The sequence below is a fragment of the Metabacillus mesotrionivorans genome, from assembly GCF_052171315.1.
In the GTDB taxonomy this organism is placed as follows: Bacteria; Bacillota; Bacilli; order Bacillales; family Bacillaceae; genus Bacillus_P.
In genome coordinates, this window is the sequence record NZ_JBQMFF010000007.1 from 57,672 (window position 1) to 165,156 (window position 107,485).

Annotated in this window: 99 protein-coding genes and 2 riboswitches (1 of these 101 running past the window's edge); of the genes, 23 read left to right on the plus strand and 76 right to left on the minus strand. The window is 43.7% G+C overall.

The features are described from left to right. Positions 1 to 287, plus strand: partial view of a class A beta-lactamase gene (gene bla, locus ACTSEZ_RS16855; RefSeq protein WP_369735451.1) — the 3' portion only. Its footprint begins 646 nt before the window's first position; 287 of the gene's 933 nt are visible here — the last part of the coding sequence; its start codon lies beyond the left edge, outside the window; its stop codon occupies positions 285 to 287. Between the two features lie 71 nt (positions 288 to 358). Here bla and ACTSEZ_RS16860 read toward each other — a convergent pair whose 3' ends face one another. The 8 genes from ACTSEZ_RS16860 to ACTSEZ_RS16895 form a co-directional block, all read right to left on the minus strand. Beyond that, positions 359 to 1,393: a PTS sugar transporter subunit IIC gene (locus ACTSEZ_RS16860; protein WP_369735452.1), complete on the minus strand. Its 1,035-nt coding sequence runs from the start codon at positions 1,391 to 1,393 to the stop codon at positions 359 to 361. Positions 1,394 to 1,582: 189 nt separating this feature from the next. Further along, a riboswitch (purine riboswitch) is annotated at positions 1,583 to 1,686 on the minus strand. Between the two features lie 61 nt (positions 1,687 to 1,747). Further along, entirely contained in the window at positions 1,748 to 2,605 is an 858-nt protein-coding gene (locus tag ACTSEZ_RS16865) for a LysR family transcriptional regulator (RefSeq protein ID WP_369735454.1), read from the minus strand. A 120-nt stretch (positions 2,606 to 2,725) separates the two neighbouring features. Beyond that, positions 2,726 to 3,013, minus strand: coding sequence for a putative quinol monooxygenase (locus tag ACTSEZ_RS16870; protein WP_369735456.1), 288 nt, complete (start codon positions 3,011 to 3,013; stop codon positions 2,726 to 2,728). Positions 3,014 to 3,034: 21 nt separating this feature from the next. After that, entirely contained in the window at positions 3,035 to 4,015 is a 981-nt protein-coding gene (locus ACTSEZ_RS16875) for a zinc-binding dehydrogenase (RefSeq protein ID WP_369735458.1), read from the minus strand. 140 nt (positions 4,016 to 4,155) lie between these two features. After that, positions 4,156 to 4,821 carry a type 1 glutamine amidotransferase domain-containing protein gene (locus ACTSEZ_RS16880; RefSeq protein WP_320156352.1) on the minus strand — a complete coding sequence of 222 codons (666 nt, stop codon included), beginning with the start codon at positions 4,819 to 4,821 and terminating at the stop codon, positions 4,156 to 4,158. Between the two features lie 294 nt (positions 4,822 to 5,115). Next, the gene (locus tag ACTSEZ_RS16885; RefSeq protein WP_369735460.1) at positions 5,116 to 7,641 is read right to left on the minus strand and encodes a cyanophycinase; all 2,526 of its coding nucleotides are present in this window, start codon (positions 7,639 to 7,641) and stop codon (positions 5,116 to 5,118) included. Positions 7,642 to 7,697: 56 nt separating this feature from the next. Next, positions 7,698 to 8,873, minus strand: a complete 1,176-nt coding sequence (gene iadA / locus ACTSEZ_RS16890) for a beta-aspartyl-peptidase (RefSeq protein ID WP_369735462.1) — start codon at positions 8,871 to 8,873, stop codon at positions 7,698 to 7,700. Positions 8,874 to 8,908: 35 nt separating this feature from the next. Then, on the minus strand, positions 8,909 to 10,342 hold the full coding sequence (locus ACTSEZ_RS16895) for a YfcC family protein (RefSeq protein WP_369735464.1): 1,434 nt from the start codon (positions 10,340 to 10,342) through the stop codon (positions 8,909 to 8,911). A gap of 271 nt (positions 10,343 to 10,613) precedes the next feature. On the opposite strand from ACTSEZ_RS16895, the gene ACTSEZ_RS16900 reads away from it, so the two are divergent. Further along, positions 10,614 to 12,614 (plus strand): sigma-54 interaction domain-containing protein, encoded by a 2,001-nt coding sequence (locus tag ACTSEZ_RS16900; RefSeq protein ID WP_369735466.1) that lies wholly within the window; start codon positions 10,614 to 10,616, stop codon positions 12,612 to 12,614. A gap of 53 nt (positions 12,615 to 12,667) precedes the next feature. On the opposite strand, the gene ACTSEZ_RS16905 is transcribed toward ACTSEZ_RS16900, so the two are convergent. After that, positions 12,668 to 13,348, minus strand: coding sequence for a zinc metallopeptidase (locus ACTSEZ_RS16905; RefSeq protein ID WP_369735468.1), 681 nt, complete (start codon positions 13,346 to 13,348; stop codon positions 12,668 to 12,670). Between the two features lie 132 nt (positions 13,349 to 13,480). On the opposite strand from ACTSEZ_RS16905, the gene ACTSEZ_RS16910 reads away from it, so the two are divergent. Continuing rightward, positions 13,481 to 13,888, plus strand: coding sequence for a YkvA family protein (locus tag ACTSEZ_RS16910; protein ID WP_369735469.1), 408 nt, complete (start codon positions 13,481 to 13,483; stop codon positions 13,886 to 13,888). A gap of 204 nt (positions 13,889 to 14,092) precedes the next feature. Here ACTSEZ_RS16910 and ACTSEZ_RS16915 read toward each other — a convergent pair whose 3' ends face one another. The 5 genes from ACTSEZ_RS16915 to ACTSEZ_RS16935 form a co-directional block, all read right to left on the minus strand. After that, entirely contained in the window at positions 14,093 to 14,416 is a 324-nt protein-coding gene (locus ACTSEZ_RS16915; RefSeq protein ID WP_369735470.1) for a YnfA family protein, read from the minus strand. 18 nt (positions 14,417 to 14,434) lie between these two features. Continuing rightward, positions 14,435 to 15,655, minus strand: a complete 1,221-nt coding sequence (locus ACTSEZ_RS16920) for a PucR family transcriptional regulator (RefSeq protein WP_369735472.1) — start codon at positions 15,653 to 15,655, stop codon at positions 14,435 to 14,437. A gap of 132 nt (positions 15,656 to 15,787) precedes the next feature. Then, positions 15,788 to 17,257 carry a sodium/proline symporter PutP gene (gene putP / locus ACTSEZ_RS16925; RefSeq protein ID WP_369735473.1) on the minus strand — a complete coding sequence of 490 codons (1,470 nt, stop codon included), beginning with the start codon at positions 17,255 to 17,257 and terminating at the stop codon, positions 15,788 to 15,790. Positions 17,258 to 17,425: 168 nt separating this feature from the next. Next, entirely contained in the window at positions 17,426 to 18,967 is a 1,542-nt protein-coding gene (pruA, locus tag ACTSEZ_RS16930; protein ID WP_369735475.1) for an L-glutamate gamma-semialdehyde dehydrogenase, read from the minus strand. Positions 18,968 to 18,995: 28 nt separating this feature from the next. Further along, complete coding sequence (locus tag ACTSEZ_RS16935; RefSeq protein WP_369735476.1) at positions 18,996 to 19,913, minus strand: proline dehydrogenase family protein; 918 nt, start codon at positions 19,911 to 19,913, stop codon at positions 18,996 to 18,998. A 276-nt stretch (positions 19,914 to 20,189) separates the two neighbouring features. On the opposite strand from ACTSEZ_RS16935, the gene ACTSEZ_RS16940 reads away from it, so the two are divergent. After that, on the plus strand, positions 20,190 to 21,479 hold the full coding sequence (locus ACTSEZ_RS16940) for an MFS transporter (protein WP_369735584.1): 1,290 nt from the start codon (positions 20,190 to 20,192) through the stop codon (positions 21,477 to 21,479). A gap of 21 nt (positions 21,480 to 21,500) precedes the next feature. On the opposite strand, the gene ACTSEZ_RS16945 is transcribed toward ACTSEZ_RS16940, so the two are convergent. The 5 genes from ACTSEZ_RS16945 to mgtE form a co-directional block, all read right to left on the minus strand. Next, positions 21,501 to 23,147 carry a ribonuclease J gene (locus ACTSEZ_RS16945; protein WP_369735477.1) on the minus strand — a complete coding sequence of 549 codons (1,647 nt, stop codon included), beginning with the start codon at positions 23,145 to 23,147 and terminating at the stop codon, positions 21,501 to 21,503. 315 nt (positions 23,148 to 23,462) lie between these two features. Then, entirely contained in the window at positions 23,463 to 23,618 is a 156-nt protein-coding gene (locus ACTSEZ_RS16950; RefSeq protein WP_139015520.1) for a lmo0937 family membrane protein, read from the minus strand. Between the two features lie 73 nt (positions 23,619 to 23,691). Continuing rightward, complete coding sequence (locus ACTSEZ_RS16955) at positions 23,692 to 25,089, minus strand: sensor histidine kinase (protein ID WP_369735478.1); 1,398 nt, start codon at positions 25,087 to 25,089, stop codon at positions 23,692 to 23,694. 3 nt (positions 25,090 to 25,092) lie between these two features. Next, a complete protein-coding gene (locus tag ACTSEZ_RS16960; RefSeq protein WP_369735479.1) occupies positions 25,093 to 25,767 on the minus strand; it encodes a response regulator transcription factor in 675 nt (224 codons plus the stop codon). 85 nt (positions 25,768 to 25,852) lie between these two features. Continuing rightward, positions 25,853 to 27,211, minus strand: a complete 1,359-nt coding sequence (gene mgtE / locus ACTSEZ_RS16965; RefSeq protein WP_369735480.1) for a magnesium transporter — start codon at positions 27,209 to 27,211, stop codon at positions 25,853 to 25,855. 101 nt (positions 27,212 to 27,312) lie between these two features. Continuing rightward, a riboswitch (M-box (ykoK) riboswitch) is annotated at positions 27,313 to 27,478 on the minus strand. A 196-nt stretch (positions 27,479 to 27,674) separates the two neighbouring features. Here mgtE and crcB (ACTSEZ_RS16970) point away from each other — a divergent pair. Genes crcB (ACTSEZ_RS16970) through ACTSEZ_RS16980 form a run of 3 tightly spaced genes read left to right on the plus strand, consistent with a single transcriptional unit; the run spans position 27,675 to position 29,544 of the window. Continuing rightward, entirely contained in the window at positions 27,675 to 28,070 is a 396-nt protein-coding gene (gene crcB, locus ACTSEZ_RS16970; RefSeq protein ID WP_369735481.1) for a fluoride efflux transporter CrcB, read from the plus strand. Beyond that, positions 28,067 to 28,420, plus strand: a complete 354-nt coding sequence (gene crcB / locus ACTSEZ_RS16975) for a fluoride efflux transporter CrcB (RefSeq protein WP_369735483.1) — start codon at positions 28,067 to 28,069, stop codon at positions 28,418 to 28,420. Before crcB (ACTSEZ_RS16970) ends, crcB (ACTSEZ_RS16975) begins: the two co-directional genes overlap by 4 nt. Positions 28,421 to 28,458: 38 nt before the next feature. Further along, on the plus strand, positions 28,459 to 29,544 hold the full coding sequence (locus ACTSEZ_RS16980; RefSeq protein WP_369735485.1) for a M42 family metallopeptidase: 1,086 nt from the start codon (positions 28,459 to 28,461) through the stop codon (positions 29,542 to 29,544). A 23-nt stretch (positions 29,545 to 29,567) separates the two neighbouring features. Here ACTSEZ_RS16980 and ACTSEZ_RS16985 read toward each other — a convergent pair whose 3' ends face one another. The 10 genes from ACTSEZ_RS16985 to hmpA all read right to left on the minus strand — a co-directional run bounded on the left by ACTSEZ_RS16985 (position 29,568) and on the right by hmpA (position 39,061). Next, the gene (locus ACTSEZ_RS16985; protein ID WP_369735487.1) at positions 29,568 to 30,053 is read right to left on the minus strand and encodes a GNAT family N-acetyltransferase; all 486 of its coding nucleotides are present in this window, start codon (positions 30,051 to 30,053) and stop codon (positions 29,568 to 29,570) included. A 53-nt stretch (positions 30,054 to 30,106) separates the two neighbouring features. Then, positions 30,107 to 30,535, minus strand: coding sequence for a protein-tyrosine phosphatase family protein (locus ACTSEZ_RS16990; RefSeq protein ID WP_369735488.1), 429 nt, complete (start codon positions 30,533 to 30,535; stop codon positions 30,107 to 30,109). Between the two features lie 20 nt (positions 30,536 to 30,555). After that, positions 30,556 to 30,975, minus strand: coding sequence for an arsenate reductase (thioredoxin) (arsC, locus tag ACTSEZ_RS16995; protein WP_369735490.1), 420 nt, complete (start codon positions 30,973 to 30,975; stop codon positions 30,556 to 30,558). Between the two features lie 36 nt (positions 30,976 to 31,011). Beyond that, positions 31,012 to 32,307: an arsenic transporter gene (locus ACTSEZ_RS17000; RefSeq protein WP_369735491.1), complete on the minus strand. Its 1,296-nt coding sequence runs from the start codon at positions 32,305 to 32,307 to the stop codon at positions 31,012 to 31,014. Positions 32,308 to 32,322: 15 nt separating this feature from the next. After that, entirely contained in the window at positions 32,323 to 32,670 is a 348-nt protein-coding gene (locus ACTSEZ_RS17005) for an ArsR/SmtB family transcription factor (RefSeq protein ID WP_369735492.1), read from the minus strand. Positions 32,671 to 32,828: 158 nt separating this feature from the next. After that, positions 32,829 to 34,172 (minus strand): FAD-dependent oxidoreductase, encoded by a 1,344-nt coding sequence (locus ACTSEZ_RS17010; protein WP_369735493.1) that lies wholly within the window; start codon positions 34,170 to 34,172, stop codon positions 32,829 to 32,831. 63 nt (positions 34,173 to 34,235) lie between these two features. Beyond that, a complete protein-coding gene (locus ACTSEZ_RS17015) occupies positions 34,236 to 34,685 on the minus strand; it encodes a MarR family winged helix-turn-helix transcriptional regulator (protein WP_369735494.1) in 450 nt (149 codons plus the stop codon). Positions 34,686 to 34,796: 111 nt separating this feature from the next. Next, complete coding sequence (locus tag ACTSEZ_RS17020; protein WP_369735495.1) at positions 34,797 to 36,206, minus strand: SpoVR family protein; 1,410 nt, start codon at positions 36,204 to 36,206, stop codon at positions 34,797 to 34,799. 228 nt (positions 36,207 to 36,434) lie between these two features. Further along, the gene (locus ACTSEZ_RS17025; RefSeq protein ID WP_369735497.1) at positions 36,435 to 37,637 is read right to left on the minus strand and encodes an MFS transporter; all 1,203 of its coding nucleotides are present in this window, start codon (positions 37,635 to 37,637) and stop codon (positions 36,435 to 36,437) included. A gap of 212 nt (positions 37,638 to 37,849) precedes the next feature. Continuing rightward, positions 37,850 to 39,061 carry an NO-inducible flavohemoprotein gene (gene hmpA, locus ACTSEZ_RS17030; RefSeq protein WP_369735498.1) on the minus strand — a complete coding sequence of 404 codons (1,212 nt, stop codon included), beginning with the start codon at positions 39,059 to 39,061 and terminating at the stop codon, positions 37,850 to 37,852. A gap of 185 nt (positions 39,062 to 39,246) precedes the next feature. Here hmpA and ACTSEZ_RS17035 point away from each other — a divergent pair, with 185 nt between their 5' ends. Continuing rightward, positions 39,247 to 39,681, plus strand: a complete 435-nt coding sequence (locus ACTSEZ_RS17035; RefSeq protein ID WP_369735499.1) for an Rrf2 family transcriptional regulator — start codon at positions 39,247 to 39,249, stop codon at positions 39,679 to 39,681. 115 nt (positions 39,682 to 39,796) lie between these two features. Then, on the plus strand, positions 39,797 to 41,680 hold the full coding sequence (locus tag ACTSEZ_RS17040) for an alpha/beta hydrolase (protein WP_369735500.1): 1,884 nt from the start codon (positions 39,797 to 39,799) through the stop codon (positions 41,678 to 41,680). A gap of 191 nt (positions 41,681 to 41,871) precedes the next feature. Here ACTSEZ_RS17040 and ACTSEZ_RS17045 read toward each other — a convergent pair whose 3' ends face one another. From ACTSEZ_RS17045 to ACTSEZ_RS17085, 9 genes are all read right to left on the minus strand, one after another. Further along, positions 41,872 to 42,330, minus strand: a complete 459-nt coding sequence (locus ACTSEZ_RS17045) for an arsenate reductase/protein-tyrosine-phosphatase family protein (RefSeq protein ID WP_369735501.1) — start codon at positions 42,328 to 42,330, stop codon at positions 41,872 to 41,874. Positions 42,331 to 42,449: 119 nt separating this feature from the next. Next, entirely contained in the window at positions 42,450 to 43,586 is a 1,137-nt protein-coding gene (locus tag ACTSEZ_RS17050; RefSeq protein ID WP_369735503.1) for an ADP-ribosylglycohydrolase family protein, read from the minus strand. Positions 43,587 to 43,600: 14 nt separating this feature from the next. Further along, entirely contained in the window at positions 43,601 to 45,706 is a 2,106-nt protein-coding gene (locus ACTSEZ_RS17055; protein WP_369735504.1) for an ADP-ribosylglycohydrolase family protein, read from the minus strand. A 386-nt stretch (positions 45,707 to 46,092) separates the two neighbouring features. Then, positions 46,093 to 47,550, minus strand: a complete 1,458-nt coding sequence (locus ACTSEZ_RS17060) for an extracellular solute-binding protein (RefSeq protein WP_369735505.1) — start codon at positions 47,548 to 47,550, stop codon at positions 46,093 to 46,095. A gap of 25 nt (positions 47,551 to 47,575) precedes the next feature. Beyond that, the gene (locus ACTSEZ_RS17065) at positions 47,576 to 48,454 is read right to left on the minus strand and encodes a carbohydrate ABC transporter permease (RefSeq protein ID WP_369735506.1); all 879 of its coding nucleotides are present in this window, start codon (positions 48,452 to 48,454) and stop codon (positions 47,576 to 47,578) included. A 2-nt stretch (positions 48,455 to 48,456) separates the two neighbouring features. Continuing rightward, on the minus strand, positions 48,457 to 49,356 hold the full coding sequence (locus tag ACTSEZ_RS17070; protein ID WP_369735508.1) for an ABC transporter permease: 900 nt from the start codon (positions 49,354 to 49,356) through the stop codon (positions 48,457 to 48,459). After that, positions 49,349 to 50,245 carry a ribokinase gene (rbsK, locus tag ACTSEZ_RS17075; protein ID WP_369735510.1) on the minus strand — a complete coding sequence of 299 codons (897 nt, stop codon included), beginning with the start codon at positions 50,243 to 50,245 and terminating at the stop codon, positions 49,349 to 49,351. Before rbsK ends, ACTSEZ_RS17070 begins: the two co-directional genes overlap by 8 nt. 11 nt (positions 50,246 to 50,256) lie before the next feature. Further along, the gene (locus ACTSEZ_RS17080) at positions 50,257 to 50,568 is read right to left on the minus strand and encodes a DUF4387 domain-containing protein (RefSeq protein ID WP_203289614.1); all 312 of its coding nucleotides are present in this window, start codon (positions 50,566 to 50,568) and stop codon (positions 50,257 to 50,259) included. Beyond that, entirely contained in the window at positions 50,565 to 51,917 is a 1,353-nt protein-coding gene (locus tag ACTSEZ_RS17085) for an acyclic terpene utilization AtuA family protein (RefSeq protein ID WP_369735512.1), read from the minus strand. The genes ACTSEZ_RS17080 and ACTSEZ_RS17085 overlap by 4 nt, the downstream gene beginning before the upstream one ends. A 204-nt stretch (positions 51,918 to 52,121) precedes the next feature. On the opposite strand from ACTSEZ_RS17085, the gene ACTSEZ_RS17090 reads away from it, so the two are divergent. Further along, positions 52,122 to 52,775 (plus strand): M23 family metallopeptidase, encoded by a 654-nt coding sequence (locus ACTSEZ_RS17090; protein WP_369735513.1) that lies wholly within the window; start codon positions 52,122 to 52,124, stop codon positions 52,773 to 52,775. 205 nt (positions 52,776 to 52,980) lie between these two features. Continuing rightward, positions 52,981 to 53,232 carry a YhdB family protein gene (locus tag ACTSEZ_RS17095; protein WP_029567235.1) on the plus strand — a complete coding sequence of 84 codons (252 nt, stop codon included), beginning with the start codon at positions 52,981 to 52,983 and terminating at the stop codon, positions 53,230 to 53,232. Positions 53,233 to 54,177: 945 nt separating this feature from the next. Here the strand turns inward: ACTSEZ_RS17095 and ACTSEZ_RS17100 are convergent. From ACTSEZ_RS17100 to ACTSEZ_RS17145, 10 genes are all read right to left on the minus strand, one after another. Next, complete coding sequence (locus ACTSEZ_RS17100) at positions 54,178 to 54,705, minus strand: NADPH-dependent FMN reductase (RefSeq protein WP_369735514.1); 528 nt, start codon at positions 54,703 to 54,705, stop codon at positions 54,178 to 54,180. Between the two features lie 14 nt (positions 54,706 to 54,719). Then, positions 54,720 to 55,361: a response regulator gene (locus ACTSEZ_RS17105; protein ID WP_369735515.1), complete on the minus strand. Its 642-nt coding sequence runs from the start codon at positions 55,359 to 55,361 to the stop codon at positions 54,720 to 54,722. 13 nt (positions 55,362 to 55,374) lie between these two features. Further along, positions 55,375 to 56,496, minus strand: coding sequence for a GAF domain-containing sensor histidine kinase (locus ACTSEZ_RS17110; RefSeq protein WP_369735517.1), 1,122 nt, complete (start codon positions 56,494 to 56,496; stop codon positions 55,375 to 55,377). Positions 56,497 to 56,673: 177 nt separating this feature from the next. Then, positions 56,674 to 58,404: a phospho-sugar mutase gene (locus ACTSEZ_RS17115; RefSeq protein ID WP_369735518.1), complete on the minus strand. Its 1,731-nt coding sequence runs from the start codon at positions 58,402 to 58,404 to the stop codon at positions 56,674 to 56,676. A gap of 230 nt (positions 58,405 to 58,634) precedes the next feature. Continuing rightward, complete coding sequence (locus ACTSEZ_RS17120) at positions 58,635 to 60,305, minus strand: glycerol-3-phosphate dehydrogenase/oxidase (RefSeq protein WP_369735520.1); 1,671 nt, start codon at positions 60,303 to 60,305, stop codon at positions 58,635 to 58,637. A gap of 147 nt (positions 60,306 to 60,452) precedes the next feature. Further along, positions 60,453 to 61,943: a glycerol kinase GlpK gene (gene glpK / locus ACTSEZ_RS17125; RefSeq protein ID WP_369735521.1), complete on the minus strand. Its 1,491-nt coding sequence runs from the start codon at positions 61,941 to 61,943 to the stop codon at positions 60,453 to 60,455. Between the two features lie 24 nt (positions 61,944 to 61,967). Then, positions 61,968 to 62,783, minus strand: a complete 816-nt coding sequence (locus ACTSEZ_RS17130) for an MIP/aquaporin family protein (RefSeq protein ID WP_369735522.1) — start codon at positions 62,781 to 62,783, stop codon at positions 61,968 to 61,970. 160 nt (positions 62,784 to 62,943) lie between these two features. Further along, positions 62,944 to 63,507, minus strand: a complete 564-nt coding sequence (locus ACTSEZ_RS17135) for a glycerol-3-phosphate responsive antiterminator (protein WP_369735523.1) — start codon at positions 63,505 to 63,507, stop codon at positions 62,944 to 62,946. A gap of 348 nt (positions 63,508 to 63,855) precedes the next feature. After that, on the minus strand, positions 63,856 to 65,361 hold the full coding sequence (locus ACTSEZ_RS17140; protein ID WP_369735585.1) for a GNAT family N-acetyltransferase: 1,506 nt from the start codon (positions 65,359 to 65,361) through the stop codon (positions 63,856 to 63,858). 101 nt (positions 65,362 to 65,462) lie between these two features. After that, positions 65,463 to 66,125 (minus strand): HAD family hydrolase, encoded by a 663-nt coding sequence (locus tag ACTSEZ_RS17145; protein WP_369735524.1) that lies wholly within the window; start codon positions 66,123 to 66,125, stop codon positions 65,463 to 65,465. A gap of 504 nt (positions 66,126 to 66,629) precedes the next feature. On the opposite strand from ACTSEZ_RS17145, the gene ACTSEZ_RS17150 reads away from it, so the two are divergent. Then, positions 66,630 to 67,067 (plus strand): disulfide oxidoreductase, encoded by a 438-nt coding sequence (locus ACTSEZ_RS17150; RefSeq protein WP_369735525.1) that lies wholly within the window; start codon positions 66,630 to 66,632, stop codon positions 67,065 to 67,067. 1 nt (position 67,068) lies between these two features. Further along, the gene (locus ACTSEZ_RS17155) at positions 67,069 to 67,533 is read left to right on the plus strand and encodes a thioredoxin family protein (protein WP_369735526.1); all 465 of its coding nucleotides are present in this window, start codon (positions 67,069 to 67,071) and stop codon (positions 67,531 to 67,533) included. A 47-nt stretch (positions 67,534 to 67,580) separates the two neighbouring features. On the opposite strand, the gene ACTSEZ_RS17160 is transcribed toward ACTSEZ_RS17155, so the two are convergent. Further along, complete coding sequence (locus tag ACTSEZ_RS17160) at positions 67,581 to 67,973, minus strand: DUF5365 family protein (protein ID WP_369735586.1); 393 nt, start codon at positions 67,971 to 67,973, stop codon at positions 67,581 to 67,583. A gap of 165 nt (positions 67,974 to 68,138) precedes the next feature. On the opposite strand from ACTSEZ_RS17160, the gene ACTSEZ_RS17165 reads away from it, so the two are divergent. After that, positions 68,139 to 69,050 (plus strand): RluA family pseudouridine synthase, encoded by a 912-nt coding sequence (locus tag ACTSEZ_RS17165; RefSeq protein ID WP_369735528.1) that lies wholly within the window; start codon positions 68,139 to 68,141, stop codon positions 69,048 to 69,050. A 42-nt stretch (positions 69,051 to 69,092) separates the two neighbouring features. On the opposite strand, the gene ACTSEZ_RS17170 is transcribed toward ACTSEZ_RS17165, so the two are convergent. From ACTSEZ_RS17170 to pgoN, 3 genes are all read right to left on the minus strand, one after another. Further along, entirely contained in the window at positions 69,093 to 69,515 is a 423-nt protein-coding gene (locus ACTSEZ_RS17170) for a GNAT family N-acetyltransferase (RefSeq protein ID WP_369735529.1), read from the minus strand. A 17-nt stretch (positions 69,516 to 69,532) separates the two neighbouring features. Further along, positions 69,533 to 70,120 (minus strand): class D sortase, LPxTATN-specific, encoded by a 588-nt coding sequence (gene srtD, locus ACTSEZ_RS17175; RefSeq protein WP_369735530.1) that lies wholly within the window; start codon positions 70,118 to 70,120, stop codon positions 69,533 to 69,535. Between the two features lie 261 nt (positions 70,121 to 70,381). Then, on the minus strand, positions 70,382 to 71,212 hold the full coding sequence (gene pgoN, locus ACTSEZ_RS17180; protein ID WP_369735532.1) for a glyoxal/methylglyoxal reductase: 831 nt from the start codon (positions 71,210 to 71,212) through the stop codon (positions 70,382 to 70,384). A gap of 143 nt (positions 71,213 to 71,355) precedes the next feature. Here pgoN and ACTSEZ_RS17185 point away from each other — a divergent pair, with 143 nt between their 5' ends. Beyond that, positions 71,356 to 72,195, plus strand: a complete 840-nt coding sequence (locus ACTSEZ_RS17185; protein ID WP_369735533.1) for an EcsC family protein — start codon at positions 71,356 to 71,358, stop codon at positions 72,193 to 72,195. Positions 72,196 to 72,215: 20 nt separating this feature from the next. On the opposite strand, the gene ACTSEZ_RS17190 is transcribed toward ACTSEZ_RS17185, so the two are convergent. After that, on the minus strand, positions 72,216 to 72,614 hold the full coding sequence (locus ACTSEZ_RS17190; RefSeq protein ID WP_369735534.1) for a DoxX family protein: 399 nt from the start codon (positions 72,612 to 72,614) through the stop codon (positions 72,216 to 72,218). Positions 72,615 to 73,088: 474 nt separating this feature from the next. On the opposite strand from ACTSEZ_RS17190, the gene ACTSEZ_RS17195 reads away from it, so the two are divergent. Continuing rightward, positions 73,089 to 75,623 (plus strand): glycoside hydrolase family 31 protein, encoded by a 2,535-nt coding sequence (locus ACTSEZ_RS17195; RefSeq protein ID WP_369735535.1) that lies wholly within the window; start codon positions 73,089 to 73,091, stop codon positions 75,621 to 75,623. A 60-nt stretch (positions 75,624 to 75,683) separates the two neighbouring features. Then, on the plus strand, positions 75,684 to 77,450 hold the full coding sequence (locus ACTSEZ_RS17200) for a glycoside hydrolase family 66 protein (RefSeq protein WP_369735537.1): 1,767 nt from the start codon (positions 75,684 to 75,686) through the stop codon (positions 77,448 to 77,450). A 584-nt stretch (positions 77,451 to 78,034) separates the two neighbouring features. Here ACTSEZ_RS17200 and ACTSEZ_RS17205 read toward each other — a convergent pair. The 3 genes from ACTSEZ_RS17205 to ACTSEZ_RS17215 form a co-directional block, all read right to left on the minus strand. Continuing rightward, positions 78,035 to 79,957, minus strand: a complete 1,923-nt coding sequence (locus tag ACTSEZ_RS17205) for a S8 family serine peptidase (RefSeq protein WP_369735538.1) — start codon at positions 79,955 to 79,957, stop codon at positions 78,035 to 78,037. Positions 79,958 to 80,309: 352 nt separating this feature from the next. Continuing rightward, positions 80,310 to 80,900 (minus strand): NAD(P)H-dependent oxidoreductase, encoded by a 591-nt coding sequence (locus tag ACTSEZ_RS17210; protein WP_369735539.1) that lies wholly within the window; start codon positions 80,898 to 80,900, stop codon positions 80,310 to 80,312. Positions 80,901 to 80,957: 57 nt separating this feature from the next. Further along, positions 80,958 to 82,466, minus strand: a complete 1,509-nt coding sequence (locus ACTSEZ_RS17215) for a methyl-accepting chemotaxis protein (protein WP_369735540.1) — start codon at positions 82,464 to 82,466, stop codon at positions 80,958 to 80,960. A gap of 122 nt (positions 82,467 to 82,588) precedes the next feature. Here ACTSEZ_RS17215 and ACTSEZ_RS17220 point away from each other — a divergent pair, with 122 nt between their 5' ends. Beyond that, positions 82,589 to 83,830: a M14 family metallopeptidase gene (locus ACTSEZ_RS17220; protein WP_369735542.1), complete on the plus strand. Its 1,242-nt coding sequence runs from the start codon at positions 82,589 to 82,591 to the stop codon at positions 83,828 to 83,830. Beyond that, a complete protein-coding gene (locus ACTSEZ_RS17225) occupies positions 83,827 to 84,594 on the plus strand; it encodes an alpha/beta hydrolase (protein ID WP_369735543.1) in 768 nt (255 codons plus the stop codon). The genes ACTSEZ_RS17220 and ACTSEZ_RS17225 overlap by 4 nt, the downstream gene beginning before the upstream one ends. Before the next feature lie 153 nt (positions 84,595 to 84,747). Here ACTSEZ_RS17225 and ACTSEZ_RS17230 read toward each other — a convergent pair whose 3' ends face one another. The 5 genes from ACTSEZ_RS17230 to ACTSEZ_RS17250 form a co-directional block, all read right to left on the minus strand. Then, the gene (locus tag ACTSEZ_RS17230) at positions 84,748 to 85,302 is read right to left on the minus strand and encodes a nitroreductase family protein (protein WP_369735545.1); all 555 of its coding nucleotides are present in this window, start codon (positions 85,300 to 85,302) and stop codon (positions 84,748 to 84,750) included. Between the two features lie 144 nt (positions 85,303 to 85,446). Further along, a complete protein-coding gene (locus ACTSEZ_RS17235) occupies positions 85,447 to 86,445 on the minus strand; it encodes an inorganic phosphate transporter (protein WP_282034972.1) in 999 nt (332 codons plus the stop codon). Positions 86,446 to 86,456: 11 nt separating this feature from the next. Continuing rightward, entirely contained in the window at positions 86,457 to 87,077 is a 621-nt protein-coding gene (locus ACTSEZ_RS17240; RefSeq protein ID WP_369735546.1) for a DUF47 domain-containing protein, read from the minus strand. A 200-nt stretch (positions 87,078 to 87,277) separates the two neighbouring features. Further along, positions 87,278 to 88,540, minus strand: a complete 1,263-nt coding sequence (locus ACTSEZ_RS17245; protein ID WP_369735548.1) for a dicarboxylate/amino acid:cation symporter — start codon at positions 88,538 to 88,540, stop codon at positions 87,278 to 87,280. A gap of 805 nt (positions 88,541 to 89,345) precedes the next feature. Next, the gene (locus ACTSEZ_RS17250; RefSeq protein WP_369735549.1) at positions 89,346 to 90,377 is read right to left on the minus strand and encodes a DctP family TRAP transporter solute-binding subunit; all 1,032 of its coding nucleotides are present in this window, start codon (positions 90,375 to 90,377) and stop codon (positions 89,346 to 89,348) included. A 103-nt stretch (positions 90,378 to 90,480) separates the two neighbouring features. Between ACTSEZ_RS17250 and ACTSEZ_RS17255 the strand changes: the two genes are divergently transcribed. Both ACTSEZ_RS17255 and ACTSEZ_RS17260 read left to right on the plus strand, forming a co-directional pair. Further along, positions 90,481 to 92,058, plus strand: a complete 1,578-nt coding sequence (locus ACTSEZ_RS17255) for an ATP-binding protein (protein ID WP_369735551.1) — start codon at positions 90,481 to 90,483, stop codon at positions 92,056 to 92,058. Then, positions 92,059 to 92,745: a response regulator gene (locus ACTSEZ_RS17260; protein WP_369735553.1), complete on the plus strand. Its 687-nt coding sequence runs from the start codon at positions 92,059 to 92,061 to the stop codon at positions 92,743 to 92,745. Positions 92,746 to 92,779: 34 nt separating this feature from the next. Here ACTSEZ_RS17260 and ACTSEZ_RS17265 read toward each other — a convergent pair whose 3' ends face one another. The 9 genes from ACTSEZ_RS17265 to ACTSEZ_RS17305 all read right to left on the minus strand — a co-directional run bounded on the left by ACTSEZ_RS17265 (position 92,780) and on the right by ACTSEZ_RS17305 (position 100,971). Further along, the gene (locus tag ACTSEZ_RS17265) at positions 92,780 to 93,001 is read right to left on the minus strand and encodes a hypothetical protein (RefSeq protein WP_369735554.1); all 222 of its coding nucleotides are present in this window, start codon (positions 92,999 to 93,001) and stop codon (positions 92,780 to 92,782) included. A gap of 475 nt (positions 93,002 to 93,476) precedes the next feature. Beyond that, complete coding sequence (locus ACTSEZ_RS17270; protein ID WP_369735556.1) at positions 93,477 to 94,055, minus strand: DUF4352 domain-containing protein; 579 nt, start codon at positions 94,053 to 94,055, stop codon at positions 93,477 to 93,479. 124 nt (positions 94,056 to 94,179) lie between these two features. Beyond that, positions 94,180 to 94,650 carry a hypothetical protein gene (locus tag ACTSEZ_RS17275; protein ID WP_369735558.1) on the minus strand — a complete coding sequence of 157 codons (471 nt, stop codon included), beginning with the start codon at positions 94,648 to 94,650 and terminating at the stop codon, positions 94,180 to 94,182. Between the two features lie 368 nt (positions 94,651 to 95,018). Beyond that, a complete protein-coding gene (locus ACTSEZ_RS17280; RefSeq protein ID WP_369735560.1) occupies positions 95,019 to 95,471 on the minus strand; it encodes an NUDIX hydrolase in 453 nt (150 codons plus the stop codon). A 616-nt stretch (positions 95,472 to 96,087) separates the two neighbouring features. Next, the gene (locus tag ACTSEZ_RS17285) at positions 96,088 to 96,363 is read right to left on the minus strand and encodes a hypothetical protein (protein ID WP_369735562.1); all 276 of its coding nucleotides are present in this window, start codon (positions 96,361 to 96,363) and stop codon (positions 96,088 to 96,090) included. 384 nt (positions 96,364 to 96,747) lie between these two features. Then, a complete protein-coding gene (locus ACTSEZ_RS17290; protein WP_369735564.1) occupies positions 96,748 to 98,025 on the minus strand; it encodes an IS110 family RNA-guided transposase in 1,278 nt (425 codons plus the stop codon). 764 nt (positions 98,026 to 98,789) lie between these two features. Further along, on the minus strand, positions 98,790 to 99,389 hold the full coding sequence (locus ACTSEZ_RS17295; RefSeq protein ID WP_369735565.1) for a hypothetical protein: 600 nt from the start codon (positions 99,387 to 99,389) through the stop codon (positions 98,790 to 98,792). Positions 99,390 to 99,714: 325 nt separating this feature from the next. Further along, complete coding sequence (locus tag ACTSEZ_RS17300) at positions 99,715 to 100,407, minus strand: VanZ family protein (protein ID WP_369735567.1); 693 nt, start codon at positions 100,405 to 100,407, stop codon at positions 99,715 to 99,717. Between the two features lie 135 nt (positions 100,408 to 100,542). Continuing rightward, the gene (locus ACTSEZ_RS17305; protein WP_369735569.1) at positions 100,543 to 100,971 is read right to left on the minus strand and encodes a hypothetical protein; all 429 of its coding nucleotides are present in this window, start codon (positions 100,969 to 100,971) and stop codon (positions 100,543 to 100,545) included. Positions 100,972 to 101,241: 270 nt separating this feature from the next. On the opposite strand from ACTSEZ_RS17305, the gene ACTSEZ_RS17310 reads away from it, so the two are divergent. Continuing rightward, positions 101,242 to 101,427, plus strand: coding sequence for a hypothetical protein (locus ACTSEZ_RS17310; RefSeq protein WP_369735570.1), 186 nt, complete (start codon positions 101,242 to 101,244; stop codon positions 101,425 to 101,427). 173 nt (positions 101,428 to 101,600) lie between these two features. On the opposite strand, the gene ACTSEZ_RS17315 is transcribed toward ACTSEZ_RS17310, so the two are convergent. The 5 genes from ACTSEZ_RS17315 to ACTSEZ_RS17335 form a co-directional block, all read right to left on the minus strand. Then, positions 101,601 to 101,894, minus strand: a complete 294-nt coding sequence (locus ACTSEZ_RS17315; RefSeq protein ID WP_369735588.1) for a hypothetical protein — start codon at positions 101,892 to 101,894, stop codon at positions 101,601 to 101,603. Positions 101,895 to 102,013: 119 nt separating this feature from the next. Then, positions 102,014 to 102,715, minus strand: a complete 702-nt coding sequence (locus ACTSEZ_RS17320; RefSeq protein WP_369735572.1) for a cytochrome c biogenesis CcdA family protein — start codon at positions 102,713 to 102,715, stop codon at positions 102,014 to 102,016. Between the two features lie 152 nt (positions 102,716 to 102,867). Then, positions 102,868 to 103,125, minus strand: coding sequence for a hypothetical protein (locus ACTSEZ_RS17325; RefSeq protein ID WP_369735574.1), 258 nt, complete (start codon positions 103,123 to 103,125; stop codon positions 102,868 to 102,870). Between the two features lie 286 nt (positions 103,126 to 103,411). Beyond that, entirely contained in the window at positions 103,412 to 103,942 is a 531-nt protein-coding gene (locus ACTSEZ_RS17330) for a DUF4367 domain-containing protein (RefSeq protein ID WP_369735575.1), read from the minus strand. A gap of 495 nt (positions 103,943 to 104,437) precedes the next feature. Further along, positions 104,438 to 104,794 (minus strand): hypothetical protein, encoded by a 357-nt coding sequence (locus ACTSEZ_RS17335; protein ID WP_369735577.1) that lies wholly within the window; start codon positions 104,792 to 104,794, stop codon positions 104,438 to 104,440. Between the two features lie 192 nt (positions 104,795 to 104,986). Between ACTSEZ_RS17335 and spoIIP the strand changes: the two genes are divergently transcribed. Further along, positions 104,987 to 106,147, plus strand: coding sequence for a stage II sporulation protein P (gene spoIIP / locus ACTSEZ_RS17340; RefSeq protein WP_369735579.1), 1,161 nt, complete (start codon positions 104,987 to 104,989; stop codon positions 106,145 to 106,147). Between the two features lie 718 nt (positions 106,148 to 106,865). Here spoIIP and ACTSEZ_RS17345 read toward each other — a convergent pair. Next, a complete protein-coding gene (locus ACTSEZ_RS17345) occupies positions 106,866 to 107,231 on the minus strand; it encodes a lipoprotein (protein ID WP_369735580.1) in 366 nt (121 codons plus the stop codon). Between the last annotated feature and the right edge of the window lie 254 nt (positions 107,232 to 107,485).

Genomic DNA, 107,485 nt, shown 5'->3' on the forward strand with positions numbered 1-107,485 from the left:
TTCCAACTGAGAAACGTGAACTTTTAATAGATTGGATGAAGAGAAACACTACTGGGGATGCGTTAATTCGTGCCGGAGTGCCGGAAGGATGGGCAGTGGCTGATAAAACTGGATCAGGATCATACGGAACGCGCAACGACATTGCGGTCATTTGGCCACCAAAAGGAGATCCTATTGTGCTTGCTGTCCTTTCAAGCCGTGATAAAAAAGATGCATACTATAACGACAAGCTTATTGCTGAGGCAACAGAAATAGTAATGAATGACCTTAAAGTCAAAAATAAATAGATAAAAAAGAGGAACTCCATTTACAGCTGGAGTTCCTCTTTTTATTGTACTGAGTGGAACATGTATTGTTCTTATGCAGCCTCTTTTATGCTGCTTTTTCTAATCTCTGAAACAGTTTTGATTTTGAAATTTTTAAACACGATAGAGCCGATGAGCCCTGTAATTCCGCCGGCTACGGCACATAGTGCAGCTGCGATTGTAACGGTCATAGGATCATTGAAGCCGTACATAACAGCAAGGCCTGCAATCGGTGTGGCTGTTCCAGTCGCATCATTGACAAGACCGAAAAGTGAAACAACAACCCCTGCAGCGGCCCCGCCGAAGAAATTAGTGACGTAAACAGGCACAGGATTCGCGGTAATAATGTCCGCCTGTGTAAGAGGCTCTATGGCAACGGCAATCGTTGTCCGTCTGTCGCCGAATTTCAGGCGGCTGAAAAGGACATAGTTCATAAAGGATGACCCGAAGACTGCAAGTGCACCGATTGCCATCGGCAGACCTGTTAATCCAAGCATGGCAGTAAGAGCCATTGAGCTTAGCGGCGCAGTAGCAACCACTGTAATGACTCCGCCAAGAATAATTCCCATCAGAACCGGATTGCTGTTGGCCGTTTCGGTAATAATGCCGCCAATGTTCAGAAGCGTCGCATCAACTACAGGGGTCAGACCGTTTCCGATGAAGCGGACAAGCGGCGCCGCCACAATGATCGTAACGAGCAAATCCAATCCTGCAGGCGTTTTTTTCTCAATCCATTTCACCAAAAACGCCACAACGTAGCCCGCAAAAAATCCCGGCAGCAAACCGAGTCCCGCACAGGATACACCAAGCATCAGGGCATAAACCGGCGATACCCCGAGCGCAAGTGCGACAAGAGCTGCAGCTGCAACTCCTCCCATACTGCCTGCGGCATCTCCCACTTCTCCGAGAAATTCAATTTTCAGGAGATCTCCCCCTACAAATCGCTGAAAGGCTTCAACCAAAAAGGCCGCCACAGCAGCGTTTGCCAGAGCCCCCATCGCTTTCATGCCCTTTGGAGCTTTATAGCTGAATAATGAAAATAAACCAAGTACGACTAATAAGAGCACTGTTCCTTTTACTAAATCCATCTGTCTCTCTCCCCCGGCTGAAAAAGAGCCCTGTTGCTCTTTCACGTAATCTGTATTCATTTCAATTAAAAAGCCCCTATTTTCCCACACCATCAGCCGCTAGACAGAAAGCATGGCAAAATAAGAGCATGGAAAGGACTCGGTCAATCTGAAAGACTTCAGACTGATGCATCCGTATGAACTCATTTTTTGCTGTACACACTTTCTTGTAGTCTGTCATTTTATCGGCTGCCAGGTAGAAACGTTCAGACCCTCTTACCTGAAATTATACAAGAATAAAAAATTTTGAATAATACGTAAAAGTATAACTCATAATGTCCCTTCTAACAACAGCCTGAAAAAGTTCAGAATTGTCTACTTTTTCAGCGCCTTCAGTACCTCACCGAGATATGGATTGTCTTTGTTTTCAACTTTATAAGCGGCAAAAATGGTATTCTCCACTTTGCGTTCGGGAAACAGGATCTTTATTTTTCCTGCATGGAGGGAGTCCTTTATCAAATAGTCCGGCAGAACACTGATCCCCATTCCCAGTTCAACTGCTTCAAGAATGGTTCGTAAATCAGGAAAAACGCAGTGAGGCTGAACTTCCGGCCGCTTTCCGAAGTGCACCCTGAAAAACCTCCTGATAATCGGGAGTTCAAGACCATAACTGAGCCATTTCTGGCGTTTCATCCAGTCTTCAGTTTCCTCCGCTTCAGGATAACCCGCAGGAGCAACAAGGACAAAATGCTCGTCCTCTATTTTTTCATAATCAATACCCGCTACCTGAACCTTCTGAGTCGTTAAAATGAGATCCGTTTCATCTTTTTGCAGAGCATCCAGAAGAGCCGGAGCCACATCAAAGTGAACCGACATCCGGATGTCCATCTCAGACAGCTTTGCTAAAGCTGCTTTTGTGAAATACTCTGTTGGCGATCCTATCCGAATCAGCGGCGCTGAAGATGCAGATGCTGAGGCATACCGGATCGACAGCGTCATTTTTTCAAGGTTCTCAATCAGCGGCACAAGCTTTGTGTAAAGTTCCTTCCCTTTCTCTGTCGGAATCATCTTCCGCGGAGCCCGCGTGAACAGCGGTTCGCCGACTTCGGCTTCAAGTGCTGCAAGGTGCTGGCTCATCGCAGGCTGAGTAAGAATGCGGGCTTTTGCAGCTCCGGAAACAGATCTGTGCTGGTAGATGCTGATAAAGCTCCGGTACCATTCAAAATCAATCATTTCAAGCTCTCTCCCTTTAGTTCTGTTATAAAAATTTTTATCGTTATCACTATGAAGTATTCTTTTATTATAAAAAAAGGACACCGACGGACTAAGCGGTCGGTGTCTGGCTGCCGTTTGTTACAGTTTTCTCAGTTTGAGCACTTGCCGGCTTTCCATTAAATCTGCCGTATTTTTTCTGTAGGCCTGATAATGTGCCGAATCAATGTGCTGCTTCAGGGCCTCCGCATCTTTCCACGTTTCGTAAAAGACAAATACACGTTCATCTTCAGCAGATTCGTGAAGCGTGTATTCCATGCATCCTTCTTCAGCACGCGACGGCGCCAGCACGTTTTGAAGCTCTGCTCTCAGTTCCGCTTCCCTGCCTTGTTTGGCTGTTAATATCGCTGTGATTGTAATCTGTTGCATAACTGGGTTTCCCCCTTTGCCTTATTTTATTTTTGCAACAATTTTTCCTTTTACATGACGGTTAGAAAGTTCTTCAAGGGTTTGCGGCACTTCTTCGAGTGAGATGACTCTCTCAAGCAATGGGGAAACTTTTTTCTCGTCGACCATTTTAAGCAGCTCATCACCCATTTTTGCAAGATCGCGCTCTGAAATGACATCATCGTGATGATGAATAGCATTTAAAGCAATTTCATGGAAGGAGATAACCTTTGTAAATGGTTTCACACGGGAGTAATCAGGTGCTCCTGCAATGTGGGCGATGTGCCCGTTATAGGCAATCAAATCAAGTGAAGCAGTAGCATTGTCTCTTCCGACTGTATCAAGAACAGCGTCCACTCCCCGGCCGTCTGTCAGCTCCATTACTTTTGCTTTTACATCTTCTTTTGTGTAATCAATGACATGATCTGCTCCGAGTGAAAGCACATAGTCATGATTGCGTTCGGATGCTGTTGTAATGACTGTTTTGCCCGCAGCTTTTGCAAGCTGAATGCCAAAGCCGCCGACTCCGCCTGCTCCGCCGTGGATCAAAATTGTCTCGATAGCATTCATCGGAAGCTTGCGGAACAGCGCCTGATACGCCGTGTATCCTGCTGTTGGAAGAGCTGCCGCTTCTTCAAACGTGATGCTGTCCGGTATGCGTGAAATCGTATGAGCCGTTGTCACACCATACTCCGCATAGGCCCCTCTTTTATTGAAATCTCCGTGATATACGACGCGGTCTCCCTTTTTCCATTCAGTGACGCCTTCTCCCACCTCGTGAATGGTACCAGCTGCATCAAGACCGAGGATATGCGGGAATGACCAGTTTGGGTTGCCGTTTGTTCCTGTTTTATAGTCAACAGGATTCAGCCCGGCTGCATGGATTTCGACTACAACCTCACCCTTCTGAGGTGCCGGTTTTTCCGTTTCTTCAATCTTCATGTTCTTCCATTCGTTTTTGCCGTTCAGCAGTAATGCTTTCATATTTTCTGACTCTCCTTATGTGTTAGTTCATCAATTAGTCTTTCCTGTGATTTAAAAAAGTCCTTCTCTTTTTGCGACAAAAGAACCTTACATAAACGAAGAAGACCTGTAAACCGCAGTTTACAGGCTTCCGCCGTGAATTAGCTCAATTGTTTAACGACTTCTTTAGCTACGCTGATTGTAGACTGCGGGTTTTGTCCCGTAATAAGACGGCCGTCAGCTTGAAGATGGTCTGTCCAGTTCTCAGCTGCCACAAATTTTGCTCCAAGCTCGCGCATGCGTGTTTCAAGAAGAAACGGCATGAAACGGTCAAGTGTTGTGGCTCTTTCTTCTTCATCTGTAAAAGCTGTAACAGCTTTTCCTGCAACAAGCGGCGTGCCGTCAGAAAGCTTGACTCCGACAAGACCGGCTGGACCGTGGCACACGGCAGCTACAATTTTGTCTGCTTCATACAGGTCACGGATCAATTCCTGAAGCTTCACGTTATCCGGAAGATCAAACATCGTTCCATGTCCGCCCGGAAGGAAAATGGCATCAAAAGCAGATGCATCTTTCACGTCTTCAAGTTTTACTGTATTTTCAAGGTATTGAGCTGTATCAAGAATTTCCTGCGGAGTTTCTCCGCCTTCTAGGCTGCGTGCATCAACCGGTGCTTTTCCGCCAAGGGGACTTGCGACTGTGATGTCAAAGCCTGCTTTTTTAAATTCAACGTAAGCTTCCCCGAATTCAGAGAGCCAAAGTCCTGTTGCGTGATCCTCGTTCATTTTGTCAGCCGTTGTAACGACCATTAATATATGTTTACTCATAATATGTTACCTCCTGAGTGTGTTGGTTTGTTTAACAATTCCTAGTTTAGCGCGATGTTATCTATAATACAAATTAGATAATTATTGTTTATGTATAAATATATTTATTCACAGGACCCGTCCCTTTCCGCTCTAGGGGAGCTTCCTGATATGAACCGCTGGCAGGACTTTTATGTTCATTGCAGATTTCAAATCGCACCCGTTCCCTTGCGCTCCAGTCCACTGGAGTTTTACTTATGTATGTTCGTTTTAAGCATCAAAAAAACCAAGCCAAAAGCGGCTTGGTCTGAAAGGTTATTTCACTTTTACAGAAACAGGCTGGATATCAAGGACGGCATTTACAAATGAGTAATCATCTTTGCCGCCGTCTTTATAGCCCCAGAATCCGTCGGTTTTTTCTGTTTTTCTGAATGTGAGCTCAACGCCTTTTCCCTGGTTGAAGGCATAGCTTTTCACTTCTTTTTCACCGAAGTTGTCAACAAGGTTGTAGGAAATGAATTTGCTTAGTGTGCCGTGCGGAGTCAGTACGCCTGAGTGCGGCACTGCCTGGTAATCTCCGTATTCGTATCCTGTTGTGCTGACTTTGTGTTCGCTGATGCTGAATTTCTTTGTTTTAAGGTCGAAAGCGTCACCTTCTGCGAGTGAGGACAACTGAATATTTTTATATTGGCTTTGAGCCGCAGGGTTCGTCTGAACTTCTGACAGATCGACAACTGTAACCCCTGCACGGCCGACTACTTCTATTTTCTTCTCGGCATTGCGGACAACCATGGCCGTATCTTCATCAATTCCGTAAGAGAGCTGATTGCGGTCACCTTTTTCGTATGCTGTTGCGATCAGTCTTCCAAGACGGGCTTTGTTGTCGAAATGCTGGTCAATGATGCCGTATTGGAAGAAGCCAAGTCCGCGCTCGAGATATCCCGGTCCGCCTTCCTGCTGCTGCATGCCGTCATAGGTGTCAGTGAACCCTTTTGCAAGAGTGTCAAGACTTCCTCCGCCTGCGAGCATAACATCACTCATGATGGCTGCCCCGGCACTTGTTCCTCCAAGGACGGCCCCTTCTTTATAGATGTCCCAGATGGCCGACAGCGCTTTTGATTCAGACTGATCAGTGTTGAAAAGAGCTTTCGTGATTTTCGTTTGATCTCCTCCGACGAACCAGATGGCGTCTAGTTCTTTTATTCTGGAGACTGCTTCATCTGAATTCTTCATCGCTTCCCATTCAGCTGCATCATTCTGAGGAGTGTCCTTGTAATTTGAAACAGTCACAGGCAGGATTTGAATGTTTTCTTCTTTTACTCCGTATCGAATCAGATCCTTTTTAAACGTATTGCTTGAACTTAACGACCCGCTTGCTGCCGGAACAATTCCGAATTTGGCATCCGTTTTCCCGTTTGCCAGGTCGATGAACGATTTGTAAACCGATTCGTTGGTTGATCCAAGAGCGCCGCCTGCAATGACCAGATTTCCTTTGATGTCACCCCGGTCCTGTTTACTAGGAACCGTAAAGTCAGAAGGTTTATAGTCTTTGAACGCCTTGTCATCCTTCGTAAATGAAACACTCACCGGCGAGACATCCATTTTGACCTTCACAATTGAATAGTCATCCTTCTGCCCGTCCTGATAGCCCCAGTAGCCGTTTGTTGCAGCCGTTTTACTGAAGGTCAAAGCAAACCCCTGCCCTTTGCTGTCGTAGAGATAGCTCTTGACTGCATCCGCTGATTCGTTGTCTGCAAGCGAATAGGAAAGGTATGGCTTCAGCCTTCCGTATGATGTTAAAACACCTGTTGCATCAAGCGGCTGGAATGAATAGTATTCATACCCTTTTGTCCCCTCTTTGTCCTCTCTGAAAGAAAAAGCTTTCGTTTTCAGGTCAATTTTATCTCCCGGAGATAAAAAACTGACCTCAACGCCGTTTACAGGGTGCAGGTCTTTGGCGGCAGGCTTTGATTTGCTTGTATCAATAACCGTTACGCCCCCGCGTCCTGCGATTTCGGCTGTTTTTGTCCGATTATCGACAATCAGTGCCGTATCTTCATCAATTCCATATGAATAATTCTTTTTCTTTTGTTTTTCATACTTAACGGCTGTTGCGGCAAGCCGTCCAAGTCTTGCGCGCTCATCAAAGTGCTGGTCTACAATTCCGTGCTTAAAAAATCCAAGTCCCCGTTCAATATAGACAGGCGCGTACTCTTTGTCAGGATCACTCTGATCCTTTGTTGTAAATTCGCCCTTCAGTCCCCCGAGGCTGTCTCCGCCTGTGATCATGACATCACTCATGATGGCGGCTCCTGCGCTTGTCCCGCCTATGACAGCCCCTTTTTCATAAATATCCCAGATGGCTTCAAGTGCCCGCGTCCGCTTTCCCTTGCCCTGAAAAAGCGTTTCAGTTATCTTAAGCTGATCGCCGCCGACAAACCAGACAGCCGACAGACCGTTAATTTTCGCAGCCATTTCTTTCTTATTTGCATTGCGCTTCCACCATTTTTCATTAAATTCCGTGTCACTGAAGTCATGATTTGAGATTGGGAGAATTTCAACATTTTTTGGGTCTACACCGTATTTCACAAGATCTGCTTTAAACTCATTCGATGATTTTAATTTCCCGCTCGCTGCTGGTATAATTCCGATTTTAGCATTCCCGGCGCCTCCAGCACGGTCAATAAAAGCATCATAAACCGCTTTGTTGCTGCTTCCAAGAGATCCCCCGGCAATCACAAGACTTCCTTTTATTTCTTCCTTGCCCGCGGCATTAGCCGGAATGCCGAAGCTTGACGCCAGAAGACAGGCCGCTGCAAGCATGCTGATACGTTTCTTCACACCAGTTCCCCCTCTTAATGTTGGATGCTTGTCTGTATACGCAGGCTGATTTTCATTTATTGTTCAAAGGTGCCCTTAACAAGCGGGACGCCTTCTTCAACCATTATTTTTCCTTTCGCAATGACCGTGTCGATCACAAGCGATTCTTTTTCAAGCAGCACAAGATCTGCGTCATGCTGTTCGCGGATTTCCCCTTTTTTCTTAAGCTTCAGGATCCTGGCCGGGTTTGAGGTAATCACCTGCAGTGCGGTTTCAAGATCAACTCCTTCATCAAGAACAGCCGATCGTACCTCTTGATAGAGGGAAGAAACTTTTCCGACTTGAAGTCCGGCGAAATCTCCGTTTTCATCAAAATAAGGAAGACTTGCCTGTCCATCTGATGAAAACGTAATTTGTGTGACAGGCACTCCTTTTTCAAGCATCAGTCTGAGCCCCCGGCTGCACTTCACTTCCCCTTCTTCGAGGAATTGGGGAATCGTGCTCGTTGTGAAATCCACATATCCGCCAATCTCTGCATACCTGATGCCTTCTTCAAACAATTCTTCATTCCGGTTAATATGAGTCGGGTGGAAATGATGAATCGGGATATCCGTTTTTTCGGCGATTTCAAAAAGCAGGTCGAGTTTACGTTCACTGTCTCCGACATGGATTTCAAGGACACCGGCCTTCCCCGTGATCAGACCGCCGTTTCTTGCGGCGGCAGCTATTTTTGCAAGTTCTTCAAACGTCGGTTCTGATGAACGGTGATCGGAAATCGCAATCTCTCCTACCCCGATCATTTTATCGATAAAAATAAGATCCTCTTCAATTTTTCCGGTCAGCGTTTTGACGGGAGTCTGGTAGGACCCAGTGTGCAGAAAAGCCGTGATGCCTTCTTCATCCAAGGCATGAGCTTTTGCAAGCAGACTTTCAATTTTTCTTGTCGTCCCGTCTGTGCCAAGCACACCTACAACCGTTGTAACGCCTGCTTTCGTGGCATCGGTCAAGTTCAGCTCGGGGGTGCGGGTTTTAAACCCGCCTTCTCCCCCTCCGCCAATAAGGTGAACGTGTGAATCGATGAACCCCGGAACAAGAAGTTTCCCCGTTCCGTCAATGACATGAACAGACAGTGCTGAAAGATCAAGATCAATCCTGTCTTTGATGTAGCCGATTTTGTCCGCAGTAAGAAGAACATCCTTCCTGCCTAAATAATGCGGCGCGTAAACTTCTGTATTTTTTATAAGTGTAAGCAAGTGTAAACCTCCTGTTTATCTGGGATGATCCGTCTTTAAAACGGTCCGTAGTCCATTAAATGAGCAATCACAACGGCTGCAAGGCCGATCAGATATTGAATGAAAACAAGCGGGAGCACCCATTTTGCCCACTTTGTCCAAGGAATGCCCGCAATCGCAAGTCCGGCCATCAATGTGCCTGCTGTCGGGAAAATAATATTGCCGATTCCATCTGCAAATGAGAAGGAGAGAACAGCTGTCTGACGGGTAATATCAAGCAAATCGGCAAGCGGCGTCATGATCGGCATCGTCAGCATCGCATGTCCGCTGCCTGAAGCAAGGATAAAATGGATGAGAGCCTGGAAATTGTACATTCCGATCACGCTCCAGAAAGCAGGAATATTCTTAAGCGTATCAGACACTCCAAAAAGCATAGGGTCAATGATATGTCCTTCATTCAAAACGACCAGTGTCGCTCTTGACACCCCAATAATTAATGCGCCTCCAATCAAAAGCGAAGACCCTTCGACAAACGATTTTGCAATCTGGTCAGCAGAAAGTCTGCCGATGATTCCGATTAGAATAGTTAAAACAACGAATAATGCAGCAATCTCGGTAATATACCACTGAAATTTAATCACTCCAAAAGCAAGTACGACATAGTTGAGAAGGAATGCCGCCAAAATCAGCTTGTGCTTTGTTTGAAGCCTTTCTTTTGAATGAAGCAGCACATCCGCTTCCTCTTTTGTATATTTTCCGAAGAACCCTTTTGACGGATCCTTTTTCACTTTCATCGCATGACGGTAAACGAAGATGACGGAAACCGCATAGACAATCACGAATAATACAAGTCTGTATCCCATGCCTGAGAACATCGGAAGCTCAGCTATTCCCTGAGCGACGCCTACTGTAAATGGATTCATGACCGCGGTAGTAAAACCGGCAGCTGCGCCTAGAATAACAATGGCCGTTCCCGTAAGTACATCAAATCCCAAAGCAAGCGCAAGCGGAATGAGCAGCGGAATATAAGCAAGCGTCTCCTCAGCCATCCCCATAAGCGATCCGCCGACTGCGAAAAACAGCATCATGACCGGAATCAAGAGCTTCTCCCTTGAAGCCAGCCTTTTTGCAAGCGTGGTAATGAGCAAATTTATCGTGCCGGTAGCAGTTAATACTCCAAAAAATCCTCCAATGATCAAAACGAAGAAAATAATGTTTGCCGCTTCAACCATTCCTGTATGAAGGGCCTTTACCATGCCGAACGGACTGACCGGCGTATTTTCAGCAGACGTGAAGGTATCCGGATCAATCTCTGTTCTTCCGTCAACCTCTACCCTTGCGTAGTCTCCTGCCGGCAGTACATAGGTTAATAGAGTTGCAACAACCAATACACCCAGGAGGAGGGCAAATACATTGATCTTTCTTTCCTTTTTTGGTTTCACTTCTTTTCCCTTTGGTTCATAAGCTTTTTCTGCAAGAGCCATGATCATTTTCTCCCCTTTTTCTTTTGATGCGTTTGATAAGGTAAATGCAATATTTGTGCCAAGATGAAAAAAAGAAGAGAAAATGCTGTTATCACCCGAACTCAATGCTTGTCATATGTAAGTATCATTCAAAATGATATTTTCTTCAAGGGCTCATATTCACTTTACTGCATAAAGAGTTATTATCTAAAATTTCTAATAACCCTCTCTTTTTTGGCCTTTAATTGGTGATTTATTATGATATGATAAAACCAATAGAACCAAAAGGAGCGAATGTATGAAACAATCTCTTATTCTCCTGACAGGCGGTACAAAAACAAAGAAAACGCTTCACCATCAGCTTGTTCAGCTTTTGGGCGATGACCTTTCTATAAGGAGCTATGCTGCTGATGAAGGTCTCCCTTCGAATCTGAAAGCTGATATTATCCTTTTTTCCTCTGAAGCCCTCAAAGACGAATTGAACCACATAAAGAATATAGATGCAGAAAAAGTTATAATCGGTAAACGCACCGTTCATCATGACTATCTCGACAAGCTCCTTTCCATTCCGGAAGGTTCAAGTGTCCTTGTCGTCAACGATGAGTACAATGTCACAATGGAACTGATTCAGTCGCTATATCAGCTGGGGATCAGCCATGTCAGGTTTCTCCCGTTTAAAAAGAATCAGACCTATCATGAGAAAATCGATGCAGCCGTTTCACCTGGCGAGATCGAACTTGTCCCCCCTTACATACCGCTTATTCTCGACATTGGTGTGCGGCTGTTTGATATGACAACGATCTTAAAAATAGCGGACTACTGCAATCTGCCTGAAAATGCAGCTCTCCACATTTCAGAGAGGTACATCCGCAGCATGATTGAGCTGCAGCAAAAGCTGATGGCTGCGCAAAAGCAGACAAAAGCGATTTATCAGCATCTCGAGAACGTGGTCAATACGGTGGATGACGGCATTCTCGCCATGAATAAAAAAATGGAATTAACGGTTTTTAATGAAAAACTTGAAGCGCTGTTTCAAGTAAGGGGATCAGATATCATCAATCTTCCGATTCAAACAGCAGCCCTGCAGGAAGACGTGGTTTCATTTATTCAGAACGGCATAGAAGAAAGCCGCCTTTTCAGCATTCACGGTGTCGATGTTGCTGTATATCGCTATTCAATGGCTTTAGAACAAACAACTGTCGCTGTCTTTAAAAGCGTCCGGCAGGCATCGGAAATTGAAAAAACGGCCCAGCGGAAGCTGCGCGAAAAAGGATTTTTCGCTAAATACAGCTTTGATGACATCATTTGTGAAAATACCGGAATGAAAAACCTCAAGCAGATCGCGAAAAAACTGGCTCTTTCCGAACATCCGATTTTAATCCAGGGAGAATCAGGAACAGGCAAAGAATTATTTGCACACGCCATTCATCAGCATTCCATGAGAAAAAACGGACCGTTTCTGCCTGTCAACTGCAGTGCTCTGTCAGAAAGCCTGCTTGAGAGTGAACTTTTCGGCTACGAAGAAGGGACATTTACGGGTGCTCAGCGAGGGGGGAAAAAAGGATTGTTTGAGCTGGCTGACAACGGAACCATTTTTCTAGATGAAATCGGCGACATCAGTCTCTCAATGCAATCCCGGCTGCTGCGAGTCCTTCAGGAAAAGGAAATCCGCAGAATCGGCGGAACGAAAATCATACCCATTAATGTCAGAATCATCTCGGCCACAAATAAACGGATTGAAAAGCAAATGAAAGAGCAGACATTCCGCAATGACCTGTTCCACAGGCTGAATGTCCTTAACCTCTCCATTCCGTCACTGAAGGAAAGAAAAGAGGATATCCCTCTTCTCATTCACCACTTCATCACAAAAAACGGCAAGTGGCTCAAGGTCGAGCCTGCATTAATGAATTTGCTTGCATCAGCAGAATGGGACGGCAACATAAGAGAACTTAAAAATACGGTCGATTATATGATCACAGTTGCCGATGGCTCTGTTTTAACGAAACATGACCTTCCTCATTCGTTTTCAGCAGACATTCCTCAAGCAGCAAGCAGCGAACAGTCAGAGCATGACGCCATCCTGTCGATTGTGAAAGAATGCAACCTGGCAGGAAAAGCAGCAAGCAGAGATTTAATCTCGGAAAAAACAAAAGAATGGATCATGCCCCTTACCCCTCAGCAAGTGCGCAGACGGCTTGACGACCTGGAGGAAAAAGGATGGATCCAAAAACGGAAAGGACGCGGCGGAACGAAAATTACGGAGGCGGGGATAAGGTATTTGAGAGAACAGCTGACGTGAAATAAAGGTCAGCATATAAAAGCCGGACCTGTTTTACAAGGTCCGGCATTTGCCTATTCTCTGTTTTGTGTAAAAATCAATACAAACTTCAGCAGTTCGAGCAGAGAGATGAGTGCGGCAGCTACATATGTCAGGGCGGCTGCTCCAAGCACTTTGTTCACTCCGCGCTCTTCTTCATTCCGGATGATGCCTTCTGCAATCATAAAATCCTTTGCTCTGTTGCTTGCATTAAATTCGACAGGCAGCGTTATAAGCTGAAAGGCGACAGCTGCCGAGAAGAAAATAATGCCGAGTCCGATCAGATTCATTGAACCCAGCAAAAATCCTCCAATCAGCAGAAAAGGCGCCACCCCGGAGGACAGGCTTACAACCGGGAACATTTTATGCCTTAACGTCAGGGCCCCGTATGCTTCTTTATGCTGAACGGCGTGCCCCACTTCATGTGCCGCAACCGAAATGGCGGCAATCGAATGACCCGCATAGACAGGCTCGGAAAGGCGAACCGTTTTTTTCGTCGGATCATAATGATCGGAAAGAGTTCCTTTGACAGGTTCTACCGGAACATGATGGAGACCGTGATGATCAAGAATCCTCCGTGCAACCTCCATGCCGGTAAGTCCCGATGATGCCTGAACTTTTGACCATTTATTAAAATTGCTTTTCACCTTGGCCTGCGCCCACAGGGCAAGCCCGAACGCGGCAAAAATGAGAATATCCATCGGATGAAAAAACATATAGCGCCTCCTGAGTAAAGTTCTTACTGTTATATTTCCTCAAGCATCTGTTAATAAACAGCGAAGTGCTATCATGATGTGCCCATCTTGTAGTAAAATAATGGCATACCACATGGAAACGAAGGTGAAAGCATGACGATCAAGCAGGAAAATGAAACTCTTGAGGAACTGCAGAAAGCGGAAAAACATTATTCCGACTCAAAGTTCTGGGATAAATTAAAAAAATTCGGCAAAAAAGCCGGATCATCTGTCGTGTACGCTGTCCTTTTGCTGTACTATACCCTTCAGAAACCTGAAGTGCCTGCCAAAACAAAAGCCATCATTATCGGTGCTTTAGGCTACTTCATTCTGCCGCTTGACCTTATACCGGACCTTGCCGCAGGCGTGGGCTACACCGATGACCTCGGAGCTTTGGGCCTGGCACTCCTTCAGGTGGCAATGTATATTGATGATGATATAAAAAGCCAGGCGAAGGAAAAGCTGACTGAATGGTTCGGACCTTCTGTCGACACCGCTGCCATTGACGAGAAAATCAAATAAGTGCGATAAATAAACGTCTGTTCCGCTTTGGAACAGACGTTTTTATGGTGAAAAAGAATTTTTACGAACTCTGCAGCAGGACTGCGAACCAATTTTAAGGTCTAACAAGCCAATTTGGTCCGTTAACAATCCAAATTTCCGGTCTAACAATCCAAAACACACCGCTAACAATCCAATCATCAAAAACGCCTGAAAAGTAACCTCTCAATCCCTCGGCGCAAACAGCATAACGGAAACTCCGACAAGGCAGATACCTGCCCCGACCCAATCATAGAGATCTGGAGGCTTCCGGTCAACTCCCCATCCCCAAAGAACAGAGAGAATGATGAAAATCCCTCCGTAAGCAGCGTAGACCCGTCCGAACGAAGGAAACGTCTGCATCGCTGCAATGATTCCATAAACAGCGAGCGATACGCCGCCGAATATTCCCCAGTAAACAGGTTTTCCTTCGCGCAGCCAAAGCCAGATCAGGTAGCCGCCTCCAATTTCTAAAAGACCTGCAATCAGGAATAAAAGAATCGAATACATCAAAAATGTCCTCCCGGTCTAAATCTCTTTTTTCAAAAGCTGCAGATCAATATACAGCTGAATCCGCGTATAAAAATCATCAAAATCGATGGCAGTCAGCTCCTGAATTTGATTAATCCGGTATTTGAGTGTATTTGCGTGAACAAACAGCTGTTCAGCGGTTGGTTTCAGTTTGCAGTTATTAAGCAGATAAATTTCAAGCGTATGAATCAGCTTCGTCTGGCTCTCCTCATCTTTTTTTCTCAGTATCTGGAGGCTTGTATTGTTGTAGCCGGTAATACTGTGGTGCTTTGAAATGGTCTCCAAGTATCTGAAAATGCCGAGCTTGCTGTATGTAAACGGCAGCTTTTCGGATGAACCGATAAACTTGGCAGCGTTAATCACTTCAAGAGCCTCAAAGTAAGATTTTCTTAGCTGCAGGATGGAGGAATACGAATTGCCGATGCCGGCATATATCTTATAGCCGCCAAGCTGGGAAATAACCGTCGACGTCAGTTCTGCTGCACTTGCCGAGAGCTGATCGGATACTTTTGCATTGCTTCCGATAATGACGACCACCTTCAGCTGATCGGTAAAGACGTGTGCAAAATGATTCAGTGCATTGGCAAACAGCCTGACCGTTTCCGTCAGTTCCTCCAGCTGCTCCTCCTCACTTTGGGAGACCGTGAAGATTGTGACAATAAACGTTTCCGGAATCATGATGCTGTGATTTGCCGCTTCCCACCTGATCTGATTTTCCGTTTGAAACGCCTGCCCGATAATCTTTTTGTAGAACTCGTTTTTTTCTTCGTTTTCTCTCAGGTTAATCTGATTTTTTTGATAGAGAAGCTTCCCGATGTGACGGGACACTTCATGAAGAAAATCGAGATCCTCCTCTGACATAGGCTCTGTCTCCTGAACCCATATATAGCCAAAAACCTGTTCTTTATAAATAGCGCTTACAACGACACGCTGATTAAGGCCGATTTCCGCAATCTGTTTCACTCTGAAAGGATGGGGAATGGTCTTCAGCTGTTCCACAATTCCTTCATCCATAAACTTTTCTAAAATAGGAATGGGCCAGTGTTTCGTGAAAATGGTCTGCTGATTCGCCTGATCAAACTGATCGATGTAATACGAACTGTAGGACAAAAGAGAGAATTGGTCATTTTCAATCACAACCGGCTTTTTCAAATAGGTGCTGACCATATCCGTAATATCATTAATGTTTGCAATGGTCTGGATCTTCTCAAGGATCATGCAGATCGGCCCCCCGATTCTTTAGGTAAATTGATGAACCTAATTATATACCTTTTGAACAGAAGAAGGGAATACCGGGGGAATTGAAAACAAAAAACAGGAAGTCCGCTTATATGGACTTCCTGCTGGATATTACTGTTTCAACACTCGTTCAAATTCATCAAATTGCTCCCCAGCTTCTTTAGGAGGCAGAGGTGTGATCATACTGACTGCAACAATGGCAATCAAGCTTGCGGCAAAGCCTGGAATCATTTCATAAAGCATGTCTGACAATCCGGCCATTGACCAGATGATGACCGTGGCAGCACCTACGATCATTCCAGCAAGTGCCCCCCACTTCGTCATGCGCTTCCAGAAAAGGCTCAGGAGGATCAGCGGTCCAAATGAAGAACCGAAGCCTGCCCACGCGTAACCTACAAGTCCAAGAATCGTGTCATTTTGCTCCCATGACAGAATCAGGGCAATGACAGAGATCAGCAGGACAGACATTCTTCCCAAGAAAACAAGTTCTTTATCTGATGCAGACCGTCTGAAGAATGTTTTATAAATATCCTCCGTCAGCGAGCTTGCTGTTACAAGCAGCTGCGAAGAAATCGTGCTCATGATGGCAGCGAGAATCGCCGAGATTAAAAATCCTGTGATGAATGGATGAAACAGGACTTCTCCAAGCACGATGAAAACTGTTTCAGGATCATCCAGTTTCGTGCCCTCTCCCGCAAAATAAGTGATGCCGAAAAATCCGGTAAGCATGGCGCCGATACTGGAAAAAATCATCCATCCCATTCCAATGGTGCGCGCCTTTTTAATTTCTTTCACAGAGCTGATCGCCATAAAGCGGACGATAATATGAGGCTGGCCGAAATAGCCGAGTCCCCATGCAAAGAGTGAAACGATGCCAAGGAAGCTTGTTCCTTTAAAGATATCAAGCAGAGCCGGATCTATTGAACCCGGTGTTTCAAATGCAGGCCCGAACCCTCCAACATGAATCACCGTGACGATTGGAACTAAGATAAGTGCAACAAACATAATAATTCCCTGGACAAAATCAGTCCAGCTTACTGCAAGGAATCCTCCAAACAATGTATAGGCGACAACAACGCCCGTTAAAATCCATAGACCCGCGTGATAATCAAGTCCAAACGTGCTTTCAAACAAAACCCCTCCGGAAACCATTCCTGAAGATACGTAAAATGTAAAGAAAATTAAGATAACTAAAGCCGAAATTAATCGTAAAATCCGGGATCCGTCTGCAAACCTGTTCTCAAGGAAGGACGGAATGGTGATGGAATTGTTTGCAATTTCCGTATACGTTCTTAAGCGCGGTGCAACATACAGCCAGTTTGCATAAGCGCCAAGCGTCAGCCCGATGACAATCCACATGGAACTCAGACCTGTCGCATACATTGCCCCCGGAAGACCCATCAAAAGCCATCCGCTCATATCTGCAGCTCCTGCACTCAGAGCTGTAACAGCAGGTCCGAGACCGCGGTCGCCAAGCATGTAATCATTTAAATTTGAAGTACGTTTATAGGCAAAATACCCGATCAGCAGCATACCTGCCATATAAATGCCTATTGATGTAATGAGTGCGTAGTCTATCATAAAAGTACCCCTCTTCCGCCAAAAATCTCTCTGTTTGATTGAGTCTGATTCCTTTTTTTAATGCAGTATTCTGCATCTTCATGCGAAATCAGCTTCTAAAAAGAGGAAGCAACTTGGTTGGTCACTTCCTCCTTCTTCTTATCCCTTTTGTTTATGCTGGAGCTGAAATCAGAACGTTTCAGACGTTGTTTTTGCCTGCATATGAAGCTGCAGATAATCTGGTCCGCCCGCTTTAGAGTCAGTACCGGACATATTAAATCCGCCGAAAGGCTGGTATCCGACAATGGCACCTGTGCAGCCGCGGTTAAAGTAAAGGTTTCCTACATGGAAATCTTCGCGTGCTTTTTCCATGTTTTCACGGTTTTTCGTGATAACAGCACCAGTCAGGCCGTATTCTGTGTTGTTGGCAATTTCAATCGCCTCATCAAAGTCTTTTGCTTTGGCAAATGCAACTACCGGTCCGAAGATTTCTTCCTGCATTAAGCGCGCTTTCGGATCAACGTCCGCAACGATTGTCGGCTGAACGAAGAAGCCTTTTGAGCTGTCGCCTTCTCCTCCAGATAGAATGCGGCCCTCTTCTTTTCCGATTTCAACGTAGCTCATGATTTTGTCAAAAGCAGCCTGATCAATAACAGGACCCATGAAGTGGTTTTCAGTCGGGTTTCCTACTGTCAGCTCTTTCGTCAGTTCAACCGCACGGTTCAAAACTTGATCGTATACATCTTCAACGATGACCGCACGCGAGCATGCAGAGCACTTTTGTCCCGAGAAGCCAAATGCAGATTTTACAATCGATTGAGCAGCAAGCTCAAGGTCTGCCTCTTTATCTACGACAATCGTATCTTTACCGCCCATTTCAGCGATTACGCGCTTAAGCCAGATTTGGCCGTCGTTCAGCTGTGAAGCACGGTTGAAGATGCGAAGACCTACGTCACGTGAGCCAGTGAATGAGATAAAGCGAGTTTTCGGATGGTCAACAAGGTAGTCGCCAACTTCCGCTCCGCTTCCCGGAACAAAGTTCAAAACGCCTGCAGGAAGACCCGCTTCAAGCATAACCTCAACGAATTTAGCTGCAACAACCGGAGTTGTTGATGCCGGTTTTAATAGAATCGTATTTCCTGTTACAATCGCAGCAACAGCCGTTCCTGCCATGATCGCAAATGGGAAGTTCCAAGGAGAGATGATAATGCCTACTCCAAGCGGAATGTAGTCATAGCGGTTGTATTCGCCCGGACGGCTTTCAACCGGTACTCCGTCTTTAAGCTTCAGCATTTGGCGAGCGTAAAACTCAAGAAAATCAATCGCTTCAGCTGTATCCGCATCCGCTTCATTCCAAGGCTTACCCGCTTCTTTTGTTAAAAGAGCCGAAAACTCATGCTTGCGGCGGCGGATGATGGCTGCTGCTTTGAAAAGAACATCAGCGCGGATTTCAGGTTTTACTTTTTTCCAGCTTTCAAATGCTGCAGATGCTTCCTGCATAGCCTTTTCAGCAAGCTCGCGGTTTGCTTTTGAAACTCGTCCAATTACTTGAGCCTTGTCTGCCGGGTTGTAAGACGTGATTTTGTCTTCAGTCGTTACTTTTTCTGCCCCAATGTAAAGTGGATAGTCCTGGCCAAGATAGCCTTCTACCTGCTCAAGCGCTTCAAGGTATGCTTTCTTGTTTTCTTCGTTTGAAAAATCAGTAAATGGTTCGTGTTTGTATGGAATCATGCAGATCCTCTCCCTTTTATAAAATTGGTTAGCTTTTTACCATACCTTTAAATGCAAATGCGATATTTGAAGGTCTTTCGGCAAGTCTTCTCATGAAGTAGCCATACCAGTCAAGACCGTATGGAACGTAAACGCGCATCTTGTAGCCCTGCTTCACAAGGTCAAGCTGCGTTTTGCTTCTCATGCCGTAAAGCATTTGAAACTCGAATTTTGAATTAGGGATGTTGTGCTTCTTAGCCAGCATCTTTGTATATTCGATGATCTGATCGTCATGGGATGCGATGGCTGTATAGTTGCCGTTAAGCAGGCTTTGTTCGATCAGCTTTTTGTAGTTTTCATCTACATCTTTCTTTTCAGGAAACGCTACTTCCGGTGATTCTTTATATGCGCCTTTTACAAGACGGAGAAACGGCTGATAGTCAGCCAGGTCGCTTAAATCTCTTTCTGTGCGGTACAGGTATGCCTGCAGCACCGTACTGATGCAGCTGTATTTCGCTTTAAACTCTTTAAAGATATCAAGAGTTGCCTGGCAGCGCACCTCATCCTCCATGTCAATGGTGACCATGACGCCGTGTCTTTCTGCCGTATCCAGAATCTTCGTCATGTTTTCAATAACAAGCTTCCGGTCAATATCTAGACCAAGCGATGTCATTTTCAGTGACACTTGAGAATCAAGCTTCTCTCTGCTGATCATTTCAATGGTTTCAATGCATTCTGCCGTCCGCTCGCGTGTAACGGCTTCCGAATCTACAAATTCGCCCAGATGATCAACTGTAACGGACAATCCGCTGTCATTCAGCTGCCTGATGAACTTTATGGAACTTTTAAAATCAGTTCCTCCGATAATCTTGCCGGCTGCAAAACTGCCTCCGCGCTTTTTAGCTATATTGTTAAGTAAATGGTTCTTTGATAAGAAGAGGAAAAAGTCTCTTGTAATCGCTTCCACTTTACATGCACCCCCTCATAAAAGTTGTTCTACACCCTCATCTTACGTCCTGTCGACAATTTTCACAACGTTCTAAAAAAACAATATTCAAGCGCTTTATTTGTTGGTTTTAGACAAATACAGGCAGATGAATGGGTTTATTACCTAATTTAACCAGAATCTCCGCACTCATCTCGGCCAGTTTTTAGTGACAGAATGATGCTGCAAAAAAGAGGAAACCATAAACAAAGATTTCTTTTTGAGAGGCAGGTGCGAGAGTTGAGCAATGAAAGGGAAATGGCCCGTCCCGCAGGAAAAAATACAAGGTGGACAATATCCGCGCTTCTCAGCACGTTCATCATATTGAACTATTTTGACAGGGTTGCCCTTGCTGCCGCTGCTCCTGAACTTCAGAAAGCCTTTTCGCTGAGCGCCTTTGAAATGGGACTTGTTTTTACGGTGTATAACTATGCCTACACCCTTATGCAGCTTCCGATCGGCAGTATGCTCGACAGATGGGGAGTCAGCTGGGTGACAAGGACAGGCATGGTCATCTGGACGTTTTTGACAATCAGCCTTGTCTTTATTCAAGGCACTCTTCTTTTATATATCATCCGTTTTTTCACAGGCATCACCAGCGCATCGGCCTTTCCTGCCGCCGCAAAAGCTACAGCCAGCTGGTTTCCTTTTCATGAGAGAGGACTTGCCAATGCCCTGTTTGATTCTTCTGCCAAGCTTTCAAATGTAATCGGCGGGCCTCTTGTAGCGATTTTGATTACCCTTTATGACTGGAAAACAGCTTTTTTGGCAATTGGGGCCATTAACGTGCTGTTTACCTTTGTCTTCTGGAAGTATTACGACGAGCCGGACACTCACAAGAGCATATCCAAAGAAGAAATCAACTACATTCATATGTATGAGGATTCCGCAGACCTTCCTTCTTACAAAGCGGCACTCGTGCTTAAGACGTTTTTTACAAACAAAAAGGCCTGGGGGCTGATGATCGGTTTTACCGGGTACGGTTATACCTTTAACCTGCTGCTTCTGTGGCTTCCTACATTCTTCAAGGAGCAGTTTCAGCTGGATTTGCTCTCTTCCGCTCTTTACACAGCCATTCCGTGGCTGATTGCCGCTCTATCAGGTATTCTGGCTGGAGGATGGCTTGTCGACAGTCTGATTAAGAAAGGATATTCTCCTGACAGAGTATATAAAAACATCATTTCGACGGGACTGCTTGTTGGCCTTATCTTTATCGGATCCATCTTTACATCAAGCCCCGTCCTGTCGATGATTTTTATTTCCATCGGCCTTGCCGGCATATCCGCCACAGCTCCAGTCGGCTGGACCATTGCAGCAAAGCTTGCACCGCCCGGCACAACAGCCATCCTGAGTTCAATGGTCAATTTTGCGAACAACCTTTTCGGAGGGATCATAGCGACCTTCTTGACCGGATACATAGTTGACGCAACAGGGTCATTTGATCTTGCTTTCATCATTGCGGCAGCCGTGCTCGTCATTGGCTTGATTTTTTACACCGTCGTGCTCGGTGAAATTGAACAGATTTCTGTTAAAAGCAAAAAGCTCTGAAACATGTCAGAGCTTTTTTCATTATCCCCTTGTCACATCAATGACTTTCGTCACGACAATTGGAGACCTCTTCAATTTTTTGTAGATGAAATCAGAAATAGCCGAACTTAATTTCCGTTCAATATCATCTGTCGGATGCTGATCAACAAGAGCAGCTGCCCTCGTTTCGATTTCTCCCATAAAGCTGCTTGATTCTCTCAAATAGACAAAGCCTCTCGAAATGATCTGCGGCTTGCGGATGATTTCTTCCCCTTCTTTAAAAAGAAGAATCGATAAGATTCCGCTGTCTGCCAGCTGCTTCCGTTCGCCAAGCAGAGAGGTTCCGACGTCACCGATTCCGTGGCCGTCCACATAAACAGACCGCGCGGGCACTCTGCCTGCCTGGTAAGCTTTCTCTTTTGACACATTGAGAACCTGTCCATTGTCGAGAATAAAGATGTTTTCTTCCGGCACAAAGCAGTCCAGGGCAAGTGTCTGGTGCATCTTCTGCATGCGGTACTCCCCGTGGATCGGCACAAGGAATTTCGGTTTCAGAAGCTTAAGCATCAGCTTCAGCTCTTCCTGGCCCCCGTGTCCTGATGTATGAATGTCATAAAGCTTGTTATCAATGACATCCGCTCCCGCTTTCATCAGTTTGTTGACGATACGGTTCACGCTGAGGACATTCCCCGGAATTGGAGAAGATGAGAAGATAATCGTGTCGCCTTCTTCAATATGGATATGGCGATGCTTTCCTTCTGCAATTCGTGAAAGGGCAGCAAAGGGCTCTCCCTGACTTCCCGTGCACAGAATGGTGAGCTCGCTGTTTTTGTAGGCACTGATTTCATTAGGGTCAATAAACGTGCCCTTTGGAGCATCAATATATCCGAGCTCAAGGCCGATGCCGATTGCTCTCTCCATGCTTCTCCCTGTGTAGGCAACCTTTCTTCCGCATGCGACAGATGCCTGAATCACCTGTTGAAGACGGAAAACGTTTGATGCAAACAGAGCGACGATAATTCGTCCCGACTGCTTTCTGACTACGTTCAAAATATTCTGGCCGATTTTCTTCTCAGAAACAGAGAACCCCGGAATTTCGCTGTTGGTGCTGTCAGATAAAAGACAGAGAACCCCGTCCTGCCCGACTTTTGCAATCTTAGACAAGTCCTGCTCAGGACCTGCAGGAGTTAAATCAAATTTAAAGTCACCCGTGTGAACTACGTTCCCCTGCGGTGTGTGAATCACAACTCCGAATGAATCAGGGATACTGTGCGTTGTCCGGAAAAAGGACACATTCAATTCACCAAGTTCAATCAAGCTATCCTCCGTAATGTCGTGCAGTTCTGCTTCTCTCAGCAGCCCATGTTCTTCAAGCTTGTTCCGGATAAAGCCCATAGCCAGTCCCCCGGCATAGACGGGCACATTTAATTTTTTCAATAAAAACGGCACTCCGCCGATATGATCTTCATGTCCATGAGTAATGAACAGGCCTTTTACTCTTCCGGCATTCTTCACAAGATACGAGTAATCAGGAATGATGTAATCAACGCCCCTTAATTCTTCATCCGGAAACTTAACACCAGCATCAACAATGACGATTTCTCCTCCAAACTCAACCACATACATGTTCTTTCCTATTTCGCCCATCCCGCCAAGCGGTATGATTTTTACATTTTTTTCTTTAGTCATGTTTAGTCTCCCAGCAAGCTGATTGCTTATCTTAGTATCGTTTCTTCACAAAGTGAACTATCTTTCCATTGTATCACAACATGGCGAACAAAAGCGCAAGCGCCTTGCTCAGATCCGATAGGCAGATAAGAATCCGGCAGAAAAGTCCGGGTCCCGCCTTTTTTGCCGGATTTGTTCTGACAGAGGATCTAGGCGCTGGAGCTGGACGAAGATAACTTTATAACACCATCACCAAACTGAAAAAAATTTTTTCGAATTTATAGAGCATAAAAAAAAGACCGAAGTCAGCTTTCGCTTCCCTTCGGTCTCTCGCACTTATCCCCGTGCCCTGCCTTTTCTTTTCATGAAGAAATTATACAGAAACACAATCAAAGCAAGGACAAGAAGAATATGAATAATTCCCCCAGCGACCTTGAAAACAAGCCCGAGAATCCAAAATAAAATTAAAAGTCCAATAATCGTCCATAACATAGCGGGTCCCTACTTTCTCGTTTAGTTACAAAGTAGTTTCCCTTAATTCTTCAGAAATAAACTGGTCCTTTTTTTACAGGAGGCTTGGCAGAATAACGGTTACCGCAGTGCCTGCTGAAGCGTCACTTTCAATTCTGAGTTCGCCTTCATGGAGCCTGACAATTTCCTTTACAATAGAAAGTCCAAGTCCTGTTCCTCCTGTCAGGCGGCTGCGTGCTTTATCCGTCCGGAAGAACCGCTCTCCGATATGAGCGAGGTCCTGTTCCGAAAGCTCGCTGCCAATGTTATGAATGCGGAAATGAAATCGGTTCTTCTCTTCTGAGAAAGAAATTTGGATCACACTTCCTTCTTCTGCGTACTTTATCGCATTGTCAATCAGATTGTAGAACACCTGCTGAATCCGTTTCGGATCGCCCATAATAACAAGATCCTCATGCAAATGAAGCTTCGTCTGAAGATTTTTTTCGTGGAGCCTGATTTCAAACAAAGCAAATGTATCCAAAAACAGCTGCGCAATGGCGATCGGCTCTGTCTTTAAGGTATACATACTCTCCTGGAGAACGTCCAGGTCAATCAGGTCATGAATCATCTTGTTGACCCGGTTCGTTTCCCGTTCAATCGTCTTTACATAGTGCTCTGCTTCCTCAGGAGATTCGTACATCTGATGGGACAGCGCCTGGCTGTATCCTCCAATATAAGTAAGAGGCGTTCTAAGCTCGTGAACAATATTCGCAAGGAATTCTTTTTTGCGGGCCTCCTGCTTTTCAAGAGATTCGCTCATCGAATTAAACGCTCTTGCCAGCTCTCCGATTTCATCCCGCTTTGAAATCTGGAGCCGGTTGGAATAATTCCCTCTGGACACTTCCTTTGAAAAAAGCCGGATTTCCTGCAGCGGCTGAAACAGCGAGCGCCGAATCTGATTGACAGCAAGAAACAAAATCATAAAAAACATGGAACCTGCAAGCAAAAGAATCGGAATGCTCCCCTCAAACACTTCCTGAAGATCAGCCAGAGGCACGTATATATAAATATAGCTTTCTGTGCCGTTTTTCCCGGCAACAGGGAAAACGGCTCCAATGATTTCCCTGCCGAACTCTTCTACATACCCATCTTTTACAATAAACTCTTCATTCTCCAGCCTTTTTCTGTCTGACCGGGTTATGAGAGCCTGATGATTAATTTCGTACGGAAAATATGATGAGAGATCTTCAATCTCGTCAAGAACAATAATTTCATATTCAGAAACCATATTGTACCAGTGGATCTTTTCAATAATTTCTTCACTCAGCGTCCCTGAGTGATAATGTGCTGCTGTTCTCTCTCCCTGATAAATCACTGACTCTTTCACACTGTTGAAATAAAGCTCCTTATACAAAAAATGCAGAAAGAAAAAAGAAAAAACAATGCTGAAAAGAATGCAGACACCAATCAGCATCAGCACTTTCTGACTTAAATTTAATCGTCTAAGCAATGTCTACACCTCAAATTTATAGCCTACTCCCCAAGAGGTCTGGATGAGATGCGCATGATCTTTTAACTTCAGCCTCAATGTCTTGATGTGGGTATCCACAGTTCTGCCTGTGCCAATATAATTAGAGCCCCATACCGATTCAAGAAGCTGCTCCCGTGAAAACACCGCTCCCTTGTTTCTTGCCAGAATCGACAGCAGCTCAAATTCCTTCAGAGTCAGCGAAAGCGTTTCACTGCCAATTGTCGCCTTATACGAAAGAGCATCGAGGACAAGCGGCCCGGCTGTCACTCGGCTCCCTGCAGAAGTGCTCTGCCTTGCTCTTCTGAGAACAGACTCCACTCTTGCAAGCAGCTCTCCGGGATGGAACGGCTTTACAATATAATCGTCCCCGCCAATCTTGAGTCCCTGAATTTTATCCCACTCTTCTCCTTTTGCCGAAAGGAAAATAAGCGGAATCTCATACGCCTTTTTTAATTCCCCTGCAAAAGAAAACCCGTCCATGTACGGCATCATTACGTCTGCAATAATCAGATCGGGCACTTCTCTTTTCAGCATATCAAGAGCATCCGAACCATTTGCCGCTTCAATTACTCTGTAGCCTTCCTGAACCAGAAACGTTCTGATCAGAGACCTCATTGCTTCTTCATCATCAAGTACCATCACTGTTGTTGTGCTCATAAAAAGACCTCACTTTTAACCGTCTATTTGTTTACTCAATTTTACCTGAAGGATGTGAAATTTTTATGAGGTTTTTCAAGTCTGCCTACATCAGTCTTGAAAGAAACATTGTGGCAATTCCAAAATAGATTAAAAGAGATAAAATATCATTAAGAGTTGTTATCAGCGGACCTGAGGCCACAGCAGGGTCAATTTTGAATTTGTGGAGAATGAGCGGAATAACTGTCCCGGCAAGTGTCCCGATGATCAGCGTCACTACAAGAGAACTTCCCACTACAATCCCTAAGATTGGATTCCCCTGCCACACATAGGCTATACCCGCAATCAACACCCCGCACGTCAATCCAATAATCAGTCCAACCCTGAGCTCCCTGAAAACTAGCTTTACAGCTGTTGCCCGGTCAACATCCGTGCTGATCAGGCCTCTGACTACCACAGCAAGTGACTGAGTACCTGTATTGCCGGTCATCCCCGCAATCATTGGCATAAAGAAAGCAAGTGCCACAGCCTTTGACAGCGTTTCTTCAAAACCGCTGATTATCGTTCCTGATACTATGCCGATAAACAGCAGGAGAATAAGCCAAGGAAGTCTTCTGAGTGCAGCAGTAAATGCCTTTGTTTCAAAATCAATCGATTTTCCCGATGCAGACAGCTTCTCAATGTCCTCATTTGCTTCTTTTATTACAACATCTATAATATCATCGACCGTTACAATCCCTACAAGTTCATCATCATTTTCAACAACCGGTATCGCTAAAAAGTCATATCTCTCAATGAGCCGTGCAACCTCTTCCTGATCTGCATCAGCAGGCACAGAAATGACCCTGCTGTACATGATGTCATAAATTTTCTCATGCTCACCGCTCAAAATGAGATCCCTGTATGACACAACACCAACAAGCTTTTTCTTTTCATCAATTACATACAGGTAGTTGATGGTTTCTGAATATTCCGCAAATATCTTCAGCTTTTCCACCGTGTCTCTCACTGTGAAATGCTGCGGTATCCAGACAAACCGGTTTGTCATGAGCCTTCCGGCTGTTTCAGGAGGATAGTTCATGATATTTTGAACAATCATGGACTCTTCTTTATTCATACCCGAAAGCAGCTCGCGGATGCGTTCAGGGGATAGATCCTCAAGCAAGTAAGCCAGATCGTCATTATCCATTAAATCCATGACCTCTCCTGACTTCTCCACTCCAAGTTTTGTAAGGACCTTGACCTGCTCTTCTTTTGTAAGCTCCTGAATCAGTTCAGCGATCTGATCCGGGTTCATATATATCAGGAAGCGAGTATGGTGTTTTTCCGGAAGCCCTTCAAATATCCGTGCCGTATCATACGGCTGCAGTTCTTCAAGAATGAGCTGGAACTCTTTGCGTTTCTTTTCTTTTAAGAGTTTGATCAATTGCAGGGTAATTTGATTTTCTGTCATATTTTTCACCAATCAGAATCCCTCCTTTCGCATGAAAAACAAAAACACCTCCAAAAACGGAGGTGCGGTTTACATCACTAACTGCATCATTTGCATGGCAAATAACAATCAGTCCGGGTCCTCCATTCGTAGAGCTTTAGCACTGTGCGGCATAGGACAAGTCCAGCTGCGTTAAAAACCACCTTAAGTCGATGGTTTCTGTTGACCCATTGGCGTCTTTCGACATTTTTGGGCAGCAGCTTATCTCCGGCACAGGAGCCTCACCTAACGAGGATGTTCAGTTCTAAGGTTAAATTAGCGAATTTCAGCTGCAGTGTCAATCATTAAATAACTGGAAAACAGACAAATGGAGCTATATTTTAGGGGGATTCATTTTCCTTTTTTGGTATCCTATAAACATGGTCCTGTATTATGGTGAATATTCAGCTATTAAGTTTCCTGCAAGTTTAATCATGGAAGATGAGGAGTGCGATTCATGAATGTTCTGCTTATAGGCGCAGGGGGAGTCGCCGGAAGCCTCCTCAGATACGGGCTCGGACTGCTTACTCATAGTTTGTACAGCGGAGGCTTCCCGCTCGGCACGCTTCTTGCCAATCTGATTGGCTGCTTTGTTCTGGGATGGTTTACAAACAGCATCGTCAAACTGAAAGTCTTTCATCCCGATATTCTCGCGGGTCTTGGCACCGGACTTGTCGGCTCTTTTACTACCTTTTCCACCTTCAGCGTCGAAACGGTGCTGCTGATGAAAGACGGCATGTTTGCACTGGCCTTTTTATATGTGTTCCTAAGCCTTTTCGGGGGTCTGTTCCTCGCGTGGTACGGATACTCTCTGGGAAGCTCTTTTAAAAGGAAAGGAGAGTCCTCACTATGAACATACTGCTGATTGCTGCAGGAGGATGTCTCGGTGCTATAGCCCGCTTTCTTTTAAGCTCCCGGATGAACAGCAAAAGCAAAACAGGTTTTCCAATCGGCACATTGACTGTGAATCTTGCCGGCTCCTTTCTCCTCGGTCTGATGACGGGATACGGGCTGTCAGATGGATTGTATTCTCTCTTTGGCATCGGATTTATGGGAGCTTTCACGACATTTTCCACATTCAAACTTGAGAACATCCAGCTCAGAGAAAAAGAAAAACACCGTGTTCTCATTGCCTACCTTTTCATCAGCTATACAGGAGGACTTTTATCAGCCTTTGCCGGCATCATGATTGGTATGAGCTAATGGCAAGAAAGGCATCCTACCTACTGGAGGGATGTACAATGGATAAAGATCTTCAGCTGTTAAAAGAGTTGACTGATCCCGAAGGTCCTTCGGGATTCGAAGCGAGAATTCACAAGGTCCTTGAAGAAAAAATCAAGGCATTCACCCCTGATTTAGTCAAAGACAAACTGGGGAGCATCACAGGGGTTACCGGCAAAAAAGGGCCGAAGATTCTGATTGCCGGGCATATGGATGAAGTCGGGCTCATGGTAAAAGCCATAACCAAGGACGGGTTCCTGAAGTTTCAGACACTCGGGGGCTGGTGGGGCCATGTCATGCTTGCACAGCGCGTAAAAGTCATGACAAATAAAGGGGACCTGACAGGAGTCATCGGTTCAAAAGCGCCTCATGTTCTGTCGATTGAAGAGCGGAAAAATGTTCTTGAGACCAAAAATATGTTTATTGATATTGGTGCGTCAAGTAAGGAAGAAGCGGAAAGCTTCGGCGTACAGGTCGGCGATCCAATTGCGACAATCTGCCCGTTCGAAGTGTTTCCAAACCAAAAGCTTCTGCTCGCCCGCAACTGGGATAACCGCGCCGGGTGTTATGTGGCGCTTAAAACCCTTGAAAAAGCGGCTGCGGATAAAAAGCATCCAAATATCTTATATGCCGGAGCCACCGTCCAGGAAGAAGTAGGGCTCAGAGGCGCTCAAACACTCGTCAATACAGTAAAGCCTGATATCTCGTTTGCTCTTGATGTTGGTGTCGCAGGAGACACACCGGGGATGAAAGATGAAGGGCATACAGAGCTTGGAAAAGGACCGCTGATCGGCTTTTTCGATGCCAGCATGATTCCCCATCTGAAGCTAAGAAACTTTGTAACAGACATTGCAGGTAAAAATGGCATTCCTTATCAAGTCGATATTATGCCCGGAGGCGGAACCGACGGCGGGAAGTTCCATCTCGGATATGAAGGTGTTCCTACTGTGGTTGTAAGTGTTCCATCGAGATATATTCACAGCCACGTATCCGTTGTTCACAGAGATGATCTCGACCATGCCGCTGAACTGCTTTATCAGGTCATTAAACAGCTGGATGAAAAAACGGTCAGACAGCTGACTGAAATCGATGGAAATCTGCATTAAAAAAGAGAGCCGAGGCTCTCTTTTTACAATTTGCCGCTCCGTCTTTCCAAAAACACCACATCTCTCCAAACGCCATTCATCTTTCCGATTTTCTCCCTTACACCGATTCTTCTGAATCCCGCTTTTTCATGAAGCTTTAAGCTTGAAGTATTTTCCGGGAAAATTCCTGCCTGCAGGGTCCAGAATCCTTCCTGTTCACTGAGATCTATGATTGAACGCAGCAGAGCCGTTCCAATTCCCTTGCCTTTATAGGCACTTCCTATGTAGATGCTCACATCTGCCACCCCTGCATAAACGCATCTTCCGGATACCGGACTCAATGCCGCCCATCCCAAAACAACTCCGCCATGTTCAGCAACAAGTCGGCATTCTTTAGAATGGCTGCTATCCCAGTCCTCCCAAGATGGAGCATTCGTTTCAAAAGTGGCGTTACCGGTCGCAATACCTTCAAGATAAATTTCTTTCACCTGGTTCCAGTGAAGATCGGCTAACTTTTTTATCTCGTACAAGAAACTCCCCCCATTCATACAAAAAAGGCCTCATCTCTGAGACCTATTCTGCTTTATGCATTTGGATACAGTCTTTTTAACGTTTCTTTCATTTCAGGCTTAACCTGGATTTTTGGACGAACTTCTTTAGCTCTGCGCTCTGCTTCTTCAATAGAAGAAGCCATGTTAAGTGACAGAAGCGTACCAATTGCCACGGTGCCTGTGCGGTTACTGCCGCCTCCGCAATGGAAGTAGATCTTTTTTCCTTCATGAAAGGCATTGACAACCTGATCAATTGAACTTTTTACCGATTCGTCCTGTTGTTCTTGGTTGTCCGTAATAGGGCTGTGAATTCGGTGGAATCCGGCGGCCGGATGATCAGACTCAGACCTCAAGTCAAAAACAATATCTGTCTGTTCGTTTTCAGCAGCTGCAGGTGCGTCCGCAGCGCCTCCTATATAAATACGGTTTTTAATTAGCTCATGATAGTTTTTAGGCTGCATTCCCAAACACCTGCTTTCAATTATTCTCCCGTCTTCGCAAAACGTTCAATGCGTTCGCCGATCTCGTCACGAACACGCTGGAAGAATGCCCATTTCTCTTCGTCTGTGCCTTCTGCTTTAGCAGGGTCGTCAAATCCCCAGTGAACACGTTTAATATGCGGAGGCGTTACTGGGCAGTGGTCAGCCGCATGCCCGCATAGAGTAACAACTAGTTCTGCATTGTTAAGGATTTCAGGATTGATGACATCAGAAGTTTGCTTTGAAATGTCGACTCCTGCTTCTTTCATCGCTTTTACAGCGTTAGGGTTTAATCCATGCGCTTCAAGACCTGCACTTTTTACAATCCAGTCCTCACCAAGATGCTTTTTTGCCCAGCCTTCAGCCATTTGGCTTCTGCAAGAATTTCCAGTACACAAGAAGTAGATTGTTTTTTTTGACATAGATGTATTCTCCTTTTAAGTGAGTATTGTATTTTTTTATATAATCAGCAGCCATAAATAGAGGCCGATAAGTGTGATAAACAAGGTTGGAATGGTTAAAATGATTCCTGTTTTAAAATAGGTGCCCCAGGATATTTTGACGCCCTTTAAGCTCAATACATGGAGCCATAAAAGGGTTGCAAGGGAACCAATCGGAGTAATTTTAGGTCCTAAATCAGAACCGATCACATTAGCATAGATTAAGGCTTCTCTCAGGGTGCCTGATGTATTTGTATCAGCGATGGCAAGTGCATCAATCATGACCGTCGGCATATTGTTCATGACAGAAGACAGGATGGCTGCAATAAAGCCCATTGAGATGGTTGCGGCAAACAGACCCTGATCAGCCGCCGCCTGAATGACATCAGCCAGAACGGCTGTTAATCCTGCATTCCGAAGGCCGTACACAACGACATACATCCCAATTGAGAAGAATACAATCGCCCACGGAGCTCCCTTTAATACCTTTTTCGTATGCACAGCCGGGCTTCTTCTGGCCATTACCAGGAAGAAAACAGCGACAACACCGGCAACAAAGGATACAGGAATATGAAGGAATTCACTGATAAAATATCCAATCAGCAGTACTCCGAGTACGAACCAGGAAAGACGGAACATTTTCTCGTCTTTAATGGCAGCTTTAGGTGTTTTCAGATCGGCCAGATCATAATTTGCCGGTATGCTTTTGCGGAAGTACAAGTACAGGACAAGAATACTAGCTCCTAAAGCAAAGAAGTTTGGAACAATCATTCTTGAAGCATATTCGATAAATCCGATATCAAAGTAATCTGCAGACACGATGTTCACCAGGTTGCTGACAACCAGCGGCAGCGATGTTGTATCTGCGATAAATCCGCTCGCCATGATGAACGGGAATACCATTTTTTCATTAAAATTCAAATTACGCACCATTGCGAGGACAATAGGCGTCAGAATAAGCGCTGCTCCGTCGTTAGCAAAAAACGCCGCTACGAGGGCACCTAAAATGGATACATAAACAAACATCCGCAGGCCGTTTCCCCGCGCTGCCCTTGCCATATGAAGAGCAGACCATTCAAAAAATCCAATCTCATCTAAAATCAGAGAGATGATAATAATTGCGATAAATGCCAAAGTTGCATTCCAGACAATCGATGTGACATCAATAACATCACCAAAATCAACTACTCCAACCAACAATGCAGCTAAAGCTCCTCCGCAGGCTGACCACCCTATGGAAAGACCTTTAGGCTGCCAGATCACTAAGATGAGAGTTAAAAGAAAAATGCTGGATGCTAAAAGTACTGTAGTCACTCTTTCTTCCCCTCTCTATTCACATGTAATACGCAATCCCTGTGTTTCTAAATCGATCAGCAGGTTATTTTGCTCCGGCAGATGTTCAAGTAAACCTTTCAGAAAAGGGTACATGTCGTTTTCTTTATTAATGGAATAAAAAATCCATTGACCTTTTCGTTTTTCCTTCACTAAACCGGCATCCCGAAGCTTTCTCAAATGCTGGCTTATAGCCGGCTGACTCGTTTTAAAGATAGCCGTAAATTCACAGACGCAGCATTCGTTCGTCTCAAGCAGCTTCATCATGGTTAGACGCGTTCTGTCTCCGAGAAGCTTAAGGATTTGAGAAACCTGTTCAATTTCAATCGTAGAAGAGACTTCCAATTTGCCAACACCTCCATGTCGAATATCATTATATAATAAAAGACTTATATAATAAAGAGCTTATGTGTTAAAAGTTTGTGAATGTATAAATTCTTTTTCAATAAAAATAAGCCTGGATTTTACTCCAAGCTCCGCCTTGTTTCATCTTTTCTTTCGATTTAAGAACAGCAGGATTCTGCCTTGCTGTTTTTTGAAACATTCACACTGCACACCCCTGTTTCAGGAAGATCGAGTTCCACTTTTTCTGCTGCAGCAAAGTCTCCGCACAGTTGTGCAACTACTGAACGGACCTGCTCATACCCTGTTGCCATTAAAAAGGTTGGAGCACGCCCATAGCTTTTTGCACCGACCATATAAAAATTCTTCTCCGGCTGGCGCAATTCCTTTTCACCGTGCGGCCGGACGGTTCCGCAGCTGTGCACGTTAGGATCGATTAACGGGGATAAAGCAGATACGCTTTCTGTTGCAGAATCAATGGATGTCCTTAGCTCGCTTATGATACTGAGGTCCGGCCTGCTTCCTGCACTGACTATAATTTCGTCAAAACCTGAAAGCTGTTTTGTTTCTCCAGATTGAGTTCCGATGATGTCAATTCCATTAACCGACTTTTTCATAGATTGGATGAAAAACGGTGTTTGGACTTCTATCACTCCGGCATCGACAAGCTGATGAACCCTGCTTCCCAATGCCCCCCTTGCAGCAAGCGCGTCCTTCTCTTCTCCCCCGTATGCATCTTCCGCTTTCTGCTTTCTCATTACCCAGACAATGTCCATTTCAGGATGCGTTTCCTTAAGTTCTGCCAGTTCAAGCAGCGCATTAACTGCAGAGTGCCCTCCGCCGATAACAGCTGTCCGCTTCTTTGCATAACGCTCCTTTTCTTTTCCTGCAATATCAGGGATTCCGTAATAGATTTGACCGCTCAATTCTTTCTCTCCGCTTTGCCAGATGCCGCTTGAAACAGCAGGATTGGGATTTCCCCATGTTCCTGTAGCATCAATCACTGCCTTTGCTTCAAAAACTTGAAGATTTCCTTCCTTTTCTGCATAAATGACAAACGGAACGCTATCCCTGCCCGCGGTTTTCATCTTATCGATCTCTTTTTTCCCGACGGATAAGACTTTTGTTTTTGTATGGAGAAAAGGTTTTATTTCAGAAAGGTTCGACAGTGGCGACAGATAGTGATCAACAAGCTCTTTTCCAAAAGGCAGTGTATCCAGTTCAGGCTCCTGCCAGTTATGCTTCTTGAGCAGTGCGGCCGCCGCTTTATCGATGTTATAGCGCCATGGGGAAAATAAGCGCACATGCCCCCAGGACAATACATTTGCCCCCGCCTCCCCTGCTTCCAGCAGGAAAAAGGATTCTCCCCGTTTGGCCAGATGTGCAGCAGCTGCAAGGCCGACGGGTCCTCCTCCTATGATTGCAACGGGCAATTTCTTCTCCTTGGTAATTGGCGCTTTTTCCGGGGTATTGCAGCATGTGTTCACTTTTACATCAAGTTTCATTTAAAACCCTCCTGAACTTTTTTCGCAAAAAACTTGCATAATGCAAATATTAAACTAAAGAAATCACCCCATAGGAGTGGTCCAGCATACGCTGGACTTTGCCATTGCTTCATTCAAAAGCTTAATCGAGCGGATAACCGTTTCTTTTTCAAACTCATTCATATGTGAAAAAACCTCGTTCAAATAGGCATTCATCTGCTGATCAATCGTTGCTGCAACATACTTGCCCTCTGTTGTCAGTGACAAGATATGAACTCTGCGGTCATCCGGATGAGGGGTTTTTTTCAGCAAATTCAGCTTTACCAATGACTGGACCTGCCTGCTGAACGTTGTGATATCCGTGCCAAGCACTTCGGCTGTTTCCTGCATAGAGGGTCGGGTCATCTTATCCACTTCATAAAGGATATGGCTTTGTATTAGAGAAATCTCAGTTCCTCCTGCTGTACAACAATTCTTGTTCAGCAGCCCGAAACGGCGGGTCATAATTTGGAACAATTCACGCGTGTTTTCCATTTTTTCTCACCTCATACTTCATTTATACGCTAATTACTTGTAAAACGCAAGTGTTTTCAAAAAAATAAACTGGCCTGCCAGACGGTTAGTCTTTTCAGCCAGTCCCTGCACTTATAAATACTTCCTGTGAATCGCCTTTCCGTCGTACGTGAACAGTACCGGCTTGCCTTCAAGCACGGACTCCATATGAACCGCGCGGCCCCAAAGCTGGTGAATGTACGGCAGCACTTTTTCCAGGTATTTCAGATCAAGTTCAATGTCTTCAAACCAATGCTTCAAGTACAGCTCATTGTTTTTGAGGTAATCGCCGTCATTCACCGTAATGTACGGGAATCCGCCGTTTACTCTCATGTTGATCAGCTGATCGCGGACATGCTCCCATTCTTTGTCGACAACCTTGTAATCTCTCCCCTGCTTCTGGAAAAGATACATATCTTCACGGGTAACAAGGTCCTTCGTCAAATAGTTCCGGATAAACGAAAGATCTGATTCGACCTCGCGCACCTCAAACATTTTCTCCCGGCCAGAGTTCGGTTCTGCTCCGCGTCTGATCATTTCCTTTGTCGGATTATTGTACCGTTCCTCGATATCTTCAAAGATTTTGAGCCCCAGGTAATACGGGTTGATTCCCGTCTTGGACGGCTGGACGACGCCCGCGTTGAGCTTGGCATACTCGATGGATTCTTCTGTGGAAAGGTCAAGCTCTCTCAAGATCCGCTGATGCCAAAAGGATGCCCAGCCCTCGTTCATGATTTTCGTTTCAAGCTGCGGCCAAAAATAAAGCATCTCTTCGCGCATCATCGTCAAAATATCACGCTGCCAGTCTTCGAGGTCACGGCTGTACTCCTCAATAAAGAGAAGAATATCTTTCTCAGGTGCCGGCGGAAATTTTTTCTTTTTCTTGCCCCGCTCAGGGTTAGGTTTGTCCTTTTGATCCAGCCCCCAAAGATCATCATAAGGCGATGCTTTTTTCACATCCTCTTCCTCTATATCCTCCATCGTCCAAGACAGCTTCGGACGCATAAGCGAAGGATCAATGTGCTCCTGAATCGCAAGCACCGCATCAAGAAATTTTTCAACCTCGGCTCTGCCATGCTCAATTTCATACTGCTTGATTCTGTCGGCCGTAGCAGCCATGCTCTCAACCATATCCCGCTTTGTGTTTTGAAAACGGCTGTTGTTTTTGAAAAAATCGCAGTGGGCCAGAACGTGCGCCACGATCAGTTTATTTTGGATGAGCGAATTCGTATCCAGCAAAAATGCATAACAGGGATCCGAGTTGATGACAAGCTCGTAAATCTTGCTCAGTCCCAGATCATAGTGAAGTTTCATCTTGAAAAACTGCTTGCCAAAGCTCCAATGTGAAAAACGGGTCGGCATTCCATAAGCGCCAAATGTATAAATAATATCAGCAGGACAAATTTCGTACCGCATCGGATAATAATCGAGCCCAAATCCATCCGCAATTTCCGTAATCTCCGCAATCGCATATTCCAGTGATTTCCGGTAGGCTTCGTTCACACGTTTTCCCCCTATCTCGTCTTTAAGACAATGTATGAGCGGGAAGGGAAAAACATGAACAGACATTGCGTTCGGGTCCTTTTTCTTATGAGTAATCGGTCAAGGCTGCGGTATGATTTTAGGGTACACTATGGATTTGCTTACCCTCGCAAACCGTTTTTCGATCTACTAGGGTACGATAGAAGATACAAAAAAACATGAACCCCTCAGGATTCATGTTTTTCAATCTTAATGTTCAGTTTTAACAACCATTTTCTGCTTCAATGACCGCTTCTGCCAGATCATTGTCATCACCAGTGTGACAACGAGGAAAACAAGTCCGAGAACAAATGGATACAGAATCTGGACATCATACAGCATGCCTGCAATCGTCGGTCCAAGCACGTTTCCAATGCTCATATAGGCATTGTTCATGCCCATTGCAAAGCCCTGTTCGTTTCCGGCCATTTTGGAAATCAGGGTGTTGAGCACGGGGCGAAGGATCGAAGTTGCCAGGAAAATAAGCAGTGTAATTCCAAAGAACAGGACATAACTCGTTGCAAACAGCGATAGCAGGAATCCTGCAGCTGCAACAGCAAGGAAGATATTGAGCACCATTCCTTCACCGAAGCGTCTGACAACACGGTCTACAACAAACAGCTGGACAATGACACTGATAATCCCGGTTGATGTAATCATCAGCGCAATCTCCTGCGGAGTCGCGCCAAACTGATTGTCCACAAACAGACCAAGCACCGATTCGTACGCCATGAGGCCAAAGCTCATGACAAGCGTAATGATAAGGGGCACAAAGTACGGCATTTTAACCGAGCGCACCATTTTTCGCGCCATGGATTCATTGTCCTGAGGCATCATCGCAGCTGTCGTCATTTTTGATTCACTGTCTTCAAGCAGCACAATCGAGAAAATAACGGCTCCCAAAGATACAATGGCTGAGATCAGGAACGGCATTTTCAGCCCGAAATCAGCAAGAAATCCTCCGATGCCGGGTCCGATGACAATCCCAAGAGACATCGCGGCAGAAACAAAGCTGTTCCCTTTTGCACGCTGGTCCATCGTCGTGATGTCCGCCACATAGGCAAAAATGGCAGGAACAAGCAGTGCCGCACCAACTCCGCCGATCACACGGGAAGCATAAAGCCACCAGATTGAATCCACGGCATAAAAAACAAACATCGATAATGTCAGTCCTACTAACCCGTAAATAATCATTTTTCTTCTTCCGTACTGATCTGCCCATTTCCCTGCTATCGGAGAAAAAATGAGCTGAGCGCCGGCAAAGATCGCAATCATCAGACCTGCGGCCGTGCCGCCCTGGTTGATTGATTCAAGATACGCAGGCAGGATTGGAATAATAATCCCAAAGCTGCCGATTGCAATAAACATGTTGACCATCAATATAAACATTTTCTTTTTTTGTTCTGCAGACAAAATGACAGCCCCGCTTTCTATAGTTAACGAATGTTGTAAGCTTACTTTCAGCAAATACTTAACTATGTTAAATTGTTTGCTGCCCCATTGTCAATGGAAAGCACCCCCGCCTCGTACTGTTTTGCATCACAGAAAAAACCGGGAGAAAGTCTTGTTGACTTTCTCCCGGTTTACTATCAACATTTTTATGTCATTTTAAACAATTGATGAATTTAGGAGACTGTTTCAGGAAGACTCTTCATATCAACAGCAGGCCCGAAAAACTCAGAGTGAATCTGGTCTTCTTTTATGCCAAGCTCAGCAAGCATGTCGATGACGCACTTCATAAATCCGACCGGACCGCAAACATAGAAATCTCCATTTTCCGTTTGAAGTATTTGCTCCAGATCCTTCTTCTCGATCTGTCCTTCTTTAAAGAAGTTCTGTTCTGTGCAGTCTTCGTTCAGCGGATTGCTGTAAATCGTATAGACCCTGCTGTTTGGCATATTCGAGCAGAGAGCCGCTACTGCAGATTTAAAGGCATGTGTTCCGCTGTTCTGAGTGGCGTGAATAAAGGTCATTTCACGGTCACGCTGCTTTGCAGCAAGCGACGCAAGCATGCTCATGAATGGTGTTACGCCGACTCCGCCGCTGATTAGTGTCACAGGCGTTTCGGCTGCTTCATTGAGAGTGAAATCACCAGCCGGAGCACTGATTTCAAGCGTATCTCCGACATTCATTTGACTGTGTAGGTAGTTTGATACTTTTCCTGATTCCAGTCCCTTTTCTTCGCGCTTGACCGAGATTCTGAGATAAGGCATTTCAGGTCCCCCTGAAAGACTGTACTGCCTGTTCATCGTATATGTTTCTCCAGGTATTTTGACTCTTACTGTACTATATTGACCCGGTTTAAATTGTGGTTTTATCTCCTTGTTTTCAAGGTAGAAAGATGTAACCGCATCGCTTTCTTTTTCGATCCGTGCAACGGTAAAGGGCTGGAAGCCTTCCCATACAGCATGGCTGTAGAGATTTTTCTCTGCATTGATAAAGACACCGGCAATCACGCCGTATGCTTCACCCCATGCTTCAAGAATTTCAGGTGTGGCTGCATCTCCTAAAACTTCTTTTATCGCCCCGAGCAAATATTCCCCTACAATTGGGTAATGTTCTTCTTTTACGCCAAGACTGCGGTGCTTGTGGGCAATCTGTTCAACCGCAGGCAAAATTATGTGTAGCTGGTGAATATGCAGAGCCGCTGCATAAACGGTGTTTGCAAGAGCCGTCTGCTGCCTGCCCTTTTTTTGATTCGCATGGTTAAAGATATTCAATAGTTCCGGATAATCTCTGAATAAATTGCTGTAAAAACGTGTTGTAATGTCTACCCCTTTTTCCTTTAAAATAGGCACAGTAGATTGAATGATTTCAATGGTTTTTTGAGTAAGCATAAGAGATGCTCCCCTCTTCAATTAAAGTAGTATTTAAAATGCATCTTTATCGTACTCCTGCTTCCCATTTAAAGCAATATCTAAAATACATCTTTAACGGATCTGTCACAAATGAGCCTTTCTTTTATTAAAGGGCAGACTGTTGTGGTAAGATAAACGTACTTCTTGCAGTGGGGCGATGAAACATGAGGCTTACCAACTATACAGATTACTCTCTGAGGGTGCTGATTTATCTTGCCTCTAAAGAAAAGGGAGAACTGTCCAATATAAAAGAAATCGCGGAAGCATATACCATCTCGAAAAATCATTTGATGAAGGTCTCATACGAGCTTGGAAAAATGAAGGTAATTGAGACAGTCAGAGGACGCGGCGGGGGCATCCGGCTGGCGTTGGATCCTGAAAAAATCAACATTGGGGCGATTGTCAGGCAGACAGAGGATGACTTTAACCTTGTGGAATGCTTTGATCCGGAGCGCAATATGTGTGCCATCTCACCCGCATGCAAGCTGAAGGGTGTCCTGCATAAAGCTTTAAAAGCATACCTTGAAGTGCTCGACGGCTATACACTTGCTGACCTTGTTCAAAATAAATCGATGCTTTCACAATTACTGAAGCAATGAAAACCGCCTATTGGCGGTTTTTTCTTTTGTCCAAAAATCGTTCCCATTTTGTTACATAATAAATGAAAAGCAAATATACTGGTATTATCTGCTTTATTTCAGAGGAGGAATGCTTTTGAAAACCAAACAAATTTTACTGCTGATCTTGTTTGCTGTCATTATGATTGCCTTTCCGTCTGCACCCGAAGCATCCAAAACCGGAAGTAAGACCGTTGTTGAAACCATTGCCTCAAAAGCACTCAAAAAAGATGAGCGCCCGCATCACCACAAACTCACCTACAAACTTTATTTGCCCGAAGGATACGATAAAAAACGGAAAGCAGGCTATCCTGTTGTGTACCTCCTGCACGGCAGCGGAGGAAACGAACACAGCTGGGATGATTTCTTCGGAACTTTGGACCGGATGATTGCGGAAAAGGAAATAGAACCAGTCATTGCGGTTGTCCCTTCATCAGGTAATTCCTACTGGGTAAATTCAAAAAAGTACGGAGATTATGAGAGCGCTATTATGCAGGATCTCATTCCTCATATTGACAAAAAATACAATACGGTAGGAAACCGCAGCGGAAGGTTTGTATCAGGCTATTCCATGGGCGGATACGGTGCTCTCCGTTACTCACTCATGTATCCAAATTTATTTTCCGGAGCCACACTTCTGAGCCCCGCCATTCAAAACGGGGAACCACCGGTAACATCAGGGGCTGTGACAAGGGGCAGTTTTGGTGAACCGTTTAATCTCTCTGAATGGCATGCACTCAATTATCCTGCTGCCATCCGCCACTACATCAGCCAGCCGCACCGGGTTCCGATGTACATCGTTTCAGGAGATGACGACTGGAATCATCTGAGCGAAAAAGAGGATCTTCCTCCTGATGCTTATAAGTACAATGTGGAGGTCCAGGCTGTGCAGCTTTATCAGGAGCTTCACAGAAAAAACCTGTTCGGCCTTGATTTTCCAAAATGGGAGGACGTTCCATCAAGCCCCGCCGAGCTCAGAATTGTAAACGGCGGGCATGGGCTCGATGTGTGGCTGAAAGGTTTTGAAGAAGGCCTTAAGTACATGTTCGGCAAGCCGGAAGGCACTGACTTCTCCCCTGTTTACAGACCGGATGATTATATAAGCTCAAAAAAAGGGGCCGTTCAGACCCGCACGTTTCACTCTGACAGCTTATCAAAAGATCTGTCCTATGTTGTGTACACCCCGGAAGAATACGGAAAAGACCCGACAAAACGCTATCCCGTTCTCTATCTCCTTCACGGTTCATATGGAAATGAAAAAAGCTGGGATTCATTCTGGCCGATTTTAGACAAAATGATTGAAGAGAAAAAAATCGAACCTGTTATTGCCGCAGCCCCTGTAACAGGAAATAGCTACTGGGTGAACTCTGAAAAATACGGAGCTGTGGAAACAGCCGTTACCCAGGATCTGATGGAGGAAATGGATTCACAGTTCCGGACGATTGCAGATCGGAGCGGACGCGGGCTTGTCGGCTATTCGATGGGCGGATACGGAGCCCTGCGCTATTCACTTGTATACCCCAATCTGTTTGGAGCTGCTGCCCTGCTGAGTCCGGCCATACAGTCAGATGAAGCGCCAAGCACATCAGGGGCAGTTGAGCGCGGTTCATTCGGAGAGCCCTTTGATGCGGATCGCTGGGAACAGCTGAATTATCCTCAGGCGCTCGAAGCATATGGGAACCAGCCGCACGAAGTACCCATTTTTATCATCACGGGAGATGATGACTGGAACCATGTAAGCGAAAAAGAAGACCTTCCCCCGGACGCCTGGAGATACAACATGGAAGTCCAGGCAGTCACGTCCTATGAACGGATTCACAGATCCAATGTTTTTAACAGACCTTTTGAAAAGTGGAGCCCTGTACCCGGAAGCCCGGCAGAACTTAGAATCGTTAACGGAGGGCACGGCATGTCCGTTTGGGCAGCAGGCTTTGAGCAGGGACTGAAGTATATGTTTGAGAACGGTTTGTCTGAACGCTGAATATCGTTCAACGTCAAAAGAACTGCGGCCATCAGGCGCAGTTCTTTTTTCAGTATATAGAATAATGGAACAAGCCAGAGAAAAGAGTGGAGATTGTGAGAGACAAAGTCTTTTAAAATGGAGATATCCATGAAAGAGGCAGCGGAAAAATGGGTTATGTACGCTTGGCATCCGCCAAGCTTTTTTTACTTTTACACAGCAGAAACCGTATGGTCGGCCTGTTTGCCTTCCATTGATTCATAAAGCTTTTTTACCCTCATTGCGATATCGTCGCAAAGCTCCTGGTAGTGGGCAAATTCCTCCTCTTCATTTTCAAAAGCGTAAAGCGAAAGATTTGGAAGGTTCCATGAAAGCACATTTTCCTTTGCTCCGTCCACCGGAGGCGTTTTTTCCTGCTTATAATCAAACATTTGGACAACAATATCCGCTTTATTTAACAGGCCAAGGTCAATTTTCTCAGAGTCAGAGTCTTCCATGGATACGTTCACTTCTTTCATTGCTTTCACACAGACAGGGTCGACTTGAGTTTTGGCAAGGCCGGCACTTTTAATTTGCCATTTACCGGAGAACAATTTCTTTGCCCAGGCTTCTGCTATTAAGCTCCTGCATGAGTTGAAATAGGACAGAAAGTAAATGGTAGGTTGTCTCATCGCTGTACCTCTTTCTATGAGTTTGTATTATTCTTTACCCGCTCGTAACAAGAGTTACACGTTTATTTACAACCAATTACTGTTAATCTGCAGGAATTTTGGAAAATACCGCTTCCGCCCTACCTGCCGATTCGGGAGAAACGCTTTTGGTGGCTTGCCAGGTCGCTTTCCAAAATGGGAGTCAGAGTCTCAAGTGCCGTAAGGGCAAGCTGTTTGAAGGAACGCTTATTGACGGCATCAAGTTCTTCTTTGAGCTCTTCCGGAATAGATGCCGCACCGCAGAGTGCTCCTGCAATGGCTCCTCCCATACTTGCGATGGAATCAGCGTCATGCCCGTAATTCACACCGCCAATGATGGTTTTCATCGTGTCGCCGCCTGCAATGGAAAAAAGAGCGAGAGCAACCGGCAGCTCTTCAATGGCATGTATCCGGCTTGGAATGTTCGCATTTCCTTTCCCCTGCTTTTTCCGGTCTGAAAAGGATTTTACTGTATCAAAGGGTTCCATCGCTGCCCGAATATCGTCTCGCGCCGATAAAACATCAAGGTGTCCTGCTGCCGCGTCAAGAACGGCTTCTATTGCAAGCTTTGTTCCATCTTTAGCAAGTTCTCTCGCAGCAGCGAGAATGCTCTGCACGCTTGCATCCATGCTCATCGCTTCAGCAACAGCCGCTGCCATGACTCCAGCAGCTTCCCTGCCGTAGCTTGTCTGATGGGCCCCTGCAAGGTCAATCGCTTCCCGGTAGGCACGCTCAGGATCGCCTGCATTCATGATGCCGACCGGACTCATGTACATGGCCGCCCCGCAGTTAACCATGTTGCCTTGACCGGCTTCACGCGGATCCACGTTGGCAAGCCTGTGTCTGAGGAATAAATACTGCTCCGGGTAATAAAGACGGGTAATGACAGGTGCCTCTTTTTTCAGCTCAGGAATGTAGACCTTGTGCTCTGCAATTTCTTCTACAAGGGATTCAGCAATATCATAGGCAGTGAGATGCCGCTGCTTTTTTTCGTATACCCTGAGAAGTGCTTCTACCATCAGCGTATCATCCGTTATATGGCCATTGCCCTTTTCAAGAGGCCGCATGTTGCCAGGCTCCCTCCAGGCATTGCTTGCAGGTTCCCGGAAGGTTGTCACAACTCCGAATTTCTCTCTGATGACCGCCGGAACCAGCCCTTCAGTAGGGGATCCCATCGCATCTCCAACAGCCCCTCCGTAAAGAACACCCTCTATTTTATCAAGCAGCTTTTCTTTCATACTCTTTTCCTCCTCTACAGCTCTTTACACGCAACATTCGAAAGCAGCGCCTCACCCTTTCCAAGTACTGAAAAACCGAACATGCCGGATGCAAAGCGGCTGTCTTCCGCAGAAAAGAGCTTTTCATCATTTATGGAAAAGCAAATCTGACTGCCTGTGCATGTGACCTCAAATCTGTACGTTCCGGTGTGGCTCCATTCAAAAGGAACTTCCGCCAATTTCTTCACTCCAAAATCAACAAGATGCAGGGACACCTTGTTATGGCCGTCAAACCCCGCCCTGTAATGGCGGTACACGCCTTCCGCCCGGGCAATCATCATGTGACAGCCGCCGCTGACAGGTTCCACGTCTGCTGAAACCGTATAATTCCGAGCGTAATAATTCCCCGTAAACGAGGAGCATTCTTCATCAGACGTGCATCTCATTTTTCCATTTTCAAGGACTGCTTTGCCTTTATGATGGGCAAATGGCGTAACGGACTGAAACTCCGTTGCCTGTTTGCTGAAATCAATCGTGTAATGAGCCTTTCCGCTGACTTCGAATTCGTCGAGATACAGTTTTCCAAAGGCCCGGTCGAGCAGGTGCGAAGGGCTTTCTATGATAAAGCCCGTTTCATCAATGACTGCACCGTGTGTATTAGGAACGATAAATGAAATCTCATTCCAGGTCCCATTGACGAGTTTGACAGGCTGCAGCTTTAGATTCTCTTCCGTGAACGTATTTCTGACATAAGGTGTCAGAACGATGTCTTCCCCCTGCCATTTATCTGAAAACACCTTCATGCTGATAGTCTGGCCGCTGCATATTTTAGGAGAAAAAGCCGGTTTGTATTTTTCGTCATTGAACTCTTTTCTGCGGTGGAACGGCTTGTAAAATACTTTTCCTGCCTCTCCTTCAATCATCCGGTCAATGAAGATCTCAAGTGAACCCTTTGTCGTGAAGCCCTTGTCAGGACAGTGCCTGAGAAAAAGCTTAAAGGGAAAATCCGTCTGAAAACCGTGAGTCGATCCCGGAAGGACAAAGTCGAAATAGAGATTTTCTTTTTTATAGCTTTTGACAAGCGGGTCTGGTGCTTCTTCTCCAGCCACTCTGCAGCCAAGAAGCGCAAGCTCTTTTGCAAAAGTAGGGATGTCCATCATGTTCAAATAACCCGAGACACTGGACAGGACGATAAAGTCGTTGATTGGTTTTCGGTAATGATCAGGAATGCTGCGGTTTCCATAGAGCACGCCTGCAATGGTTCCGATTTTACCGGCATTGCAGTCTGTATCCCACCCGCACATGGTGGCGATTTCAATGGTTCTTGCAAAGGAACCCTCACCGTAGAGCATGGCAAGGATGCACACTCCCGCATTGGGGATAATATGGCATACCCCAGGGTATTTGTCATAGCCCCAGTTCACCTCAAGAAAATCTCTGCATGCACGGAAATCACCCGGATGCTCCCAGTGAAAATCCAGCACTTCACCTGCGATTTTAGCGTACGTGCTGTCCTGCGGAATGGTCTTTAAGGCCCTTGCGATCACTTCCTGAATGTCCGAAGCATCGAATGCCGCTGCAATGCAGGCCGCGATGAACCTGGCCCCGTAAATGCCGTTTTTATCATGTGATACACTCGCGGCTTTTGCTGCATAATCGGCCGCTTTTTCCGGATTTCCGGGGAAAAGCAGGCCCCACGTATCCACAAAAATCTGTCCGCCTATCTGTTCGGCAAGCGTAAGGCCGTTTTTTTCTGCTGAACCGGAATACGGAGGCTGAATGCCTTTTTCAAGATTCAGATACGCCGTATGCTCCGTGCTGATCCCTTCACCGCCCCACCAGAACATTCCAATCCCGCTGCGCGTATAATTCAGCCATGCACGGCCCACGTCCTCAGCCGTCAGTTCCCGGTCCTTGGCATCATCATAAAGAGCCCTTATGAAAAAAGCAGGACCGTTCGCATCATCATCTGCCGAAAAGACGTTGTAGTTTTTTAAATAGCCGTTTATCTCACCGTACACATCATGTATCCGTTCATATGTCCACTCAAGCGGCTCAACCGGCGCCCCGAGCCTGATCCCGGCATTCATGCCGAGAAAGCCTGCATACACCCGCTCCAGATAATCTTCAGGAATCAACATGCATTCCCCTCTCCCCTTTTTCTGTACAAGCTGTTCTTTCTACCATACGTTTGGGGTGGGGCAATCATTCTTACTTTTTTGCAGGAAAAAGTTTGATAGAGAAGGATTGTGTAAATAGCTTTCTGAACGCTCTCCTAAACTAAGCCATAAAAAAAGAGACTCTGCGAAGAATCTCTCAAATCATCAATTATAACGCTGTTTTAGCACTCGTACCCGTTCCTTTGCGCTCCAGTCACTTGCTTTCCGCGGGGAGCCCCGGGAGCCTCCTCACTGCGTTTGCGGGGTCTCCCGTGCACTCTTCATCCCGCAGGAGTCAAGTGCCTTCCGCTTCAATCCACTGGTGTTCTGCGGATCTATCTTAAAGCAGCAGCGCATATTAAAGGAATCTATTTCAATTCTTTATTCGCATATTCCGTAATCTCTTTTCCTCCGGCAGCCTCCCACTCTTTAACGAACGCATCGAAGTCTTCAAGAGGACGTTTGCCTGTAATGATGTCTGTCGAGTATTCCTTATAGAGGTTTTCCATGGCATCCCAGTTTGCAATGTACTCTTCCGGTAAAATGAACAGGTTATCCTCCTGATAGAAATCGTTGACAAGCTTCAGTGAAGCTTCGGCTTCTTTGCTTAGGAGCGGCTTTTTCAGCGGCATGTCAGGCGTGAATTCTGACGGCTCCCAGAATCTTGAAAACCACTGCTCGTAGTAAGTGTCTGTCAAATCAATTTCTCCGCCATCCGTGCTGTAATGTTCCCCTTCAAAACCGAGGCGGTCAATCATCTGGCCTTTCGGGCCTGCGAGATAATCAAGAATTTTAAAGGCCAGTTCTTTTTTCTCTGATTGTGAAGAAATCGCAACGCCCCGGGCTTCTTTTGTTACATCTGCAGCCCCAAAACCCTGGCCTTTCCCTTTAGCAGGCGGAAGAACTTTCACTGCCGCTTCGTTTCCGTTCGTCTGCATCATTTTCCCGTTGTATATATCGATGACTTTACCTGCTGTACCAGTAATAACCCCTGCTTCACCATCATAAAATGCCTTTTCTTTCGTATCCCATTCTTTTGTTAAATATTCAGGGTCCAATAGACCTTCATTGTAGAGTTTCTGATAAAAAGCAAGCTTCTCTTTTTCCTCAGCTGATACTTTGTGATACACAAAGCTTCCATCTTTTTTCAGCCAGGAGGAAGTGAGGCCGAAGGACATATTGAAAATGGCGTTCAGCTCTTCAATATCACCGGCAGCGGTGAATGCGTATGAAGGCTTTCCTTCTCCTCCAGGAGGACTTGTTTTCAGTTCTTTGAAAAACGCATAGTAATTGTCAATCGTCGGATCTGCCATCAGTGCTTTTGATGAAGCCATTTTGTCAAACCAGTCACCCCTGATCACCGGCGTTTTTTGGGACAGCGGTTTAATCCAGAGCAAATACGGGTAGTTTTCAAGACGTTTCTCGTTCCATGGTTCAAGTTTGTCCTTAATGTACTTCGATTTTTCAATATGCGGCATCAGATCTTCAAGCAGATCCTGATCGGCTATCTGCTGGTCTCCGCCCTGAAAATAAATCATATCAGGTATATCCCCGCTCATAAGGAGCAGGTTTAATTTTTCAGCGTAGTTGCCCTGCGGCATCTCAACAAGCTCAAATTTCACATCGAGCTTCTCATCTTCTTTCAATCCTTTTTCCAGCGCCTCAAAATACTTAACAGAAGCTGGATTTGACGGATTTTCATCCTTCATGACAATCCGGATTGTCGTTGAACCGTCTTCATTTTTCTCAGAGGTTTCCGTTTTTTCAGAGCATCCTGAAGCCGTGATAAGCAAAGTTGCAAGGAGTATTTGCAGCCATTTTCTCATCTTCATTCCCCTTTTCAATTTTTAATTAATCTTTCACTCCGCCCTCAAGCGCACCTTTTGCATAAAATTTGAGGATGAAGGGATACATGATCAAAAGCGGCACAATGGCAAGGATGATGGTGCCTGCTTGAAGCGACGCAAAATCAAGGCTTGCCACACTTTTGTATTCAAGCAGGGTCTGTACGCCGACGAGTGAAGCATTGTCCCGTTCCACAACAAACTGCCTGAGTACGAGCTGCAGCGGCCACTTCCCCGGGTCCGTCAAGTAAATCGAAGCCCGGAAAAACTCATTCCAGTGGAAAACGGCGTAAAAAAGGCCAAGCGTTGCCAACGCCGGCTTAGACAGCGGAAGCATTATTCTGAAGAAAATATTAATATGCCCGGCACCGTCCATTCTGGCAGCCTCGAGAATACTTTCAGGCACATCCTCGAAAAATCTCATCATAATAAACAGATAATAAACATTAATCGCCTTATAAAGAATCAGCGAAAAGTAAGAATCCAGCAGCCCCAGGTCTTTCACCACAAGGTACTCTGGAATAAGACCGGGCTCAAACACCATGATGACAATCAGCAGCACCATAAACAATCTTCTTCCAACTAAGCGCTTCCTTGTCAGGACATAAGATGAAAGCGCTGTCAAAAGAAGGTTCAGCAGCGTTCCGGCAGCCGTAATAAAAAGAGAGTTAAACAAGCTCTTCACAATCAGCGGATTAGAAAGAAGAATCTCATAGTTTACGAGAGAAAAGCCTTTTGGAATCAGCGACAGTCCGGTCATTTTATGGGCGTTTTCCGGTGCTGTCAGCGAAAGTGCGAGCAGGTTCAGGATCGGCACAATCATCGTTAACGTCACAAGAAACAAACCTGTATACAGAATCACTACCGGCCATTTCAGAGTTTTCATTCTCACCACACTCCCTTTCCGGTCAGGCGTTTGGCGAGAAAGTGTGTTCCAAAAATTAGCACAACGCCAATTGCACCTTTAAAAAGGCTTGCGGCCGTCGCATATGCATACTGACCATTCAGAATTCCGATTCTGTATACATATGTATCCAAAATATCTACAACACTGATGACTGAGTCATTCATAAAGTTAAAAACCTGATCAAAGCCTGCATTCATAAAGAATCCGAGGTTTAAGATGAATACGGTAATGACCGTGCTTTTCATCTCAGGCAGCGTAATATACCTCATCTGCTGCAGTCCGGAGGCCCCGTCCATTTTTGCCGCTTCATATAGAGAAGGGCTGATTTTCATAATCGCAGCCAGATATATAATGGAATCCCATCCCGCGCTTCTCCACATTTCGGAAAATACAAGGACCCAGCGGATCTGATCTTTGCTTGTCATATAGTCAAGTGAAGGCAGCTGGAAAACATTCCGAATGATATTCACTCCCCCGTCCACCGGATTCAGCAGGCTGATCCAGATGCCTGCAATGACAACCCATGAAAGAAAGTGAGGAAGGTAGACAACAGACTGAACATACTTCCGGTAAGAGACGTGCCTGATTTCATTAATAAGAAGCGACAGAATAATGGGAATTGGAAAAACAAAAATGATTTTCATTGTGCTGATGATAATGGTATTTTTCAGCACAGTGAAAAACGCGGGCGAATCGAACAAAACACGAAAATGCTTCAACCCAACCCACACATTGTCACCGATAATCCGGTAATCCTGAAAGGCAAGCTTCATCCCGATCAGAGGAACAATATGGAAGATACTGAAATATAAAAGCGCAGGCAGAAACATCACGTACAAAATCCAGTCCCGCTTAATAAAAGCAAGCTTTTCCCTACTCATTGCTTCTTCCCCTGCTTCTGAATGCCTCCAGTTCTTTTTCCGTCGGCATGCCGCTTTGTGCCCCGTGTTTTTCCACGCTCAGCCCTGCTGCAGCTGCGGCAAACTGTACAGCTTCTTTTAACACCAGTCCTTTCGCTGAAGCCGCTGCGAACGCGCCGGCAAATGTATCTCCTGCACCTGTGGAATCAACCGGATTTACTTTTACGGCAGGTATATGAACCGGCTTTTCGCCGTCATGATAGACGACACCCTGCTCTCCTTTTGTAATAAGCAGCTTATTGGGATATTTCCTTAACGCTTCTTCCTCCGTCATGTTGAAAAGAATGGCGGCTTCGTGCTCGTTTGGCAGAATGCAGGATGTGTTATCAATCAATGATTCCGGAATGGGAACAGCCGGAGCGGGATTCAGGATGACTGTCTTTCCATATCCGCTGAGTATTTCAGCCGCATACTCTATCGACTCCAGCGGAATTTCCATTGAAAGAAGGATCACATCCGCTTCAAGGATGACCTCCATTTTCTCCTCAAGATAGCTCCTGTCTGTTTTGCTGTTTGCACCGGGTATCACAATGATCCTGTTTTGGCCCCGGCAGCTTTCAATCAATGCACAGCCTGTAGGCGCATCCTTTCGTTTAGCCGCGTGGCCGGCATCAACATGATTTTTATCAAGCTCTGCAAGCAGGGACCTCCCGTGATCGTCGTCTCCAACAGTGCCAAACATCATGACCTGCGCTCCAAGTCTGCCTGCTGCCGTTGCCTGGTTCGCTCCCTTGCCTCCGGGAAACATGCTGAAGTCCTTGCCGAATACGGTTTCTCCCATCTTTGGCGACACTTCCGTAACGGCGACTAAATCCATATTCAAACTTCCGATAACAGCAATTTTCTTCATCTTTCAATCTCCTAATCTATTTCTAAGTTCATAAGCGGCGCATGCTGCTGGGCGCCGTATACATCGCGGTCACAAACCGCCCCCGATGAAGTGTTTCTGTAAAACGTCACTTTAAACCCAAGTGCCTGATCATAAAAAACAATGCTCTTCAGCTGCTCCTTTTTCAGGAGGTAAAGTCCGCAAATTGTTTCCTTATTGATTTTCCCGGTCTTCTTCACATGATCGTAGGTCACTCTGTCGCTGAATAAAACATCAAGTGTAATCTCAAACGGCCCTGAATTTTTGCTTCTGAGGATTTTTGCATATTCTCCAAGTGATGTCATAAAACCTCCAGCCGAAAAGGCAGCTCTTTTTCAAGTTTCATAAGATGATAGACGGAAAACTCATAAACAGGTCCAAAATCAATATCACTCGGGGCAAAAGGAAAAGCCAGGTTTCCTGCAGTTGATTTCCTTCCCTCATAGCCAAAATGCAAAAATGTAGAGCGAAGTGACGCGCAAATACTGCTCGCCATCTCCTGGGTAACAGCGGTCACTTCAAATAGAATGCCAAGCTCATGTCCTGAAAAAACAGCCCGTTCATTTTCACCCAGTACAGCATTTTTGCCGTAGTTGTAAAACTGGATCTGATAGGAGTCAGCAGGTATTTCCTTGTAGTGGCTTAAGACATCCTGTTTTACAGCCTCTTCTACTTCATCGATTTTTTCAATCAGCAGCGGATCGCGGACACCGGCAATCACAAACGTTCTGTATGCCGTCTTCCGAGCGCCTTCTAATTTTATCCAGTATTCATTTGAAGGGATGTACCTGCTTCCTGATACTTCTACAATGCCGCTTCCCCCATCATGAAATGTGCACCCGGATAAATCCAGCATAAAACCGGGACCGTGCAGGAGGTATGGGTGGTCTTTTTCATAAAAGGTATGAGCTGCCACGCTTGCTGCTGTGCATGTTCTGGACGGATTCAGCGCCTGAACCGTGAAAGAATCTTTTTTTATCGTGCCTAAAATGCAGTCTTTCGTAGTTCCCGGTTCTGCACACAGTGCCCCGCATTCAAGGATTTTTCCAAGGTGATACGAAAGGCCGGGATCTTTTCCAAAAAAGATGCCGGCTGCTGAGTAGACGGATGGATCAAACGCCCTTCCGCAAATAATAATGTCACATCCCTGCTCAAGTGCCCGGACTATAGGTTCATGGCCCATTTGAGCAACAATAGCACTCGTATCACTGAGCGTTTTCTCTGTTAGATCGGGAACATTCGGACTCATTTTTTTTATACGATTAGCTTCAAAGGCTTCGAAGACAGATTGGTGCTGAATATCAGCCCAAATGACGGCGATTTTCGGCTCAGCGGCTATCTCGTTTAAAATTTCATGAACAATCTCAAGCGTCCACTCTACGTGGGGTTTTGCACCTGCACCGCCTGCAGAACCGATGATCAGCGGAATCTTATGATCAACCGCTGCAGCAATCAGCAGCTGCAGATCTCTTTTCGCAGCACGCCTTGAAACAATGCCGACTCCCTCGCCAAGCTTATGCGGACCGGCATCTGTTGAACCTGCATCCACTGCAATCACGTGCGGTTTTAAATTCAGTCCATTCAAAAAACTCTCATGCGGAAAACCGTACCCGAGCATGCCGCATGGCGACAGAATTCGTATCTCCCTTTCCATTTCATCCCCCCTTGTCCATCTATTAGGTACTTTCAATATATGTAGACTTCTTCATTGTATGAGTGATACCTGCTTTTGGCGGAAGGAATGCACAGCCCTTATGACTCAGGAAAATACTCCCTTTTTTTACAAATTGTAAAATTCCGGTGTACTTCAGGCGGAATATTCTTTATATTAGGAACCATCATACAAAGGAGGAAAAAAATGAAAAAAATTGTATTCTGTGTCGCAGCCCTCGTCTTCTTGCTCGTGCTCTCGGCCCCTTCTTTTGCCTCGGCGGCTCAAAAATTAATTCAGCCTGTTAACAACGCCTATATCACTGCAGGATATTTAAATGCGAAGTATGAACAGCGGTTTGGATTCAAACACTATGGATGGGACCTGACTTCTTCATCAGGCAGCCGGGCTGTATGGGCAAGCGGCAGCGGAACAGTTCTTGCGACTGGCTATGACAACGTACTCGGCAATACTGTTATCGTGAAATATCCCGATGCTTATATTCATTCAACAGGCAAGACCAGAGATTTAGTTTTCAGGTATAATCACTTGGATTCAATCGCTGTCTCTAAAGGAACACGTGTAACGAAAGATTCCAGATTGGGCAACTACGGGAACACCGGAAAGTATTCTACTGGGGCTCACCTGCATTTTGAAATCGACACAGACACGGTCTACTATCAGTATTCACCAACCCTTGCATCCAGTTCAAATATCATAAAAGCGGGCACCGCCGGAACTGTCCTCTCACCGCGGAGTGTCCTGTACACAAAAGTGTCTGACCCTGATAACCAAAGTATTTGGATTGTCGGTGACGGCTACCAGTCATCATCTGAAGATGACCTGCCATTTATCAACTGACTGTGGCTTTAATTGGAACTTGCGGCCATTCCGGCTGCAAGTTCTTATACACTTATCTTTTCCTGAACAGAACCGTTTAACTCACCCGATCTTTATCCCGGGAAAACACTCCCACCCACTGCCTTCGCCCCCTCCAACTTTTACACAGAAAAAAGCCCCCCTAACCACATACACTATTCATATCTCCTTCAAAGGAGGAATGAATGTGGAGACAGTCGATTACGACAAAGCCTTGTACTACACGCACCGCTCGCAGTGGGACAACCTGCTGATCCTGATGGTGCGCACAAAAGATGACCTGCTCTCAAAACGAATTGAGCAGTTCCTGCACGCCTACAACTTTGAAAACAACTACGCAGAAGTCGAAAAGAAACTCTACTCGCTCCTGCGCTATATAGACCACGCCGTCGAAACCGGCCACGAGCACGAAGAGGCGGAATATGCTTATTTGACATAGAAAAGCGGAGCCGACTGTTTAGGCCTGGCAGTCAGATAAAAAATCACCGGAAAAGTCCGGGTTTGACTTTTTCGGTGATTTTGTTCTGACAGAAGGACTAGGAGGCGGAGCTGGACAGTGAGAAAAGCGGAATCAGCCGTTTAGCTCCGGGAGCCAGATAAGAAATCACCGGAAAAGTCCGGGTTTGACTTTTTCGGTGATTTTGTTCTGGCAGAGGAGTTGGCTGATGGAGCTGGACAATGAGAAAAGCGGAATCGCCCGGTTAGCTCCGAAGGACAGAAAAGGATCCGACGGAAAAAGCCGGGTTTGCTTTTTACGGCGGAGCCGTTCTGGCCGAGGAGTTGGGCGATGGAGCTGGACAATGAGAAAAGCGGAATCGCCCGGTTAGCTCCGAAGGACAAAAAAGGATCCGACGGAAAAAGCCGGGTTTGCTTTTTACGGCGGAGCCGTTCTGGCCGAGGAGTTGGGCGATGGAGCTGGACAATGAGAAAAGCGGAATCGCCCGGTTAGCTCCGAAGGACAAAAAAGGATCCGACGGAAAAAGCCGGGTTTGCTTTTTACGGCGGAGCCGTTCTGGCCGAGGAGTTGGGCGATGGAGCTGGACAATAAGAAAAGCGGAAGCACCCGGTTAGCTCCGGGAGCCAGATAAGGAAACAGCGGTAAAATAAGCTCAAATCTCTATACAATCAGCAATCAGACACAGCAAAAAAGACATAAATGCTCTTTTTTCTAAAAACCTTGTGATCCAGATTGGAACTTCGCCTATAGAAAGAGCTCATTTCAGGACATGAATCGAGCTAACAAGCCAAATACAGCGTCTAACAATCCAAACAGCACATCTAACAAGCGAAATACCCTGTCTAACAATCCGAATCAGGCGTCTAACAGTCCAACGCCAGATTCGAGCAAAACAAAACCAGGAGAGGGATCACGTCCCCCTCCTGATTATTTTTGTTTCTGCACATAAAAATCTACATACATTTTCAGTTCTTCCATCAGCTGATTGACAAGGACTTCTGAGTCTTCAAGCAGCTTTCTGTTTTCGTAATCAAAGCAAATTGGATCAAGGGCGAGCTGCTTTGGGATGGCATTTGCATATACGCCTCTCATAACGGTTCTCATGTTGTTTAGAGCGTTGATTCCGCCCTTTCCGCCCCCTGCAACAGCAATGAGTCCGACAGGTTTGCGGGCAAAATGGGAACTGCCAAGAAAATCAAGCGCATTTTTTAAAGCGCCGCTCATTCCACTGTGGTATTCAGGAGAAAGCAGGACAATTCCGTCAGCTTCTTTGACTTTCTTTTTCAGTTCCTTTACTGCTTCAATCGTTTCCTGCTCTTCTTCCCCGTTAAAAAGAGGGAGATTCAGCACGCTTAAGTCAATCAGGTCTGCCCCTGATTTTTCTGCAATCGCTGCAGCCGCAAGACGCGTTCTTCCACTTTTTCTTGGGCTTCCGTTAATAACTAACAATTTCATGTTTCATCTTCCTTTCATTGGTCCAATCCATTTTTCACCGCGAAGAGTGCCGCCTGTGTCCGGTCTGCAAGCTCAAGCTTAGAAAGGATATTGGATACATGTGTTTTGACTGTTTTTTCTGTAATGTAGAGAGCTGATGCTATTTCTTTGTTGCTTTTGCCTTTTGCAATCTCCTTTAATACATCATTTTCGCGATTGGTAAGCGGTGTCAATGGCTTTTGCTCTTTTTGATTCGTTTGCATCAAGTGGGACATGACGTGGGATGTGACTTTTGGATGAAGCTTGCTCTCTCCATTTAGAACTTCCCTGATCGTATGGACCAGTTCATCAGGTTCGACATCCTTCAACTGATAACCTGATGCACCGGCCTGAATGGCAGGAATGACATGGTCCTGATCGGCGTAGCTCGTTAAGATGATGACTTTGATCTCCTGGTTGAACGTGCGGATTTCCTTAGTTGCCTCCACGCCGTCCATAACCGGCATGGAAAGATCCATTAAAATGACATCCGGGTTTAAGGATCGGACAAGCTCCACGGCTTCCTTCCCGTTTTCGGCTTCTCCCACAATATCAATGTCTTTTTGTGTTTTAAGAAAAAAATGCAATCCTCTGCGGACGACTTTATGATCATCTGCTATCAGCAGGCGTATTCCCATTGCCTGTATCCCCCTAAATTGGTAGTCTGATTTCTATTTCGGTTCCTTTTCCGATTTCCGTCCGCACCGCAAAAGATCCTTTCAGCTTATGAGCCCTGTCCTTCATGCCCTGAAGACCGAGGGATGGCAGCAGCAGTTTTTCATGATAGGAAAAACCTGCACCCTCATCTTTTATGGTCATGGTTACTTCATTTTTGCATCTGAAAATGGAAATGGACGCCTCTTTGACTCCCGAATGTTTTTTACAGTTGTTTAAGGCTTCCTGGCCGATTCGCCACAGCTCTTCTTCTGTGCAGCAAGGCAGAGTCTGGACTCCTTGAATGTCTGCATCAAGCTTCAAGCCTAGCACCTTAGCGTAATTCATAAGAGCGGATGCAATGCCGTTTTCAAGTCCCTGGGGTCTAAGCTGCCAGATCAGCGCTCTCATTTCTGACAGAGCCTCCTGCGAAAGATCTCCTACATATGTAAGCATCTCCTGCATCTGCTCTTCCTCGGTCATTTCTTTTGCCCCTCTGGCCGTCAGCATGATGGAAAAAAGCAGCTGATTAACGGAATCGTGCAGATCCTGTGCAAGTCTGTTCCGCTCTGCAATCAATGCCAGGCGCTGTTCATTCTCAACAAGCTTCATCCGTTTCATGGCTGTTCCAATCTGAAGGGCAACAGCTTCAAGGAGGGCCAGTTCTTCTGATGAAAAATGCGTTTTATTTGGAGAGGCGACGTTTAAAAGTCCGATTTTTTCCTCACCTGTGCGAAGAGGAACAGTCGCATGATGGGTAATGCCGTTTGTATCCCCCCACTCAAATTCCTCCGCATCCTCAAGGCGTTTGCAGTTGATAATATTGGCCGCTTTATTCAGCCTGCCGTCATAAAATTTATCAATGCACCAGCAGTCGCCCTCGCACATCGCCTTTTTCCCGCATGCTTCAAGAGCCTGCGGAAGACAATGATAAGCCGCCAGCCTGTATTGTTTGTCACTGTCTATCAGAAAAATCCAGCCAGTCGCAAGACCTGTCACATCTAATAGCTTGCCGAGAACATCATCCAGCATCTGAATAAGGTCGTTTGATTGATTAAGCGTCTCAGCAATCGTTTTCAAAGCCTGCAGCTCAAAAATCCTTTTTTCATCTATAGCCATTTTCTCACCCTCATCTGCGTTGTCTATAGAACCAGTATATCAATCTTTTCCCATCTGCTCCCTTGTAAATGTGACTGATATTTAGTACGACTTTTGATGTAGATTAGAAATGCGGAGCCCGACTGTTCATCCCTCAAAAAAAAAGCCGAAAAGGAAAATTCCTTTTCAGCTTTCTGCTTAAATCAGTGCGTGTACTTTTTCCATCAGATCTGAAGATATTTCTTCGAGCTTTTGATCGCTTTCTGACAGGGTTTTTCCTTTTACACCGAAATAGAATTTCGCTTTAGGCTCTGTGCCTGATGGGCGAAGACAGAACCATGAGCCGTCTTCAAGGTAGTATTTCAGGACGTTTGAAGATGGGAGCGTGATTTCTTCTGTTTCGGCAGATGAAATGTTCAATCGGGTTCCCGCTTTGTAATCTTCAACAACTGTTACCTTCAAGCCTGCAAGTGTTTCAGGCGGAGTGCTGCGGAAGGAAGCAAGAATTCTCTGGATCTGCTCTGCTCCGTCTTTTCCCTTAAGGGTTAGAGACTCAAGGCCTTCGCGGTAGTAGCCGTACTGTTCAAAAAGGTCAAGCAGGCCTTCGTACAGCGTTTTGCCCTGTTTTTTGTAGTAGGCAGCAACCTCTACTCCGAGAATGGCAGCCTGAACGGCATCTTTATCACGTGCAAAATCACCGATCAGATAGCCGTAGCTTTCTTCGTATCCGAACTGGAATGAGTATTGACCTGTGCGCTCATATTCGTTGATTTTTTCTCCGATAAATTTAAATCCTGTAAGCGTGTCAATTGTATCGAGACCGAATGACTCAGCAACGGCACGGCCGATTTCAGAGGTTACAATTGTCTTCAGCACAACGCCGTTTTCAGGTAGAGTGCCTTTTTCTTTTTTCTGGGAAAGCAGGTAGTGAAGCAGGATTGCGCCTGTCTGGTTTCCAGTCAGAACGACGTATTCGCCGTCGAGATTCTTAACAGCAAGGCCGAGGCGGTCTGCATCAGGATCCGTTGCTATTAATAGATCAGCGTCGTTTTTCTGGCCATACTGAATCGCATATTCAAATGCTGCATGCTCTTCCGGATTTGGCGATTTTACCGTGCTGAAGTTTGGATCTGGCTGTTCCTGTTCGGCAACGACTGTTACGTTCTCATAGCCCAGCGCTTTGAGTCCGCGGCGAACAGGCTTGTTTGCTGTACCGTGAAGCGGAGTGAAAACGATTTTTAAGTCTGTTTCTTTTGACAGGTCAGGGTTTACCGAAATGGTCACGAGCTTATCTGTATAGGCAGCATCGATTTCTTCCCCGATCATTTTGATGAGGCCTGCAGCTTTCAGTTCAGCTTCGTCCTTTACTTCAATGCTCAGTTCATCTTCAATCGAGTTTACCTTCGCAATGACTTCATCTGCGGCTGCAGGCGGCAGCTGTCCGCCGTCTTCGCCGTATACTTTATAGCCGTTATATTCAGGAGGATTATGACTTGCTGTTACCACGATGCCGGAAAACGCATTCAAATGGCGGACAGCAAATGACAGTTCAGGTGTCGGGCGCAGCTCTTCAAAAACATATGTTTGAATGCCGTGGCTTGCAAGAGTCTTTGCTGCCTCCATGGCAAACTCGGGTGATTTGTGGCGTGAATCGTAGGCAATCGCCACTCCGCGATTTTTGGCTTCTTCACCGAAAGATTCGATATAAAGAGCAAGCCCTTCTGAAGCTTTGCGGACCGTATAAGCATTCATGCGGTTTGTACCTGCACCAATTTCTCCACGCATTCCGCCCGTCCCAAACTCCAAGTTTTTATAAAAGCAATCCTCGCGCGCCTTGTCGTCGTTCTCCAAACCGGATAAAAGCAGTCTTAATTCTGAATCTAAATCTGTTTTGCTGTTCCAGCGCTGATAGCTTTTTTCAAAACTCATAGCGTACCTCCAGTAATTTTATTTGTATGTAACTCTTTCTTCATGTTTCAGACAAATCCTGCCTGATTTCGTATGTAAAAAATAGAAATACGTCGATTTCTCCGCTTATTTTAACACATATCGAACCTGTCTGACTTTTAATTTCTGTAAAAATATTTCAATTTCAATATAGTTAAATTTTAGGAAAATATAAGCAAAAACTGCAGCCTACCGGGCTGCAGCTTCAGCTGTTAATTCGCTTTTCTTACTTCATCAGGTACGACTGCATCATGAATTTGCTTTTCAAGGATGCTTGTGTGATTTTGTTTTTGTTCAGGAGTCCACTTCAGTTTATCAGCCATGTAGTTGATGACCGCATCTTTGTATTGCTTCGCCCAGTTAATGTCGAAATACACAGCACCAGTTCGTCTCACAAAGAAGTCTGAAGGAGTCGCCGTCATTTCCTCTGACATGCTGTAATCAATTTCAGCAAGGATGTAAACCGGGAGTCCGTATTGATCAGCCTCAGATTTTAATGCTTCCACTCTTTCGAAAAGAGCATCTGCATTTGAGCCGTATCTTCTTGAAAGGTGTTTTGCCTGCATTTCAGTCAGGCCAAGGGACATTCCCTGCTGCGTTTTAGTTTTAACAAACGTCTCAAGGCTTGCAGAACCTCCAACGTGGCCTCCGGAGATAGGCATATTACGCGTTTTGCACGGACCGAAATCTTTCATTCCCGCTGCTTTGAAATCCTTCACAATCATATCGATGATGTGTTCTGCCATTTTTCTGTAGCCTGTCAGCTTACCGCCGGCAATAGTCATGAGACCTGTTTCAGACGTCCAGATTTCATCTTTTCTGGAGATCTCTGACGGGTCTTTGCCGTCTTCGTGGATGAGAGGGCGGATACCGGCCCAGCTTGATTCGGCATCTTCTGCTTTAATATTAAGATCAGGGAACATATAGTTGATCGATTCAATGACATAGTCTCTGTCCTTCACTGTCATTCGCGGGTTTTTAGGATCCTCTTTATAAACCGTATCTGTTGTCCCGACATACGTTTTGCCGTCACGCGGAATGGCAAAAACCATGCGTTTATCCGGAGTATCAAAATAGATGGCCTGCTTCAGCGGGAACTTGCTCTGGTCAAACACGAGATGAATTCCTTTTGTCATCTGCAGGGATTTGCCTGTTTTTGATTTGTCCATTTCTCTCAGTGAATCAACCCACGGACCGGCAGCATTGATGACTCTTTTTGCGTAGACATCATATTGTTTCCCTGAAATGGTATCAACTAAATGTACACCTACTACTTTTCCTTTATCGTAAATGAAGCCTTCCACTTTTGCATAGTTGACGGCATCTGCGCCAAAACGCGCCGCTTCTTTGATTACTTCAATTGTCAGCCTTGCGTCATCTGTGCGGTACTCAACGTAGTATCCTCCACCTTTAAGCCCGTCTTTTTTTACTAATGGCTCTTTAGCAAGAGTATCTTTCGCACTCAGCATTTTTCTTCTTTCGCCGCGTTTGACGGCTGCAAGGAAATCGTACACGCGCAACCCGATGGATGTTGAGAACGGTCCGAATGTTCCCCCTTTGTGCATCGGAAGAAGCATCCACTCAGGCGTTGTGACATGCGGTCCATTTTCGTATACGATGGCTCTTTCTTTTCCCACATCAGCAACCATTTTCACTTCAAACTGTTTTAAGTAGCGCAGTCCTCCATGCACGAGCTTAGTTGATCTGCTGGATGTTCCTGCTGCAAAGTCCTGCATTTCTGCCAGGGCAATTTTCATTCCTCTGGAAGCCGCGTCGAGCGCAATTCCTGAACCTGTTATACCGCCGCCGATTACAAATACATCATATGTTTCCTGTGTCATTTTATTTAAAAGATCGTGTCGTTTATCGCTTGAAAAAGTCATAGTTAGTACCTCCTATTATTTTCCAGAAGGGGATAAAAAAGAGACCACAACAAGCTGGTGCAGCATGACATGCATGCGCCAGTGTTGTGGCCTCTCCAAATCTCCAACCGTTCTATTAACTTGATATTAGTATATCACAGCTTCTGTTTATTTAAAAGCCTGAGCTGCATTTACTGCTTTTTTCCAGCCGCTATAAAGCTCATCGCGCTTTTCATCTTCCATTTCAGGTTCGAATTGCTTATCAAGCTTCCATTGCTTTTCAATATTCGACTTGTCTTCCCAGAAGCCGACTGCAAGTCCTGCAAGATAGGCAGCGCCAAGAGCTGTCGTTTCATTTACTTCAGGACGCTCTACCGGCACTCCAAGCATATTGCTCTGGAAATCCATCAGGAAGTTATTTTTCACCGCACCGCCGTCTACGCGTAGTGTTTTCAGGGAAATGCCTGAATCAGCTTCCATCGCAGTCAGAACGTCTTTTGTCTGATAAGCAAGGGATTCCAGTGTAGCGCGGACAAAGTGCTCTTTAGACGTGCCGCGCGTTAAGCCGAAGACTGCACCTCTTACGTCACTGTCCCAATAAGGAGTTCCAAGGCCCACAAATGCAGGCACGACATATACGCCTTCTGTAGACTCAACGCGTTCTGCGTAAGCCTCGCTGTCCTTTGCGTCTTTAAACATCCGGAGACCGTCGCGCAGCCACTGAATAGCCGATCCTGCAACGAAAATACTTCCTTCAAGCGCATACTCCACTTTTCCGTCTACGCCCCATGCGATTGTCGTCAGCAGGCCATTTTCAGAGCGAATAGCTTTTTCCCCAGTGTTCATGAGCATAAAGCAGCCAGTTCCGTACGTATTTTTAGCCATTCCTTCTTCAAAACATGCCTGTCCGAATAAGGCAGACTGCTGATCTCCTGCAGCACCTGCAATCGGTACAGAATGGCCGAAGAAATGATATTCAATCGTGTCGGCATATACTTCTGAAGACGGTTTCACTTCAGGCAGCATGGATTTAGGCACAGTCAGGTACTCAAGCAGCTCATCATCCCACTTCAGCTCATGAATGTTGTACATGAGTGTGCGGGAAGCGTTTGAATAATCCGTCACGTGCGCTTTTCCGCCTGAAAGCTTCCAAATCAGCCACGTATCAATGGTACCGAACAAGAGGTCGCCATTTTCAGCTTTTTCTCTTGCTCCTTCCACGTTGTCAAGGATCCATTTCACTTTTGTTCCAGAGAAGTAGGCATCGATTAGTAATCCTGTTTTTTCTCTGAATGTATCATTGTAGCCTTTTTGCTTCAGTTCTTCGCAGATGCCTGCAGTCTGGCGGGATTGCCAAACAATTGCGTTATAGACAGGCTGTGATGTGTTTTTATCCCAGACAACTGCTGTTTCACGCTGGTTGGTAATTCCGATCCCTGCAATCTGCTCAGGCTTCACATTTGTTTCGCTCAGGCATGTTGCAATAACAGCCAAAATTGATCCCCAGATTTCGTTCGCGTTGTGCTCAACCCAGCCCGGCTTAGGAAAATACTGCTTAAATTCCTTTTGAGCAATGTGAACGATTTCGCCTTGTTTGTTAAATAAAATAGCTCTTGAACTTGTTGTTCCCTGATCTAAAGATAAGATGTATTTTTCCATGATACATTTTCCCCCTCAAAAGTTTTAATAAACGGCTGAACGCTGTGCGGATTGCTTTTTCGTCATCGCATAAACAACGCAAAGCATGAAGACTAAAGCTGCCGCTACGTACCAGAATGCAGTACTCATAGTACCCTTAAAAACGTAATTGTAAAAGACTGCGGCAAATGAACCTCCTGCAAGCGGCGCAACAACCGGTATCCATGCATATTTCCAGTTCGAGCTTCCTTTTCCTGCTATTGGAAGAACAAAATGTGCAAGTCTTGGTCCAAGGTCACGAGCCGGATTGATGGCATAGCCTGTTGTGCCTCCAAGCGACAGCCCGATGGCAACTACCAAAAATCCAACAATCAGCGGATTTAAGCCTTCTGTAAAAGTATTCGCTCCGATGGCAAGCAATGTAAGGACAAAAATAAATGTTCCAAGTGCTTCACTAATAAAGTTCGCAAAATAATTCGGAATTGCAGGGCTTGTTGAAAAAACACTGAGCTTCGCACCTGGATCTTCTGTTTCCTTCCAGTGCGGCAAGTATTGCAAGTAGACAAGCACTGCCCCAAGGAATGCTCCAAGCAATTGTGCAACGATATATGATGGCACCTGGCTCCATTCAAATGATCCTGAAAAGGCAAGTGCAAATGTCACTGCCGGATTTAAATGCGCGCCGCTTATTTCGCCAACAGCATATACGGCCATTGCTACACCAAATCCCCAGCCCATCGTGATCACGATCCAGCCTGACTGATGGGCGAATGATTTTTTAAGACTGACCCCGGCGCAGACACCGCCTCCAAATACAATTAAGATCATTGTACCGATAACTTCTCCCCAAAAAGCAGTCATTTATAATTCCTCCAATTCTTTAAATGCGGCGGGAAAGAAAAAAATCCACAGCAAATACCTCTACAATAATGTAAAGTACTGCTGTGGATCTCCGTTTCTCCGTCACATTTATTAACTTGCCCTTATGGTACATGCTAATGAAAGCGGTGTCAACAGAAATTTATGATAGCTTTTGATAATTTTTCCATAAATCCATTTCCGATGAAGTCACTGCCGTGGCCCCTGCCTGCAGCGCCTGATGGACCTCTTCTGACGTCTTCACAAAGCCCCCTGCAAAAATCGGAATGCCTGTTTTCTCCTTGATCTCTGCAATCAAGCTCGGCACAAGACCGGGAAGTACTTCAATATAGTCCGGCTTTGTCCTTGCAATCAGCTCCAGGCTTTTTTCAAGTGCACTCGAATCGAGCAAAAACAGCCGCTGAATTGCATATATCCCACGCTGCTTGGCTTTGGCAATCACATTGGACCTTGTCGAAATCAACCCGGCAGGCTTAACCTCCTGGCAGATGAACTCCGCAGCATACTCATCATGCTTCAGCCCCTGAATCAAATCTATGTGAATCAGCATTTTCTTGTTCGAAGAATTGGCAAGACGGACAATATTCCGCACCTGTCCAAGATGTGTATCAAGAAGCACGCCGTATGTATAAGGACTGTCGAGAAACCGTTCAAACTGCTTCATATTGCGAATTGCAGGCAGAATCTGCTGACCTTCAAAACTCATAGATTGCCCTCCTTCCATTTTTTAGTTGTTTTTATGAATAATGGCATATAAGGAATGTACTATATACGGGGTGATAACTCAAGAGGGGTGAGTGACACACGATCTCTTCTTGCTTTAGTTTGGAAAGTGATCTTAGGTTTTGATTGGAACACTTTGTCTTTGCTCTCGCACCTGATTAGTGTTCTTATGACCTGATTAGAACACTTTGTCTTAACTCTCGCATCTGCAAAGTGCTCTTAAAATCCGATTAGAACACTTTGTCTCAGCATTTACATCTGGAAAGTGTTCTAACTGCCTTCCATAAAAAAAGAGACAAAGAAAATCTCTGTCTCCGTAAAAGTTCTCAAATCAGTTTTTCTTATAACGGATCCCGTACACGTCATGTCTCCGGTCTTTAAGCTGTCTGACTGTACCGGACTGGCGCTGTCTGCGGAGGATCTCGAGGTCGACATCTCCGATGACGACCATTTCAATATTCGGATTGCACTCCCCTACGATGCCGTCTCTCGCAAACTCGAAGTCAGACGGTGCGAAAATCGCTGACTGCGCGTACTGAATATCCATGTTTTCCGTCTGCGGCAGGTTTCCTACTGTTCCGGAAATCACCGTGTAAATCTGGTTTTCTACCGCGCGTGCCTGTGAGCAGTAGCGGACCCGAAGATAACCCTGGCGATCTTCCGTACAGAAAGGCGTAAAGATAATTTTTGCACCTTTGTCTGCAGCGATCCTTGCAAGTTCAGGAAATTCGATATCATAGCAAATCTGGATGGCGATTTTTCCGCAGTCGGTATCGAATACTTTAATGTCGTCGCCTCTGCTGATGCCCCACCATTTGCGCTCATTCGGCGTTATGTGGATTTTGTATTGTTTTTCAATGGTGCCGTCTCTTCTGAAAAGATAGGCCACGTTGAAAATTTTCCCGTTGTCTTCTTCAACGAAATGAGAACCGCCGATAATATTCACGTTATACTTTACAGCAAGCTCTGTAAACAGGCTGATGTATTCCTCTGTATATTCCGTTACTCTTCGGATGGCCCTGCTCGGTGATTTTTCATCCAGGAACGACATCAGCTGGGTTGTAAGCAGCTCGGGGAATACCGCAAAATCTGCTGAAGCATCTGATGCAACGTCTGTGTAATACTCAACCTGTGTCGCAAATTCTTCAAACGAATTGATTTGCTTCATCTGATACTGCACAACGCAGATGCGAACCGGAAAAGCCGTTTTGTAATAGCGCTTTGAAGTCGGCAAATAGTCAACGTTGTTCCACTCCATCAGCGTGGCGTATTTGCCTGAAGCCCTGTCATCAGGCAGATAGTTCGGGTTGATCCTCATCAGCGTAAAGCCATTCAGCAGCTGAAAAGAAAGAACAGGATCATAAATTTTATGCTGTTTCACTTCCTGCACATACTGCCTTGGCGAAAGCTCTTTTTCATATTTATGATAGTTCGGAATTCTTCCCCCGATAATAATGCTCTTCAGGTTCAGTCTTCTCGCAAGATCTTTTCTTGCCTCATAAAGCCTGTGGCCTATTTTCATCCGGCGGTAATCCGGATGAACCATGACCTCGATGCCGTACATATTGTATCCGTCCGGATTGTGGTTGGTAATGTAGCCGTTGTCTGTAATATCATCCCATGTATGTCTGTCGTCATATTCATCAAAGTTGATGATCAGACTTGAACAGGATCCGATGATTTTGCCTTCAAATTCAGCACAGAACTGCCCTTCGGGAAAATGTTCAAGATGGCTTTCAAGATGCTCTCTTTCCCATGGAACCATCCCCGGGAAACAAAGCGCCTGCATCGCCAGGATTTCATCTATGTCTTTGTCTTCAATGTTTCTGATAATCATCTTTTTCTCAAATTTTGATAAGTCAATTGTATCTGTCACAAAAATCGCTCCTTTATTTCTTACCAGCAATTTATTCCCGCTAGAGACCGGTTTAAAACATGTTAACGATTTGATTCAATTTTTCTGATCACTTCTGCAAGCTCCATCTCTGCCATCGATTCCAGCCTGTGGTCAATCTCCCCAAATTCCATATGGGCCGTCACACTGTTTGGAACAATGGTGCAGAACATTCCCGCTCGTTTTGCTGCAAGTGCCCCGTTTGCTGAGTCTTCAAAAGCCAGGCATTCTTCAGGCTTCAGGCCAAGGCATTCTGCCGCTTTTATGTAAAGGGCCGGGTCAGGCTTTACTTTTTCCACATCATCAGAGGTGCGGATGCACTCAAAATAATCAAATAAGTTCAGAGACTTAAGATAGCTGGAAACCCATTGATAACTGGAACTTGAAGCTAAACCGATTTTCAGTCCAAGGTCCTGTGCAGCAAGCAAGTAGGCTTCAACACCGGGCCGCGGACCTTCCGCTTCCATTCTCTTGGCGAATTTTTCTTTCCGCAGGCTGATCAGGTCTTCATGCACCACCGTTTTCCCAATCTGCTCCTCCAAATACTTATAAGGGTTAAAATCTGAGGATGTTCCAATGACTTTTCCCCACACCTGCATCGGAAGCTCGCTCCCATGCTCCTGAAAAATTTCCTGGAGCACTTCATACTCGTGCGTTTCTGTATCCAATATCAGTCCGTCAAAATCGAAAACGATTGCTTTGATCATTGTGTGCCCCTCCTATCGAGTAGTATGTTCATTATATAACGGATTTTAAAAAGAAAGAAAATGGGGAGTGTGTGGGGAGTATTGCATTTCTATCTGAAAATGTTGTGCTTATGACCTTTCGTACAGGGGCCTTCATGCTGAACGGTCATATCTTGAGCGCTTATGACCCTTCGTACGGGTTTCTTCGCTCTGAAAGGTCATATCATGGGCGCTTATGACCTTTCGTACGGATATCTTCATGCTGAAAGGTCATATCTTAGGCGCTTATGACCCTTCACACGGGTTCCTTCGTTCTGAACGGTCATATCATAGGCACCTATGACCTTTCATAAAACTCCTTTCCTGTTGATAGGTTATCTCCTCCCAAGTTAAAAGGACCCAATCCAACAGTTCCTTCCCCCCTGAAACCGCATTCCCGCCCTCTCCCAAGGCGCTTTCATTTTACAAGAACGGGCCCGGCAACTATAATATGTCGTGTAACCTTAATGATGGAGAGGCGATAGTGTGTCTGAACGAGAGAAAAAGTACATAGAAAATGCTTTGTTTACCGCCTGGGGAGCGTCCTTTATTTCGATGCTTGGCAGCTTATATTTTTCGGAGATTCTCGATTTTGTTCCGTGCAATCTCTGCTGGTATCAGCGGATCCTCATGTATCCACTGGTCGTGATCCTTGGAATTGCCGTCATTAAAAAAGATTATCAGATTGCCTTTTACACGATGATTTTATCAGGCATAGGCGGAGCAATCTCCATTTACCACTACGCCGTCCAGAAGATTGATTTTGTCGGTGAGAATTCAGCCGCATGCGGAATCGTCCCTTGTACGGGCGAGTACATTAACTGGCTTGGATTCATTACGATCCCGTTTCTCGCATTAATTGGATTTTCAATTATTTTTGCAGCAAGCTTCACGATACACAGAAAATGGAAAGCAGGTCGATAATATGAAAAAGATCTTGATATTTGCAGGAATTTTCTTAGTCATTTTCGGAGGCTTGGCCTTTGTAACAACCTATCAGCAGTCGGAAAAATCGGAAGGCAATCCATACGGCAAGGATGAGCTGAACTCCGCAACGGTTGATCAGCTTGACGATCCTAACTATCAAAACATCATTCTTCCTGAAGAAGTAGATGAAAAAATGGACAAAAAAGAAGATTTCATCGTTTATTATTTCAGCCCAACCTGCTCACACTGCAAGCGGACAACTCCTGAACTTATGCCTGCAGCTGAAGAAGCAGGTGTTGAAATCGGACAGTTCAATCTTCTTGAATTCGAAGACGGCTGGCAAAAATACGGCATTGAATCAACGCCTACGCTAGTTAAATACGAAAACGGAAAAGAAGTTGACCGTGTAGTCGGATATAATGACGGGGCTTTCTTTAAAGACCTGTTCAGCGAATGGAAATAAACGACCAACGCAAAAAGGGGACACATCCGTGTCCCCTTTTTCATTGCTTACACAATCCACTTATTCGCCGGCTTTCCGTACTTGCTCACTTCATCCGCCTTCTCCCTTGAAGCCAGAAAATGATCAAATGTCAGCGGAAATTTGTAGCCATACTTTTTTAAAATAGTAATATTGCGGTTATACAATTTTCGCTGATCTTCCCCCTGCTGATCATCCAGGTGATCCAGCAGCGCCGTCAGCGCCTGAAGACTCGACATGATCTGAAAGGCTTCTTTCAGCGTTCCGTTATAGTCGAGGTCATCTGAACGGGGTTTCAGAACAGAAAGCTCATCAAGCTGATCAATCGTTTCATCTGAAAAATACCGCGGAAAAATGTCTTCGTACATCGTTTGAATCAGCTCTTCAATATAATGCTCCTGTTCCTCAGTTGATGCAAACACAATCCTCAAATCTATTCACCTCTTTGCTGCTCACTCTTTGTCTTACTTCAACTTTAACATAGCTCCAAACCGCTAAGCAGAGGTAAGTGTTTCCGTTTATAGCTTGGACATCCAAATAGATGGTCTAGTATACTTGAAGAACTACTCACAGTTGGGGGACAAAGAATGAAACGCAAAGGCGAATGGCTGATATTACCTGTAAAGGAAGAGTGGACAGGAATGTCACTTCAGCAAATGTTAAAGGAAAAACTTCATGTTCCAAAAGGACTTGCCCATAGCTTTAGAATGAATAAAGAAGTTAAATTAAATGACAATGACCCGGACTGGACGCAGCCGCTGAAAGAAAATGACTCACTGATGATCCGGGTTTTTCAGGATGAAATATGTGACACGGAGCCTGAATACATGGAGCTTGACTTTCTATATGAAGACGATCATTTCCTAATTGTAAACAAGCCGGCCGGAATGGACACTCACCCAAATGAACCTTCTCAAACGGGAACTCTTGCAAACGGTGTTGCTTCCCATTTTCAGATGAACGGCATAGCGCGGAAAATCAGGCATATTCACAGACTCGACCGCGATACATCAGGTGCTGTCGTTTTTGCGAAACATGCCTTGTCTCATGCCGTGCTTGACCGGCTTCTTGAAGAACGGAAAGTGAAGAGAACCTATACGGCCGTGGTTCAAGGCGAAGTGAAACAGAAAAAAGGAAGCATCGATCATCCAATCGGAAAAGACCGGCATCACCCGTCCCGCAGGAGAGTTTCACCGGGAGGACAACCAGCTCTTACGCATTTTAAGCGTGAAGGATATACCCGTAAATTTGATGTATCACTATTGAAGCTGCAGCTTGATACAGGCAGAACGCACCAAATTCGTGTCCACGTCAGCCACATCGGCTTTCCGATTGCCGGAGATGTCCTTTACGGCGGCAATCAAAATCTTATTCGCAGGCAGGCGCTTCATGCATCGGAAATATCCGTCGTCCATCCATTTACAGGTGAAGAGATTGATGTTTCTGCTCCTTTTCCTGAGGATATGAGAGACCTGCTTGTGCGGCTGGAGTTTCTTTGAAAACATGAAAAATGCTCCGGATACCGTATCCGGAGCATTTTTTTACAGTTTTTTATTAAAAACGTGACTCACTCTGTCAAAACCCATCTTTTCTTCATAAAACCGGTGTGCGTCCTTACGCTGATTGCCTGAACTCAGTGAAATCATGCCGCAGCCGGATTCTTTTGCAAGCTCTTCTACATGGCGCAGTAGTTTTTCCCCGTACCCCTTGGACCTTGAAGCACCGTCCGTCACAAGGTCATAGACGTAAATGTGCTTTTCGTTATAGAAGTTCGTCAGTTCAATAATGCCTGCCAGTCCTTTTATCTGATTTTCATCATAAAGGGCAAGCAGCCTGTAGCCCTGCTTTTGCATAGGCTCAAGCAGCCTCAGGTAATCCTCTTCACTCAGATTGACCCGCAGCTGGGACATGACAGGATAGGCTTCTTTACATTCTGCATCTGTTTTCAGTTCTCTAATGATCAAGCTGTATCTCTCCGATCTCATTCTGCTTTTTCAGCATAAATAATATACCTCTCAGGTGCGCTTCCGACGAAACTGAATGGATAGCACGTTGTAAGGATCAGTTCTTCTTTTTCATTTTGAAGAGTAATCACACTGAGGTCATCGGCATCCACGATTTTTGTCGATTTGATGCGGTATTCAAATTCTCCGTATGGCAAGGCGACGACAAGCGAGTCGCCTATTTTCAGCTCCCCTGCTTTTCTGAAGACCGTGTCTCTGTGTCCGGAAAGAACAATCTGTCCGTTCTCATTCGGGTAATAGCTGCCTTTGTAGTGTCCGACTCCCTTGGCCAGGTCGTCCGGGTCTGTTCCTTCTACGATTGGCAGCTCCGCATCAAGCCGGTCGATTTTAAGAATGCCGACAGCATCGCCTGTTTCAGCCTCGTACCGGTTCTCCTGAGTCGGCATTTCCTTTTTGGAGCTTGCAGAGGCTTTGATGATGGCTTCTGCATCCGCAAGAGACTGATTTGTTTTCAGGTGGGTTTCTGCAATTTGAAAGCCCCCGTAGCCTGTCAAACAAAGTCCGGCAGCAATTAATAGTATCGGAAAAAATGATAATTTCTTCATATAGCCGGCACGTCTCCTTTTACTTTTTCATCCATTTGATTATATCAAATTTGTAAAATTCGGACATGGATTTTTCTCAATTTTTACACGATAGCGCCATAAAAAAGGGTGCTTTTGATTTTGCACTACCCGTTCCTTTCCGATCCAGTCACTTGCTTTCCGCTGCAATCCACTGGAGTTTACCGAATTTACACGGAACCTTATTTGCGAAAAAAGCATAAAAAAAGACTGTTCATTAAGAACAGCCTCTCTGCGTCTTTATTAAAAATCAAAATTATCCGGATCCGGACCTACACGCTCATCGCGGTTTAAGCCGTCGATGCGTTCCATCTCTTCCTGTGTCAGTTCAAAATCGAAGATGGCTGCATTGTCGTAAATGCGGTGCTCTTTCACTGATTTTGGAATGGTGATTACGCCATTTTGAAGATCCCAGCGCAAGATAACCTGAGCGACAGACTTCCCGTGTTTTTCTGCGATTTCTGTCAGTGTCTCGTCGTCAAGCAGTTTACCCTGCATAAGCGGTGACCACGCTTCAAGCTGAATGCTGTTTTCTTTGCAGAAAGCATGAAGCTCTTTTTGAGTCAGGCGCGGATGGTATTCCACCTGGTTTACCATAGGAACGATTTCAGCATCTTCCATAACATCTTTAAGATGGTGAACCTGGAAGTTGCTTACGCCGATTGCTTTTACTCTGCCTTCTTTGTAAAGCGTTTCAAGAGCTTTCCAAGTTTCTTTGTACTTGCCTTTAACCGGCCAGTGAACAAGGTAAAGATCAAGATACTCAAGACCGAGCTTTTTCATGCTTTCATCAAATGCTTTAAGGGTAGAATCATAGCCCTGATCAGCATTCCATACTTTAGTCGTGACGAAAAGCTCTTCGCGCGCAACGCCGCTTTCTTTAATTGCTTGTCCTACGCCCTCTTCATTTCCGTAAATAGCAGCGGTATCGATGCTTTTATAGCCTGCTTCGATTGCCCATTTAACAGAGTTTACAACCTCATTTCCATCTTCCACTTTAAAGACGCCAAGGCCAAACCAGGGCATTTTCACTCCATTATGTAAAGCTGTTGTATCCTGCAGATTTTTTGCCATTATTATATCTCCTTTCTGAAACTCAGAATAACCCCATTATCTGATAAACTCCGGCAAAATCCAAAAAATATGCTTCATTTTTTCTTTTTCCCGTCCCATTTTGCTAAAATGAAGAAAAAGCCAGGGAAAGGGCGCGGTGAACGGTGGAAACAAAGGAACAGCTTCTTGCACGTTTAAAAGAAATTGAGGAATGGGAAGACGATCAGAAAGGCCTGTTTTTCTGGGAGAAAATCGGCCGGATTCCTTTTAAGATTCTTGATAAATTGACACCTGCATTTATTCAAAAGAAAATCGGCGTTCTTCTTGATGAGCTTGGAAGCTTCATCCAGGGCGGCGGAAAATACTTAACTCAGAAGAACGGAATGCTGAAAAAGGTGCAGCAGCTCGTTCCTGATAAAACGATTGAAACGATTGATGACCTGAAAACCGTCCCTTTGAATGTCATGAACATTGTAAGCGGAGACCTGAAAACAAACAGGGGAAATGTCGCGACGGTACAGGGAGCAACGACCGGGTTTGGCGGAGTTTTCACTCTTGCAGTGGACATCCCTGTCATCCTTGGTCTTTCACTGAAAACCCTGCAAGAAATCGCAGTTATCTACGGCTATGATCCTGATGAAAAAGAGGAGCGCATTTTTATCGTGAAATGCCTGCAGTTTGCCTCTGCAGATGTGGTTGGCAAAGAAGCGATCTTAAACGAACTATCAGGCTATTACGGACGCAGCGCAAAGCCCGCGGACATGCTTTCAAAACTGCAGGGCTGGCGGGAGGTTGTCTACACGTACCGTGACCACTTCGGCCTGAAAAAACTTCTCCAGATGGTCCCTGTAGCCGGCATGCTTTTCGGCGCCTATACGAACCGCTCAATGATCAAAGACATTGCTGAAGCAGGCATTATGCTTTATCAAAAAAGAAGAATTCTTGAAAGACTAGAAACAGACTCACCACTCGTTATAGAAAATGAAAAAGGAACTCAAGTTTGAGTTCCTTTTTTTATGCCGTATTAAAAGATAAGGACATCCAGAGAATAAGCACCTGCACCTGTAAGGGCAACGCCGACAGCCACGGCAAGAAGTGTCAGGTTCAACTCGTAGCCGTTGTTTGAAGCCCAGAAGCCATTCGGCGCATGAACTTTGAAGATCGCAACAAGCATTGTTCCTGCCAGCGCAGCACCTGCAAGTGGTGTAAACAAGCCGGCTGCAAAGAGAGCTCCGCCCGCAAATTCTGCAAGTCCCGCAAGCAGCGCCATAGCAACTCCGGGTTTAATTCCGATCGATTCAAAAAATCCCCCAGTTCCCTTCAGTCCGTGTCCCCCAAAAGAGCCGAACAGTTTTTGTGCCCCGTGGGCCATAAATGATAATCCGACAACAAGACGAATCAGTAAAAGTCCTAAATCTAACATGCTAATCATCCTTCACAAATTATTTTTAATTCGAGATATATAGCTAAAAAAAATTTGCCCTCTTTACCATATATGCGGGCTGAAGGCGAATATTACTTTTAATTAAAATATCTTGAATTCAAAGTAATTATATGACCGATTTGTAAAACTGTCAATCGGTTTTGTAAATTTCCTGAGGATTATTCTTCTGCAAAATCTTTATGTAAACGCTCTATGTGTCATTTGTTACACATTGTGAGCGTTATGTCCTGTATTCTGTAACATATGAAAATCATCTGGACGTATCGATTCATTTTCACTTTTTTATGTTACCCTTTTCACAAAGTTTCAATATCGCTTTCATTCCAGCAGCAGCAACATGCCTGGGCACATCGACACTCTCAGATTCCAAATTTTATGGGGGTTGCCTGTCTATACATGTTTTCTCTATAGTTTTCATGTGCTAATACACAAAAATTTCAAAGAGGTGACATGATGCAACATTCGAAAAATATGAAGCGTACTGTATTTGCTTCCGCACTTGCAGTAGTCATGGCTTTTTCAGGCCTTGCACCAAGCGCATCAGCCGTAACTCAGCCGGAAGCTGATACGAAGCTGAACAAAGAAAACCTTCAGAAGCTTGCTGTTAAAGGCATGAAGCGCCTGAACAACGGCGTAAAGCTTGATCTTGGAACAAACGATGCATACATACGTATCCTTGATGAAGATCTTGCAAAGGTAACCGTCCTTGAAAAAGGCGAAAAAGAAAAAGAAACTCCGGCCATCTCCAAGAAAGACTGGAAAACCCCGAGATTCACTGTAAAAGACAAGAAAGATCACTACGAACTTCGAACAAAAGAACTTATTATTCATATTAAAAAATCTCAATTCGGCGTTAAATTCATGGATGAAAAAGGAAATGTCATCAATGAAGACTACATGAACAACGGTTCGGCCGGCTATGAAAACGGAAAGCCGTACGTGATGAAGAAAACAAATCCTGACGAGAACTTCTACGGATTCGGTGAACAGTCAGGCCTTGAAGTCAATAAACGCGGCAAAAGCATCGGAATGTGGAACACAGATGCCTACGCCTATAACAAAGATACAAAATACTTATACACGACGATTCCTTTCTTTATCGGCTTGAAAAATGAACGTGCATACGGAATTCTTTTTGATAACTCCCACCGTTCTTATTTTGAAATGGCCTCTGAATCTGATGACTACTACTACTTCTACGCTAATGGCGGAGACTTGAGCTATTACTTCATGAACGGTCCGGAAATCTCAGACGTTCTTGACCGCTACACAGAACTGACAGGAAAAATGGACGTTCCTGCAGAATGGTCCCTCGGCCTTCACCAAAGTAAATGGGGCTACACAGCGGACGAAATACTGAATGTGGCCAAAACATACCGCGAGAAAGAAATTCCGCTTGATACGATGCACTTTGACATCGATTATATGGACGGATACCGTGTCTTCACGTGGAGCGAAGAGTACAAACAGGCTCTGAAGACACTAAAAACAATGCCTGGATTTAAAGCGATCGCCATCAACGACCCGGCAGTTAAACAAGACGAAAATTATCAAATGTACCAGGAAGGCACAAAAAATGATTTCTGGGCAAAGAATGCTGACGGCACTCCGTTCATCGGACCTGTATGGCCTGGTGACTCCGCATTCCCTGACTTCTCCAAAGAAGAAGTACGCGAATGGTGGGCAGGCAAGCACAACATTCTGTTTGACCAGGGAATTGACGGTATCTGGAACGATATGAACGAACCTGCTGTATTCCTTGATGATGAAAAACACAATCATACAATGCCTCTTGATTCGTACTTTGGCTATGATGACAACAAAATCATTCATACCGAATACCACAATCTATATGGACACGACGAAGCAGACGCTACATACCGTGCGTGGGAAAAACACAAGCCAAACACCCGTCCGTTCGTTTTAACACGTGACATGTTCGCAGGCTCACAGCGCTATGCCGCTCTTTGGACAGGCGATAACGTAAGTAACTGGGAACATCTTGAAATGTCTCTTCCTATGAACATGAACATCGGAATGTCCGGTATTTCATTTGTAGGTAATGACATCGGCGGATTTGCACAGCGTCCTGACGCAGAGCTTTTCGCACGCTGGATTGAGGTTGGAGCATTCCTTCCATTCTCACGCATTCATTACGATAGTGATGCAAAAGCAGAAGTGAAGCAAGGGCAGGAGCCTTGGGCTTTCGGACCTGAAGTTGAAGGCATCAGCAAGAAATACATTGAAATGCGCTATAAGCTTCTTCCTTATCTGTACAACGCATTCCAGGATACTGCAGAATCAGGATCACCTGTTCAGCAGCCGCTTGTTTATCAGTTCCAGGAAGATGAAAACACATATGACATCAGCGACCAGTTCATGTTCGGAAACTCTCTGATGCTTGCACCTGTTGTAAAACAAGGACAGACAAGCCGTGACGTTTACCTTCCGGAAAATGAAACATGGGTTGATTACTGGACTGGAAAAGAATACAAAGGCGGCCAGACGATCAGCGTTTCTGCTCCGCTTGAGCATCTTCCGATCTTTGTGAAGAAAAACTCGATTATTCCAAACCGCGATGTACAGCAGTACACAGACGAAAAGCCGCTTACGGACCTGATTCTTGATACGTACCTGACTGATGAAGCAGAGTACAGCTTCTATGAGGATGACGGCAAAACACTTGACCACGAAAACGGCGAGTACAACGAAACAAGCCTGAAAGTTGAAAAACGCGGAAAAGACATCGTCTTCAAGCAGAAGAAACTTGTTGAAAACTATGATTCCAAGCTTGAGAAGTATACACTCAAGCTGAATAACACGGCTAAACCTAAAGAAGTAAAAGCAGGTTCTGCAAAATACAAAGCAGCTGCGAGCATGGATGAAATGACAAAAACGTCCCGTTCATACTTCTATGATGCAAAAGCCAAAAAGCTCTATGTAAATATCCCGGTTGAAGAAAAAAGGGATGTAAGAATCAAGCAATAAATTTAAAAAGGGGGACTGGCTGATCATTAGCCGGTCTCCTTTTCTATTAAGGGTGAAAACATGAGAAAAAAGCTTCTTTTGCTGCTGTCTCTCCTGTGCTGTCTTTTGGCTATTTTCCTCTATAAGAATAACCAGAGCACTCCGGTTCCGGAAAAGAAGGAAACAGCGGACATCACTGATATTCACACAGACAAAGCAAGATACAAACCCGGAGAGCCTGTCAGATTTGAGGCATCACTTGCAGAACGCTCCGGCAGCAGCCTTACCATTACCTATATGAAACTGAATGAGAAAATCCAAACCCAAACCGTAAATGCTGAAAATGGAAAAGCCGTCTGGTCCTGGCAGCCTCCAAAGGATGATTTTACAGGCTATCTCGTGAAGGTACAGTCCGAAAAAGAGGCTAAAACCATCGCAGTTGACGTTTCAAGCAGCTGGTCTGTTTTTCCCCGCTACGGATTCTTGTCTGAATTCGGAGGTGTCAGCGAAAAAGAAGCCGCTTCTGTGCTGAAAAAGCTGAACCGTCACCATATAAACGGCATCCAGTTTTACGACTGGCATTATGAACATCATCAGCCGCTGAAGATGACAGAAAACGGACCTTCGCCTGAATGGCAGGACATTGCCGGAAGAAACGTTCAGCTGGATACAGTTAAAAATTATATTGAGATCTCTCATAAATACGGAATGAATGCCATGGCCTATAATTTGCTGTACGGAGCATTCAGAGGAGCAGAAGAAGACGGTGTCAAAAAGGAATGGATGCTGTTTAAAGATCCGCATCAAAAGGAACTCGACTTTCACCCTCTCCCTGATGACTGGAAAAGTGATGTCATCCTTGCAAATTCCAATGACCGCAGCTGGCAGGATTATCTGTTTGGCAGACAGAAGCAAGTCTATCAGGCGCTTGATTTTGACGGCTGGCACATCGACCAGCTCGGGGACCGGGGATCAGTGTACGATTCACAAGGGAAATCTGTTAATCTCGCAGACGGATTTGATGAATTTCTGCATTATGCGAAATCACAATCCCCTGACAAACGAATTGTGATGAATGCAGTCAATCAGTACGGTCAGGAGAATATTTCATCCGCTCCGGCAGACTTTTTGTACACAGAAATCTGGGATCCTTTCAAGTACTATGGTGATCTGAAGAAAATCATTGACGACAACAGGACCATGTCAGACAGCAGAATGAACACCGTCCTTGCTGCCTACATGAACTATGACCTTTCGGATAAAAAAGGCACATTCAACCCGCCAGGCATCTTTTTAACAAACAGCGTCATTTTCGCAAGTGGCGGAGCCCATCTGGAGCTTGGCGAGCATATGCTCTCGAAAGAATATTTTCCGCATAATCAGCTAAAAAGTGATCATAAGCTCTCAGAAGGTTTAATTCGATATTATGATTTTCTCACAGCTTATCAGACTCTTCTCCGCAGCCGGGATTTAAAAGAAACGGAAAATGAGATTGAGAGCCGTTCTGATGTAAAGATTTCCTCTGTTCCGGAAAAAGGGGTGGTCTGGTCGTTTGCCAAACAAAACCGCCATCAGAAAATGCTCCATTTCATTAATTTTATGGAAGCAGACTCCATCGAATGGCGGGATACACGCGGCACCCAGCCTGAGCCTGCACATCGTAAAAATGTGTCCATCCGTTTATCTGAACCCAGGAAAATAAAAAGCATCTGGATGGCAAGTCCTGACGCGAAAGAAGGAATGCCCCAGACTGTTTCTTTTACTCAAAAAGGCAACAATGTCATTATGACCCTGCCTTCTCTGAAATACTGGAGCATGGCTGTCATTGAGTATGATAAGAGTATGTAATCATAAAATAAAAGATAGTCGAATCTGCGTTAAATGGCTGCCTGATGGCGTTATCACTTACATACAGGCGTTTTTCTTATGCTATCTGAACCCGGCACCACACCGAATTTGTGCTGCTAACTCATGTTTGGAACACTTTCGGCAGGGACAAGCACCGAGTTTGTGCTGCTAACTCATGTTTGGAACACTTTTGGCGGGGACCCGCACCGAGTTTATGCTGCTAACTCATGTTTGGAACACTTTCGGCGGGGACAAGCACCGAATTTATGCTGCTAACTCATGTTTGGAACACTTTCGGCGGGGACAAGCACCGAGTTTGTGCTGCTAACTCATGTTTGGAACACTTTCGGCGGGGACAAGCACCGAATTTATGCTGCTAACTCATGTTTGGAACACTTTCGGCGGGGACAAGCACCGAGTTAATGCTGCTTATACCATACGCAATGGCGGGAAACCACTCGCTGCAGAAGCCAGGCCTGCCAGCAGATTATAAAACTTTTAACCTTAACTAACAAAATAAAAAAGGGTGAATTTGCTTAGTACTCAAATTCACCCTTTTTATATCCCAGCATCGTATTTAATTCTTATTGAACAACAGCAAAAGAGAAATCCTGTGTTCCCGTCGGCACGTTGTATGCCTGAACTTCAATGGTATACGTTCCTGCTTCAGCACTTGGAAGAATCACTGTTTCCACGTTGTTTCTTCCATCCCACTCACTGTTATACGGAGACGTAAAGTCGTTTCCTGTATATGTTTTTCCGCTCGGAGATTTGATGACAAGATCCAAATCATTCACAAGGGAAACCGAAGCAGAAGGGTTACCAGGGTAATCCGTCCAAGCAAGAGCGATTCTAAGCGGTTTTCCGCTGACTGCATTAAAGCTGTATGCGGCTTTTTCACTTGTTCTCAGCGCTTTTGTTTCATTAACAAAGGCAGCCTGTGCAGACTTGTCCATCGTTACCCGGCCCCAGCCCTGATTTCCGTTAGGATAGCCAAGACCGGTGTCCTGTGCACCCGCGATAAGGGAAGCCTTAATTAAAGACGGCTTCGGGGTGATGCCTTTGTTTTTAATAAAATGCTCGCGGAGAAGAGCTGCATTTCCTGCAACGAGCGGTGTCGCCATAGACGTTCCGCCCATGTAGGCATACTTGCTGTTATACGTCGCCCAGAAGTTTCCATCCGGCGCAAGTGAAGATCGCGTCGAAAGAATGAACGTTCCAGGTGCCACGATGTCAGGCTTTACACGGCCGTCAGAAGTCAGGCCTCTTGATGAGAACGCGGCAATGTGGTTAATGTTGTCCGCATACGTTCCGAAAGAAGGACGGTTATTTTCTGAAGCACCTACCGTAATCGCATTTTTAGCTGTTCCCGGCGTACTCAGCGTTTTCGCGTTGGGACCTTCATTGCCCGCCGCAAAAAGCACGGTCATATCGTCATTATTGTAGACATACTCATCCACCTGCTTTGATTCAAGCGTATACGCCCCGTTTACAGGAGCTCCCCATGAATTCGTATGAATGCGCGCACCTGCACTGTAGGCCTGTGAAAACAGCGTGTTCAGGTTGCTCGGCAGTCCTCCAAGCCCGCCGCTTGCATCCATAATAGATTGAAAGACCAGACTTGCCTTTGGTGCCATCCCTTTAAACTGTGCATCTCCAAGAACAGATCCTGCAACATGTGTTCCGTGACCGTCCGGATCACTTGAATTGTTCGTTCTGCCGAGGGCATACAAAGCTTTGATTTTTCCTCCCTGGAATGCTTCGTGCATCGATGCATCATTTCGTCCTGTATCAAGACCTGTATCCGCAACGGCAACTGTCTGGCCTGCACCTGACAAACCGTATGTGCTGCTTGCAGTTGTTGTTTTCATAATCCCTGCGGCGACATCATTGTGAAGCTGAAAAGTATTCGACTTGCCCACAAACAGGGTATCTTCCCGGCTGGCAAGCTCAATGATCTCATTCAGCGTTCTTTTTGCAAATTTCTTCTTATTTTTAGCTGTATCCTTCAGCTCAACGTCAAGGAGCTTTCCAAATCCCTCTTCAACGAGAGCGGGATCCAATTTATATAATGGGAGATAGGCCGTAAGCGATGAAATCTCCTGTTTTTTCTTTAAAGCCTTTACTGCGCTCTTCTCTGCTTTTACAACAAATGCAAAATCCGGCACGTATTCCATGATTTCGGCGCCAGCATCCGTAATAGCCGCTCGGTCCGCCTCTGTCACAGGTCCATTAAGCTGAACCACATACAGCGAATTCTTTGCACCTGCCGCCTCGAGCTTCTTCAAAACGCTCTTTGGAAGCTTGTCTGCATAGCTGTCCATCTTGAACATTGCTTTGCCGCCTGTCCGGTACTCACTGCTGTACGATGATACCTGACTTGCTTTTAATTCCTGCAGCTGCCCGTTCATTTGTGCAGCAGACGCATTTCCGTCAGGCAAAAATACAAGACTTCCCGCCAAACAAACCGATGCTGCCAAAGCCGTCATTTTTACACTCTTCGCCAACTCACTCAGCTCCTCAACAATCCTATTCTAGAAGAATTTTCTTTCTCTTCTATTCTCTACTAATCTATCACATGAAAGCAGAACTGTTTATTGGGAAATAGACCTCTATATTTAAAAATAATAGAAGTATATTGAAAAGGTTTTCACAACATATAAACCCTACTTCAGAACCTGTTGCGGGAGACAGGACTGAGACTTTGGACAGAAAAAGAGGTTCTCTTTACGCTGCTAAACTGGACGAAAGATTTAGGCTTATGACGAATTTTGGGTTTTTAAGAGGAAAATGCCTGCGGGGGAAAATTTTTTTTGCCGTGTATACGAAAAAAAAGACCTCCCATATGAGAGGTCTTCCCTATTGCTGCTGTCCCACCATTTCAACAACTTCCTTCACTTCATTCAGCATGACTTTTCTCGTTTCTTCATCGATGTATTCGACACTGTACAAGAACTTATGGGCCAGGACCTCGATACCGCAGAAATTCATAATCCCGATATCAAATGCTGCCTGGATAGCCATGGTGATTTGCGGCGGCTTCAGTACTTTTTCCGGAAGTCCGGTTGTCTGAAAAATGAGGGCCTGTTTGCCCTTAAGCAGTCCTACCGGCCCTTCATCTGAATATCTGAATGCAAAGCCGTTCGTAAACACTCTGTCAAAATAGCCTTTCATGATCGCCGGCATTCCGGACCACCATGTAGGATAAACAAAGACTAAAAAATCAGCCCATGTTATATCTTTCTGTTCAGCCTGTACGTCGGCAGGAATCTTATCCTGATAAAAATGAGAATAGCTGTTTTCAGTTAAGATAGGATTAAAATTCATCCGGTACAAATCCCGTTTGCGCACATTATACTGTTTGTCTTTGAATTCCTGTTCGGCAGCGTCGCAAATAGCCGCATTGTAGCTTTCCGGATTTGGATGCGCGAGAATAATCAATACATTCATTTTTTTCTCCTGAATTCCTTTTTTACTAGTATTTACAGAGAATAAAAAAGTATGAATTTAACCTGCAATTTTTTCGTCTGCTGCGGTATAAAGCATTGCTGCTTTTTCATCAACCACTTCAGCAAATGAGGCAATCTCCTGAAGGGATGCACTCATCTGTTCCATGACAGATGCCACTTCAGAAATTCTGTCTTCGTTTCCGCTGTACTGTGCCCTGAGCTGGCTGATTCCGGTCTTCACACTGTTGCCTTTGAGCTGAAGTTCCTCAATAGCATTTACCAATTCATGAAGATGCTGATTGTTCCCTTCTTGAAGGGAAATCATTCTGTCAAAATCATCTGCTGCATTTAAAATCGATATAACACTGCTCTTAACAATGGATTCAGTATGATGAAGGCCTCCGATGACATGATCTTTTGCAGTGAGAATTTCCTGAAGAATGGTTTGAATCATGACGGATGAGTTTGATGATTGTTCAGCAAGCTTGCGGACTTCACTTGCCACCACTGCAAAACCTTTGCCATGTTCTCCGGCACGCGCGGCTTCAATCGCTGCATTTAGAGCAAGTAAATTCGTCTGGTCTGCAATCGCCTGAATGTGTTCCATCACAGATTCCACTTCATTCGTCTTTCGGGCAAGGATTTGAACATTATCCATTGACATTGAGGAAGAATGTTTAATTTGATCGATTGATTCTACCGTTTTTTTCAAGTTCGCTTTGTTTGATTCAATCATTTCCATGGCATCATCTACATTGCTGTCCAGCTGCTTTGTGAAAATCAGCGAATGCTCAAGCCGTTCATACATGCTGGTGACTTCCGACACAGCTCCGTCCATTGTTTTATACAAATACTGTGAGTCCTGGTGTATGGCTTGAATGGACTGGTTCACCTCGATGACACCGCTGTTGGAATCTGAAACGGTTTGATTCAAGTGGGAAACATGCTCTGAAAGCTGCCCTGCAGACTCCTGAACGGAATCCAGCAGTCCATTAAGCTGAACCTTTAAAGCTTCACTTTCATTTAGCATCACCGAAAACCTTTTTGTACCGTTTATAAGAAGAATTCCAATAAGGATAAATTGGATTCCATAGTAAACAGCAGTAAGCACTGACCGGTTTAAACTGGTTTCAATGATCAGCTTATCAGCAAGCCACAAGTGGGAAAACTGGGCGCCAATCAGGAGCGGTATCAGTGCTGCGAATGTTCTTTTCATCAGCCGGTAATCAGCATACAGGCCCGCAATTCCAAGCGGTATCAGCCAGACGAACGGCACGTTTATCCACGAATCAGTATGCAGGACAAAGGCAAATACGATCATGCTGCCGATTGATAAAGCTTTAAACCGGCCTTTCTTTTTAGAAAACTTGTAATAAATAACAGGTATTAAAAACAGCGTAAAGAAAAGCTGGTAAGCTATATTTATTGCCCTCAGTTCCGGAAATCCGTACATAGCTATCTGAAAAACATTGTTCAGCGCCAGAACAATGGCTGCAGCCGCAAACACTTTTATCAGAGTAGCATTCACATTTTCTTCGTTGCTTTTCTTCAATGATAGTACATCCATCTTTTTCCTCCTCCTGGTCTCTCTTCCTTATATTTCGTCATAATTTTCCAAACTTCTACTCTTTCAGAAAATTTTCCAATATAATGATAGAGAGAAAAACTAAACGCGGAGGAATAGGTACGATGCTAAAAAAGGGAATCATCATTCTTACAGCAGCAGCCGTTTTACTCGTTTTCATTTATCCGAAAGCGGTTCAGTCACTTAATCAGCGGGAAAGTCACTCACTGGAAGGAATATTTCCAGAGTCATATGATGAAGCCAGGCAGACTTTTTTATCATACGAGAACGTCCTGAAACCTAAATGGACGAATGTCCGGCACGAATCCTTCAGCCTGAATGAAAAAGAAACAATAGATTCTATCAAGGCGGATGCAACAGAAGAAAAAGAAAATCTTATTGTGCTCACCGGAGGCGTGCACGGAATCGAAGGGTATGCCGGGAGCGCGATGCAATCCATTTTTGTCAGTGAGATTGCAGGAAAGCTGGATGAAAAGACAACCGGCCTGCATATCGTTCATGCCGTAAACCCGTGGGGAATGAAAAATGAACGCCGCTATAATGAACACAACGTGGATTTGAACAGAAATTTTGTCTATGACTGGAACAGCTTTGACCTCAGTCAGAACAAAGATTATGAGGAACTGAACGAGTTTTTTGAAAGTGAAACGAAGGTCGGCCACATGCTGCTGCATGATGCAGGCTTTTATTCCAGTCTTGCAGTGCGGGCAGTGACGAGTGGAACATCTGCAATTGAACAGGCGCTTCTGACAGGCCAGTATGCCTATCCCAAAGGAGTCTATTATGGCGGTACGAAAGACGAGCCGTCTACAGCCTATATGAAAGGCGCATTTGCAGATATTTTGAAAAGCGGCTACAAAAAGATCATTCACATTGATCTTCATACAGGCTACGGTCCCCGCTATCAAATGAGCATTTTCAGCTCATCAAAAGAAACCATGACAGAAAAAGAAGCGGAGAAGGCATTCAATTACCCTCTCGTTTTCACTCCGGATTCAGAAGATTACTATGTGACAAACGGTGATATGACGGAGTATTTTTACAAATTAAAAGAAGACCTTGCCCCAGAAAAAGAGCTCTATTCCACTACGTTTGAATTCGGCACTCTTGGGGATGGCACTGCTGCTTCCATTCAGTCTCTTAAACGGACAATCGAAGAAAACCAGCTGTATTTTAATCAGGCCGGCAGCAAAAAGTCAGAAGAAATTGTACATAATCGCTACCTGGAACTGTTTTATCCGTCGGAAGAAAAGTGGCGAAAAAAAGCAGCTGCCGATTTTAAAGATGCTGTAAATGGCGTTTTAGCCTATAAGAACATCCTTCGTGAAGAGGAGATAGAAAAATGATCGAGACATTTAAAGTAACCATTTCTGCCTTTGATTTAGAGAGACAAATCACTGTTTTTCTTCCTGAATCCTACAGTGAAGGCAGCGATTCCTATCCAGTCCTTTACATGCACGACGGACAGAACCTGTTTGAAGACAGCAAAGCAAGCTTTGGAGTAAGCTGGGGTTTAAAAGAGCACCTTGAAGAAAGCGGCATGAATCTTATCGTTGTAGGAATTGACTGCAACCATGAGGGATATGGCCGTTTTGATGAGTACGGACCATGGGTGAATCATACCCTTGCAAAAGATCTGATCGGGGAACCGGGTGAGCTTGGCGGAAAAGGAGAAGCCTACATTGACTTTATAGTAAATGAGCTGAAGCCTCTCATAGACGGGAAATACCGGACACAGCCGGATGAAACGGCAATGGCCGGAAGCTCAATGGGCGGCCTCATTTCAACATATGCCGCTTGCAAGTATCCTCACATTTTCAGAAAAATTGCCTCAGTCTCTTCTGCCTACTGGTTTAACCAGGCCGAGCTTGAAGAACTGATCAAAGAAAGCAACCTCTCTTCCATTGAGCGCTTTTATATGGATGTCGGAACAAAAGAGGGCACAGCTTCTGTCCGCTGGCAGGATTACATTGATTCAAGCGACAGCGTATATGCGCTGCTGAAAGAAAGGATTGAGAACTGCCGTTACGACATTGTACAGGACGCTGAGCATAATGAAGCGGCCTGGAGAAAACGGGTGCCTGACATTCTCGATTATCTGTACACGTAAAAAATAGGGCTGGGATAAACCGAACCGCATAACATCCTGGTAACAGGTTACAAAGGCTTCCGGTTCTTTAAAAATTTCTTCCATCCACTTAGAAAATAGAAAAGGGTGAATTTGACTAGATCCTCAAATTCACCCTTTTCTTCTTTCAGTTTATTAAAATGACGTCCATTTTTCAGATACGCAGGTCCTTTTTCGTTCTTTCACATGCTGTACCGGATCAAAATAGCCAAGCTGGAGGATACCAACAACTTTCTCGCCATTTTGAACCCCTATTGCACGTCGGAATCTAGGGTCATACATATGGTTCGGCGTTTTCCAGACCATGCCGAGTTCATTTTCCCACCCCAGGAGCTGCAGATTTTGTATCAGTGTACAAACGGCTGCAAAATCCTCTTCCCAGATTTTCTGGCGCGGGTCTTCCGGCATAACTGCTATCAAAAAGGCAGGCACATCCATTAAGTTCCCTCTCATTTTCTCCTGATTCTTGGCATCCAGGCAGGAAAGAACAGCCTCAATGAAAAAAGTTTTTCTCTCTCCGCTTACAAAAATAAATCTCCACGGTTCTCTGAGACCGTGGGTCGGTGCCCAGACAGCATCATTTAAAAGAGATACAACGGTTTCTTCTTCCACTTCTTTTGGAAGGTAATTTGTTTTTATGGACGTTCTTTCACGGATTATTGAGGAAACAGAAGAGCGACTCTTAATCATAGTACAGCCTCCAATTGATAATGATTTTCACTATCACGACTATATCACTGCCCGTACCGTGAGTCAATCAGCTCTGAAAGCACATTGCGGATTTTAGCTAATGAAACAAAAAATACCCTCCGGAAAACCGGAGAGTACGATCTATTAAAAGAATAAATTCAGTATGAAATAAGAAATTGCTGCAAGTGTAGCTGAAATCGGAAGTGTGATAAACCATGTAATCACCATTGTTTTAGCCGTTCCCCATTTAACGCCTTTCAGTCTGTGTGCAGACCCTACACCCAGAATGGAAGATGAGATAACGTGTGTTGTACTTACAGGCAAATGTATGATAGAAGCGCCAAAGATAACGGCAGCACCTGTAAGGTCAGCTGCAACTCCGTTAACAGGGCGGATTTTCATGATTTTACCGCCAACGGTTTTAATGATCTTCCAGCCGCCGACGCTTGTTCCAAGACCCATGGCAAGTGCACAGGAGAATTGAACCCACCACTGGATATCCGTTGTGCTCTGCAGATTTCCTGCAATAAGGGCCATAGTGATAATACCCATTGCCTTTTGGGCATCGTTCGTTCCGTGCGTATAGGACTGCAACGCTGCTGTTGCCACTTGGATTGCACGGAAGTTGCGGTTTGTTTTCGTCAGGTTGTTGTTTTTAAAAACGACTTTAAAAATGCTGTAAACGATATAACCGACGACAAATGCAAGAATCGGAGACAGGATCAGGGCCTGAAGGATTTTCAGGAACCCGGTATAGTTCAGGGAGCTGAAACCCGCTGCTGCAATAGCAGCACCTGCAATTGAACCGATAATCGCATGCGACGAACTGCTTGGAATTCCGTAATACCATGTGATTAGGTTCCAAGTGATGGCCGCAATTAATGCTGCAAGAATAACGACCGAACCATTTTGAAGCGTAAATGGATCAACGATGTCTTTCGTAATTGTTTTCGCGACACCTGTAAAAGTCATCGCACCGACGAAGTTCATGACAGATGCCAGAATAATCGCCTGTCTAGGCTTCAGTGCTTTCGTCGAAACTGACGTTGCGATTGCATTTGCCGTATCATGAAATCCGTTAATAAAGTCAAACGCCAGGGCAAAAATAACGATAAGTATGGTTAGAATCAGAATTGTATCCATATAATCGCCTCTTACGCGTTTTTCATGATGATAGTTTCAAGTGTGTTGGCTACACCCTGGCAGCTATCAGCAATCTCTTCTAAAGTTTCATAAATCTCTTTATGCTGAATAATTTTAATCGGATCTTTTTCTGTTGCAAATAAGTTTTTAACAGCTGTGCGCAGGTAGTTATCACAGTTTGATTCAAGTTCTTTTAATTTAATCGCATGTGTGCGGATATCAATCAGCTTTTTATTTGAAAGCAGATCAATCGCTTTTGCAATTTCAATTGTACACTCATTGATTGTGTCAACAAACTTAACCATATACTCTGTAGGCTGTGTGACAGAATACATTTCGAAAAGAGCTGCTGAATGCTCGATGCCATCCAATACATCGTCCATGATCATTGCAAGCTGAAGAATATCTTCGCGTTCAATTGGTGTAATAAAAGCTTTGTTAAGCTCCATAATAATGGTGTGAACATATGAATCGCCTTTTGATTCATATTCTTTGATTGTGTCCGAGAACACTTTCAGGTCGTTGCCGTTTTTGATTTTGAAATCATAAAAGTATTGACCTGTCTCTTTTAAGTTCTCAGATATTTGACTTAACATTTCAGAAAACTTATCTTTTCTTCTTTTGATAGCCATTTCTTTTTCCTCCAAGGAGCCGTATTAGTTGTTTTCTCTCTATTTTTTACAACTTAGAAAGTATATATCTTTATGTCGAATCAGAAAAGACTTTGTCGTTAATTTTAACAATTTCTTTACAAAGCATTAATATTGGTAAAGTATTCATATGGTATGGTTTTCTGATGTGCAAAAAAAAAGCGGAACAGGTCCGCTTTTTTTTACTTGGCAATAGAGATTGGAGCTGAATCAGAGTGATCTTTTGGAGGATGGAACTCATTCTCCATTTTAGAAACAGCTACTGTCGCTACACCGTTGCCAATCAGATTTGTAATCGCACGCGCTTCAGACATAAAACGGTCGACACCAAGCAGCAGCGCCATTCCTTCAACAGGAATCATCGGGAAAGCTGCGAGTGTTGCTGCGAGTGTAATAAACCCTGAACCTGTTACTCCTGCAGCTCCTTTTGATGTTAGCATCAAGATACCGAGAAGAGTCAGCTGCTGCCAGATGCTCAAGTCGATTCCATATGCCTGGGCAATGAACATCGCTGCCATCGAAAGATAAATGGAAGTTCCGTCAAGATTGAATGAGTACCCTGTAGGAATAACAAGACCGACGACTGATTTGGAACAGCCGTACTTTTCCATCTTCTCCATCATTTTCGGAAGTGCAGATTCTGATGAAGATGTACCGAGAACAAGAAGAATTTCTTCCTTAATAAATGCGATAAACTTAAAGATGCTGAAACCGTAATATTTTGCGATGGCTCCGAGCACCAGGATAATAAACAGGAACATCGTGATATAAACAGATCCCATCAGTTTTCCGAGAGCAACAAGCGAGCCGATCCCAAACTGGCCGATTGTATATGCCATCGCTCCGAAAGCCGCAAAAGGCGAAACCTTCATGATCATATTAACAACGCCGAAGAAAATGTCTGTCAGCCTCTCAAAAAGCTGCACAACAGGCTTGGCCTTTTCACCCACAGCTGCCATCGATACCCCGAACAGAACCGCGAAGAATAAAATAGGAAGAAGCTCCCCTTCCGCCATGGCGCCAACAACATTCTCAGGAATAATGCCGACAACAAAGTCCACAAAACCGTGGCTCGTCTCTTCCGCCTGCTCCGTGTACTGGGAAACATCCCCGCCTTCAACCGCGTCCGTATTAAAACCTTCACCCGGCTTTACAATTCCGACGACGATAATCCCAATCGCAAGCGCAAAAGTTGTTACAATCTCAAAGTACAACAGAGCCTTTCCGCCAATCCGTCCAACCTTCTTCAAATCCCCCATGCTGCCGATTCCGATGACCACTGTAAAGAAAATAATCGGCGCAATCACCATCTTGATCATCTTAATAAACACATCAGCCAGAACCTTCAGCTCAACCCCAAAAGCCGGAAACAAAAACCCGACCGTAATCCCCAAGATGATCCCAATCACAACCTGAACCGTCAAATTCCTGAAATTAACCTTCACCTGCACCCACCCCTTCATCTTTGTTAGCGCTTACAATATAACCCTTATAATAACTGAACATTTCCACAACAAAAGCTTTAGAACGTAAAGTTCGTTTTGGTCTTTGTGGTCACCGGAAAAGCGGAGCCGACTGTTCAGGCCTGACAGGCAGAAAAGAAATCACCGGAAAAGGCCGGGTTTGCCTTTTTCGGGGATTTTGTTCTGACGGAAGGACTAGGAGGCGGAGCTGGACAATACGAAAAGCGGAAGGGCCCGGTTAGCTCCGAAGGACAGAAAAGGATCCGGCGGAAAAAGCCGGGTTTGCTTTTTTCGCCGGATCTGTTCTGGCCGAGGAGTTGGGCCCTGGAGCTGGACAATGCGAAAAGCGGAATCAGCCGTTTAGCTCCGACAAACAGAAAAGAAATCACCCGAAAAGTCCGGGTTTGCCCTTCAATCCGGATTGCGACCATCAAGCTAGCCATCTCACACTTTTGATGGCACTTTTAACGCGGTTTAGAACCATCAAACTACCAATCCCCCACCTTTGATGGCACGATTAATTCGGTTTAGAACCATCAAGCTCCCAACCCCAACACTTTGATGGCACTATTAAGCTGCTTTAGAACCATCAGACTACCAATCCCAAGCCTTTGATGGCACTATTAATTCGGTTTAGAACCATCAACACTCCGATCCAAGCCCCTTGATGGCATTATTAAGGTGCTTTAGAACTATCAACCATCCATCCACAACCCTTTTATGGAACTATTAACCAGTTTTCAAACGCAAAATAAAGACGCCCCCTGTTAGGACGTCCACATCATCTCTATTTTCCAGCCTTCCGTATCTCCTCTATCCACTCATCTCCATACCGTTCAGTATAAGATTGATAGAGCGGCTCGAACACTTTTTCCCATTCTTTTCTTTCATCCGGGCTGAGTTCATGGATGCCTAGCTTTGAGTTTTCCCTCATTCTCCGGAGCTGGGATTCATTCATTTCTTTTGATTCTGATAGCATCCATTTTGTTGTGTCCTTCATGGCTTTTTCTATTTGAATCTGAAGCTCAGGATCGAGACTGTTCCAAAATTCTTTGTTCATGAGAACGGAATACCCGAGGTACCCGTGATTGGAAAGGGTCATATTTTTCTGGAGGCGGTAAAAGCCTTTGGAATAAATATTTGAGATTGTGTTTTCCTGTCCGTCAAATTCGTTTCCTTCAAGTGCGATGTACACATCATTAAATGAGGCCGCCTTTGGGATTCCGCCGAGGAGTTCAAACTGTTTTGCAATCGTATCGCTCGGCATAATTCTGAAACGCTGTCCGGCAAAATCCTCCGGCTGAATCAGTGTCCCGCTGCTGCTTGTCATCTGTTTGAAGCCGTTCCCCCATAGCGCAAGGCCTTTCATGTTCTCCTCTTCGAGCCTGCTAAGGAGACGTTCCCCAATTTCTCCTGTGTAAACCGCTTCTACATGCTCTTCGCTCCTGAAAAGAAAAGGAAGATCAAGCACCTGCCACTCAGGGATAACCTCGGTCATTTTTGAGTAGGAAGGCGCAATCATCTGAACATCTCCCCTTTTCAAAGCGGCAAGCTCCTGTTCGTCTGAATACATGATTTCATTTGGGAAAATCTCTACCTTGATTTTCCCGTCCGTCCGTTTGGCAATGAGTTCTGCAAATTTTTCCGCTGCAAGTCCTTTTGGCGTATTTTCAGCCACAACGTGACTGAACTTGATCACAATCTGGTCGCTCAGCCCCTTCTGTTCGTCATCTTCCTGCAGTGCTTCCATGGAGTCATGGGAAAACAAGGCAATCAAAATCAGCACAGTAAGCACACTTGCACTAATAAACCATTTCATTTTTTTTCACCATTTCAGTCATTTAGTAGATTCATTGTATCACGAGTTTTTTCCTCATGTTAAAATAAAAGATATTTTACTGTTCTGAAAATGAGGAGCCGCTATGAAACGAATATCAATTCTATGGAAAATGACAGGGCTGATTTTCTTTATCCTCGGGTTTTCTCTTTTTCTCGCAGGCATCGTGCTGATTGGAAATTACATCAGCGGAAAGGAAGAGGAACTGAAGGCCCGTTCGTTTGTCACGGCCCAGACGATTGCCGAGCTTCCTGAAGTAAAAGAAGCTCTTAAACAGGATTCCGGCGGTTTGAATGAAGTGATCGACCGCTTAAGAGTCATCAACAATGCCAACTATATCGTCGTGATGAATATGGACCGCATAAGACTGACGCATCCCGTACACGAGAGGGTCGGCACCGTTTCTGAAGGGGCGGACGAAGGACCCGCTTTCGCCGAGCATTCTTATACGTCAAAAGCAAAGGGCGAAATCGGAACCGTGATGAGGGCGTTTGTGCCTGTTATGAATGATGCGCATGAACAGATCGGCGTCGTCCTTGCGGGCTATAAAGTGCCGTCGTTCAATGAAGTTCTTGAAAATCTGGCCTTTGAAATCGCCATTACGTCGGGGCTATCTCTCATCTTTGGGGGCTGGGGAGCATGGATTCTTGCCAGGCAGATCAAAAGGCAGATGTTTAAGCTTGAGCCTCATGAGATTGCGAGGCTGCTTGTTGAACGGACGGAAACCTTCAACGCGATGCACGAAGGCGTCATTGCAATCGATACGGATGAAAACATCACCATCTTTAACAGAAAAGCAAGAAGCATGATGCTGATTGAAGGTGACGTTACAGGCAGATCCATCCGTGATGTCATACCTGACACCGCCCTGCCCGAAATCCTTGAACTTGACCATGGCATCTACAGCAAGGAACTCACGGTTCACAACCTCAACATTCTGAGCAACCGCGTGCCAATTAAAGTAAATGGAGAAACGATTGGCGCTGTCGCCATTTTTCAGGACCGTACAGAAGTGAAAAAGATGGCAGAAGAACTGACAGGCGTACGGGCATTTGTAAACGCTTTACGAGTTCAGAATCATGAATACAACAATAAACTTCATACGATTGCAGGCTTAATCCAGCTCGGCAATTATGAAAAGGCGCTGCAGTTTGTTTTTCAAACGACTGAAGAACAGGACGAACTGATTCAGTTCCTGAACAGGAACATAAAAGATGAAAGCATCGCGGGTCTGTTGCTGAGCAAAATCCGCCGCGGAAAAGAACTTGGCATTGCGGTAGAAATTGACCGAAGCAGCAGGTTTGAACATTTTCCTTCCCGAATCGACCATCACGATCTTGTTCTTATTATCGGAAACCTGATTGAAAATGCGTTTGACTCCTTTCATCACGGAGAATGTTCAAAGCCGCGCATCTTTATCAGCCTGGAACAAGTTTCAGGGCAGTTGATCCTTATTGTAGAGGACAATGGAAGCGGAATTCGTGAACAGCATCTTCCTTTTATTTTTGATCAGGGCTTTTCAACAAAAGGAGGAAATGAGCGCGGCATTGGACTCTATATGGTCCGGCAGCTTATTCACCAGGCAAACGGCAGCATTCAGGCAGAATCAGAAGAAGGTGCGGGAACAAGCTTTACTGTCACTTTTCAGATGGAGGAGATGTAAGTGGATCAAGTGAACGTTCTGCTGATTGAAGATGATTTAATGGTTCAGGAAGTGAACCGTGAATTTTTAAACCGGATAAAAGGATTTAAAGTGGTTGGCATGGCCTCAAATGGAGCGGAAGGACTCCAGCTTGTCAGGGAGCTTGCTCCTGACCTTGTGCTGATTGATATGTACATGCCGAAGATGAACGGGCTCGACACGATCAAAGCCATCCGGGAAGAAGGTCACGCAGCTGACATTATTGCCATTACGGCTGCAAGTGATATGGAGACAGTCCGTCAGGTTCTTCAGCACGGCGCTGCCGACTACCTGATGAAGCCCTTTAAGTTTGAACGGCTCAAAGAAGCGCTCGACCGTTATTTGCAGTACCGGAAGATGATCAATGAAAAAGTGCAGCTGACCCAGAAGGAGCTTGATTCGATCCGCTTTCAGCGGGATGAGCCGAAAGCTTCGCAGGACCTTCCAAAAGGGCTTCATGAAGTTACCCTTCAAAAAATACTCGGGTTTCTATCCCGGCAAAGTGAACCTGTATCTGCAGAAGATGTCGCCGCACATGTCGGAACCGCGAGAGTGACAGCAAGACGGTATCTGGAGCATCTGGAAAAAGAAGGCGTCCTCTCTCTTGATATTCAGTATGGCGGAGTCGGACGGCCTGTTAATAAGTATGTGGTTTTGGGGAAGATGTAGGCGGGGAGGTTGCTCCCTGCGTCTTTATTAAAAATTAGATAGGTAAGTTTTTATTATATTTAGCAGCTTTCTTTATTCTTTCAATTTCCACCTTTGAAAGTTTTTTTCGCCCTGTTAAATAGTTCATGACAGAACGAGCTGAAACAGGCTTATCTACAATGCCTTGATCTTCTTTAAGTTTAGAATTGAAAACAGAACCTTCACTGACAGCTTTTAGTGACTCTTTAAGAAACGTATTCTTTTTTTCCTCACTCATTAAAAAGCACATCCTCTATTTACTTTTTGTTAAGGTCAATTTTTCTTTATGATTTTTCCATTCTGCAGTCACTATTCCGTCGGGAAGACTATTAATAACAAAAAAGTCAGCGCTGGAAACAAACGAGTCACAATTCCCATTCCCCATCCAAAGAGTCTAATCATTATATTTACGAACGGAGATGTAAAAAAGCTTCATTTTTTTACAGTGAAACGGAAATTTTTTGTTCGTGGTGCTTATGGTCTTTTTTTGGAATTCCCTCCAAAACTGAGAGGCTGGCCACCAAAAAGGACTTTATTGAACAGCAACGTTTTACAATTGGTGTGACATTAACACGCCATTTAGTTACCAGTACTACAGCACAGTAAAAAAGAACCCCAGCATTAATTGGAGTTCTCTTTCTTATTCCATTAAAGCCCCCGATAACGGAATAAGGTTTAAACTTGTACTTGTTAAAGTTTATAATGGTACATAATTAATAAGTGCTTGATTTTAAGTTGTGGATTTTCCAATATGGCTCGATAGGGTCAATCTTACTTATAACGTAAAACCTATATTCTTCCGAGTAATTTGGAACTTCAAAGGAAACATCAAGAGATAAGGATTCACTTGGTTGGATTTGAGTGAGCGTGGAATTACCTTTCAACAAAATTCTTCCTTCGTAAGAATTGTTCTCCATTTTTTCGCGTAAATTAAACCTTAGTTCTGATGGATCTACCAACTTACCATCATCACGGACATTTCTTATAGTAACACTTACAACGACAGATTTATGATTAGTTGTTGATTTTTCAATACTTTTCAATTTTGCACTATTCACCGTTGTGGAGTAGTAACCGCCTTTAACAGTTTCACCGAAAAGCATCATTCCATTTTCTAATCTCTCCATCCTTTCCTGCTCGTTGACCGATAGATCAACTTGTTCGCTTTGTCCATTACCCGCATCTCTAACCTGAACTGTTTGCTTTATTGTTCCTACTTTGTCTTCGCCGCAGGCTGTTAAGACACTTAATAATACGAGTGTGCCCACCTTTATATAGATAAGTTTCTTCATCATATAAACCCCCTTGTTCTTAACACCTATTTTGATAAAGAAGCTTGGTTTCTACTTCTAAATTCATCAAAACTTTAGTCTTAAATCTGTTAAAGTTTTCTTACATCTCAAGTTAAATTCATTCCTATTGCAACGGAAATAACTCATATTCCCAAGCGTGAAAGCATTCACTTAGAAAATAGTAACCTCTCTCATTGTCCTTTGTTATGTAGCCGCATTGTTGAGATTCATTAATAATTGAAATGGGATTATTTTTTGACTGTTTGAAATGACTGAGATTAGGATGAACTTCAATCCATCCTTCGCCAGCTTGATTATCGTACACAAACTTTAAATCATAAATAATTATACCCTCAGGCCTTTCGTATGGGACATCATCAAATTCATTTCTGTTATATGAATTTTTTCCATAATTACGGACAATCCTGACTTCCCCTTCCTTACCATTTTGCACTTTCTGAATGAATTCTTCCAACTTTCCTCCATTACTCAAAGAAGATTTATACTGAACGATATCACTATTTTCTGGAGTATAATTGCAACTTGTTAAAAGGTTTATTGCTATCAAACAGAAAAATATTTTAAGTTTATTCAAAAGAACCTCCTGCTAATATGCGAATTCACTTCCTACAGCAGTATTTTTTTCTGCAATCAAATTACTGTCAGCTGCTGAATACCTTCTTCAATTAAACTGCCTAAATTCCTCAATAAGAAAAGGCGATCCACTTTGCTGCAATCGCCCCCGATAACGGAAAAATACTAATGTATAATTTCTGCAATTCTTCAGTGGTACTTAAGCCTTGACCTTACTTATCGAAATTCTAAACGTAACACCCAAGACTTATCTGCAATTCGCTTATCGCAAAAATTTTAGCCATACCGTAATACTTCTCTTCTTGATTTTCACCGACACAATTTCCCCAAAAGTCCCCCGTTAGCTTAAGTCTTTTCTTTCACAAACTTTTACTTGGTGTTAATACGATTTAATAACCTTTTGTTCAATTCCCATAATGCCGTTTTATTGCTATCCCATTTCAATAGCGTCACTGCCTCTTCAAAACATAGCCATTTATAGTTGAGGTGCTCTTTTGATAAAGAAATATTTTTTGTAGGAACTTTAACACCAAATGAAAATTCTTTTAAGACATAAACGTTTTCTCCCCAAAGGAAGTTCCCAACTACATCTTCTACTGGTAGTGAAGATATAGAATCTAATTCAATATATGCATAATCTCTTGTAACACCAGCCTCTTCATATGCTTCTCTTTTAGCTGATTCAATAGGAGTCTCCCCCTCTTCTCCTCCACCTGCTAATCCCTGCCAATACCCATAATCACTTCTCTTAAAAATTGCATATTCGATACAATTGTCAGTGATTATATAAGGAAATACCAAAACTTGATAAGGTGCCCTCATTGCTTATCTCTCCCAAAAATAACCTTAAAATAAATTGACCTCTCTTAAACTAACCTACCCAAATCCTAAATAAGAAAAGGCGATCCACTTTACTGCAATCCCCCCGATTGTGGAATGAATCGTAATACAATAGGACCATCTTTATGATTCAAAAAGGAAAATGAATTAAAAATGCAGAATTCACCATACAATAATTTACAATTCGATAAAGTCATAAAAAGATTAACATATTAAAGCAGGAAGGAGTGGAACAAATTGAATAAACAGTCTAAAAAATTACTCATTATCGCTGCGTCTGTAATCTTTCTTGTCTTAGGATTTATTGGAGTTGCTACTTTCTTCTCTACATAACATTCTTGTTTTGCAAACTTGTTCTTCGTAAGGTTACTAATAAAATTCAAATGCTGTTTATTCTTAATTTAAAAAGTCTCGTTCCCATTCTAAAGGGTTCCGTTTTGGAGTGCAAAACACAGAATAGCAGCCTAATTAACAATACAATTATCATAACTTAACGAGAAAAGACTCGTCATAATTTTATGAGAGTCTTTTATTTCGTAAATGCAACTGGAAGCTGTTTTTCTATTAAAGCCCCCTTTAGTTGAATATCTATCAAAAATTAACGTGCTGGTGTGTTATTTTTCAAAAAAGTTTTTCCAACAAATGCAAAGGCAATCAATAAAGTAATAAAACTTGCAACAAAGAAACCAATTGCATATGTAGGGATTTTCGCTTCTGGTACTCGGTCATTTATTTCTAATCCTAAAAAGTGTACTCCAATGCCATCGCCATCCACATTTGTTCTAAGAGTCCATAGATCTATTCCTTTTATGACCATTAAAATTGTAATAAAAGCAAGAAAAGTAAAAACAAGCCAACGAATAATTGCGTTCATTTTTTATCCCTCCCTCTATAAATATTGATATATCAACGGTTTGAGCCGTTGATGGGGTGTCCAAAAAAAAATTTTCGACACCTTTACTAACATATTTTTAAAAATATGTGATTCTATGACAGGCAGTGGGTACGCTTCGCGGTCACTACTGGATATTTATGGTTCGTAGTGATTATGAGATATGTGATGCACAATGGATCTCTGCGTAGCTTATGATGACGTACCCTCCCATGTCTCTTGGCATCTATGCGCCTACATTCCTTCGTTCGGTCTAGTCATAAGGCAGAGGCTGGCTAAGCTCCCAAAGGGACTCGTGGTCGAATGGTAAGGATAGTGCCGGCTTCTCCGTGTCATCCTGCTGTCCAGTCTAACGGGTATGTGGCCTTAGGAAGCCTCTTCGAGTCTCGGGATGTCCTTCATCATTCGCTCCGCATTAAAAGCCATATGCTTCGTGCTCATCGCATATAAGATTTTCAACAGTTTTCCGCACAATACCACTATAGATTGCTTCTTTCGCAATGGATTGTTCTTTCGGTTTGTGTAATAGTCATGCATGGCCTTAAACGCTTTATTATGGCGAATCATCGGCATCATGACTTGGAAGAGGATAGCTCGCAGCCGCCTTCTTCCACGCTTAGATATTCTCTTTTGTCCTTTATGCTGACCGGAAGAGTTTTCTCGTAAGGTCAATCCCGCGAGTTTGATTAATTGGCGTGGATTTTGATAGTGCGAGAAGCTTCCAATTTCAGAAAACAAGTCAACGATCGTGGCATCACCCAGACCAGGTACCGTTTTAAGCAATTGGTATTCCACAGACGTTTTTACAAGCTCTGTGAGCTCTTGAGTAAGCGACTCAATCTCCTCTTCGAGCTGGCGATAACGTCGAACCAATGTGGCAATCTCCATACGGGCCATCTTTTGTCCTTCTGTTACGCCAATCGAGGAAGAGGCGATGTCAATCAGCTTGACGGCTTTTGGTCGTTGAGGCGACTTTAAACCTTCGCTCTTCCGGTAAAGTTCCAGGACTTCATCTGGCTGCTTTCCTATCAAATCGTGAGGAAAGGGCGTATGCTCAAGCGCAGCGATCGCCATTTTTCCGAATGACGGAAAAACACGGACAAACTCCGGAAAATACCGGTCCAACCAACGGATGAGCTGATTTTGAATCGCACTTTGTTCTTCAACCAGACTAGAACGAAGGGTGGCTCCCACCCGCAGGTCGGCCTCCACGCCTTTAAGAATGCGAGGATAGCTGAAACGGCCATCCTTTAACAGACGGGCAATGACCAAGGCATCTTTTGCGTCATGTTTTGTTGGAAGATTGTCATCAAGCTCTTTTGAACGCTTGACATGTAACGGATTTGCCATAACAAGAGGAATGCCTCTTTCATCTAGGAAGTAAGCCAGGTTAAGCCAATAATGGCCAGTTGGCTCGATTCCCACAATAACCTCAGTCTTATTAAATTCTCTTAAAGCCTGAAGAATTAGCTGATAAAAGCTTTCAAACCCCTCATTTGTCTGTAAGAAGGGAAAAGACTTCTTGAGCATCCTCCCTCTGTCATCAACGAAACAGGTATAATGCTTGCGTTTCGCGATGTCGATCCCAACAACGAGAGTTTGTTCAGTAACTTGATTTATTTTGTGATTTTGAGTAAAATTCACGATAGTCCTCCTTGGTTCTAAGTTAGGGGTCAATTCGTGCAGATTTGACACCCCGTATCATACCAAGAGGGCTTTTTTTTGTTCAAGTCCCTGAAAATCCTTCTAACAGGAATGCTCCTGATTCAAATTTATCTCAAATGCTTAATGAACAATCCTGACCAATTCCTCAATAAGAAGAAGGGATCTACTTTGCTACAATTGCCCCCGATTGCGAAATAACAATTATTCATATTCAATGCAGCATTCGCGTCTATTTTCTAATAATGGATAAAACTTGAGACAATATAATAGATATAAACTATATAACTGATAGCGACCAAGAATATTGAACAAATATTTATAATCGTTGTGTGACCTACTTTTTTAAACCGGTGGTAAATGAGAGTAAGTATACACAGTAATATTAATTGAAGTACTAATGTTACATAAAAGTACATATGTAGAGACGATTTAGATCCAACGTATATACCTGTACCCACCAATAACAAACCAAATAATGAAATTTTAGCAGTAATTTTATTCATTTTACTGCTATTAAATTCCGCTATCTGAGCTAGAAGTAATGCTATGCCTAGCACTATAAAACTGATTAAAATATGAAGTAAAAATACCAACAAAATTTGTTTCCCCTATCTTCTCTAAAGTTTAACCCACTCTTTCATTAAACTCCCAATTCCTCAATAAGAAAAGGCGATCCACTTTGCTGCAATCGCCCCCTTTAATTGAAGAGCACATTACAAACCATTGAGATTATACTTATCGTATTATTTCACAAGTCTGATATATTCAATTCTCCAGCTTATAATCTCGTCGTTGAATCCTTTTGACTTAATCATTGCAAATTGATAATCGTATCCGATCATTTCCGTTGTTTTATAAGTGAGGAAAATTCTATCTCCTTCAATTTTAAACCCCTCAAGATCAAGCACTGAATTTGGACACCATTCTATGGCTCGATTTCTAAATGAAACACTGCTAGGGCAATTTCCTTTAGTTGTGCCGAAGTTTGTGTACATTGAGTATGCAAAAAAATCTATCGCCTTGCTGAATGATTCTTCACCTTTATATACTTCGACTGTACGTACTGCTTCTAAGAAATCTTTGTACAAAACTGGTGATTTGATACTTTCAATTTCTTTTTCGAGTTCGGAAATATTGCTTTTCAATCGTTCATTTTCATTCATTGTCTCTTCAATCTGATTTAAACGCATTGCTTTATCCTGTTTAAAAACAGAAACCTGCTCTGAGAGTTTGTCCTTTTCATTTTGAAGTTCCTCTGCAACATTATCCATTCTTAAGTTATCGGTAATAATCATTGCGAGAAGAATTAAAAATGCAATGAATACATAAGTTCTTTTTTTCAATAACGTTCCCCCACCTCATTCTTCAATTCAATAAAAGCTAGTAAAGAAAATAATAAATAATAAAATAGCTTATAAAAAACAATATGGTACCAACTAGAAAGGGATTAATGATTAAGTAACTTTCTACTCGTTTATTTTGATAACTTCCTGCCCATCTAGGTTCGTTCCGAAATTGTTAATGACATTCAAAGAATTCAACAAAAAAGGCCTTAACCCTCCTCGGATTAACACCTACAACTAGTTCATCAGAAGTACTAACGCAAATTACTTTGCAGCAATAGCGCCCTTTAATGGGATAAATTATATTCCAAAGACTATTAAAAATTTAATTGAATTTAGCAGTATTTGTAGCTACGGTATATTTTGAAACAACCTTTTTATAAATTATAAATACCATAATTCCGACTAAACCTCCTACAGTATTTAATAGGATATCATCAATATCAATTGCACGGTCCCCTCCTCCTGAGTACAAATAACCTGAAACGGTGAAATTTAAGAAAAGCTGAAATGTCTCAATTAAAATAGTTATAACAAGTATTGTTTGAGCTACTTTATATTTACTGGTTACAATTTTCAATGCTAATAAAGCAAACGATAATGGTAGTAACAATAGGAAATTACCTGCGGTTTGAATTATTGTTACAGGCGCTGCTACTGTTCCAAATAAATCATTAAAAATAGTCTTAAAAGGTATTAAGTTTATTTGTTGCATACTTATATACGAATTACCTACAAACTCTTGAGTAAAATAGTACGTAATGTTAACAAAAGATACGTAAGAATGTAACACGAAAAGATAAAGTATAAATCCCGATAAAATAACCAATTGGAGAACATTTTCTACTGTTGACTTACTAATCATCAATACACATAGTATTAATACCATTAAAAAGTTCACAACTAAATCCAGATACTCTAAATGCATTGCTCCTTTAAAAAAACTAATATAAATATAAAGAAAATATATCAGAGCAACTACCAAACTAAACCACTTATTTAATTTTAAAAAAGACATTAAATACTCCTTCTTGATCTTAAAAAAGTATTGGGTTCTTCATTTATCCAGTTTTTTCTTAATAAAAGTGGTGATCCCTATGCTGCAATCGCCCCCTTTAATGGAATAAAAATAATGCGTAATTTATGTAATCTTTTAATGGTACCTAAACCAAACAAACCAACCTTGCTCTTTACTTTTTGCTAGAAAAATTTGACCTTGACTTGAACTTGCTCCTTCAGAGAGTGGAAATTCTAAACGTACTAGCCAAGACTTATCAGCAATACGTTTACCGCAAAAATTTTTAGCCATACCGTAATAATTCTCTTCCTCTTCATTTCCCCCCACATTTAAAAAAGGAAGTGCCGATAAGACTTTCCACTGTGAATAGATATCAGGGTAAATTCCTACCTCATAAGTCTCAGGAATGAGTTTTTTTAACGCATTAACCACATCGTTCTTATCCTTAATTGATGTATCCTCTAACTTATCCAATTCTGGACATTCTTTTGGTTGAGCACCTACTGAAATAGCTGCTGGATTTAAAAGTAGCAGTAATAAAGTAAAAACCACTGATTTCTTCATAATTCACCTCTTTACTAATATTTCACATTAGAAAAGAAGTTATTATCTAGCCGTAACAAACTTGAGGATCCTTAATAAATAAAGAGCGTATGCTTTGTTCCGCAATCGCCCCCGATTGTTGAATATCCTTATCGAAGAATACCACCCGATTGTTGTGGAACACAAATACTGTCTTTTCATTAGATTTTATAGTATAAGGTTTATGTATTGTGCAGGTCTAGAATTGTGTTTTATTGAATATAACCTTTAAAAACGATTGGAGGTAAATAAGTGCGACAATTAATAGGGGCAGTTTATATATCATTTGGGATCTTTTTTTATCTTTTAGGTGGAATGGAAGGATATATCGGGCCAGATAATATGAACTGGATAATTTTTTGTTTTGTATTTGCAGGATTAATATACTTACTTTTAGATATAAGGGATTTTATTAAGAAGAAATTAGAAGAGAAATAATTTGTTGAATGATTAAAAGTTGTGGGGGAAATAATCACTAAATCCCCCATATATCAACGTCTTCCAAGATCCTGCTTAACCAAAAAAGAGCAAGGATACTCTGCTGCAAACGCCCCCTTTAACGGAATAACTACAATATGGCCTCATTCCTAAAACTTTAACTAACATATCCGTTAATTAAACAATCCTTGCTCTTTCCATTTGTCGAAATACTTTTGATAACCCATTTCCTCCGCTGTCATAGTGCATTGCGTATTTTCTAATTTAAAAGTATGAGATCCTGACAATGCTTCATAACTTGGATTACCTTCCACATCCCCAAAGAGTGTTTCAAATGTATTCACGTCCACTGAGTGTGTTATTCCATTCTCGTCAGTTTCAAGATGAATAAAATCAGCCTCTCCCTGTTCTGTCTGTCCCTTAAACATCAAACCTGCTTTATTCAAAGACACATATAATTGACTCATACTCAATCTCAACTCTCTTTATTATTACCTTTTTTATTCTTTAACCCTAAATTAAAGACCCTTTGTTAAGCAAACGCCCCTATAATTAAAAATTGTACTGAACATTCACGCAAGAAGTCTTAGAAACCTATAAACCCTCTAAATACATAACTTGATAAATAATTTGTTATTTTATTCATCCAACCAAAGTATAATAACAATCCCATAAATATCATTGCGTATCCACCAAATCGGTTTATATATCTATGGTATTTTTTAATCCATTTAGAATTCCCAATGAAAAACGACATTATAAAAAATGGTATTGAAAAACCAAGTGTATAAGCAATCATATAAATTAAACCCTGACCTGTATATAGACCTAAAGCTATTACAGCCCCTAAAATGGGTCCAACACAAGGAGTCCAACCAGCAGCATATCCTATACCAATTAAAGCGGAACCTAAATACCCTGAAGGACGATTTTTGAATGTGATTTTTCTATCCATCATTAAAAATTTGGGTTGTAAAATACCAACAATAATCAAACCAAAAAACACTATTAAAATTGCTCCGATTTTTTGAATTAAATCTTTGTATTGAGCAAAAAGATTACCGATAACTGATGTTGATAATCCTAAAACAACAAAAATGATAGAAAAGCCAAGCAAGAAGAAGAAAGTATGGAGCATTGCACTTCGATTTAATATAGAATTGTCTCTTAATTCCCCAACAGACATTCCTGTAATATACGACAAAAAAGCAGGGTAAAGAGGTAAACAACACGGAGATATAAATGATAAAAATCCTGCACCAAATGCCAAAAAAATATTTAAATCCACAAGTTCGTCTCTCCTATCTCTTCTATCTGCTTTTAATCACAAACACACAATCGCTTATTCAAATAAACTGCACAATTCCTCAATAAGAAAAGGCGATCCACTTTGCAGCAATTGCCCCCTATAATCGAACAGAGTGGTTCATTTTAGTTCAGTTAGATAAGAGCTTGTTTCAATACAAAAATTATTAAGCCACAAATTACCGATACCCCCACGAAAGACCCCAAAACTAATACCGGTGAGACTGTTCTTCCAAACTCTACTTCGTTTGCAAGTTCATTAACACTCTCCCTCGCACTATCTATATCTGGGACATATCTTTTAGTCTTTATATATCCTATTACAAACGTGATTAGAAAATATATCAAATGAACAATTACAGAACCTATAATTGCTTGAATTATTGTACTCAACCCTTTACACCACCATAAGAGAATTATATTTAGTCAAAGCTGACTTCCTATAAAATCATAAACTTATTCTAATCAGTTATTCCATTAAGCTGCCCATTGCTTCAAAAAAAAGCGATCCGCTTTGCTGCAATCGCCCCCGATTGCTTAAAAGTATACTTCTCCATACCATTTAATTCATCGTTACATTGCAAAGTCCAGCCTTCTAAATCTTTGCTTACTTCATAAAGAATTCAATAAAAGAAACGATTATCCTTTCTAGGATAATCGCCATCAATTACTGACCATTTTATTTTAATGATCGAGCAGTATTTATCATCTCTTCTTTACTTAAGCAAGTACTGTATAATTCCAAGAAAGTTCCTTCCATTTCTAAAATAAGTATCCCTCCTGTAACAAGCTTCTTCGGATTAAGTGTGTCGGAGTTATCCCAATCAAAAAAGTACCCAGTTATATGCTTGTTTATGGTTACTTTTTCTGAATTTGGGTTGAAAAATTCTTTTATTGGGTTAGCCTTCTTTTCTTCAATACTCAAAATCAAATACCTGTCATTAGAATCCATAAAATGTAGTCTAAAATGATTAATATTTTTATTTGAATTCCAAGGATATGTTTTGATTTCCAGTGACCAATCACTTGGAATTTGCACAGGAAAAAAGACTTTGAAATCAACTAGTTGCTTAATGTCTTCTATGGTAATGCTGTTGTGGTTGTATTCTATTCCGCTTACTAAATTTTGTTGAGAATTACCGGCAGCATTTGAAGAACTATTAAATGCTAACAAAAGACTGGGTATGATTATACAAAAAACTTTCTTCATTTATAGGTCACCTACTTAGATATTAATGTAAGTAATGTGCCCAAAAGTGCTAAAATTATGTTTAAGATGAGAGAATTCAGTACTACTTTGTACTGCTAACGCCCCCGATTGCGGAAGATTGATAACTATGTATTTTTCCTTCTAAATGATAAAGCAATTAATACTAAAGACAAACATACAATTCCGTATATGGGCGTTAACCAAATACGATAGACTGATCCAGGCTCTCCATCTTGAAACTTAGTATCAATGTTGATGCTATTCCAGTCCAAACTAATGGGGTTCACTGCCTTTATAGAGAAGTGGGGAAGGTATAGTTCACTTTGGAATAGGGCAAAAATCAAATACACTAAACAACCTAGTAATAGTAGTGTCGCGACTAATTGTTTTTTCATTATTTATTCATTGCTCCTTCAATAAGCTATTCCACTAAATTTCGCCAAAAAAAGCGTCAATCCTTCTTGGATTAACGCCCCCGGTTGCTGAAGATTAGAATCATTTTTTTGGATTCTGTAAATAATCAATCATTTCTTCATAATCATATGTTTTTAAAACCAAACCATTTTCATCAAATACGATAAATGCAGGTTCTTTTTTTAACTCTAGTTTAGGATATTGCTCATTCAATGACTTAAATGAGGATGTATTTGTAATAGGTCCAACATTGGTTATGTTGTTCTGCTGTAGTAAATCAAATGTAATTTCTTTCCCAACAGCTTGTAAAGAATACTTGTGACCTTCGCTAGGTAAAAGATTAGGATGAATTCGAGCAAAATCGTCTTTTTCATTCGTGCACGCTAATAACATCGATAAAATTAATAACATCAAACTTCCACAAATTATCTTTTTCATAGTTCTACTCCTTCCAGCACCCTTTAATTCAATAAGAAGAGACGACACTTTGTTTAGCAATCGCCCCCGATTGTTTAGTAAGGGTTTCAGAAACCTATCTAATAATAAAATATAGAATAAAATCTACGACTTCAATAATATCCGAATAATTTGTAATTATCTCCCATAGGTATTATTGAAGGAGGTTGTCCTATGAGCCCAAAAAATCCCACAACTTTATTTATTTCGGGTACATTAGTAACCGTATTTGCAACGTTTTTATTAATAAGTATAATTGTTAACTTGAATATAAAATATCAATCTGAACACATCCAAAAAGTACTCGAAGGAATAAATTCAGAAGATTTATTCACTCATTTCTTACGAGCAGAAAATCATTACTTTTACCAACCAGACCAAAATGAAAATGACCTTTTTTCGTTAGGGAATATCTCAAAAATCACTTTTCAATTACTTACTAATGTTGTTCCTGAAGATGCAAGAACATACCTAGGAAGAGAATTACCGGGATTATCACTTTATGATACAGAGATTGCTATTGCTGGTGAAGGAACAACTATGGCTACCTTACCTGAAGAATCATCCCCCCCTTTAGAAGTACTATTAAAAGAAAGAGAACTTGTAGAAGAGAACTTAAAAAACAGCAATGATATTTTTATACCTAATGATAATAAGGCACCCAAAGACAAGAAAGTTTTTGTTTATCAAACTCATAGCTGGGAATCTTTTTTACCCCTGTTAAAGAATGCAAAGGTTCCTAACGATGCAATAAGCAATGATAAACGAGCAAATGTAATAGCACTTGGTGCCCGTTTAAGTAACAACCTTATTCAACAAGGCATCGGTGTTTCGCACGATCAAACCAATATGACTGAGGAATTAAATGATAGAAAGTGGAGCGACACTAAATCCTATGGCCTTTCTGGCGAAATCATTCAAGCAAGTGCTGCTAGTAATCAAAACTTAGAATATTACATTGATATCCATAGGGATTCAGTACGAAGACCAAAAACAACTAAGACAATTAAAGGGAAAAACTATGCAAGGCTCTTTTTTGTAATTGGTAAGGGCAATCCGAACTACCAACAAAATCAGCAATTCGCTGAAAAACTTCACAATGACATAGAATCAAAATATCCTGGTTTGAGCAGAGGAGTTTTTCTTAAACCTAAAAGTACTGGAAATGGTGTTTACAATCAAACAGTTTCAAATAGGGCTATTCTCCTTGAAGTGGGAGGAGTAGATAATACTCTGGAGGAATTACAGAGGAGTATTGATGTATTCTCAGAGGTTTTCGGCGATAACTATTGGCAAGAACAAAAAGCAAATGAGGTGATTGGAGATGGTAAATAGTATGCCTGTATCATTAAAATGGCTCCTTTTTACGCTCTTAACAACTATGATTATGTTAGTTGGCACTGGAATATCTATTTTATCAATGTCTGCCTTGATCACCGGGCTGCTTTTTTCAATTGGATATCTGTATAAAGATGAGATCAACAAGTGAGATACTAAAACACGGCAACCTCAGATAGGTAGCCGTGTTCCGTTAAAGCCTCCGATTGTGGAATAAATCGTAATACAATGGGACCATTTTTATGATTCATAAAGGAAAATGAATTAAAAATGCAGAATTCATCATACAATAATTTACAATTCAATAAAGTCATAAAAAGATTAACATATTAAAGCAGGAAGGAGTGGTACAAAATGGATAAACAGTCTAAAAAATTTCTCATTATCGCTGCGTCTGTAATCTTTCTTGTCTTAGGATTTATTGGAGTTGCTACTTTCTTCTCTACATAACATTCTTGTTTTACAAACTTGTTCTTCGTAAGGTTACTAATAAAATTCAAATGCTGTTTATTCTTAATTTAAAAAGTCTCGTTCCCGTTCTAAAGGGTTCCGTTTTGGAGTGCAAAACACAGAATAGCAGCCTAATTAACAATACAATTAGCATAACTTAACGAGAAAAGACTCGTCATAATTTTATGACGAGTCTTTTCTTTCGTAAATGCAACTGGGTAGCTGTTATTCCATTAAAGCCACCGATGGTTGAATACTACAGGAACTAATTTAAAGAGAATGTTTCTTCTTTATCTTTCCACTTTATTGTTACGTTCTTTTCGCTCGCTTTAAATATTGACAAAGTATCTGCATTTTTATTTTCTTCCTTAAATGTTCCGTCAGAGTTTAATTCAATTGCTCCCATCCCCCATTGCCCGTTAGAACTGCTAAGTTTAAATTCGAACTCTCCAATAGAATTTATTTCATTTCCTTTGTATTGAAGAATGAACTTATTCTTTTTTTCTTCAGTTTTAACTTCCGCAATTGCCTTCCAATTTTCTGTTTCTCCTATAAATTTTGTTTTGGGAGGCTCACTCTGGCAGGCAGATAAAACAAATAGCAATAGAATAAAAAGCAGAAATCTTTTCACATTAACTCGTCCCTTCCTTAATCAGACTTTCTATAGCTTAAAGACAGCTTGTTCTTTTAATATATAACGTATGAATCAACTGTAAGTTTCAGGAATATCAATATTCCTTAGATAATCTTTATTCAACAATCCTGCCCAATTCCTCAATAAGAAGAAGTGATCCACTTTGCGGCAATCGCCCCCTTTAATGGAATAACTACAATATGTCCTTGTCCTAAGATTGCTCACTCAACTCACAATTTCCCTTTAACATT

Excerpts from the sequence above, each read along its gene's own strand:
- ACTSEZ_RS17220 (WP_369735542.1), top strand. The coding sequence starts at position 82,589 with ATGCTAAAAAAGGGAATCATCATTCTTACAGCAGCAGCCGTTTTACTC.
- ACTSEZ_RS17280 (WP_369735560.1), bottom strand. The coding sequence starts at position 95,471 with ATGAGGGCACCTTATCAAGTTTTGGTATTTCCTTATATAATCACTGAC.
- ACTSEZ_RS17130 (WP_369735522.1), bottom strand. The coding sequence starts at position 62,783 with ATGACTGCTTTTTGGGGAGAAGTTATCGGTACAATGATCTTAATTGTA.
- ACTSEZ_RS17105 (WP_369735515.1), bottom strand. The coding sequence starts at position 55,361 with ATGGGAATACGCCTGCTGATAGCAGATGATCATAAAGTCGTCCGCAGA.
- ACTSEZ_RS17085 (WP_369735512.1), bottom strand. The coding sequence starts at position 51,917 with ATGGAAAGGGAGATACGAATTCTGTCGCCATGCGGCATGCTCGGGTAC.
- ACTSEZ_RS17145 (WP_369735524.1), bottom strand. The coding sequence starts at position 66,125 with ATGATCAAAGCAATCGTTTTCGATTTTGACGGACTGATATTGGATACA.
- ACTSEZ_RS16915 (WP_369735470.1), bottom strand. The coding sequence starts at position 14,416 with ATGTATTCGATTCTTTTATTCCTGATTGCAGGTCTTTTAGAAATTGGA.
- ACTSEZ_RS16900 (WP_369735466.1), top strand. The coding sequence starts at position 10,614 with ATGAAACAATCTCTTATTCTCCTGACAGGCGGTACAAAAACAAAGAAA.
- ACTSEZ_RS17100 (WP_369735514.1), bottom strand. The coding sequence starts at position 54,705 with ATGAAATTGTTAGTTATTAACGGAAGCCCAAGAAAAAGTGGAAGAACG.
- crcB (WP_369735481.1), top strand. The coding sequence starts at position 27,675 with ATGAATGTTCTGCTTATAGGCGCAGGGGGAGTCGCCGGAAGCCTCCTC.
- ACTSEZ_RS17120 (WP_369735520.1), bottom strand. The coding sequence starts at position 60,305 with ATGACTTTTTCAAGCGATAAACGACACGATCTTTTAAATAAAATGACA.
- glpK (WP_369735521.1), bottom strand. The coding sequence starts at position 61,943 with ATGGAAAAATACATCTTATCTTTAGATCAGGGAACAACAAGTTCAAGA.
- ACTSEZ_RS17045 (WP_369735501.1), bottom strand. The coding sequence starts at position 42,330 with ATGAGACAACCTACCATTTACTTTCTGTCCTATTTCAACTCATGCAGG.
- rbsK (WP_369735510.1), bottom strand. The coding sequence starts at position 50,245 with ATGAAGAAAATTGCTGTTATCGGAAGTTTGAATATGGATTTAGTCGCC.
- ACTSEZ_RS17190 (WP_369735534.1), bottom strand. The coding sequence starts at position 72,614 with ATGTTAGATTTAGGACTTTTACTGATTCGTCTTGTTGTCGGATTATCA.
- ACTSEZ_RS17140 (WP_369735585.1), bottom strand. The coding sequence starts at position 65,361 with ATGATTATCAGAAACATTGAAGACAAAGACATAGATGAAATCCTGGCG.
- ACTSEZ_RS17155 (WP_369735526.1), top strand. The coding sequence starts at position 67,069 with ATGAAAAAGATCTTGATATTTGCAGGAATTTTCTTAGTCATTTTCGGA.
- crcB (WP_369735483.1), top strand. The coding sequence starts at position 28,067 with ATGAACATACTGCTGATTGCTGCAGGAGGATGTCTCGGTGCTATAGCC.
- ACTSEZ_RS17110 (WP_369735517.1), bottom strand. The coding sequence starts at position 56,496 with ATGGCTATAGATGAAAAAAGGATTTTTGAGCTGCAGGCTTTGAAAACG.
- ACTSEZ_RS17195 (WP_369735535.1), top strand. The coding sequence starts at position 73,089 with ATGCAACATTCGAAAAATATGAAGCGTACTGTATTTGCTTCCGCACTT.
- ACTSEZ_RS17010 (WP_369735493.1), bottom strand. The coding sequence starts at position 34,172 with ATGAAACTTGATGTAAAAGTGAACACATGCTGCAATACCCCGGAAAAA.
- ACTSEZ_RS16945 (WP_369735477.1), bottom strand. The coding sequence starts at position 23,147 with ATGACTAAAGAAAAAAATGTAAAAATCATACCGCTTGGCGGGATGGGC.
- ACTSEZ_RS17115 (WP_369735518.1), bottom strand. The coding sequence starts at position 58,404 with ATGAGTTTTGAAAAAAGCTATCAGCGCTGGAACAGCAAAACAGATTTA.
- hmpA (WP_369735498.1), bottom strand. The coding sequence starts at position 39,061 with ATGCTTACTCAAAAAACCATTGAAATCATTCAATCTACTGTGCCTATT.
- pgoN (WP_369735532.1), bottom strand. The coding sequence starts at position 71,212 with ATGGCAAAAAATCTGCAGGATACAACAGCTTTACATAATGGAGTGAAA.
- ACTSEZ_RS16920 (WP_369735472.1), bottom strand. The coding sequence starts at position 15,655 with ATGATCCTTGAGAAGATCCAGACCATTGCAAACATTAATGATATTACG.
- ACTSEZ_RS17165 (WP_369735528.1), top strand. The coding sequence starts at position 68,139 with ATGAAACGCAAAGGCGAATGGCTGATATTACCTGTAAAGGAAGAGTGG.
- ACTSEZ_RS17230 (WP_369735545.1), bottom strand. The coding sequence starts at position 85,302 with ATGATTAAGAGTCGCTCTTCTGTTTCCTCAATAATCCGTGAAAGAACG.
- ACTSEZ_RS17335 (WP_369735577.1), bottom strand. The coding sequence starts at position 104,794 with ATGAAAAAGATAATTTGTGGAAGTTTGATGTTATTAATTTTATCGATG.
- ACTSEZ_RS16910 (WP_369735469.1), top strand. The coding sequence starts at position 13,481 with ATGACGATCAAGCAGGAAAATGAAACTCTTGAGGAACTGCAGAAAGCG.
- ACTSEZ_RS16875 (WP_369735458.1), bottom strand. The coding sequence starts at position 4,015 with ATGAAAGCATTACTGCTGAACGGCAAAAACGAATGGAAGAACATGAAG.
- srtD (WP_369735530.1), bottom strand. The coding sequence starts at position 70,120 with ATGAAGAAATTATCATTTTTTCCGATACTATTAATTGCTGCCGGACTT.
- ACTSEZ_RS16950 (WP_139015520.1), bottom strand. The coding sequence starts at position 23,618 with ATGTTATGGACGATTATTGGACTTTTAATTTTATTTTGGATTCTCGGG.
- ACTSEZ_RS17270 (WP_369735556.1), bottom strand. The coding sequence starts at position 94,055 with ATGAAGAAACTTATCTATATAAAGGTGGGCACACTCGTATTATTAAGT.
- ACTSEZ_RS17255 (WP_369735551.1), top strand. The coding sequence starts at position 90,481 with ATGAAACGAATATCAATTCTATGGAAAATGACAGGGCTGATTTTCTTT.
- ACTSEZ_RS17285 (WP_369735562.1), bottom strand. The coding sequence starts at position 96,363 with ATGAACGCAATTATTCGTTGGCTTGTTTTTACTTTTCTTGCTTTTATT.
- ACTSEZ_RS17315 (WP_369735588.1), bottom strand. The coding sequence starts at position 101,894 with ATGAGTCAATTATATGTGTCTTTGAATAAAGCAGGTTTGATGTTTAAG.
- ACTSEZ_RS16865 (WP_369735454.1), bottom strand. The coding sequence starts at position 2,605 with ATGATTGATTTTGAATGGTACCGGAGCTTTATCAGCATCTACCAGCAC.
- ACTSEZ_RS17050 (WP_369735503.1), bottom strand. The coding sequence starts at position 43,586 with ATGAAAGAAAAGCTGCTTGATAAAATAGAGGGTGTTCTTTACGGAGGG.
- ACTSEZ_RS16895 (WP_369735464.1), bottom strand. The coding sequence starts at position 10,342 with ATGATCATGGCTCTTGCAGAAAAAGCTTATGAACCAAAGGGAAAAGAA.
- ACTSEZ_RS17065 (WP_369735506.1), bottom strand. The coding sequence starts at position 48,454 with ATGAAAACTCTGAAATGGCCGGTAGTGATTCTGTATACAGGTTTGTTT.
- ACTSEZ_RS16960 (WP_369735479.1), bottom strand. The coding sequence starts at position 25,767 with ATGAGCACAACAACAGTGATGGTACTTGATGATGAAGAAGCAATGAGG.
- ACTSEZ_RS17080 (WP_203289614.1), bottom strand. The coding sequence starts at position 50,568 with ATGACATCACTTGGAGAATATGCAAAAATCCTCAGAAGCAAAAATTCA.
- ACTSEZ_RS17090 (WP_369735513.1), top strand. The coding sequence starts at position 52,122 with ATGAAAAAAATTGTATTCTGTGTCGCAGCCCTCGTCTTCTTGCTCGTG.
- ACTSEZ_RS17135 (WP_369735523.1), bottom strand. The coding sequence starts at position 63,507 with ATGAGTTTTGAAGGTCAGCAGATTCTGCCTGCAATTCGCAATATGAAG.
- ACTSEZ_RS17055 (WP_369735504.1), bottom strand. The coding sequence starts at position 45,706 with ATGTTGATTCCTGAAGATTATCTGGAGCGGGTGTATGCAGGCTTTCTC.
- ACTSEZ_RS16940 (WP_369735584.1), top strand. The coding sequence starts at position 20,190 with ATGGCCCGTCCCGCAGGAAAAAATACAAGGTGGACAATATCCGCGCTT.
- ACTSEZ_RS16880 (WP_320156352.1), bottom strand. The coding sequence starts at position 4,821 with ATGAGTAAACATATATTAATGGTCGTTACAACGGCTGACAAAATGAAC.
- ACTSEZ_RS16905 (WP_369735468.1), bottom strand. The coding sequence starts at position 13,348 with ATGTTTTTTCATCCGATGGATATTCTCATTTTTGCCGCGTTCGGGCTT.
- ACTSEZ_RS17200 (WP_369735537.1), top strand. The coding sequence starts at position 75,684 with ATGAGAAAAAAGCTTCTTTTGCTGCTGTCTCTCCTGTGCTGTCTTTTG.
- putP (WP_369735473.1), bottom strand. The coding sequence starts at position 17,257 with ATGATAGACTACGCACTCATTACATCAATAGGCATTTATATGGCAGGT.
- ACTSEZ_RS17235 (WP_282034972.1), bottom strand. The coding sequence starts at position 86,445 with ATGGATACAATTCTGATTCTAACCATACTTATCGTTATTTTTGCCCTG.
- ACTSEZ_RS17070 (WP_369735508.1), bottom strand. The coding sequence starts at position 49,356 with ATGAGTAGGGAAAAGCTTGCTTTTATTAAGCGGGACTGGATTTTGTAC.
- ACTSEZ_RS16860 (WP_369735452.1), bottom strand. The coding sequence starts at position 1,393 with ATGGATTTAGTAAAAGGAACAGTGCTCTTATTAGTCGTACTTGGTTTA.
- ACTSEZ_RS17225 (WP_369735543.1), top strand. The coding sequence starts at position 83,827 with ATGATCGAGACATTTAAAGTAACCATTTCTGCCTTTGATTTAGAGAGA.
- ACTSEZ_RS17035 (WP_369735499.1), top strand. The coding sequence starts at position 39,247 with ATGAGGCTTACCAACTATACAGATTACTCTCTGAGGGTGCTGATTTAT.
- ACTSEZ_RS17250 (WP_369735549.1), bottom strand. The coding sequence starts at position 90,377 with ATGAAATGGTTTATTAGTGCAAGTGTGCTTACTGTGCTGATTTTGATT.
- ACTSEZ_RS17305 (WP_369735569.1), bottom strand. The coding sequence starts at position 100,971 with ATGAAGAAATCAGTGGTTTTTACTTTATTACTGCTACTTTTAAATCCA.
- ACTSEZ_RS16870 (WP_369735456.1), bottom strand. The coding sequence starts at position 3,013 with ATGCAACAGATTACAATCACAGCGATATTAACAGCCAAACAAGGCAGG.
- ACTSEZ_RS17265 (WP_369735554.1), bottom strand. The coding sequence starts at position 93,001 with ATGAGTGAGGAAAAAAAGAATACGTTTCTTAAAGAGTCACTAAAAGCT.
- arsC (WP_369735490.1), bottom strand. The coding sequence starts at position 30,975 with ATGTCAAAAAAAACAATCTACTTCTTGTGTACTGGAAATTCTTGCAGA.
- ACTSEZ_RS17240 (WP_369735546.1), bottom strand. The coding sequence starts at position 87,077 with ATGGCTATCAAAAGAAGAAAAGATAAGTTTTCTGAAATGTTAAGTCAA.
- ACTSEZ_RS16990 (WP_369735488.1), bottom strand. The coding sequence starts at position 30,535 with ATGCAGCCTAAAAACTATCATGAGCTAATTAAAAACCGTATTTATATA.
- ACTSEZ_RS17210 (WP_369735539.1), bottom strand. The coding sequence starts at position 80,900 with ATGAATGTATTGATTATTCTCGCGCATCCAAATCCGGAAAGCTACAAT.
- spoIIP (WP_369735579.1), top strand. The coding sequence starts at position 104,987 with ATGAGCCCAAAAAATCCCACAACTTTATTTATTTCGGGTACATTAGTA.
- pruA (WP_369735475.1), bottom strand. The coding sequence starts at position 18,967 with ATGATTCCATACAAACACGAACCATTTACTGATTTTTCAAACGAAGAA.
- ACTSEZ_RS17060 (WP_369735505.1), bottom strand. The coding sequence starts at position 47,550 with ATGAGAAAATGGCTGCAAATACTCCTTGCAACTTTGCTTATCACGGCT.
- ACTSEZ_RS17330 (WP_369735575.1), bottom strand. The coding sequence starts at position 103,942 with ATGAAGAAAGTTTTTTGTATAATCATACCCAGTCTTTTGTTAGCATTT.
- ACTSEZ_RS16980 (WP_369735485.1), top strand. The coding sequence starts at position 28,459 with ATGGATAAAGATCTTCAGCTGTTAAAAGAGTTGACTGATCCCGAAGGT.
- ACTSEZ_RS17015 (WP_369735494.1), bottom strand. The coding sequence starts at position 34,685 with ATGGAAAACACGCGTGAATTGTTCCAAATTATGACCCGCCGTTTCGGG.
- ACTSEZ_RS17300 (WP_369735567.1), bottom strand. The coding sequence starts at position 100,407 with ATGTCTTTTTTAAAATTAAATAAGTGGTTTAGTTTGGTAGTTGCTCTG.
- ACTSEZ_RS17215 (WP_369735540.1), bottom strand. The coding sequence starts at position 82,466 with ATGGATGTACTATCATTGAAGAAAAGCAACGAAGAAAATGTGAATGCT.